81 protein-coding genes and 7 pseudogenes are annotated in these 90078 nt (G+C 56.2%); 43 read left to right on the top strand and 45 right to left on the bottom strand.

The window, feature by feature from the left end; genetic code table 11:
• The first annotated feature begins 300 nt into the window (after positions 1-300).
• Positions 301-777: a hypothetical protein gene (locus tag V8J82_RS22200; protein ID WP_339978933.1), complete on the top strand. Its 477-nt coding sequence runs from the start codon at positions 301-303 to the stop codon at positions 775-777.
• 354 nt (positions 778-1131) lie between these two features.
• Here V8J82_RS22200 and V8J82_RS22195 read toward each other — a convergent pair whose 3' ends face one another.
• Both V8J82_RS22195 and V8J82_RS22190 read right to left on the bottom strand, forming a co-directional pair.
• Positions 1132-2088: a polysaccharide deacetylase family protein gene (locus V8J82_RS22195; protein WP_339978931.1), complete on the bottom strand. Its 957-nt coding sequence runs from the start codon at positions 2086-2088 to the stop codon at positions 1132-1134.
• An 11-nt stretch (positions 2089-2099) separates the two neighbouring features.
• A complete protein-coding gene (locus V8J82_RS22190) occupies positions 2100-2936 on the bottom strand; it encodes a penicillin-binding transpeptidase domain-containing protein (RefSeq protein WP_339978928.1) in 837 nt (278 codons plus the stop codon).
• A gap of 1012 nt (positions 2937-3948) precedes the next feature.
• Between V8J82_RS22190 and V8J82_RS22185 the strand changes: the two genes are divergently transcribed.
• Together V8J82_RS22185 and V8J82_RS22180 are read left to right on the top strand one after the other, a co-directional pair.
• A complete protein-coding gene (locus V8J82_RS22185; protein WP_339978926.1) occupies positions 3949-4779 on the top strand; it encodes a PRC-barrel domain-containing protein in 831 nt (276 codons plus the stop codon).
• Positions 4780-4930: 151 nt separating this feature from the next.
• Complete coding sequence (locus V8J82_RS22180; protein WP_339978924.1) at positions 4931-5185, top strand: GlsB/YeaQ/YmgE family stress response membrane protein; 255 nt, start codon at positions 4931-4933, stop codon at positions 5183-5185.
• A gap of 41 nt (positions 5186-5226) precedes the next feature.
• On the opposite strand, the gene V8J82_RS22175 is transcribed toward V8J82_RS22180, so the two are convergent.
• The 4 genes from V8J82_RS22175 to V8J82_RS22160 all read right to left on the bottom strand — a co-directional run bounded on the left by V8J82_RS22175 (position 5227) and on the right by V8J82_RS22160 (position 8610).
• Entirely contained in the window at positions 5227-6363 is a 1137-nt protein-coding gene (locus tag V8J82_RS22175; protein ID WP_339978922.1) for an AI-2E family transporter, read from the bottom strand.
• A 273-nt stretch (positions 6364-6636) separates the two neighbouring features.
• Positions 6637-7755: a DUF3618 domain-containing protein gene (locus V8J82_RS22170; RefSeq protein WP_339978920.1), complete on the bottom strand. Its 1119-nt coding sequence runs from the start codon at positions 7753-7755 to the stop codon at positions 6637-6639.
• Complete coding sequence (locus V8J82_RS22165) at positions 7745-8146, bottom strand: phage holin family protein (protein WP_339978918.1); 402 nt, start codon at positions 8144-8146, stop codon at positions 7745-7747. The genes V8J82_RS22170 and V8J82_RS22165 overlap by 11 nt, the downstream gene beginning before the upstream one ends.
• The gene (locus V8J82_RS22160) at positions 8143-8610 is read right to left on the bottom strand and encodes a hypothetical protein (protein ID WP_339978915.1); all 468 of its coding nucleotides are present in this window, start codon (positions 8608-8610) and stop codon (positions 8143-8145) included. The genes V8J82_RS22165 and V8J82_RS22160 overlap by 4 nt, the downstream gene beginning before the upstream one ends.
• Before the next feature lie 283 nt (positions 8611-8893).
• On the opposite strand from V8J82_RS22160, the gene V8J82_RS22155 reads away from it, so the two are divergent.
• The gene (locus V8J82_RS22155) at positions 8894-9391 is read left to right on the top strand and encodes a DUF892 family protein (protein ID WP_339978913.1); all 498 of its coding nucleotides are present in this window, start codon (positions 8894-8896) and stop codon (positions 9389-9391) included.
• Here the strand turns inward: V8J82_RS22155 and V8J82_RS22150 are convergent.
• A complete protein-coding gene (locus V8J82_RS22150) occupies positions 9388-10152 on the bottom strand; it encodes a Crp/Fnr family transcriptional regulator (protein ID WP_339978910.1) in 765 nt (254 codons plus the stop codon). The genes V8J82_RS22155 and V8J82_RS22150 overlap by 4 nt on opposite strands.
• 125 nt (positions 10153-10277) lie before the next feature.
• Between V8J82_RS22150 and V8J82_RS22145 the strand changes: the two genes are divergently transcribed.
• The 4 genes from V8J82_RS22145 (at position 10278) to V8J82_RS22130 (ending at position 12660) form a co-directional block, all read left to right on the top strand.
• Positions 10278-10577: a GlsB/YeaQ/YmgE family stress response membrane protein gene (locus V8J82_RS22145; RefSeq protein WP_339978908.1), complete on the top strand. Its 300-nt coding sequence runs from the start codon at positions 10278-10280 to the stop codon at positions 10575-10577.
• A 36-nt stretch (positions 10578-10613) separates the two neighbouring features.
• The gene (locus tag V8J82_RS22140; protein ID WP_339978906.1) at positions 10614-11099 is read left to right on the top strand and encodes a YidB family protein; all 486 of its coding nucleotides are present in this window, start codon (positions 10614-10616) and stop codon (positions 11097-11099) included.
• 83 nt (positions 11100-11182) lie between these two features.
• Positions 11183-12130, top strand: a complete 948-nt coding sequence (locus V8J82_RS22135; RefSeq protein WP_339978904.1) for a YihY/virulence factor BrkB family protein — start codon at positions 11183-11185, stop codon at positions 12128-12130.
• A gap of 128 nt (positions 12131-12258) precedes the next feature.
• Complete coding sequence (locus V8J82_RS22130) at positions 12259-12660, top strand: SpoIIAA family protein (RefSeq protein WP_339978902.1); 402 nt, start codon at positions 12259-12261, stop codon at positions 12658-12660.
• A gap of 62 nt (positions 12661-12722) precedes the next feature.
• Here V8J82_RS22130 and V8J82_RS22125 read toward each other — a convergent pair whose 3' ends face one another.
• Both V8J82_RS22125 and V8J82_RS22120 read right to left on the bottom strand, forming a co-directional pair.
• Entirely contained in the window at positions 12723-13505 is a 783-nt protein-coding gene (locus V8J82_RS22125) for a transglutaminase-like domain-containing protein (RefSeq protein WP_339978899.1), read from the bottom strand.
• Positions 13506-14020: 515 nt separating this feature from the next.
• Positions 14021-14442 (bottom strand): annotated as a pseudogene (locus V8J82_RS22120) (integrase core domain-containing protein); the annotation flags it as partial.
• A gap of 516 nt (positions 14443-14958) precedes the next feature.
• Here V8J82_RS22120 and V8J82_RS22115 point away from each other — a divergent pair.
• Entirely contained in the window at positions 14959-15633 is a 675-nt protein-coding gene (locus V8J82_RS22115) for a Crp/Fnr family transcriptional regulator (protein WP_339978897.1), read from the top strand.
• A 118-nt stretch (positions 15634-15751) separates the two neighbouring features.
• Positions 15752-16228, top strand: a complete 477-nt coding sequence (locus tag V8J82_RS22110; RefSeq protein WP_339978895.1) for a GNAT family N-acetyltransferase — start codon at positions 15752-15754, stop codon at positions 16226-16228.
• Positions 16229-16396: 168 nt separating this feature from the next.
• Here V8J82_RS22110 and V8J82_RS22105 read toward each other — a convergent pair whose 3' ends face one another.
• Together V8J82_RS22105 and V8J82_RS22100 are read right to left on the bottom strand one after the other, a co-directional pair.
• Entirely contained in the window at positions 16397-16837 is a 441-nt protein-coding gene (locus V8J82_RS22105; RefSeq protein ID WP_339978893.1) for an SRPBCC family protein, read from the bottom strand.
• Positions 16838-17318: 481 nt separating this feature from the next.
• A complete protein-coding gene (locus V8J82_RS22100; protein ID WP_339978891.1) occupies positions 17319-17801 on the bottom strand; it encodes a hypothetical protein in 483 nt (160 codons plus the stop codon).
• Positions 17802-18199: 398 nt separating this feature from the next.
• On the opposite strand from V8J82_RS22100, the pseudogene V8J82_RS22095 reads away from it, so the two are divergent.
• Positions 18200-19573 (top strand): annotated as a pseudogene (locus V8J82_RS22095) (IS1182 family transposase).
• A gap of 170 nt (positions 19574-19743) precedes the next feature.
• On the opposite strand, the gene guaD reads toward V8J82_RS22095, so the two are convergent.
• A complete protein-coding gene (gene guaD / locus V8J82_RS22090; protein ID WP_339978889.1) occupies positions 19744-21045 on the bottom strand; it encodes a guanine deaminase in 1302 nt (433 codons plus the stop codon).
• A 207-nt stretch (positions 21046-21252) separates the two neighbouring features.
• Here guaD and V8J82_RS22085 point away from each other — a divergent pair, with 207 nt between their 5' ends.
• The 8 genes and pseudogenes from V8J82_RS22085 to V8J82_RS22050 all read left to right on the top strand — a co-directional run bounded on the left by V8J82_RS22085 (position 21253) and on the right by V8J82_RS22050 (position 28585).
• On the top strand, positions 21253-21984 hold the full coding sequence (locus V8J82_RS22085; protein ID WP_339978887.1) for a GntR family transcriptional regulator: 732 nt from the start codon (positions 21253-21255) through the stop codon (positions 21982-21984).
• Positions 21981-23324, top strand: coding sequence for a sulfatase family protein (locus tag V8J82_RS22080; RefSeq protein WP_339978886.1), 1344 nt, complete (start codon positions 21981-21983; stop codon positions 23322-23324). The genes V8J82_RS22085 and V8J82_RS22080 overlap by 4 nt, the downstream gene beginning before the upstream one ends.
• A 25-nt stretch (positions 23325-23349) precedes the next feature.
• The gene (locus V8J82_RS22075) at positions 23350-24411 is read left to right on the top strand and encodes an ABC transporter substrate-binding protein (protein WP_339978884.1); all 1062 of its coding nucleotides are present in this window, start codon (positions 23350-23352) and stop codon (positions 24409-24411) included.
• A gap of 5 nt (positions 24412-24416) precedes the next feature.
• Positions 24417-25169 (top strand): ABC transporter ATP-binding protein, encoded by a 753-nt coding sequence (locus V8J82_RS22070; RefSeq protein ID WP_339978882.1) that lies wholly within the window; start codon positions 24417-24419, stop codon positions 25167-25169.
• Positions 25166-25918, top strand: a complete 753-nt coding sequence (locus V8J82_RS22065; protein ID WP_339978880.1) for an ABC transporter permease — start codon at positions 25166-25168, stop codon at positions 25916-25918. The genes V8J82_RS22070 and V8J82_RS22065 overlap by 4 nt, the downstream gene beginning before the upstream one ends.
• A 203-nt stretch (positions 25919-26121) precedes the next feature.
• Positions 26122-27116 (top strand): annotated as a pseudogene (locus V8J82_RS22060) (transposase); the annotation flags it as partial.
• Positions 27117-27149: 33 nt separating this feature from the next.
• On the top strand, positions 27150-28346 hold the full coding sequence (locus tag V8J82_RS22055; RefSeq protein ID WP_339978879.1) for an alcohol dehydrogenase family protein: 1197 nt from the start codon (positions 27150-27152) through the stop codon (positions 28344-28346).
• Positions 28343-28585, top strand: coding sequence for a hypothetical protein (locus V8J82_RS22050; protein ID WP_339978941.1), 243 nt, complete (start codon positions 28343-28345; stop codon positions 28583-28585). Before V8J82_RS22055 ends, V8J82_RS22050 begins: the two co-directional genes overlap by 4 nt.
• Here V8J82_RS22050 and V8J82_RS22045 read toward each other — a convergent pair.
• Positions 28481-29897: pseudogene (locus V8J82_RS22045) on the bottom strand (transposase). The gene V8J82_RS22050 and the pseudogene V8J82_RS22045 sit on opposite strands and share 105 nt — an antisense overlap.
• A 282-nt stretch (positions 29898-30179) precedes the next feature.
• On the opposite strand from V8J82_RS22045, the gene V8J82_RS22040 reads away from it, so the two are divergent.
• From V8J82_RS22040 to V8J82_RS22035, 3 genes and pseudogenes are all read left to right on the top strand, one after another.
• Positions 30180-30692, top strand: coding sequence for a heme oxygenase-like domain-containing protein (locus V8J82_RS22040; protein ID WP_339978878.1), 513 nt, complete (start codon positions 30180-30182; stop codon positions 30690-30692).
• A 273-nt stretch (positions 30693-30965) separates the two neighbouring features.
• Positions 30966-31133, top strand: a pseudogene (locus tag V8J82_RS23730) (MarR family transcriptional regulator); the annotation flags it as partial.
• Between the two features lie 625 nt (positions 31134-31758).
• On the top strand, positions 31759-32448 hold the full coding sequence (locus tag V8J82_RS22035) for a hypothetical protein (protein WP_339978877.1): 690 nt from the start codon (positions 31759-31761) through the stop codon (positions 32446-32448).
• A 546-nt stretch (positions 32449-32994) separates the two neighbouring features.
• On the opposite strand, the gene V8J82_RS22030 is transcribed toward V8J82_RS22035, so the two are convergent.
• Together V8J82_RS22030 and V8J82_RS22025 are read right to left on the bottom strand one after the other, a co-directional pair.
• Positions 32995-33615 carry an N-acetylmuramoyl-L-alanine amidase gene (locus V8J82_RS22030; protein ID WP_339978875.1) on the bottom strand — a complete coding sequence of 207 codons (621 nt, stop codon included), beginning with the start codon at positions 33613-33615 and terminating at the stop codon, positions 32995-32997.
• A 32-nt stretch (positions 33616-33647) separates the two neighbouring features.
• Positions 33648-35060: a DNA/RNA non-specific endonuclease gene (locus V8J82_RS22025; RefSeq protein WP_339978872.1), complete on the bottom strand. Its 1413-nt coding sequence runs from the start codon at positions 35058-35060 to the stop codon at positions 33648-33650.
• Here V8J82_RS22025 and V8J82_RS22020 point away from each other — a divergent pair.
• Complete coding sequence (locus V8J82_RS22020) at positions 35049-35585, top strand: hypothetical protein (protein WP_339978870.1); 537 nt, start codon at positions 35049-35051, stop codon at positions 35583-35585. The genes V8J82_RS22025 and V8J82_RS22020 overlap by 12 nt on opposite strands.
• A gap of 3 nt (positions 35586-35588) precedes the next feature.
• Here the strand turns inward: V8J82_RS22020 and V8J82_RS22015 are convergent, their stop codons facing one another.
• The 3 genes and pseudogenes from V8J82_RS22015 to V8J82_RS22005 form a co-directional block, all read right to left on the bottom strand.
• Positions 35589-36743 (bottom strand): LeuA family protein, encoded by a 1155-nt coding sequence (locus V8J82_RS22015; RefSeq protein ID WP_339978868.1) that lies wholly within the window; start codon positions 36741-36743, stop codon positions 35589-35591.
• A 662-nt stretch (positions 36744-37405) separates the two neighbouring features.
• Positions 37406-37576: pseudogene (locus V8J82_RS22010) on the bottom strand (integrase); the annotation flags it as partial.
• Positions 37577-37665: 89 nt separating this feature from the next.
• Positions 37666-38004, bottom strand: a complete 339-nt coding sequence (locus V8J82_RS22005) for a nuclear transport factor 2 family protein (protein ID WP_339978866.1) — start codon at positions 38002-38004, stop codon at positions 37666-37668.
• Positions 38005-38411: 407 nt separating this feature from the next.
• Between V8J82_RS22005 and V8J82_RS22000 the strand changes: the two genes are divergently transcribed.
• Complete coding sequence (locus V8J82_RS22000) at positions 38412-38798, top strand: Rid family hydrolase (RefSeq protein WP_339978864.1); 387 nt, start codon at positions 38412-38414, stop codon at positions 38796-38798.
• Between the two features lie 141 nt (positions 38799-38939).
• On the opposite strand, the gene V8J82_RS21995 is transcribed toward V8J82_RS22000, so the two are convergent.
• From V8J82_RS21995 to V8J82_RS21985, 3 genes are read right to left on the bottom strand one after another with little or no spacing between them, the layout of a single operon-like run.
• Positions 38940-39416, bottom strand: a complete 477-nt coding sequence (locus V8J82_RS21995; protein WP_339978862.1) for a GNAT family N-acetyltransferase — start codon at positions 39414-39416, stop codon at positions 38940-38942.
• Positions 39413-39994 (bottom strand): LysR substrate-binding domain-containing protein, encoded by a 582-nt coding sequence (locus tag V8J82_RS21990; protein ID WP_339978860.1) that lies wholly within the window; start codon positions 39992-39994, stop codon positions 39413-39415. The genes V8J82_RS21995 and V8J82_RS21990 overlap by 4 nt, the downstream gene beginning before the upstream one ends.
• Positions 39991-40272 (bottom strand): helix-turn-helix domain-containing protein, encoded by a 282-nt coding sequence (locus V8J82_RS21985; protein ID WP_339978858.1) that lies wholly within the window; start codon positions 40270-40272, stop codon positions 39991-39993. The genes V8J82_RS21990 and V8J82_RS21985 overlap by 4 nt, the downstream gene beginning before the upstream one ends.
• A 276-nt stretch (positions 40273-40548) precedes the next feature.
• Between V8J82_RS21985 and tnpC the strand changes: the two are divergent.
• Together tnpC and V8J82_RS21975 are read left to right on the top strand one after the other, a co-directional pair.
• Positions 40549-42050 (top strand): annotated as a pseudogene (tnpC, locus tag V8J82_RS21980) (IS66 family transposase).
• A gap of 81 nt (positions 42051-42131) precedes the next feature.
• Entirely contained in the window at positions 42132-42302 is a 171-nt protein-coding gene (locus tag V8J82_RS21975) for a hypothetical protein (protein ID WP_339978856.1), read from the top strand.
• A gap of 63 nt (positions 42303-42365) precedes the next feature.
• Here V8J82_RS21975 and V8J82_RS21970 read toward each other — a convergent pair whose 3' ends face one another.
• The 7 genes from V8J82_RS21970 to V8J82_RS21940 form a co-directional block, all read right to left on the bottom strand.
• Positions 42366-42818, bottom strand: a complete 453-nt coding sequence (locus V8J82_RS21970) for a sugar 3,4-ketoisomerase (protein ID WP_339978854.1) — start codon at positions 42816-42818, stop codon at positions 42366-42368.
• 35 nt (positions 42819-42853) lie between these two features.
• Positions 42854-43978, bottom strand: coding sequence for an FkbM family methyltransferase (locus V8J82_RS21965; RefSeq protein ID WP_339978852.1), 1125 nt, complete (start codon positions 43976-43978; stop codon positions 42854-42856).
• Between the two features lie 9 nt (positions 43979-43987).
• Positions 43988-45196: an ATP-grasp domain-containing protein gene (locus V8J82_RS21960; protein WP_339978850.1), complete on the bottom strand. Its 1209-nt coding sequence runs from the start codon at positions 45194-45196 to the stop codon at positions 43988-43990.
• The gene (locus V8J82_RS21955) at positions 45180-46517 is read right to left on the bottom strand and encodes a glycosyltransferase family 61 protein (protein WP_339978848.1); all 1338 of its coding nucleotides are present in this window, start codon (positions 46515-46517) and stop codon (positions 45180-45182) included. The genes V8J82_RS21960 and V8J82_RS21955 overlap by 17 nt, the downstream gene beginning before the upstream one ends.
• Entirely contained in the window at positions 46514-47581 is a 1068-nt protein-coding gene (locus tag V8J82_RS21950) for a glycosyltransferase family 2 protein (RefSeq protein WP_339978845.1), read from the bottom strand. Before V8J82_RS21950 ends, V8J82_RS21955 begins: the two co-directional genes overlap by 4 nt.
• Before the next feature lie 179 nt (positions 47582-47760).
• Positions 47761-48804, bottom strand: a complete 1044-nt coding sequence (locus V8J82_RS21945; protein ID WP_339978843.1) for a Gfo/Idh/MocA family protein — start codon at positions 48802-48804, stop codon at positions 47761-47763.
• Between the two features lie 29 nt (positions 48805-48833).
• A complete protein-coding gene (locus V8J82_RS21940; RefSeq protein WP_339978841.1) occupies positions 48834-49934 on the bottom strand; it encodes a DegT/DnrJ/EryC1/StrS family aminotransferase in 1101 nt (366 codons plus the stop codon).
• Between the two features lie 1225 nt (positions 49935-51159).
• Between V8J82_RS21940 and V8J82_RS21935 the strand changes: the two genes are divergently transcribed.
• Positions 51160-53682: an FG-GAP-like repeat-containing protein gene (locus V8J82_RS21935; RefSeq protein WP_339978839.1), complete on the top strand. Its 2523-nt coding sequence runs from the start codon at positions 51160-51162 to the stop codon at positions 53680-53682.
• A 502-nt stretch (positions 53683-54184) separates the two neighbouring features.
• The gene (locus tag V8J82_RS21930) at positions 54185-54562 is read left to right on the top strand and encodes a hypothetical protein (protein WP_339978837.1); all 378 of its coding nucleotides are present in this window, start codon (positions 54185-54187) and stop codon (positions 54560-54562) included.
• A 149-nt stretch (positions 54563-54711) separates the two neighbouring features.
• Here V8J82_RS21930 and V8J82_RS21925 read toward each other — a convergent pair whose 3' ends face one another.
• Positions 54712-54819: a cyanase gene (locus V8J82_RS21925; RefSeq protein WP_339978835.1), complete on the bottom strand. Its 108-nt coding sequence runs from the start codon at positions 54817-54819 to the stop codon at positions 54712-54714.
• A gap of 352 nt (positions 54820-55171) precedes the next feature.
• Positions 55172-56032: a sigma-70 family RNA polymerase sigma factor gene (locus V8J82_RS21920; protein ID WP_339978833.1), complete on the bottom strand. Its 861-nt coding sequence runs from the start codon at positions 56030-56032 to the stop codon at positions 55172-55174.
• Positions 56033-56118: 86 nt separating this feature from the next.
• Between V8J82_RS21920 and V8J82_RS21915 the strand changes: the two genes are divergently transcribed.
• Genes V8J82_RS21915 through V8J82_RS21905 form a run of 3 tightly spaced genes read left to right on the top strand, consistent with a single transcriptional unit; the run spans position 56119 to position 59145 of the window.
• Positions 56119-56712, top strand: a complete 594-nt coding sequence (locus V8J82_RS21915; RefSeq protein ID WP_339978831.1) for a MarR family winged helix-turn-helix transcriptional regulator — start codon at positions 56119-56121, stop codon at positions 56710-56712.
• A complete protein-coding gene (locus V8J82_RS21910; protein WP_339978828.1) occupies positions 56709-57875 on the top strand; it encodes an MRP-like and DUF971 domain-containing protein in 1167 nt (388 codons plus the stop codon). Before V8J82_RS21915 ends, V8J82_RS21910 begins: the two co-directional genes overlap by 4 nt.
• Complete coding sequence (locus tag V8J82_RS21905; RefSeq protein ID WP_339978826.1) at positions 57868-59145, top strand: DUF6522 family protein; 1278 nt, start codon at positions 57868-57870, stop codon at positions 59143-59145. The genes V8J82_RS21910 and V8J82_RS21905 overlap by 8 nt, the downstream gene beginning before the upstream one ends.
• A 70-nt stretch (positions 59146-59215) precedes the next feature.
• On the opposite strand, the gene V8J82_RS21900 is transcribed toward V8J82_RS21905, so the two are convergent.
• Genes V8J82_RS21900 through V8J82_RS21875 form a run of 6 tightly spaced genes read right to left on the bottom strand, consistent with a single transcriptional unit; the run spans position 59216 to position 65773 of the window.
• The gene (locus tag V8J82_RS21900) at positions 59216-59929 is read right to left on the bottom strand and encodes an RraA family protein (RefSeq protein ID WP_339978824.1); all 714 of its coding nucleotides are present in this window, start codon (positions 59927-59929) and stop codon (positions 59216-59218) included.
• Positions 59926-60783, bottom strand: coding sequence for an ABC transporter permease (locus tag V8J82_RS21895; protein ID WP_339978821.1), 858 nt, complete (start codon positions 60781-60783; stop codon positions 59926-59928). Before V8J82_RS21895 ends, V8J82_RS21900 begins: the two co-directional genes overlap by 4 nt.
• A complete protein-coding gene (locus V8J82_RS21890; RefSeq protein WP_339978818.1) occupies positions 60780-61688 on the bottom strand; it encodes an ABC transporter permease in 909 nt (302 codons plus the stop codon). Before V8J82_RS21890 ends, V8J82_RS21895 begins: the two co-directional genes overlap by 4 nt.
• On the bottom strand, positions 61685-63319 hold the full coding sequence (locus V8J82_RS21885; RefSeq protein WP_339978815.1) for a dipeptide ABC transporter ATP-binding protein: 1635 nt from the start codon (positions 63317-63319) through the stop codon (positions 61685-61687). The genes V8J82_RS21890 and V8J82_RS21885 overlap by 4 nt, the downstream gene beginning before the upstream one ends.
• Complete coding sequence (locus tag V8J82_RS21880) at positions 63312-64880, bottom strand: ABC transporter substrate-binding protein (RefSeq protein WP_339978812.1); 1569 nt, start codon at positions 64878-64880, stop codon at positions 63312-63314. Before V8J82_RS21880 ends, V8J82_RS21885 begins: the two co-directional genes overlap by 8 nt.
• Entirely contained in the window at positions 64877-65773 is an 897-nt protein-coding gene (locus V8J82_RS21875) for a carbon-nitrogen hydrolase family protein (protein ID WP_339978810.1), read from the bottom strand. Before V8J82_RS21875 ends, V8J82_RS21880 begins: the two co-directional genes overlap by 4 nt.
• Before the next feature lie 104 nt (positions 65774-65877).
• On the opposite strand from V8J82_RS21875, the gene V8J82_RS21870 reads away from it, so the two are divergent.
• The 5 genes from V8J82_RS21870 to V8J82_RS21850 all read left to right on the top strand — a co-directional run bounded on the left by V8J82_RS21870 (position 65878) and on the right by V8J82_RS21850 (position 72154).
• Positions 65878-66762 (top strand): LysR family transcriptional regulator, encoded by an 885-nt coding sequence (locus V8J82_RS21870; protein WP_339978808.1) that lies wholly within the window; start codon positions 65878-65880, stop codon positions 66760-66762.
• A 119-nt stretch (positions 66763-66881) separates the two neighbouring features.
• Positions 66882-67580, top strand: a complete 699-nt coding sequence (locus V8J82_RS21865; protein ID WP_339978806.1) for an ABC transporter ATP-binding protein — start codon at positions 66882-66884, stop codon at positions 67578-67580.
• Positions 67581-67584: 4 nt separating this feature from the next.
• Positions 67585-69942 (top strand): ABC transporter permease, encoded by a 2358-nt coding sequence (locus tag V8J82_RS21860; RefSeq protein ID WP_339978804.1) that lies wholly within the window; start codon positions 67585-67587, stop codon positions 69940-69942.
• Between the two features lie 3 nt (positions 69943-69945).
• Entirely contained in the window at positions 69946-71154 is a 1209-nt protein-coding gene (locus tag V8J82_RS21855; RefSeq protein ID WP_339978802.1) for an efflux RND transporter periplasmic adaptor subunit, read from the top strand.
• Positions 71155-71587: 433 nt separating this feature from the next.
• The gene (locus V8J82_RS21850; RefSeq protein WP_339978799.1) at positions 71588-72154 is read left to right on the top strand and encodes a hypothetical protein; all 567 of its coding nucleotides are present in this window, start codon (positions 71588-71590) and stop codon (positions 72152-72154) included.
• On the opposite strand, the gene V8J82_RS21845 is transcribed toward V8J82_RS21850, so the two are convergent.
• The 5 genes from V8J82_RS21845 to V8J82_RS21825 all read right to left on the bottom strand — a co-directional run bounded on the left by V8J82_RS21845 (position 72131) and on the right by V8J82_RS21825 (position 79713).
• Positions 72131-73318: a glycosyltransferase gene (locus V8J82_RS21845; protein ID WP_339978797.1), complete on the bottom strand. Its 1188-nt coding sequence runs from the start codon at positions 73316-73318 to the stop codon at positions 72131-72133. The genes V8J82_RS21850 and V8J82_RS21845 overlap by 24 nt on opposite strands.
• Before the next feature lie 76 nt (positions 73319-73394).
• A complete protein-coding gene (locus V8J82_RS21840; protein ID WP_339978794.1) occupies positions 73395-74492 on the bottom strand; it encodes a glycosyltransferase in 1098 nt (365 codons plus the stop codon).
• A 10-nt stretch (positions 74493-74502) separates the two neighbouring features.
• Positions 74503-75882, bottom strand: coding sequence for a polysaccharide pyruvyl transferase family protein (locus tag V8J82_RS21835; protein WP_339978792.1), 1380 nt, complete (start codon positions 75880-75882; stop codon positions 74503-74505).
• 1 nt (position 75883) lies between these two features.
• Positions 75884-77404: a lipopolysaccharide biosynthesis protein gene (locus tag V8J82_RS21830; RefSeq protein WP_339978790.1), complete on the bottom strand. Its 1521-nt coding sequence runs from the start codon at positions 77402-77404 to the stop codon at positions 75884-75886.
• 713 nt (positions 77405-78117) lie between these two features.
• Positions 78118-79713 (bottom strand): hypothetical protein, encoded by a 1596-nt coding sequence (locus V8J82_RS21825; protein ID WP_339978788.1) that lies wholly within the window; start codon positions 79711-79713, stop codon positions 78118-78120.
• A gap of 630 nt (positions 79714-80343) precedes the next feature.
• On the opposite strand from V8J82_RS21825, the gene V8J82_RS21820 reads away from it, so the two are divergent.
• From V8J82_RS21820 to V8J82_RS21805, 4 genes are all read left to right on the top strand, one after another.
• The gene (locus tag V8J82_RS21820; RefSeq protein ID WP_339978786.1) at positions 80344-80598 is read left to right on the top strand and encodes a hypothetical protein; all 255 of its coding nucleotides are present in this window, start codon (positions 80344-80346) and stop codon (positions 80596-80598) included.
• Between the two features lie 68 nt (positions 80599-80666).
• Complete coding sequence (locus V8J82_RS21815) at positions 80667-82082, top strand: sulfotransferase (RefSeq protein ID WP_339978784.1); 1416 nt, start codon at positions 80667-80669, stop codon at positions 82080-82082.
• 2 nt (positions 82083-82084) lie between these two features.
• Complete coding sequence (locus V8J82_RS21810; protein WP_339978782.1) at positions 82085-83380, top strand: arylsulfotransferase family protein; 1296 nt, start codon at positions 82085-82087, stop codon at positions 83378-83380.
• 89 nt (positions 83381-83469) lie between these two features.
• Positions 83470-84291 carry an endonuclease/exonuclease/phosphatase family protein gene (locus V8J82_RS21805; protein WP_339978780.1) on the top strand — a complete coding sequence of 274 codons (822 nt, stop codon included), beginning with the start codon at positions 83470-83472 and terminating at the stop codon, positions 84289-84291.
• 50 nt (positions 84292-84341) lie between these two features.
• On the opposite strand, the gene V8J82_RS21800 is transcribed toward V8J82_RS21805, so the two are convergent.
• From V8J82_RS21800 to V8J82_RS21785, 4 genes are all read right to left on the bottom strand, one after another.
• Positions 84342-84560: a hypothetical protein gene (locus V8J82_RS21800; RefSeq protein ID WP_339978777.1), complete on the bottom strand. Its 219-nt coding sequence runs from the start codon at positions 84558-84560 to the stop codon at positions 84342-84344.
• Positions 84561-84620: 60 nt separating this feature from the next.
• Positions 84621-85934: a TRAP transporter large permease gene (locus V8J82_RS21795; protein ID WP_339978774.1), complete on the bottom strand. Its 1314-nt coding sequence runs from the start codon at positions 85932-85934 to the stop codon at positions 84621-84623.
• On the bottom strand, positions 85931-86365 hold the full coding sequence (locus tag V8J82_RS21790) for a TRAP transporter small permease (RefSeq protein WP_339978771.1): 435 nt from the start codon (positions 86363-86365) through the stop codon (positions 85931-85933). The genes V8J82_RS21795 and V8J82_RS21790 overlap by 4 nt, the downstream gene beginning before the upstream one ends.
• Before the next feature lie 155 nt (positions 86366-86520).
• The gene (locus tag V8J82_RS21785) at positions 86521-87504 is read right to left on the bottom strand and encodes a TRAP transporter substrate-binding protein (RefSeq protein ID WP_339978768.1); all 984 of its coding nucleotides are present in this window, start codon (positions 87502-87504) and stop codon (positions 86521-86523) included.
• Between the two features lie 344 nt (positions 87505-87848).
• Between V8J82_RS21785 and V8J82_RS21780 the strand changes: the two genes are divergently transcribed.
• The 3 genes from V8J82_RS21780 to V8J82_RS21770 all read left to right on the top strand — a co-directional run bounded on the left by V8J82_RS21780 (position 87849) and on the right by V8J82_RS21770 (position 89661).
• Entirely contained in the window at positions 87849-88529 is a 681-nt protein-coding gene (locus V8J82_RS21780) for a GntR family transcriptional regulator (RefSeq protein ID WP_339978766.1), read from the top strand.
• A 21-nt stretch (positions 88530-88550) separates the two neighbouring features.
• Entirely contained in the window at positions 88551-88958 is a 408-nt protein-coding gene (locus V8J82_RS21775) for a hypothetical protein (protein ID WP_339978763.1), read from the top strand.
• Positions 88959-89340: 382 nt separating this feature from the next.
• Positions 89341-89661 (top strand): H-NS histone family protein, encoded by a 321-nt coding sequence (locus tag V8J82_RS21770; protein WP_339978761.1) that lies wholly within the window; start codon positions 89341-89343, stop codon positions 89659-89661.
• The last annotated feature ends 417 nt before the right edge of the window (positions 89662-90078 follow it).

The following is a 90078-nucleotide window of genomic DNA, read 5'->3' as shown; positions in this document are numbered from 1 at the left end:
TTTGCAGCGAGGATCAGCATAAGCAACATCATATAATGAGCGCGGAAGCTGCCATTGGCGCAGCCCCAGCGAATTGCAGATCCGTCAGCTTAACCGCCTCATCGCACTTTTGAACCGACGTCTGCTTAGGGCTGGCTCCGGTCATCTGACGCCGGTCATTAGGGCCTAATGCGGCGGATGGCGGGTTAGGTCCCAAAGTGCATGATGCTGCGATGCAAAAAAGGTGATCAATAACACTGCTGACATATCTTGGCGGCAACGTGTGCTATTCTGCAAGTTGGCTGGTGCGGGAGAGCAAATATGAGCAGCATCGAGAATTATGAATCTCAATCCGGAAAACTGATCCCTGTCTTTCGAATGGAGATAAACACACGACCGGATGATGCCGAACGGCTGTTGGATGCCATTTTTAAGGTAAATCCGCTGGCCGTTGGCGCTTACGAGCGAAATGCAACGGTAACTGCTCAGGGAGCTGAAACAGGAAGACCGGGAGAACAAACGGTTACGCGGATTCACAACGAAGATTTCGAGGCCGATGGCACCGAAGTTTATCCTTCGGTCGAGCTCAAGGTGTCTTTCGAGCGCGATGTCCAGCTACTCCAAAAGATTATGGAAGCGGTTCTCCGCGCTCATCAGTACGAAGAACCGATCATACACATCCGGGAGGAATGGGCGAGCCGCGCAAACTACACACCAAAGAACGATAATCCGAACCGTTGGTGGAACGATGGTCGCGGCACTCCTGAGATGGTTTCGCTCGACCAAAGTCGTAGATAGCTACTGAATCTGGACGGCAGCTCCAGTCCGCAGACCGGTCGTTTAGCCAGAACCCGGCGCTGCTGCACTGCCGCAAGTCTGCAGTGAGCCCAAAGAACAGAATACGGCGCAGAGCGCGAACGTCTGCTAGTCGTTCAATTACTCTCGCAGCCAACCCTTGCGTATTCCCAGCTCAAGCAGGGCGCGCAATCGGCGCCATTGCCGCCCAGTGTGGCGCGCCCGACATCTCCAACGTGTCGGTATCTATTTCGAACGACGCAAGGTCGGTCGTTAGCGTCACCTATTCCGCCCAAACTGCGTGGCCCATCGCGCCCAGAAGAGCGGCGACCAAAGCGCGTGCGCCATACTTGCTCGTCATTGTGAAGATCCTTCCTCAGGCAGCAATCCATTCGCCAAAAACCTGGCCCTCAGAGCGGCTTCGTCTTCCCAGGGCGACACCAGTTCTCTCGGTGAAGCACCGCCCGCATGGGCTATTGCCGCAACGCGCCCCTGGCCGTTGAACTGCGTGTCGGGCCGGGTCTCGGCAATAGGATCGGCGTAGGCGTCTGCGGCGGGGATAATGTCCCACCCGTCCTCGCGCAGCACCCGCGCCAGATCTTCGACAAACAACGCCGCCAGATCGTTTTCGTGCAGGAGCAGCACATGATCCGGATGTCGCCCGAGAGTTTCCACTGCCAGCGCATCGTAGAACTCAACCGTCTCGACCAGCACCTCGACATAGACGTCACGGAGTCGGTCCATATCCAGCGGATGACCGGCCTCCACCGCCTCGTTTACAAGGGCCTGCATGTACCAGTCATAAGTGTCGACGGTGACATAGGCGTTCTGCAAACCCCGCGACTCCAGCCCCGCGACCACGGCCAATCGCTTGTCGCGCGTGTCTCCTTCATCCAGGTACGGATAACGGAAATAGGGCACGACATTGTCGAATCCGTCGAGCATCTCCGTCGCCCTGTCGATGTCCGCAAGATAGGTGGCGGGATCAGTGTCTCGTAGCCAGGGATGGGTATGTGTGTGGTTCGCCAGCACGTGGCCTGCTTCCACATAGGCCCGCAGCCGCGCGGCCCCGTCCCTTTGTTGATCAATCGACTGCGTCAAAACAAAGAACGCCGCCCCGTCAATACCTGCCCGCGCCATGCCGGAAACAAGTGTTTCGGCCCGTTCCGCACCGCTCAGAAGTGGCCCGTCAGCCCGTGGCGCATCATCGAAGCTGAAAGCGATACGGCGCGCCTCATCCGCCCACACAGCGCCTGAAAGCCACACAAACGCGACACCGGCCAATGCACCGGCGCGTAGAACGCGCCGGGCCATGTTGTCACCAATCATTGGCAATCGAACGCGCCAACGGCGTCCAGAACGGCCATCGACGTCGATTGCCGCAGCGGGAGAAAAGATTGGTCTGGCATGTCCATGTTCAGCGCAAAGACATATGCGTCATCGGCGCACCGTACCCAACCGACATACCATCCGACATCCATGTCGGTTCTGCTGAAGCGCCAGCCGGTCTTGCTGTACATGGTCCAGCCATCACCTTCATCCGACTGCATGATCGCGGCGGCGGCGGCATAAGTCGCCTCTGACAACGGCAGCTCACGCCGCGCTAACCGCTCCAGGAACGCCGTCTGCTCCACCGCGGAGATCTGCAGCGTATCGTCCAGCCAATAGGTGGTCAGCGTGTCCTCTGTTCCGGTATTGGCATTGCCATATTCAAAACGGTTCAGCCACTCGGTCATGCCAGCCAAGCCAACGCGACGCGCTATTTCTTGGTAAACCCACACAACCGAACCGCCAAACGCCGAGGTCAGCGTATGGTCTTGGTTCCAGCTGTCAAAGGCGCGATCCTCACCGTCCCATTCGAACACTGTGTTGGGCTCGGCCACACCAGTTTCCAACGCGATCAGAGTGTGCGGAACTTTTGACGAGGATGCAGGCGCAAAACGCTCCGTCGACCGCTGTGAATTGCTGACCCAAAGCTGATCGTCCGATAGGCGCCTGACAACGATAGTCGAGGCCCCGACATCGACACCAGCGGCTTCCACGACCTGGGACACATCGATAGGATCTGCAAAAGCGACAGATGCCGAAAAAACAAGGCTCGACATGGCAAAAACAAATGCCTTCGCGCCCCCAAACGTCCGCTTGGAGAGAGTACTGCTCATTTTGGATTCCCTTAATCAGGAGTTTTGATTTTCTACGATATTTGCTGACTTTACAGATGCTTAGCCAGTTCGAATTGGAGCCCAATCGGCGAAAAGCTGAACCTGTAAGTCGGTTTTAGGCGTAGAATGCGGTTGAGATTCTCTCAAGTCGCTTTTGGGATTCCCAAAACAGCGTCGGCGTAAACTTGCCCAACCCTTGCATCGGCTGGAGGTGCGATGTGTGCTGCCGCCGGTCGTCAGAGCCTGATGCGGCGGATGGTAGGTAAGGCAAATTGAAACGACCTTCATTTAGCCTGACTTTTCCAGATGCAGATATGACAATGAGCGCTCGTTCCTAAAGGATAGAGGCTTGGCGACCTTATTATGGAACACTTTGCGCAATGAGGGCTCCATATCGGTCTGGGAAGATCGGAATAGTCAACTCGCAAGCCCGCGCGAGAGATTTGGGCGCGGAAGGATGCCGTGTGCGACGATAAAACTAAGCAAGCCAAATAGCCGGTGGCCCGGAAGATTAGACATTGCTCTGTTAGGTATGATCTAGACGTCGGACCAGCACCTTTCCCCTAGATTATCATTTGCCACGAGTCGAACTTTAGTTCGTTTCGGTGGCTTCTGGGATTGGCTAAAAGACTTGAGGTTGTTCGCCCAAATAACGGTGTTAAGCAAATCGAACCGAACCCCGCCCGCGAAGTGCCTTGTCGCCACGATACCAAGGTCCAGCAACTCTATCGCCAATGGCTTGCCAACGCCGCAGATCGACAAAACGCTGCGTCGACAAACTTCGAATACCTTGTCCTAGTTTAATGTCTTCGCCCCCTTTTCGGTCTCCGCCACTGCTAGCCTTTTCAACAATGTCGCTCAGCTGCCCCTGCCTACTGCTGATCGACATGACCCGCTCGGGCGGCGCTGTCCATGCTGCCTGAGCGGCATATTAACGGACCATTGAGGGGTGGCTTGTGGCGATTTCAGCACCTGGAATTCCGCAATCCCCGGCTCAAACAAGGAAGAGAAAATGACACGAGAGCATCTTTATCGAAGCTGGCCCACGGGCATGCGCCTGTTGGCGAGCGCAGCGACAGCTCTGGCGCTGGCCACGCCTGTTTATGCGCAAGATCACAACGGCGCGTTCATGGACATGACGTTTGACGCGGCCGAAAACCTCAACGCCTCCGAGATCATCGGAATGCGCGTCTATGCGTCGGAGGCCGACATTGCCAACGAAGCTCTGCCTCCCGAGGGTGAGCGAGATTGGAACGATATTGGCGAGATCCACGAGATTGTTCTGACGCGGTCTGGCGAAGTGGCTTCCGTCATTGTGGATGTCGGCGGTTTTCTCGGGATAGGTGAACGTGAGGTTGCGATCGATATGTCTCAACTTCAAATCCTGTCAGAAGAAGACAGCGACGATTTCTTCCTGGTGCTCGAGGCAAGCCTTGCCGGGGTTGAAGAGGCACCGGAATACAATGCTCGCATCGATGATATGGAGGCGGAGACAGAGCTTGATGCGGATGCCGATGGTCGCGCAATGCTAACCGCGCCCGATGTCACGCGCGACGGCTATGAACCCGCTGAGGTCGAGCAACTGACGTCAGAAATGCTGACCGGTGCCCGTGTCTACGGGTCTGGTGACGAAGATGTTGGGGAAGTCGGATCACTGCTTCTGTCTGACGACGGAACGATTGATCAGCTGATCATCGATGTAGGCGGCTTCCTTGGTATCGGCGAGCACGAAGTTGCCGTAACCCTTGATGAGCTGACGATCCTTCAGAGCGAGGGTGATGTGCGCGTCTACATCGACGCGACACAGGAAACGCTGGAACAGCAGCCTGCCTACGACGGCTAAGCTGTCTATCATAGATGGCGTGTCGAACGCTGTTGAGATCGGTTGTCGGCTCTATCAGGCGGCAACCGATTTTTTCATACGAGCATAGCGCTGATGCAGCAGAGCGACGACGCGCTCGAACTGTAGAGATCGCGCAGGAATGGAGAAGAAGATGACTGGAATAGGTTGGCTCGCTGCCCTCATCGTGGGTGCACTTGCCGGTTGGATAGCCGAAAAAATTATGAAGTCCGAGATGGGGCTTCTGCTGAATATCGTATTGGGCATTCTCGGAGCGATGATCCTAAATGCGATCCTGTTCGCGCTTGTGGGTGGAACATTGGGAGGCTGGATTGGCCAGTTGATCGTAGGCGCTGCCGGTGCCTGCCTTTTGATCTTCGTGGTGCGTCTGATCCGTGGCCGCGCCTGAAGTTCAACTGAAATCACTGACATCGGCACCCATAGCCGATGTCAGCTGGGTTCCGGGCGGTTGTCATCGTCAAGATCGCCCAGGAAGCGCCCGAGTGTTCTGAAAGATGGTGTTTCATCGCAAGCGATCTTGGCAACGATCAGGATAGGCAGAGCGACAACCATGCCCATAATCGACCAGATCCAGGCGAAAAACGCGACCGACAAAAACACGACCGTTGTGTTCAACTTCATGCGCCGAGAGATAAGCATCGGCGTTACAAATTGGCCTTCGATTGAGGTCAGGGCGACGTAGGTCATAAAGACCCCGGCTGCGGCCCAAGTGCCATCGAGGCTGACAAAAGCCACTGCGGCAGCGATGCTCGCACCGAGTAGACCGCCCAAAAACGGGACAAAGTTCAGGCAAAACGCCATGAACCCAAACACGATGGCCCCTGGCACACCCCAAAGGGACATCGCAACGCCAATGGCAATCCCGAGCCCGACATTGATCAAAGTGATACCGCCGAGATAATACCCAAGCCGGTCCTCAATCGAATATAACACTTCAACCGCGCGTCGCTTGTCAGCGAACCGATCGAAACTCTGTATGGTTTTTGTCAGGAACAGATCGCCTGACGATACGAGGAAAAACAGCAGTAGGAGTGCAAAGACAATGCGACTGAGAAACCCTGGCGCCATGCTGAACAACGTCGTTATGATCCCGGTATCAGAGACCACTTCAACCGCTACAGTTTCTTGATCTTGGTCCTCGATTATTTCTTCTGCTGCCACCGTGGCATCGTTGATCGCTTCCAACGTCCCGCCCGATGCCTGAAGCTTTTCGTTGATCAGCTGCATTAAAGATGGAAGATCATCGATGAACTGCGCTGCCGGGGCGCTTAACTGCACCAGCAAAAATATGAGTAAAGCGGTTAGAATAACTGTGAATAGCGTCGCCGACAGGAGTGCTGGGATGCCCATCTTTTGCAACCAGCGGCGCGGGCGGTTGAGCACGAAGTATCCCAAAATAGCCGCCGTCAATGGGATCAGAAAGTCGCTGGCCCAGACGAGAGCTTGCAAAAGCAGAACACAGAATATGCCGATGATCGGGATCTGCAGCCTCGCGAGAAGCTCGCGGGTGCGCTCTGTCGCGAGTGCCTCGTCAGAGGCATCCAGCGGATCGGGAGTGTTGGCCATGGAGGAGCGGTCCTGCAGTTTGGGATGAGGAAACGCCAAACGGCGGTGACATTCTCATCTGTCTAGGGAGAGCGGATGATGGGAACAAGCTGCTTGGGTTATTGGTGCGTAAATCAGTGCAGGCCCGCCGCGTCGAACACGTAATTCACTTTCGCAAGACCACTTCCGAAGGCTCATTGATTGAGGTCGCATCGACCGAGATAGAAACGCGATTGGCGAGCCTTCCACAACACGAAGGGAGGTGAGGGTCCAGATATAGGCCCTCACCAATGTTCACGTGTTTGGTTTGCCGAGTTTTTCGTCCTTCGCCGTTTCCTGCGCTGTGTCAGCCAGACGATCGGCTGCCGCTTCGGCCTTGCCCTGCAAAGCCTCGGTAGCAGTTTTGTCGCCCGGAGCCTTGCTGTCGAGGTCTTCTTTGGTTTTATCGGCGATGCGACTGGCCTCTTCGGCAACCGTCTTCGCGACCGTCACAGCCTTGGCTTTCTCTTCTTCGAAGATACGTTCCGCCTCCTTGAACAAGGCATCGCTCTGCCCACCCATTAGATCGTCTTCCGCCTTGGATCGGGGCAGGGCGCCGCCGATCGCGGCACCGACCGCTATGGCGAGCGCGCCAACCACCAAAGGCTGACGGGTATAGAAATCGGCAACAGCATCGGAGCCGGTGTCCAGTGATTGCAAAGCTTGGCGCCGCATATCCACTGCTTTCTGACGAGCGGCGATGACGCGCTGGCGGCCTGCTTCCGTCAGGGTCTCCGTGCCGTGGGCAATCCTATGCCTCGCATCGGCCAGCGTATCGCGTGCCGATTGATTGGCACCGGCAATTGTCGACTTCGCCCCATCCGACACCCGCTCTCTGGCATCCTTGGCGGTGTCGATCATCGATGCTGCTGCACGTGTCGGAGAGCCGGTCACATCATCCTCGGCATCGCGTACAGACCCCTCATAAGATGTAGATTGATCAGCAAAGGCGCCTGCGGTGGCGTCATCATCTTCCTGCGACCAGAACAATTCGTTCTCATAGCGGGTTGATCGACACTGCAATAAGGAGCCTGCGCGGTCATCTCGCGGTGTCGTTGCATCAATGGGCCTGCGCCGCGAGGACGCGCGCCGGTCATTCGGAAAGGATGCCGCCGCGGGTGATCTTGATGGACCGAATATCAACCAAGCCAAGCCAATCGCGGTCAAGGCCAATGGGATTGGGTTGGCCTTGGCCTGGGCAGAAACCGAGCGGCCTATATCGCCGCCATGCTCGCGAAACTGATTGCCGATCTCGCGGACGATTGTTTCGACGGAGAATTTCTCCTGAAGCGCTTCGATATTCGACGTCAGATCGGACCGCTGCGCTTCGATCTCGCGTTCAATGTCTCCGGGAGAGCGTGTTTCACTGGTCATCGTAAGCCTCCTTCACCGCTGTTGCATCGCGCTGCACGTTTTTGGCTGTCCGTGTAGGTGCTAAGCTGAACAACTTGAGGTCATTCAGGCCCTTGGCGATCAGCGCGTAGGCGATAACTGCAAGTGCTATGCCGACGATCAGAGCCGACCAGCTTGCATCGAGGCCAAGCTCGGTTAATGCGGCGGTCAGTGCGACCGCCAGGACATTTAGGGCCACGAGTACGACGATGGCGCCACCGGCAATCAGCCCGAAAGCCACACCCGCCTTGGATACGTTCTCGCTGATCTCTGCGCGCGCCAGATCAACCTCGCTGCGCACCAAGGCGCTGACATTGCCTAGCGCGTCAGAAAGCAGGTCACCGGCACTCTTGTTTTTCATCTCATCTGTCATGACACATCTCCATATGCGGTGGCTGTTTGATCCGGTGGATGGCTTGCGCCCGTCGACTGCGGCTGAGTGCTGGCTTTTACAAAGCGGGTCGCCGCAAATCCGATCAGCGCCGCCGCTCCCAGAAAAGCTATCGGGTTTCGACGGGCAAAGGTGCTGACGTCCTGCACCATCGCGCCGAGATCCTTGTGTCGCAATGCCTCGGAAGCGTCGGCCAGCCCGTCTGCAATCTGGCCGAACGTTCGTTCTTGCGGCGAGCCATTGCGCAAGTCGTCAGCAGCATGGCGCAATGCGGAAGCGACGCCGGACATCTCATCAACGACGGATGACTTTATGGCCTCCGCTTGGGATTTCGCGGTGTCGGTTGCAGCCTGCGCGGCCTTGCCTGCTGTTCGTTTGACCTGATTACCGATATCGGCGGCGGTCTGTTGAGCCTCAGGAGATGTAGGGGACTTCGGATTAGACATAAGACGTCTCCAATTCGAGATCAGAACAGGAAACCGATGACGGCGAGAACGACGACGATCAGTCCGATGAGGTAGAAAACGTTGTTCATAAGGCATCCCTTTGCTGACGGAGCTTCGGGTTGCGCCCCGGTCCGAGCAATCTAGCGAGTGATCTGAGGCGATGCCGGGCCTTGGTACTAATCTGGTTTAGCATTTGTCGATAAAAGCCCGGCGCGACATCAATCTGTTCTCGTCCGGCCGCCCGTTCACAATAGCCTTAGGGCGCAGCAAAAGGAGATCCGCGATGAGCCTCGACACATTGGAAGACCTGTATTTGGACCAACTCAAGGACATCCACAGCGCAAATGCTCAGGCGCTGAAAGTCACACAGGACTTGGCAGATGCAGCGTCGGACGGCGATCTGTCAGACGCGCTAAAAGCGGGCGTTTCAGGTATCGAAGATGGTATGCAGAAGCTGGAAGCGATCGCCAAGCGGCACGATGAGGAACCGACCGGTGAGCATTGTAAGGGCATGGAAGGTCTGGTCGCAGAAGCGAGAGCCCACGCGCTTGATGCGACGTTTGGTGAAGACGCAACAAAAGACGCCATGATCATCACGCAATACCAGCGGCTCGTGCATTATGCGATTGCGGGATATGGGTGCCTTGCCGCCTTCGCGTACCGACTGGATCTGCCGGACGATGTGTCCGACCTGCGGGCCTGCCTCGATGCGTCCTACAATGGCGACAGGACGATGACGGATCTGGCGACCGGGGGGATCAACAAAGACGCGATGGCCTAACTTGCCGTCGACTCTGCTATTTTGTGCCGATCAACCTGTCTGGGATCGATCGCTGATGGAAACCAACTGGTATCCATGTCCACGAAAGCGTCCACGAACTCGACGTCCCGTTCCCATTTGTCCCGGGCGAGCAGGCGCATATAGGGACGATCAATCTCGATCTCCCCGGCCATGACGAAGCATCGCAGCAATTTGTTCACGTATATCGATGTCAGTCCAACCGCTTGGCCGATCTCGACCTGGCTAAACGGCACCTGGAAGCGGTTGCCCAGACCGACATTTGCTACAACAAGCCGTGATCGCAATTGCAGTAGAAAGAACTTCAGCTTGCCCGCTGCGTCCATGGATCCAAGGCAGCTCGCATGATGACGCAATGCAATCTGATCCAGGCTGCCGACCGACATCAGCAGTGCGGCAAGTCGGGGATAGTCGGTGATCAGTGGCGCAAGACCTTTTCTCGGGAAGGGGCAGATGACACCGTCGGTCTGCATGACAATGCGGTGGTTGGCGTGGGACGATCCGATCTCGGCCAAGCCCATCACTTCGCCCGGCAAATAGACCCGCAAGATCTGACTTCGCCCATCGGAGGTATCGGCTTTCACAACAGCCCATCCGGTTTTAAGCACCATGATGCCGTCTGTCGGGTCGCCTATTGAGACAACGGCGCGACCCTTCACGTAGGGCCGCTCGTCTTTCTCCAATTCCGCGATGAAGTCACGCTCATGCTCTGTCAGCGTCACGAAACGCGATAGGCGGCTCACCAGGCAGCTGTCAGAAGCATCGGTCATACCAGAAGACTACCACGAATACCCGATCACCGAGTAGGGCCATTCACGATCCGAAGCCGGCGCCCTCAAGAGACAGTCTGCGGAACCAAAACCCTGCCATGCGGTTAACTGATCAACCAAAACCCGAACGCAAGGACAATCTGGTGTCGATTATCTGGACCATCATTATCGGTTTCATTGCGGGCGTGATCGCTAAATTCATAACCCCCGGTGACAATGAGCCATCTGGATTTGTCCTGACGACGCTATTGGGGGTCGCTGGTGCCTTTGTTGCTCAGTTCATCTTCGATGCGCTGGGTCTGTTCCAAGGCAGCGAAGGCGTTGGGCTGATCGGCTCGGTTTTCGGGGCTGTGCTTGTCTTGCTGATATGGGGCTTTCTGCGCCGCCGGGCGCAATAGTTGTAATCACCTATCAAACTGAAACGGAGTAGACTCATGGCGCGACGCGGACCCTCTCTCATGGCATTGCTCGGCTTGGTGGCAGTGGCCGGATATCAAAACCGAGACAAAATCAGTCAAATGCTCTCGGATGCACGGCACAACGCCGATACTCGACAGTCTGGTGGGACAGGCCAAAGCGGCCTATCCTCTATTCTGTCGGATGTTTCGCGGCAATTCACGGGTACGGGTGCTGGCGGCGCTCTCAGTTCTGGATTGCGTGAATTGGTGGATAGTTTCCGCGGCGTGGGGCGTGCTGACACAGCAGACAGTTGGGTGGCGGCGGGTGACAATGCCTCGGTAGCGGAGCGTGATCTGGCACGCGCGATCGGTGACGAGGACTTGGACAGGTTGTCTCATCAAACCGGATTGTCCCGCCAAGAGTTGCTTTCGCGCTTGAGCGCCGACCTGCCGCAGATGGTGGATCGCTTCACGCCAGAAGGGCGTGTGCCGAATGGTGAAGAAGGTCAAAGGTTCGTTTAGCCCCAGCGCTTGTGTCGTCAGAGCGACCTCAGGCAAGGGCGTGGAGGTTGATGGCATCAGATTTCAAGTAAAAGGAATACCAGATGGTACGAGGCAGGGAGGCGGATCACCCCACTGACATCCCATCAAAGGGCTGGATCGACATTGCCTATCGCCTGAAGACCGAGCTCGCCGAGGATCATATCGGCCTGATCGCCGCCGGTGTCGCGTTTTACGCTCTGCTCGCGATCTTTCCCGCGATCACGGCGCTCATGGCATTATCGGGCTTGGTGTTCGAACCCGCGCAGGTGACACGGGAACTTGAAGCATTTACAGCGCTTATCCCAGAAGATGCTGCTGAAATTCTTCTAAATCAGGCTGTTGCCGTCACCGGCTCGGCAGAAAGAGGTTTGAGCGTCGCCTTCTTTATAAGTTTGATCCTTGCAGCCTATTCATCTTCAAAAGGCATGGGCAGTCTGATTGAGGGGCTGAACGTGGCGTATGATGAAAAGGAAAAGCGCGGTTTTATCAAACTCAAGGCTACTACCATTGCTTTGACGCTTTTTCTAATTCTAGGCTTGCTAGTTGGTTTATCCGCAACCTTGGCGTTGCCGATTGTTCTAGATTTGCTTCCACTGCCGACTTGGCTGGAGGCGTTCCTGTCCCTCGCGCGATGGCTCATCCTCGGCCTGATGACCATTGCAGGTCTTGCCATTATTTACCGCTATGGGCCATCGCGAACCAATGCCCAGTGGAATTGGCTGAGTATCGGTGCGATTTCCGCATGCGTCTTGTGGTTGCTCGCTTCTGTTGGTTTTTCGATCTACGTCGCGAATTTCAGCAGCTACAACGAAAGCTTCGGCGGCCTCGCCGGCGTGGTGATCTTGTTGATGTGGTTGTGGATCTCGGCTTTCGTGATCCTGTTGGGCGCCGAGTTAAATGCCGAGACTGAGGCTCAGACACGGAAAGACACCACCGTCGGACCAGACAAGCCTATGGGTCAAAGGGGTGCGCAGAAAGCTGACACCCTTGGCAAGACGGCCGACGCGTAGCTTACGGCCCAAGGGTATAAGAAGGCCGACCCTATCGGCAGATGATTTGCTTTTCTCGACCAGAAGAAGGAACGAACCAGAGCAATTGGCGTTTTCAGTCCGTACGCAGCCAGAGAAAGGATCTCATCGTGACACAGTTCTCCTACGGCCCGATCCAACAAATCGCCACAGACAAACCGCAAGTCTACGCCTTCCGCGTCACTGGCCATATCGATGACGATGCATCTGAAGCACTAGCGAAGTTCATGAACGCAGCGTTTGACCGACACAAAGAGAAGGTCGATATGCTAATGGACCTGACGGCCTTTACCGGCAGTGACTGGGACAGCATGCTTGATGGGGATGTCATATCTTCGCGGTTTCGCTCCCTCAGTGAGGTACGCCGTTATGCCGTGATCGGTGCGCCGGACAATGCCGCAAAAATGATCGGCTTCATCGACAAGATTATCCCCGTGGAGGCGAAGGCGTTTGACGCCAACGAAAGTGCCGCAGCCTGGGCTTTTGTCGAAGCAACGCCTGCTGTCGCCTAGTATCGGAGCGAAGATGCCGATCGGCGGACGGACAAGCGTATCCGCAGACCGAATATGCATTTCTATGGTTCCAAAATCGTGACGGAGATGGATTTCTCCGTCATCGAAATGGGCCCGAAGCTCGTCAAAAAAGCTACTTCGGCTGCATCGAGGCCGACGCCAATCCGAACAATTTCGGATGCGTCGGCCATCCCAGTCGAGTCAATCAGGTGCCACGTGCCACCTAGGTAGACTTCCGCAACGGCATGGAAATCTTGCGGCGTCACATGCGGTGCATAAACGCTGGCAAAGCGGGCTGGGATCGCCGATGCCCGAGCAAGTGTTACAAGGACATGCGCGAAATCCCGACAAACGCCTTGTCTTTGAACGAAGGTGTCAACTGCTGTTGTTTGGGCATTGCTCGACCCCGGGCGGTAATCGAACCGTTCGAAGATCCAGTCACGCATGGCCTTGATCTTTTGGCCCGCACTTAGATGGCCAAATTCGGACGCAACGAAGCTTTGCAGCTCATCGGAGGGGCAGTACCGAGAGGGCATCAAGTATCGAACTATGTCCCCTGGCAAGAGATGCACAGGAACCATGTCCAGCGCCGTGATATCCAGCGTCGGTCGGTCGATTTTAACGCGCGCGGCGTAGATGGAGCGAAAGTCTTCGGATGTGCGAATGAGTGTCCTGGCGCCAAGGCCTGCCTCCGCGGCCGTTTCAGTGACGTGTTCTGGGGTGCCGATGTCGAAGGTTTCCATGATGAGGCGTTGATCCGCAAAGCTTGGCGCGCGCATTTGCAGGACGAGGTCGACGGGCTCTGCAACCTCATAGGCAAGAGAGACATTAATATCGACAATCACTTGGTCTCTCCCATCAAAACTAGCGCGAGGGTCATCCGCCTATGGTCGGTCCAGGCACGGCAATGTTGGCGATCATTTCTTGGCCGAACCTGCGTCCCATCGGAATGACGGTTCGAGGTGTCGCCGGGCTTGGGTCTGCGCAAAGGCCATCCGCATCGTTGCTCGCATTAGCCGTTCGCGTTCGATCGATTGTCCAACCCTTGAAAGCAAATGGCAGAGTAACTGTCGCCGACTTGGTTCTTGGAACTGCGGCGCCCGACAGAAGGCCAATCCGGCATTGGCGTCACCATAGCGTCGGACCACTCTGCTTGGAAGGGAGCAGCTATCACTTGCACCAGGGGCCAATCGCGTTCTCTCTCACCATAATCCCCGGCCCACAATTATGCCGAGCGCCGCATAGGGCGCCGCACATCGCGGATCTTTCACATTTTGCTTCCGTAGCAGGGCAGTATAGCGATCAAGGAACGCCGTGCCGCGATTTTGATCAGCCCCACTTGAGTGATCCAGGTTGATTGTTAGTACATGACTTGCCTTGGGTCTATCCGGACGATGGTTTCCGGGCCCCGCGGGCGGTAGCCCAGAGCACTATGTGAGCGTTTGATGTTGTAGTGTTTTCTCCATTCTTCGATCAGGACGTGCGCTTCACGCAGGCTGCAGAAGATTTCGCCGTTCAGGAATTCATTGCGGAACCTGGCGTTGAAGCTTCGCAACACCCGTTTCTCCAGGGCGACCCTGGTTCGATGTAAGCTGTTTTCGCACCAACGGCTTTAATCCAATCCTGCACAGCCTGGACGACAAACTCCGGGCCATAATCTGGACAAATGGACGATGGGATGCCGCGCAGGATGAACAGGTCGCTCAAGGCGTCGATAACGCTGCCTGAGTTCAGCTTGCGATCCACACGGATGGCCAGGCTTCCTCGAGTGTATTCATTGACCTAGCCCCCTGATCAGGGCCGTTTAGGTGTAAAATCCGTTGCTGTTTCTTGCCGTTGATTTGGTTTCAATCAAGGTCTGCTAAGAGTTGCTCAAGTGGTGTGAACCTGGCCAATCGGACCGCGAGAGCGCTTTGGAATGTTGGTGGTCTAAGCCAAGCGACAACTTTGATATGTCTTAACGTCGATTGGGGCGTTTGGCCGGTCGCTCACGCTGTAAAATCAATTTCTCCATGTCTGAACAAAACACGTCTAGGGTGCGCCCACTCTTACCTCTGTTATTCAAGCGCGCACTTTGGGTAGTGCAGGCGGACAACCGAGCGAAGGATCGGTCACTTCGAGCATTGAATTTGCGAAATTTGGCAGTGGCAATGCTAAAGATTGTATAACATATGTTAATCCACAGGCGCTTTGACTGTGAACATTCGAGGAACGTGACAGGTGCCGAGCGGGATAGCGACAGATCTGAAACCAGCGATGTCCTCTAGTCCTCTTGTTCGCAAACTTGGCGCGCTCTGCTTGCTCTCCGAGGAGGAGATCGAATTTCTTGAGGGTCTGCAGAACAACACGTTGGACGCGGAGCGGGGTCGGGACTTCATCGTCGATGGGAGCGACTTGCGGACGACCTTCATTGTGATCGAAGGCTGGGCGATACGCTATAGCGTGCTGTCCAATGGTCGTCGGCAAATCCTTGGTTATGCACTTCCCGGTGATATCTTGGGATTGCATGTCAACTTCCGGGCGACAGCAACATATAGCGCATCTGCCCTGACGCCTCTCAAACTTGCCGTTGTTGATCCACGCCGCATCATCGAGATTTCGCAGAAATATCCAATCATAGCGTCCGGGTTGAGTTGGTGCACAGCGCGCGAGTTCGCAATTCTTGGCGATCAAGCAATCAGGTTGGGCAGATTGTCGGCGCGGCAGAGACTTGCACATCTTTTCCTCGAACTATGGCACAGGTTCGCCTTGATCGAAGATGATAACGGGAACTGGCTTGAGATACCCATGACCCAGCAGGATCTCGCAGATACGCTTGGGATGAGCCTCGTCCACACCAACCGATCGTTGAAGTCGCTTCGCGATGTCGGTCTCATTACGGTGACGAAGGATCATGTGCGTCTGAACGATGTAAAAGCACTGATCGAAATGTCAGAGTTTAATCCGGACCACCTGAGTGAATTTGAAATCTGAAGTGAAAGCTGCTCTTGATCCCGCAGCAAGCTGCTAAGTTTGGGTGCGACGTCTCGATATATGATGCGCCGTTGGGCGCGTCTGCCAAATCGCAACTGCCCGCCACAAGGATGAGACCATGGAAGATGCAGGCAAGATCACAATCCGACCCTTCGAGCAGGCAGATTGGGCCCGGTTATGCGAGATACATGACGCGGCTCGGCAGGACGAATTGGCACTGAGCGTCGGGATGGAGGCGTTTCTATCGCTGGAGCAGACCTACGAGAATGAAGGGCTCTTTGAGGGTCAAGTTGCCGTCGCTGAGATCGCCGGGACGGTCTGCGGCTTTGTCGCCTTCAGTGATCATGAGCTGACGTGGCTCTACGTGGACCCGGCCTGTTATCGGCGGGGCGTTGGCCGGGCCCTGGTGCGCCATGCCAAGGCCATGGCCCGGCCGGGCATGACGATCGAAATGCTGGAGGGCAATCTACCGGCGATCGCACTTTATCAAGCCGAGGGCTTTGTGCCGGTTGAGCGCAAAACTGGACAGCTGATTGGGAATGAGGCGTTCGCGGCGCAGGGCGTCGTCCTGAGACATAACGACGGGACCGCATAAGCGCCTGCGCCGCAGGTCTGCGCCAAATCCGGTCAGTCGGTTTTCTGCGACGTTTGCCCACCGCGCCTAGGTCATGTCCGTTTCGAACCCTGCCAACCGCGCAAGGCGAATTGCAAGATGGCGGAACCCGATCGAGAAACGTATTCGCGCATTCAAGCATGGCGACGTTTAATTCTGTTGGTCAGATAGTCTTTTTTCGAGCGCGTGATTGGCAGCTTCATAGGCAGGACGAAGGGCATCAACACCACGTTGACCGATCCAAAACGGGTACAAGCCTTGAAAGGCTTCGCCGTGGGTCAAGAGGACACCGCCATCTCGTTTTCTAAGATTGAAGAAGTGTCGCCCCCACAAGATCGGGCGAAATCCTCCCTCCCAAACCAATGATCTTTCGGGAACTAGATCAACGATTTTCGCCCTGAAATCATACGGCTGGCCCTTTCCGGACGGTGGATTGACTCTAAGTTCAAGGATGCTGTCTAAGGTGGCTGATCCTTTGGCAGAAATAAACTGTGGGTTCCACTCGGGGTAGCTCTCAATGTCCGACAGAACGCTCCATACACGCGAAGCGCTAAATGGTAGGTCGGAATGAACCTCGACGCGCTTTGACATCAATCAGCCCTTATTAGCTGCATTTTGGACGAGACCATTCTCGTGTAGATGCCCCGGCGCAGCAAGCTCTGTACCGATCCAACGAATGCCAAGGAAGGGCTCGTTTAAGACCTTCGCAGTACGTCAGATGTGCTTGGACCTTGCCGGTTCTGCCACTGACGGCGACTGTCTAAGGCACATAGCTTGTGGGAGGGCTCTATATCCGTGTGCCGGAGGAAAGCGGACAACGTGCAGATGTAGACAAAGGCCCGCATGACATCGCTTTCTTCGGAGCCCAAAGCCAAAGCTGGGACGTCTATGGCTGCTCAGCGGACAAGCCTCCCATTTAGCTGGCTCTAACGAACATGTGTCCGCTGTCCTTAGTCACAACAGGATTGGTGTCACTAATGGCAGTGCTATGAGCAAGTAGTGAAAGTGTCGAACCCAGAGAGGCGCAACACCTTCCTATTTGCTGCACTTGACCAGATAAGCCCCGACTGGGTTAACTCTCATAGCTTATTTGCATAATCATCGTGGCTGAACAGCCAGGCGGAAACATGGCCGTGAAATTTGGATCTTCTGAGGGGTTCAGCATCGGTGCCAAGTCGATTTCATTCACGACCGAGATCAGGGTATCACTTTCGACTGTGAGCGTTGCGATGCCGACCTCTCTATCGTCCCCATCACCCAACACTGTTCCCTCCCAAGTGTTGTCATCTGTCTGGGTCCAACCGTACGGCCTGTTTCCCTCTTCTAGAAGGTTGGGGTCGAAATCACCACCAAACTCAATTTCTCTCGTGCTCGATTGCCCGATGCTCTCCTCAAATTGAGGGAGCACGATCGCGGTGGTCTCTGCCGGACAGGTCTCACTGAGCGTCACATCCATCAGCTGCGATGTCCATGCGCCGTCCTGAACCGAGATTTCGTCAGCAGAAGCGGAGATTGGTAAGGTGTTGGCTAGGGCAAGGAACACAAGATATCGCATTATGAGATTGCTCCATCGTTCGGACAAAAACGCATTTCCAAAATGAGCGTCGCAAGGAGCCATTTGATGTGTCAAGGCGCGGCGAGGCAGCGACCCCGTTCCAGTCACCTACCGCTGACTATTGGCAATAACTGACCATAGGACCTATCCGACACGGGATTCAGAGTGCCAGTCCGATGATCCTAACAGTCAATTCAGACGTTTCTTGCTTTCGGTCGAACGAGCGCGTTTCGAACTCATACCAGCCATCCGCTGCGTCGGGCGCCTCGTTCAGAGCACCACTTTCTGTGCCAGCAACACGTTGTTTTTCGACAGAATGGGCGTATTTCGTTGAAAAACTCTAGCTTGATTGAAGTGTAAGTCGCTGGTTCAATTTGTCCTGTAGGGAGGGATTGACGATGATGGGACCGAGGCAGGAAGCGCAAGCGGCACTGTTCTACGAGTTTTCGATGGAGGATCATGTTCTCCAGGATCACCTGCTGCGCTCCATCGATCGGTTCGTCGATCTTGGCAGCATCCGCAAATATCTTGCAGACTTCTACAGCCACACAGGTCGTCCATCGGTTGATCCTGAACTACTGATACGGATGCTGTTGGTCGGCTACTACTTCGGCATCCGTTCAGAGAGGCGTCTGTGTCAAGAGGTGCATCTGAACCTGGCCTACCGCTGGTTTGGTCGTCTTGATCTGAACGACCGCGTGCCGGATCATTCCACATTATCGAAGAACCGGCATGGCCGGTTTCGGGAGAGCGAAGTGCTGCGCCATCTGTTCGAGACGACCGTGGCGTGGTGCATCGAAGAAGGGTTGGTCAGCGGCCAGCGGATGGCTATTGATGCTAGCCTGATCGAAGCTGACGCCAACAAACAGAACTCTACTCCGAAAGAAGAATGAGATGCTGCATCCATTGCGCCGTCTGATGCGCCCCGCGCCGTACACGAGTATCTCGATAAGTTGTATGAGGCGGCATTTGGAGCCGCAAGCGAGGTGCAGCCCAAATTTACTTCGCATTCTGACCCGGCAAGCCAGTGGACAGCAGCACGCAAGGACCCTGCGTTCTTTAGTTATTCGGACAACTATTTGATCGACACAGACCACGGCGTCATTGTCGACGTGGAAGCCACCCGCTCAATCCGCCAGGCCGAGGTTGGCTCGACCAAGACAATGCTGAACCGCGTGAAGGCAAAGTTCGATATGTACCCGGAGCGGCTGATCGCAGACACCGCCTACGGCACTGGCCCGATGTTGGGCTGGCTTGTTGGCCAGAAGATCGCCCCACATATCCCCGTGTTGGACAAGGCGGGCCGGTCTGATGGCACATGGTCTCGCGCCGACTTCGAATGGGACGCAGAGAACGATCAATACATCTGTCCAGAGGGCCACGCTTTGAAGCAGTTCCGGCGCAATTACTCAGACCCGAACCGGGGGCCTTCCGGCAAAGGCACCGCCCGCTATCGGGCCCTGAAAGAGGTCTGCCAGGCGTGCCCGTCCAAAGCCAAGTGCGATGCCCGCAAGATCAGCCGAGAAGAACACGAAGACGCCCGCCAGATCGCCCGCGACATTGCCAAAACCAAGCAATACGAAATCTCGATGAAGCTCCGAAAGAATGTCGAGATGCTGTTTGCCCATCTCAAACGCATCCTTGGACTGGGTCGCCTGAGATTACGTGGCCCATGCGGCGCACACGACGAATTCCTCCTCGCCGCCACCGCCCAGAACCTCCGGAAACTGGCCAAGATCTTTCCTGCACCGCAGCAAACGCGAAAAGCCTGATCAGAAAAGTGCTCGCGCCTCGCTTAGAACACCACTTTCTGGGCCAGCAACACGTTGTTTTTCAACAGAATCAGCCGTAAGTGTCGTGCTTTTGCAATTACTTCAAAGCTCGTAGTTTAGGGGCGATAACGTGGTGTTGCGCGAATTGCGCGATTGTCGGCCCTTTTCGATCATGCGGTATCGATCTGCACTCCGTCCACCCAGACGTGCGATAGTGATGCTACATTGGCAGTTAAGACCAGTTTTTCGAAGATGTCTTGATGACTATCGCTTGCATGCACCCGAAAGCCCGACGTTACATCACCAGCCCTCACACCAAGCGCATCGAACTGACGACCGGTTTCAAACGCGCCTACGGGCAACGCACAAGCCTCGGCGCCCCCTTTGGTTGCTAACCAGAAGACTTCGGTTGTCGTCAATGCATCCTCGCCGGTGCCGCGTTCAACTTGCGGCAGATTGGGATTGGTCCCAGAACAGGCGCAACGCGATGCGACCAAAGCAGTTCGCGCTGTTTCGAAAAGGGATGGTGAGAAGCCTCCCGAGATATCTGTGCCCAGACCAACTTTTAAGCCGCGGTCTAAAGCGCGACGGGCCGGAAACACGGCATTTGCAAAATAGGCGTTCGAAAGCGGGCAGTGGGCAACAGCAGATCCATGTAACGCAATGCTGTCCATATCGCCATCGGTGACAAAATTTGAATGGGCAAGGATCGTTTTGTTAGTCATCAACCCAAATTGCGCCAGCGTCTCAGCGTCTGTTTTCCCAAACCGCTCTTTGACATGCGCAACTTCCCAGTCACTTTCCGCGCAATGTGTCTGAACGTGGCAGCCTGTTTGCCTTGCAAGGTCGCCAAGTCCTTCTAACAAGGCGTCGGTACAGCTCGGGACAAACCGTGGCGTGATCGCGGGATGAACAAGGAGTTGTCCGCCGGCTTGCAGTTCTGCAAGTGTTTGAATGAATGCCCGCGTCAGCGAAATCGCATCGTCCGGGGTCGCATCGCGATAGTAATCCGGGCAAGTTTCAGGGTGATCCATTGCCACTTTGCCGATGATTGCCCGCTGTCCGTGTTTCAGGCATGCCTTTGCAAGGACGACATTGGGCTCAAGATCGACGGAGCCAAAATAGACAGCTGTAGTTGTGCCGTGCGCGAGCAGCGTGGCGACGAGATCATCGTAGACTTCTGTGGCAAACCCTATGTCAGAGAATTTCGCCTCAAGCGGAAACGTATATTTTAGCAACCATTCTTCCAAAGGGGCGTCGAGCGCTTTGCCGAGTTGCGGCCATTGTGGTGCGTGAATGTGGAGGTCGACGAGGCCTGGGATCAGATAGGTATGTGACGGCATTTGCTGCAATCGATCCGCCAAACGCGCATCGCTTAGAATACCCGCGTGATCCGGGTCGTCGGGTGTTGTGACAGAGAGAATTGTACCATTGTCGTCTATACCGATCGCACAGTTGATTAGCGGCGTCATGACGTCCCTGCCTGGGCAATGAAAGGCGGTCCCGGAGATAACTTTGGCGTATCGGTTCATGGAAGGATCCCCTTGCCGCTCTTTCAGCGTCTAATTTTTGGTCAAATGCCCAGTGAGTTTGCACAGCATTGGCTGTGTTGAATAGCCTAGTCAAAATAGGTTGGACCTCCAACCTAAACTGCAGCTAGGCTACAAGCAGGGTGAAAAATGCTGAAACAACTTCCAACTGTTGAGCGTTTGCGGGAAGCGTTGCTGGCCGACATGACAGGCCGTGGCCTGGGTGCTGGCGATCGCGTTCCAAGCGAAGGAACGCTGGCCAAGCAGTTTGGCGTCAGTCGCAACACAGTCCGTGAGGCGATGATCCAGCTTGAGTCCGAGGGTATGGTTGCGCGCTGCCATGGTGTCGGAACAATCCTGAGACGTGCGCCTGATACGCATGTCCGCTCAGTGGCGCTGCCAGAGGTTATTCGCAGCTTGGGTAAAACACCTGGCGTGGAACAGATCGCGGTAGAAGAAAATGTGAACGCCCCGGGCGTCGCCAAGATGCTTCGTTGCGCACCGGCAGAGGCGCTGATCCGGACAGAACGTGTTCTGACGGCAGATGGCCAGCCGGTGGCCTTTGTCATTGATCACCTGTCACAAGACCGGCTGAAATCATGGCGGATTGACTGGTCTCAATTTGACGGGAACATGATCCAAATTCTGTCAGATCATACTGGCTCAGAACGCTTCCTGCAAAACTCCTCCGTCTCCGCCACCCTTGCGGACGCCAAAATGGCGCAACGCCTTAAGTGTGACATCGGCACGGCACTCATTGATATTTCTACAGATCTCTTCACCGAAAAGGTCGAGATCCTTGCGGTCACACGACTCTACATTTTGCCAAACACCGTTCCTATTGGCATAGCCGGGACCATTCACGCGGGGAAACCAGCGTGAGCAAGCGGCCAAATATCCTGGTCATTTTCAACGATGACCACGGGCAATGGGCGCTCCCCACCTACGGTAATTGTGAGCTTCGAACACCGACGGTTGATGCATTGGCACGCAGCGGAGCGGTGTTCGAAAACGCCTTTACACCCGTGCCGGTATGTTCGCCCGCCCGGGCATGTTTCATGACCGGTCTATTGCCAACGCAACACGGAGTGCATGACTATCTTAACTCGGCGGAGGCGTTTAATGGCCGGGATTGGCTGCGTGGCGTAACGACGTTACCCGAACTCTTACAAGCGTCGGGGTACTACACGGGCCTATCGGGCAAATGGCACCTCGGGCAGGATTTCAAGCCACAACCCGGGTTCGATGATTGGTTTGCGCTGGCCGGGGATTATCCGATTTTTCACCGCGATGCGAACCGGTTCTGCGATAATGGCAGATTGCACGCGCCGGAAGGCTACCTCACGCAACTGATCGCGGATCGCACGGTCGCGTTCCTGCGCGATCGGCCAAAGGATCAACCTTTCTTCCATTTCACCGGCTTTTACGCGACGCATTCGCCGTGGGAAGACCAACCTGAGAGATTGGTTTCACTCTACAAAAACGCAAGTTTTTCGGACATCCCAAGTGCCGAACGCGTCTTTGAAGGTGAGATCAAAAATATCGAATTGCCCGAGGCGGACGACGCGCAAAAGCGGCGCGCCAAAGCTCAATACTACGCAGCGGTCACTGCAATCGATGAAGGCCTTGGTCGCATCCTCGACCACTTGGATGCAACGGGGACGCTTGACAATACCCTGATTGTCTTCACGTCTGATCATGGTCTCTGCCTCGACCACCACGGCATTTGGGGCAAAGGCAATGCAACCAGCCCCCAGAATATGATCGAGGAAAGCATTAGGGTGCCAATGATCTTTGCGGGACCCCAGGTCCCCGCTGGTGTGCGGCCCACTGTGTTTGCCGATCACCTCGATCTCTTTCAAACGCTGACTTCTGTTGCGGAGGTGACACCGGACAACCGTCTTTATGCGGGGCGGGCGCTTTGGTCTGTGATGCATGACCCAGGCACGACATGGCGCGAGTGCCAATTCGGCGAATATGGCACCGCTCGCATGATCCGAACCGAAACTCATAAGCTCATCACCCGGCTAGACCATCGGCGTGAAACGCTCTTCGATCTGCGTGACGGCGAGGGTCAGAATCTGATCGATAGCGAACATGCAATCGCGTCAGAATTGCGAGCCAGACTACGGGCCCACTTTTCACAGTTTGAAGACCACCCACCCGACCCCGAAGAATTCTTCGGTCCGCCAAGGTTCAATCCCGTGGAAGCTTGGCGCTGATTTCAACTCAGAAGGAGTATCCAACATGAAGAGATTGCTCACCTGCGCGGCCATGCTGGCGCTCTCAAGTCCAGCCATGGCCCAAAGCATCATGACATATGAGGAAGCCCTGGCGTGCGTCGAGCGGGTTGTGCCCGCAGAGCTTTACGTGACTAATGCGCTTCTGCCCTCGGAGGCGGACCTTGTGGATATCCTGCCAATGGAGGAAACAGTCGAACTGCGCGTAGGCTTGTCCTGGGTTCTGGATGACGGACACTCGCATTTCTACAATGCAATCGAACAAGGGTACTTTGCGGACGAGGGGATTACGGTCGAACTCGTGCCCGGCGGACCCGGCGTAAACCATATTCAGACGCTTGCCGGAGGGGTCGTAGATGTGGCCGTCGCCTCGGCAGGGTCTTATCTACCACGCGCGATCACGTCCCCAACGCCTATTGAAGGTATCATGTCTGTCGGTTCCGTCTTGAAGGGTGGACCGGCGGCCTTCATCACTATTGACGAAGAGCTACTTGGCCGAGAATTGACACCTCAAGACCTGGTCGGTCGTACCGTCGCGGGCGGTCCGTTCCTTGAACATATGCCGATCCTTTTGGACAGGGCGGGGCTCGATGAAAGCGATGTCACGATCATTAATGCCGGGTTCACACCCGATGCCCTTTTTGCTGGCGCCGCTGATTTCTATTTTGGGTGGATCTTCAATCAGACCCGCGCGATTTCGGCTCAGGGTTATGAATGGAACGCCCTCATGTGGGGCCCGCACGGGTTTGAAGATTTCCCTGACTCAATTGTTATGATGCAGGAAGATCTGGAGGAAAACGAAGAGCTCAGTATGCGGTTCATGCGTGCGGTCCACCGTGGCATTGAATTCATGCTGGAAAACCCCGAGCAATCCGCTGAGACAGTTCTGCAATACGCCACCGACGCCCCGCATCTGACAACAGAGCTTGTCCTGCAGCGATATGAGCAGCAGGCACCCCTAGTAACCATGGGGGATTTGCGGTTGCTGGAAACGGATTTGGCCGCCTGGAACGAAAACACGGCGACCTTGCTTCAGTATGGCTTTCTGCCAACTGTCACCTGCGACTAAAGTTCATGACGCCGGCTATCGAGCTTCATAAGCTTTGCAAATCTTTTGGAGACGTTGAAGCGCTCCAAAACGTCGATCTGACGGTCCAAGAGGGTGAGTTTATCGCTCTCATTGGTCCGTCAGGCTGTGGGAAAACGACCCTGCTGAGGCATGTTCTGTCGCTTGAAGAAGCCACATCAGGAGAGATCACGGTTGGCGGCGAGCACCCTGAAAAGGTGCGGCGTAGCAATAAGTTGGGAATTGTTTTCCAGCGGGCAGCCCTTGTGCCGTCCCGCACGTCCCTGGAGAACGTCCAAATGACGCTTGATATCACTGGTGTCAAAACGCCGCTGTCGCCCGAAGGCCTTTTGGACCAATTCGATCTTAGTGAATTCAAGGGGCATTATCCACATCAATTGTCGGGCGGGATGCAACAGCGGGTCAATATCGCCGCCGCTATGGTGCACAATCCACCCTATCTGATGATGGACGAACCGTTTGGCGCGCTTGATGAAATGACACGTGAATTCATGTGCGAGTTCATGGGAGAGGTCCTGCTAGAGAACCCCAAGACTACCATCCTCGTCACCCATTCTATAGACGAAGCCGTCATGCTGGCCGATCGCATCGTGATCTTGGCCCCACGCCCCGGGCGCATCAGTACTATCGTCAACGTGGATTTCCCGCGGCCTCGACGGCGAGAAATCAAAACGCAATCTGCATTTGCCGACAAAGTGCTTGAAGTGCGCAAATTGCTCTACGCCGTGGAGGCCGCATGACAAAGTCAGCACAAGAGCGTTTGGGCTATATTTTAATGATTGTCTCGGTGCCGATCATCTGGCAGCTCGCCGTGTGGGGATCAGGCCTTCAGCCCTTCATCCTGCCTGGGCCGGGAATCGTTTTCACAACCCTTTGGGCAGAGGCCGGGAATTTTCTATACCACACGGGCGTCACCATGTACGGCGCGCTCGTCGGGTACGCCTTTGCAAACCTCTTTGCGATCTCAATCGCAATTCTGTTTGTTTACCTCCCATCGGTCCAGACGTTTTTGATGCCGTGGTTCATCGTCATCAAAAACATCCCCTTCGTGGTGATCGCGCCAATCTTGGTGATTACCCTCGGCACCACCAACCTACCAAAGTTTGTAATTGTCTTTCTGGTTACGTTCTTTCCCGTGCTTGCAAATGTGGTTGCCGGGTTGCGGTCTGCTGATGCGGTGTTGCTTGATCGGATGCACGTTCTGAATGCGTCGCGCATGCAAGTGTTCTGGAAAGTGCGCTGGCCCTCGGCGATCCCGTACTACATGGCGGCGCATGAGGTGGCATTTACCGGGTCAATCATCGCGGCTATTGTGGCTGAGTTCTTTTTTTCGCGGACCGGACTTGGTTACCTCATTGTTACGGCGATGGAAGGCTATCGAGCAGACATTTTGTACGGCGTGACGCTTATTGCGGCCGTACTCGGCCTCGGCAATTACTTGTTGGTTGTGTGGATACGGAAGCGCGTCCTCAGGTGGCAGGACGCATAGAGGACGAGGAACCGGGGCGGCTTCTTTGATTTACCGCCCCCCAACCGCCCTCCGAACAATACCAGTCGCTGCGCTGCGGGGCGGACTAACTGGATGAATGGCTTGAATAGGCCGTGAGCGTACGCGCAAGAATGACCCACCCGGTCCGATGCTGCGACGCATCTGAACTCAGTAATAGAGCCGATACCGTTGAAAAACTCTTTGTTGATCGGTTCGTCGAGCTAAGCAGCATCCGGGCACACCTTGCGGATTTTTACAGTCACACGGGTCGCCCATCAGTCGATCCTGAGCTGCTGATCCGGATGCTATTGGTTGGGTACTGCTTCTGCATCCGGTCAGAACGACGGCTTTGTGAAGAGGTGCATCTCAACCCGGCGCACCGTTGGTTTTGCCACCTCGACCTGACGGATCGCATCCCGGACCACTCGACCTTTTCAAAGAACCGCCACGGTCGCTTCCGCCAGAGCGATTTATTGCGCCATGTGTTTGAGACGACTGTCGCGCGTTGCATGGCGGAAGGGTTGGTTGGTGGTCATGGCTTCGCCGTCGATGCCAGCTTGATCAGTGCCGATGTTCAAAAGCAGAACTCGAGCAATCCCGAGGACTGGGCGTCTCGCGAGATTGATCCTGCAGGTGCTCCCAGCGCTGTGCGCGAGTATCTAGATGTGCTTGACGATGAAGCGTTTGGGGCCGCCAGCGAGGTGAAGCCGAAGTTTGCAGCCCATGTCGACCCTGCAAGCCAACGGACGGCAGCCCGGAAAGGTTCTGCGTTCTTTGCCTATTCGGACAATTACCTGATCGACACAGACCACGGGATCCCGACAATGATCGGTATCTTTGTCCTGAAGGCAACGAACTGAAGCGCACGCGGCAATACCACAAGGACCCACGCAACAAGCAGCCGCGAACAGGGCGTCGCAAATACCGCGCCAGCAAGATGGTTTGCAGTATCTGCCCTGCAAAAGAGAAGTGCTGTCCGAAAGTTGATGCACGTTCCGTTACCCGCGAACGGTTCGAGGAGGTCGGGGAATTTGCCCGCCAATGCACGGCCTCAGAGTTCAACCCAAAGGCTCAGACGCGCCGCAAGAAAGTCGAGATGCTCTTCGCCCACCTCAAACGCATTCTCGGTTTAGGGCGGCTGCGATTGCGAGGGCCATGCGGCGTTCAGGACGAATTTACCCTCGCAGCCACCGCCTAAAACCTCCGGAAACTGGCCAAGCTCAAGCCTCTGGTGCCGCCAACGGATAAAACGGCGAACGAGCGTTCAACGCCCAAACGAAATCAAAACGATAGCACGCCGAAGTGGAAAAAGACGGGCGACTTTTTCAACGGAATCAGCCCATATTGCAAAATTTCTGTTGCGCAGCGAATGTCAGGTGTCTTGAACGCTGGAGACCACAATGACCTTGCCAAAAAAAATGTTCGGCGTTGTCCTGACAGGCTTGAATGGAGAGACGATTTGCCAGTTCCCGTTGCTGGGAGCGGGGATGTGATCGTCCGGGTCCACGCAGCGGGTGTAAACAACACCGACATCAACACGCGCACTGCGTGGTATTCGAAAGGGGATGGCGCGGCAGAGGACGCCACTTGGTCTGGTGCGCCCCTATCCTTCCCCCGGATACAGGGGGCAGATGTCTGCGGAGAGATAGTTGCGGTCGGCGCGTCGGTGGACCCAGCTCGGATCGGGGAACGCGTTCTGATCGAACCCTGCATCCGAGAGGCGGACGGGCGCAAGCTTGAGACGCCATGGTATTTCGGGTCGGAATGTGACGGTGGCTTTGCACAATATACGCGGGTTGCAGCGCGTCATGCATACTCGATCAAAAGCGGTCTGACGGATATCGAACTGGCGTCATTTCCGTGTTCCTACTCCACAGCCGAAAACATGCTGACACGCGCAAGTGTCGGCTCTGGCGATACCGTTCTCGTGACGGGTGCATCAGGCGGCGTAGGGTCTGCAACTGTCCAACTGGCGCAGGCACGTGGTGCCAAAGTCATAGCGATCATAAGTGCCTCCAAGGCTGAGCTGCTCAAGGAACTGGGTGCTATCAAAACTCTCGCGCGGGATGACGATCTTATTTCCAAACTGAGCGCAAACAGCATTGATGTCGTTGTTGATTTAGTGGCGGGGCCGAATTGGCCGGTACTGCTTGACGTGTTGTGCCCTGGCGGGCGGTATTGCGTCGCCGGGGCCATAGGTGGTCCGTTGGTGGAACTCGATGTTCGAACGCTGTATCTCAAAGATCTGAGCTTTTTCGGCTGTACAGTTTTGGAGCCAGAGGTTTTTTCTAACCTTGTGCAGCGGATTGAGCGTGGCGACATAAAGCCTCTCGTCGCTGAAACCTATCCATTGGCTGACATCGCGGTGGCACAGGAAGCCTTTGGCAAAAAAGGCCACGTCGGGAAAATTGCACTCGAACTGAAGTGAGTATTGCTGTTTCAGAAAATCCAACAGCGGACCTTCAAGAAGAAGTCATGAACGACCGCTTTGTCCGGATAGTGTTGAAGAAGTCGGTTTTTGAGGCACCGCTTGGTGAAGCTTCAACGGCTTGGCTGTTCCTTTCAGCCCACCGCTTCTGGTTGCGGGACCAGCTTTGCGAGTTTGCGAAGGTTTTGAGCTGTGGCTGCGAGCTGGAACTGTTCGTATGCGCCCTTTGGTCCTCGTAATCGCATCATCGGCACGCCGATATATCGTTCTAGATGTGCGAACAGCATCTCGACTTTCCGCCTTTGAATGAATGAGGTCATGTAGGCGTCTGTTTTTCGGATATCGCGGGCAACATCTCTGGCCGCTTCGTAGACGGACCGCATGACGCGTCGCCCGGTATCACCTGGGCAGTATTGTGGCTTCAGCGGGCAGGCATCACAATCATGCTTCGAGGCGCGGTATCGGATGAACCCGTCTTAACCGCCGTTGGGCTTTGGTGGTTTGGAGAAGTTCCGACGATATGTCCGCAACTCTTTGTTGCCTGGGCATGTGTAGCTATCCGTCGCGGGGTCGTACACGAAGTCTTCTCGGGAGAACGTGCCGTCTGTCCGCTTTGATTTGTCTCAGACTGGAATGTGCGGAGCGATACCACGCTCTTCGACCAGCCAACCCAGCATCTCTGCCGATCCGTAGCCCGTATCCATTGCCCGGCAGTTGATTGCGTAGCAATCAATGAGAGGGGCCAACCAGCTTGTCTGGCGTCATACCAAAGCGGTCTGTGATCCGGTCGATCATCCGACGCGCGACGAAAGCCTCAGCGGTCCGGATCGGAACCGACGGCTCTACGTCCACGATCACCGCGTTGTCCAAATCCACCATATAGTTAGTGGAATAGGCAAAGAAGGCTGCCCCGCCATCTGCTCCTGTCCAGCGCGCGGCGGGATCGACGGGTGAGATGTATTTGGGAACGACTTTGGTTGATGCGCCGAATGCAGCGTCATCTAGCGTTTCCAGGTATTCCTCAACGACGCGGCTGGTGGCCAGTTCGGCAGGCAGACCTTCCTTGCTATCAATGCCACGGGTCTGGTTGGCATTCGCCGGGATCAGGCTGGCATCTACGCCAAAACTCTCGCCGCCAACCAGGCCTTCATCGATGCAGCGCTGTAAAACCGTTTCAAACAGATGGCGGAACAAGCCGCTCTCTCGGAAACGACCGTGCCGGTTCTTTGAGAAGGTAGAATGGTCAGGCACCGGATCAGTCAGGTCGAGCCTGCAAAACCACCTGTATGCCAGATTGACGTGCACCTCCTCGCAGAGGCGGCGCTCGGACCGGATGCCTTGGCAGTAGCCCAATAACAGCATCCGGATCATCAGCTCGGGGTCAATCGAAGGACGACCGTGTGAGCTGTACGAGGGCGCCAAAAGCAGTCTGACATCAGACAAATCAAGGAAACGATCAATGCCCCGCAGCGGATGATCGTCAGGCACAAATTCCTCAATCGAGAACTCGTAAAACAGCGCGCCTTGCGCTACCTGCCTTAGTCCCATCATCGCCGCCCCTCCACACTCTCACAGCGAGTGAATCAGCGACAGGCCAACCAATCAACGGACTTTTCAACACTATTGTGGGATAGCTGCCATTGGACTTTCTGGACTAGCTGTCGGCTTTAGTCGCTTCGAAGCCTCAACGATTCAAAGCGTGGCGTATGTCATAGTTTAATGTCACGCTTTCATCTTCGGCCTACATTGTACGATCGGGGAGTACTGATACGCTGAGAGGATGACCAAGAAGAGCAGACAAGCCTACGCGCGCGTCTGCGAGTTGACACGCGCGTGTCTCACGAAGAGCTCGATAAAGAGGTATCCACGTTCGACCTGACGACGCCAGATGGGCTTTTATGCTTTTTGCAGATGCAGGCAACGGTTCTGAAAACGCTTGCGCTGCACCCCATTTCTCAGATGTCGATTGATATGGTGAATGATCTGCTCGAAAGGGTCGGGTCTGATCTTCTCCAGCTTGAGTGTTCCGATCGAGAAAGGCTGTTAGATCTGGATACCCTGAATCCAATCTCGATCGATTATGTTGTTGCGGGCTCACGACTGGGAACGCTGGTCCTCAAGAAACGGTGGCTTTCTGCCAAGAGCCTAACCGTGCGTCGTGCGACCGCTTATTTTTCGACACCGGGCTACATCGAAACATGGGCAGCTTTCTGCGTAACTGCGGAGGACATGGCTGCAACCGGGCCGTTGGCTGATCAAATCGTCCGTGACACGGACCGAGTATTCCAATTTTACCGTGAGTGTGCACGCGCTCCTCAAACAAGACACGGAGCAGTCCATGCCTGAGACAGATCAAAACGAACTGCAACACAACTATGACCTCAGCAATTGCGACCGAGAACCAATCCACATCTTGGGACGCGTGCAGAGTTACTGTCCATCTTGGTGTGGCCAAAAGGAGCTGCACCTCACGAAGGTTCGAGGCGACGGATGCAAAGCCCGGAGGCGGGTTCGACATGGTTCTACGCTATGAGGACAGATCTACGAGCGGTGGCAACCTCAGAGTTTGGTCGGGACCGACTTCATCTTTTGGTTGAACATAAGTAGGTCAGCCGCCCCACGATGAGCCGTTTGGTCAACTCGCTTGAGGCGAGGGGGTGGATTGAAAAACGGACAGACGAAGGTGACCGGCGCGCACCACAGCTAACTGTGATGGCACTACGCTCTCTTCAAGACTCTAGATCTGGCCTCCGTCCGGCAACACGGCGCAGACCTTTGCATCGGTAAGCTCCGAAAATCTGCGCTTCTGCGACGATCAGCAGTATGATGATCATGATCGGAATGGCATTCCGCGGGGCCGCATCGCGTGGTCGGCACCCTCTTCCAACCGCAAGCCGAAGCTACATCATCTCTCGCCGCAATCTTTGACTCGATCTGTCCAAACAGCCCAGACAGATCGCCATCCGAATGTCGCTTCGTCGCGTCCCACATCCCCTCCTGCAAAAAACAGAACAACCCAATTCTATTGGTAAGGACGGGTCAACTAGACTTGTTTGCCTGAGTCACGATTATGCAGGCGTCAGAAGAATACAAATATAGCCAAAAAGTCGCTTATTTTCCTGTTGACTTCTTTTGATATTTCTATGCATCTTTTAATCGGCAGGGGCTTGATTGAACTAAATCACATCGAGACCCGTGAGTAGTCATGATAACAACTATTCTGCCTAGATTCCTAGAAATACTATGATATTCCCGCGTTCCTGCTGCGGATTTTTTGGTCTTAGTAATAGAGGTGTAAAAGAAATGAACTTTGATTTTACTATTCTGAGGTGGGAGACAGTTATAAGAGACTCATTTTAGCGCATAGGCAGTTTGCTATTTATTGCTCTAATTGGAGTTTTGATTCTTGAGAATGCGTCTTTTTCTAACTGCAAATATAGTAACCTTCTTTTATTTAGGAGGCGCCAGCATTGCTCAAGATGGTATGGCTAACGGCTGTAATCAACATGACGATATAGCTATTGAGCTTTCGTCGGGTACGTTTTGTGCTCGAGGATTGAGTGAGCAACAACAAAGTATCGCCCTCGCAGATCCAATTTCCAGTCGCCGTTTTCAATGGGAACATCGGTATCTTTTTGATTCAGCAGAATGGCAGGGTCCACCTGTTGTTCCAAACCATCCAATTTCAGAGTTTTGGCCTCAAGGCGCGAACTTTGTCCGTATTTCTCAAGGCGGGCTTCGTTCGCCACCGGTATCATTGCCATATGCGTCCGATTTCACCGAAATGCGCATTGAACGCGAGGGACCCACAGATCTCTACTGGCCTGATAACCTTACCTTTCGGGATGAGCGTCATATACGCATCCGCTGTCGAATGATCAACCTGCCGTGGCAAACCGCGGAAAACACAGAAACTTGTGATATCTATCTCGATCTTGGCGATCGCAGGGTTACCGTTTCTGTCCTCACGGGTGAGTTTTGGGATGGATCTGAAGGTTGGCCAAGATTCTTCACGGACTATGACTCGGTCGCTTGGCAATTAGCAATAGATGAAGTTGATCGCTTTCTTCTTATCGCAATAAACGAAGCAGGGGTAGAATGATGCCTTATACACTATCAAGTAGTTTATCGTCTAATGTCGAGGTGGATCCTCAAAGCGAATTTGGTCGTCACTAAGAAGCGCTAAGAGAAGAAACCTGGCTTGCATCGTTTTACGACGAGTTGGCCAATATCGATGAAGAAGCCCTCGAGAGACGAGGAGATATCGATCCTATGGTGATTGCGTGGCTCCGTGATCCGCACCAAACTACGACTCGCTCAAGGGGCGTCGAGTGACGGGTCTTGTGTTCTATCTAGGTCAGCAGACGCTGACATTCGGTGACGGAAATTTTGCTCTTCCCGTGAGTGCGTTGTGGAGCGGGATTGAGCTTTCGGAAGCCAGCTGAGCTCGAGCGAGAGAGCAATGCTTATCGGCATATGCCGATTTAGCCCGCTTGAGAAACGCATCCTGTGTCGCCGGACGGCCCGGTATAATTGTAGCTGCCCGCCAACCCCGTCGATGACCGTCACCGGTGCAGTCGCAAGACGCGCTTTCTGGAGTCCGACAGCGGCGAGACACGCGCGGTGGTCCAGACCTCATCTGGTTTTGCTATCCCAACAAGGGTGGGTGTTGCACCGAAGGTGGCGCCACGCCCTGTGCCATGGCGTTGATCCCATCGCCGATCGCACCGGCGATCTGGTCCAGATAGGCTGGATCCTGCAAGCGTTCCTCCTCGTCGGCGCGATCCAGAAAACTGACCTCGGCCAAGCAAGCCGCCGTATCCGGATCGTGGTTCAGTGGGTTCAACACACCCAGCGGCAGGGGCTTGATGCCGGACGGGTCAAAGGCGCGATTGCGATCGCGCAGCTGTGTGACCTGCAACAGGCTGTCCTGCACCAGCAGGCTGAGTTGGGCCGACGCGGTTGAATAATTCGTATGGACGAGGGTTTCCGTCCCCTGTGCCTGACTATCAACCGAGGCGTTGAAGTGAATGGAGACGAAGAAGCGCGCCCTTGCAGCCCGGGCAACCTCGGCCCGCGCGGCCAGCCCCAGATTGACGTCTTCCGACCGGGTGAGCGTGACGTCGGCCAACTGGTCCGCCATCCGCGTCGCGACGCCCAATGTGAGGGTCTTTTCCAGGGTCCCACGCGGACCCACGGCATTGTTCCAGCTGGATCCGCCGACATCCTCGGTTCCGCCATGTCCTGCATCAATCACGATATCTATCATGGTCCTGCCTTTCATTTGCGCAACGATCAGCCCTAGAATGCGATCTCCTGTTCGTGGTGGATCTCTCGGATTGCCGAGGAGATTTCGACCTCTGCCAAGGTTTCAGCGCGTGCATTGCTGAGGGCCTCGGGATGGCTGGTGATATCCGCATCGCGGTAAGCGTCGAACCCCAGGCCGGTCCTGTCCGCAAGTTCTGGAACGGAAACCTGAAAGAGCTGGAAGGGATCGAAGTCGATGCTTTCGATATCGGTCAGAAGATCGCTTTGCGACAGGATGAAACATGCCGCGTGAAGCGCCTCGTCCGCGCCGCGATACGCGATGAGTTTCCAGAAACTGCGCGGGATCAGCGCGTCGCGGTACCGGGGATCGTCGTCTGCGAAGACCGGCCCGCCGAGGACTGAAATTCGGATGCCCTGCAGGTCGGCTTCCTCCAGGATCAGGTCCTCCAGCCGCCCCCAGATCCCGCCCCTGCCCGACTGGTTGTAGCGTTCATGCTGCGGCGCGATGTTGGTGAAGAAAAAAGAATCCTCGTTGGCCCGCTTCGCCTCTTCGATACTGCCCCAGGCCAGATCCGCCCGGCGTGCGATATGGCCGCGGTCCAGTCGGTTGTTGGCATAGAGGGTGTCGTCCAGCTGAAACTCCGCGCCGATGCGCGCGTCCAGTTTGAAGCCGTGCCGCCCCAGCTGCACCTTTCTTGCCGCGTCCGTATTCCACGCGACGAACCGCGCCAGCCGCCGCTTGGCGCTCTGGCAGACGGAAAAATGGGTGTACGGAATAGTCTGTGCCTTGCCGAAATTGACGGCGTCCCGCTTGAAGGCCAAGGACAGCTCCGGCATTGGCGCCGGTACCCCCAAAAAGTCCGCGTCATATCCTGTTGGGCCCTCTGGCTGCTGCGAGACATCCTCTGACGGGGTCTTGTTCGGGGGAATCAACGTGAAGCCAAGCTTGCTCTGGATCGAACCGGGATAGCAGGCCAGCGCATGCTCGTCCAAGCTGTTGCTGCCTTCGCCGGCAAAGTGCAAACCCGCGAAAATGTCGGTCGCCTTGTCCTTGTTGGCAATGATCCAGGCTGAACCGGAATCGCCTGGCATGCTGATCTCGCCATTGGCGGCGGGAAAATCGGAATCCGGACCGATCTCAAAACAGCCGATGTCCTTGGGGCCGATCCCGTCGCCGAAATCGATCTGCGCGATCACGTCGGTGCGGCGGACCTTGCCATAGGTGGTGCCGGTGGTCCGGCCGGTTTTGACCAAGGTGTCATCCAGATCGACATCCGCCATCTGCAGCGGCACCGCATCGAGGCCATGCACCGCCCGCTCAAACCCCCGATCCGTAATCCGGGCCAGGGCGCAATCGCCGGCAACGCCCAGGTGGCTGCGCAGCAGTTCACCGCAGGCGTTTCCGGCGACATTATTGTCGTCATGCGGGCCCGGTTGCACGATCACATCTCCGATCTGACCGGATGCGCCGTGCAGAACGTGCCAATTCGACAGGATACAGGGCGCCCCCGTCGCCTGGTCGAAGACGATGGCGCCGAGGGTGCCCGCCGTGCCATCTGGATGGCTGATGCTAGCCCCAGGCGCTACCGGATCCATCCGGGATTTGAGAACGGATGCGGGGCTTGGTTCGATGATTGTATAGGCCGGTCTGTAGTCCCGCTGAACCACGTCGGTGGGCACCGAGAGGCCGTCCGCCTCGATCCTTTCGGGCAAGGCGGTGGACCCGACCGCCTGCAATGCCGACGGCTCTACCTTTTCCCGGACCGTGAAAATGACGCAGATATCGCCATCCCCATTCTTCCGGCCAATGCCGACCGACGTCACATTCGGATCCCTCAGATACTCGGCACCCCGGGATCGGACGAAGTGGCGCAGGGCCTGCATCAGGTCCTTGTCTTTGGGGGTTTTCTTCGAAGCCGTCGCCTTTGCCATATCGGATCCTCCTGTGCGATGGAACGTGATCAGAGCTGATGGTCATTCAACGTCTGCGCCGGCCATCAGCGACTTGGCGATCTGTCCCAGTTTTCGATTGGGAACCGTTCCGGTTTTCTGGGCCGCGTGCATCACCCGTTGATAGAGCAGCTGCTGATTTATGTTCCTTGGGCGTAGGTTCATCTTGTCGAGTTGTTCAAGGATACCCGAAATGCCGCTATGACGGCCTATGGTGATCTCGGTTCGGCGGCCAATGGTTTCCGGGTGGAATGCATGCCGCATAATGTCGGACGGAATGGCCTGATGAATACCCGTTTCAATGAGAAAACTGATATCCCCGATCAAGGGCTTGTTGGGCGAAAACTGCATCCCCGTACAGGCGATGAAGGCGTCGACGACCTCTGCCACCATCTCCGTCTGACAGCGATTGGCAAAGCGCGGATCTGCGGCGGCGAAGTAGTTTGCATAGGCCAGTACCTGCTCCAGCGCGGCGTTGCCGCCACCGTCTCCGGTATTGCCGATTGTCACCTCGGCCTGGGTCGCGCCCGCCTCGATCCCGGCAATCGTGTTGGCGAGGCTGAGGCCAAGCTGATTGTGACAATGCACGCCCAAGACGATGTCCGGCGGCAATGCCGCCTTGATGTCACGGACCAGCGCACCGAAGCTGTCGGGCTCTGTCGTGCTCAGCGTGTCCGCCACGACGATATGCGTCGCTCCGGCTTCGGCCACCGACGCACATAGATTTGTCAGAAACGCAACATCCCTGCTGCCCGCACAGATGACGTAGTATTGCACTTCGCGGAAATGGATGCGCGCCTCTTGCATGAGACGTGTGGATTTTTCGATCGTCTTCCGCCGGGCCTGAGCCGCCCCGATGCCACTGGCCGACATCATGTCGAAAGGCCGCGTGGCAGTGGCGATCCGGGACCGGTGCGTGGCGCCCTGCAAGGCGGCCTTTGCCCGAATGATATCCTTCTTGATGGGGCGGGTCAGGACGCTTAGCCTCACGGCATCGGTTCGATCGACAATGTGCCGGACACCGTCCAGATCCACGGCGGATGCCGCAGGAAAGCCAGCGTCGATCACATCCACGCCCAGCTCTTCAAAAAGGGCTGCCATTGCGCCTTTCTGCACTGCGGTAAAGTGCAAATGGGCCTGTTGTTCGCCGTCGCGGAGGGTCGTCTCGAAGATCTCCATGTTCTCACCTTCTTTCAGTCCAGTGGGTCAGGGCATTCGAAAATCGACGGACCATCCCGGTGCAACGATGCGGGCATCCGGAATGACGCCCGGTCCGTCGGCATTGGCGGCGTGATCATTGGAACAATCGTAGCCGAACAAGGTATTTTATGCGCCGGGCGTGACAGTCATATAGGAGAGTGCGCAGCCCGCAGCAGGGGCAAAATCTGCTTTTAATGCGGAATTAATTTTGGGTTCATTCCCAAGTCGTTGGATCGTTATTCGAGCAGGATTCAGCGCACCGACGAGGCAAAAAAGCGCAAGGATCTGCCTGAAATCTGACAGCTTCAATTCCGTCTCTCGCAAGCGCGTCAAGTTGGCGTCGTCTGGATCCACATGTGGGGCGATTTGATTCTGAATTGAGGGTCAGGCAGCGCCAAGCCGGAAAGACATATTGTTCCGCAGACGGGCGGGGGCTGTTGGATTAATCGCGCGTCGGATTCTCGAAGTTGAGCTTGGCGCGCAAACGAGCAAGTCGAGCCGCCGCAACCGCACCTCACATCGCGGCGAACTCCCTTCGCCGTCCGGTTCCGGCGCGTTTTTCGGGGCCGACGCCAATCGAGCACCTGAGAGAATGGCATATTGTTGATCGCTTGAGCCGCACGCGAGGACGGCCTGAATCGTCAGATTTCTATGGACTCTGCAATCGCAAGCGCATCCCCCAACTCAACGCCGAGATACCTGACCCTGCTATCCATCTTAGTGTGACTAAGCAGGATCCGAACGGCACGAAGATAGCCGGTTTTCTGATAGATCCGTGTCACCTTAATACGTCGCATCGAATGCGTGCCGTACACGTAGTATAGAATTCGATGTGTCTGGGTAGCTCCGGAGGCTGTCAGCCTGCAAGAAAAACGGCGATGCTCAAGAAACTTGACGGCGTTCAAGTAAGTAGTTCACGAAGCGCCCGGAATCGATTTTCGACATCGAGCCTGATCGGCACCGCTTCACTGTCGATCTGCCACGTAACGGAGTGCGTGCGCGTCCTGATCTTCCAGCCCGCAGCCGTGCGCACCAACTCATCTGTATAACGTACACCGACCGTTTGGATCGAGCCGGGACCCGATGTGCCGGGCACGACCACCGCAATCGCAAACATATCCGAGGAGGCCGTATCAGCGTCTACAAGCATACGGCAATTGCTGACGGAGTGAGTTGTTGGGATCGCGCTAAACTGACTGACGGTATGATGGGCTTTGGGACAGGATGACGTTTGTTGCATACGGCGCGCTTTCCGCTCATCGAAAGCACCTGGTCTCTGAGCTGAACTTTTTGCCAAGAGCAATGGTCCAGTAACAACGTCAAGATGCAACAAAACATGCGCTGCGACGGCGAATGAATGCTGCGTCAGCGAAGGCCGAAACTCCAAAGTCGGTTTTCGTCTGCTGTCCCGCCGCCGCAAGATCCATAAGCCAATGCCTCGCACAAATATCTGCTATGCAGGCGCGGTTGCAGCGTTCAATGAACATGCTTAGGGTCGGCTTTGGGCAGTCCTCATCATGTTGGGACGGATGATCCTTCAATAAGATGCCGCGGTTGTTCCCATGCCAGCACCGAGGCCTCCGTGACACGCTGCCGCCGCGCCGCTAAGGTCATCTTTGAAGGATATATGGTTTTGGTGCTCGCCAAATGGCAAAGAATGCAATCGTCCCCGACAACATGGCAGACCTCTACCGAGACTGGAAAATGGCGCCTGGCTCGGAGGCTGGCGGTTTCGTCTTTCTGAGCGGATTTAACGGCGCTGGTTTGGATGGTGAAACCTCGTCAGACTTAGCAGCACAGATCAATACCGCGTTTGATCAGGTCTTCGGCGTTCTGCACGAAGGTGGCATGGATGCCGGCAATGTCGTAGAGGTAACGAGCTACCATGTTGGGCTCAAAGATCATCTCGATACGTTCAAAGCAATTTGGACGGAAAGGATGCGTGATCCATATCCAGCTTGGACCGCAATTGAGGTTGCAGGGTTCGCCTCTGATGGCGTCATCGTAGAACTGCGAGTGGTGGCACATCGATAAGCGAGAATTGGTGCCACGAGAGCGAACGTTGCACCGTTGCTCTGCTTCCGATGATAGAAGGCGCGTCACAAGTGGACATTCCACTTGCGCTGCAGCGATGATTGGGGACGCTTGTAAGACTGGCCACTTTTGACAGCCGCGTCATCGATCATCTAAGCGTTGCAGGTCCTTTTCGAAGAAACAGCTGTCTGGATCTGGTGTGTGAGTGCCGAAAGCGCCGCATGGTTGATATCCGAGGCGGCTGTATAGCCGATGAGCGGCGTGCAATCGCGCACCACTTTCGAGCATGATTTTCCGACTGCCGGTGGCTTGGGCGAAGGCCTCAGCATAACCGACCAAAGCCTCGGCGACGCCGAAACCGCGAGAAGCTGGGGCAACGTGGAGCTTCTTTAGCTCTGCGAAGTCCGGTCGCAGAAAAAGCGCGCAGCACCCAACTGCCTTCCCACTCAGACAGGCGAGGAAGATGCTTGCATCAGCAAGTGCGAACGACCTGGGATCAAACTCGATATCCCACTTTCGTGGATAATGCGCTTTCATCGCGTCATGCGCAGCTTGCAAAAGAGCCAACGCCACCGAGGAAGTTGGGGCCGCCTCGAACACGTCGATGTCGTGGCTCATGATGCGCCCACGGCACTTCTCATTGCGGCCGAGAGTGTTCTCAATACATCGCGCGCTCCGCTTTGCTGGACACGCGAATGAAGCAGTATTGGCAGGCTCGGAAGCTTGGGCAGCTCCAGTTTCGCACCGACATTGATCGCGCCAAACGGCAGCATTCTCCTCGCTAAGGCTGAAACACCAAGGCCAGCCGTTAGGGCACCAGCGACCGCCATGACACCGCCGCCAACGAAGCTCTCTGTCCAAGGCACTCCTGCCTCATCGGTAAGCTGTGTGGCCATGATGCGAACGCCACAAGGTTCTGCAAGCGTCGCGAGGGGAAGGGGCTCGCCCGTGCGGTGCTGCCAATTCGGAGCAGCAAACCAGCCAAGCCTTTCTTCGCTGATCAATTCCCCATCGCTGCGCCCGGCATGAAATCGGACAAGGACCGCATCAAGCTCGCGTCTGTCATAGCTTGTTAACAGATCGCCGGACGATCCAATGCGAAGGTCGATAAGCGGGTTAGGGTCCTGCACGTTCATCCGCGCGATCAACGAAGGAAGTTCAGGTCCCGCCACATGGTCGCTGATACCGATGGTCAATCTCTGCCTCGATGTGGACAGGGCGGCCAACGCACGATCTTGTGCTGCCAGAAGCTGCTTTGCGTAATAGAGAAAAGCCTCCCCTGAGCGGACAGTTGAACGTGACGAGGCGTCCTTTCGACGAGACGGCAATCAAGACGTTTTTCTAGGCGCTTCAGTTTCAGGCTGATCGCCGATTGTGTGGTCTCAGTGGCTTCAGCCGCCCGTGTAAAGCTACCAAGCTCGGCGATGCGAACGAATGCTTGCTCGGTGTCGAGATCGAGGCGCCGTTCTATCATTGCAATCCATTATCTTTGATATATTCGGCAATTGCATATCAAAATGCTCCGCGCCCAGCTAGTGTCGGCGGACCTCGTCGATCTGAACGGTGAGCCAGCGCGTTTTGGCGTTGGCGTTCATGGTCGGCATAACTTCGATTCGGAGAACTGCATGACTAAGCCCTTCGTCATGATCGGCAACCTGCGTGTTTGCCTATAACACCTGATCTACATCCACAGCCAAATGGACCACTCCAGCGCGTAAGGCGTTTGCAAGATCACGACATCATCGAGTGACTGGCCCTGGCGGTTGCGACACCAGATGACGATGGCAACGTATTGATCTCAGAGGCTCAAACCCAGCGGGCTATGAATGTCTGGAGAGATCCGACACCTCAAAGGGCGTCAGTATCATCACGAAAGGACCGATCATGCCACTCGTTCACATTTCTCTTCGTGCCGGCAAACCCGACGCCTATCCGAGATTGAGACCGCCCGCGATGCGGCCCCGATGATTAAGCAGGCGGGCCAAGAGAAACGGCCTACCGCAAAGCGCAATATCGGCAATCTACCGGATCACCTCCGCCGGATCGAAGAGGTCATCGAACCCGAGAGCCTCGATTGCGCCTGCCGTTGCGGCAAGATGCACAGGATTGGCGAGGGCCGCAGCGAACGGCTGGACATCATTCCAGCGCTGCTTCGCGTGATTGTAATTTTGCGCCCCAGATACGCTTGTCGCCATTATACTGACGGTGTGACGCAGATGCCTGCGCCCGCTCATCTGATTGAAGGCGCACTACCGACCGAGGCATGTCCTGGTCAGCAAATATGCGGATCACCTGCCGTTGTATCGACAATCCCAAATCTTGGCGCGATCAGGCATTGATTTGCACCGCTCTACCTTGGCCGACTGGGTCGGCAAGGCGCCCTTCCATCTGGCCCCGGTGGCCGATTGTCTTGCCGCCGATTTGAAGCGCCCCACCAAGCTCTTCACGGATGAGACCACAGCGCCGGTGCTGGAACCAGGGAGGGGCAAAACCAAAACCGGCTACCTGTGGGCGCTCGCCGGGGATGACAGGCGGTGGGGCGGCGATGATCCGCCCGGCGTGGTGTTCCACTGCGCAGGTGAGCGGAATGGACAACATGCGGAAACCTTTCTCACCGGCTTCAACGGTATCCTGCAAGTGGACGGTTACGCCGGATACAACCGGTCGACCCGGTCCAGCCGTAAGGGCGGCGATCCCATCCTCATGGCGCAGTGTTGGGTCCATTCACGACGAAAGTTGGGTGAAGTCTAAGACCGTGATGGTTCCGAGATTGCAGCTGAGGGCTTGCGCCAGATCGCTGACCTCTATGCTGTTGAGGCCGAAATAATGGGCATGCGCCCCAGCAATCGGTTGGCCGAGCGCGCTACTCGCAGCGCGCCCTTGGTCGCAGGCTTCGGCTAATGGCTGGCTGCGCGACGCGCCCGCATCTCACGCAAATCCCGGCTTGGTAAAAAGCTCACCTACATCGCCAACCAATGGGCCTGTCTCCATACATTCCTGAGCGACGGCCGTGTCGAAATGGACAGCAACTCGGTGGAGAACATGATCCGCCCCATCGCTCTGAACCGAGAAAACGCACTATTTGCTGGCCATGACGAAGGCGGCACCGCCTGGGGCCGCATCGCCTCACTGATCGAAACCGCCAAGGTCAACGAAGTTGACCCCTTCGACTATCTGAAAACGACCCTTGAACGTATTGCGCAAGGCTATCCAATAGGCAGACTGCAAGAGCTCCTGCCGCGAAACTTCTAACCGTCGAGCGCGTAGTCGCGTGAGGTGCAGCCACCGCTTACCTTTGTCCATTGTCGGATTGACGATGGAAAGGCATTCTGAATGCTTAATGTCGTTGATGCCTTGAACGACCTGTCCATCCTACCCGGCATCCCGTCATTCATTCCGTCTGATTACAAAATTAAGTTCGTTGCTCAGGCTGTGCAGTACTGGAACAAGGCTGTTGCCGCAAAGATAGCATATGTCGAACCGCGCATCCCATGGAAGAACTGACATGGCGAAAGCTTCAATACTCGCTTATGGGGCGAGTTTTTGAATGGTGAGATATTCCATGGTCTAAGCGCCGCCCAGATCTCGAGAAACCTGTAAAAAATCGTCATAGGAACGATAATAATCACTTTCATCATAGCGTTCCGAAGCTAGTACCATACATACAGCTCCTTGGCTAAAATTATCCATCTCACGCCAAATAAGATTGCTGACATACAAGCCTTTGCGGGGATTGCGTAGCCAAAACTCCGATTTAGTTTTGCCATCATCAGTTTTAATACGAAAGCTTCCTGATAGAGCAAAAATTACCTGCTCGAGTTTACGATGAGCGTGTCCGCCTCGTTCAGAGTCAACAGGAACGTTGTAAAGATAGTAGACACGACGAATAACAAATGGTACGTGCCGCTCTCCCTCTACAAAGGTCAGATCACCTCGTGGGTCTGAAATGATCGGAAGACTAATTTCTCTAATAGTACCAAGCTTTTGCCGTTCACTCTTGGTTGATTTCATATCCAACATGATCCTCTGATGACAAATGCGGTAAAATTTTCATATTAAGATAAGTCAGAAAAATCATGAGGAACAAAATACATAATTGTCTCGTATATTGACTCAGTATAATGTCGCAAGTAAACCTTATAATTTGGTGAAATTGACAATACGAGCTTTGGAATTTCCCAAAAATCAGACGGGCGATGATAAACCGAAATTGCCATATGGGGCCTGTGTTTGGCTATCGTTGCCTTTGCTCCACGGATCGCCTGCTGTTCAGCGCCTTCGATATCCATCTTAATAAATGTTACGTCAGTATCGATCACATCATCAATACGCCGAACCTCAAGCGTCATATCTCCGTCATCACTGATACGCGAGGCTGATCCATCTGCTGTAAAGCGAATTTTCCTATTTTCGTCAGAGGCACCAAACGGAAAAACAGTTACATTTTCATGCTGCGCTTTTGCATCTATGCAAACTTGAAAGTTATCGGGCTCAGGTTCAAAGACATATGAGGCTTTGAACTTAGGATATCGACGTATAAACTCTTGCGTCGTAAAGCCATCAAATCCACCCACGTCCAAAAATACCGGAGAATCCTCCTTGATATCGAGAATAGGATCGAAGTATTGTTCCTTTTCTCGATCCGTGAATCCATCGAGGCTGTCAAGATCATAGCTATGCCGGAATTTGAAAAGCTTCCGAAGCGTGCTTCTCGAAATTTCATCGGAGAGAAGGTCATATAGCCAGGCAACTTCGGAAACATTTTTTACTATGTTGTCAGAAAAGCCTTCATTGAAGATAGCCTCAGGTAGATCTAAGTTCCCCCACTTGAGTAGACTGAAATAATCAATATACTGGACACCCTTTTCTTCCAGAAGGCGCCGAACCGTTAGTGGGCGACCGCCGGATAGAGCCAAGACAAATGCATCTTTTGGTAGACCATCCATGCGGATAATAGGAATGCCATTTATCGAAGTTTCATCGGTAAAGTCATCGATTACTCCAGCAACCTTAAGTCTCTCTAAAACGGCGGTCGTGTAGACATTCCGCCCGAACAAGAAACGATTCTTGGCAGGCGCATTGAGAAAGGCTGTACAGAGATCCCTAGCATGCTTAGCTTTTTCGACCGGCCAGTCTGGCGAGATATCCTCCAAGGAGAATTTTGTATCAATAGCTTCCACGAAAGTATCCTAACCTTGCTTACTTCTATTCTTAACACTGAGGCGTATTATATCGGGGTAAGCTTCGATATCTGATACAACATTCTCAAAAAATTCCTCTCTTTCGCCGTAGCTAAACAAAATTCCAGCCTTATCAAAGGGTGCAGGCTCTAGTGTGAGCCCACTATCTTTCAGTGGAATATAAAGACTTTGACAAGTCGTTTGCTCCATCGAGATACCAAAAAATGCTTCAGTATTGGCAACAGATATAACCTTCCGCTGAACGGCTTTAGGTTTGGATGTGTAGCCTGGCGCTTCGGCGGCTCGCCCGATAAATCCTGCTACGTAATTGGCCTCGTAGTCGTAGTTCAAAGCCAGCTTGAAATGATGCCCGTAGAGATCCCCAGGACATCTTCGCATGCATTCGATGATCCAAAATGACGATCCAGATGCCATGAACTGTGTATGCAGAAGGCCATTTTTGAGATTCATTGCCGCGACCAGTGTCTCCATGGCGCTCTGGACATCTACTCGCAAAGATCTGTCAAGGCGTGACGGATAGATGGAGCGGTCGACCTGATACGGATATACTTCACAAAACTCATCTACGAAGTCGTGCCATATGATGCGTCCCGAGACAACGAAGGCAGTATGACTATGTAGGCTACCTTCAACATATTCTTCAATAACAGCAGATCTTCGACGAGATTGGGCTAACGCTTTTTCCGATGCAACGGGCAGCTCGGCAATATCGCGGAGTATTTGAATGCCTCTTCCACTGAAACTGTCCACTGGTTTGAGTATGGCCGGGCCTTCTAGTTTATCCAGCGGCGTAGGCGTATTCTCATCGAGTATGCCAAAGATTTTTGGTGCAGGAATGCCGATATCTGCGCAAAAACGCCGGAAATGATCCTTTGTATGCAAGATATGAGTGGTTTCCAGATCATCTAGCCCTGCGAAGCCTAGCTCTGCTGCGACTTTGGCTGCAGCGAGATATGAGTAATCGTTACATGATGGAACGATGTAATCGAATTCTTCAGATCTACAAATACGTAGTAGAGTTTCCCAATCTGAATAATCTTCAAAAATAGACGCGTCCGCATATGCGTGACAAGGATCTGTTTGGTACTGACCAATAACTGTAACATGCGCCTTTTGGCGTTTGAGCGCTACCAACATGGGCATCGCACTAAAGCTGCTACCTATCAGCAGAACCTTTATTCTATGCGTGCTGTTCAACAGAGTATCCTACTGTATCAGAGCTAGAAGCGCTCCAGATTGTACTTTCTAAAGCCTTTTCCAGAACTGAGCCTAACACAAAATAATCTCTATTATAAATTGAATGCGTTCCAAATTGAGATTGAGTCCCTAAGACAAAACTCACCTTATGACCTAGCGCAACCATAAGATTCGCAAAATAGTGAAAGCTTGCAGAAGGGTAAGTGGGTGTCAGAATAATAACCTCAACTCCTGGCGGGCTAAATATAAGATTTGTCAGTGTGGCTCCAATAGGGCTAATCACAACGCGGACATGCCTAAATATCTCAATGACTTCTTCGATGGACTTCTCATAAACGTCGACATGCGCAAAGCCCTCAGCTGAGAGTGCGGCTTCAATCGCGTTTTGATTGATCAGGTGTCGGCCATTGCCTGTAGATTCTTCCGTTCGAGGAAGATAGACATTCGTCGGATTAGCTTTCTCTATTTTTACTTCGCTACGCCGAATATTTACAGCGGAATGCTTCCGGGGTGGTGAGACACGAACACGGCGGTGGACGCTTTCTCTTAGAAGTCTGAGTGCTGCCGATGAGAACTGGTATTGATCTGGTCGGACTTTGTCCAGCTCGCCAGTTTCAAAAAAATGTCGGGTTTCGGCAGGTGTAATACCTGGAAGGGTGACATAGTGTAGAGTTCCTACATCGATACGTTGATAGCTCCGAACAGTTATGATTTTTCGCTTCTTCTTATTCATTAGTTCAAGAATAAATTTTAAGTTGGGATGAAGATTTTCATCTACGACAATAGGAATTGCATCTAAATCATCTCTCTCATCGACCAACACGAGCCGAGCTATAGCTTCGGTTAGCCAGTGAGCATAGTTACCGCTGCATTGCCCAATTAGACTTATGGCTCGGTCTATATTCTTCACTTTAGTTCTTGGAAATATCGATAACCTAGATTTGTCTGTGTTAATGCGACCGCGCTGATCGATTTCGGCCGTAAAAGCATAAATCTCAGGATCTAATGATTTTGGATAGTATAGAGTACGATTATGTTGAACAAATTCTGTGCGGCCAATGATGGTAACATTAGAAAATGTCTTCAAATATATATCGGGAGAAATCTGCACTCCATCATATCCAAGGATCTCGTTGGCTTCCTCCTGATAGAAGATAGGCTTTACACCTTGCACTTGGCCGCCAGTTAGTATTTTTTCGGTGTTTGTAAGCGGGAAGCCTTCTAAATCCTCTAATGGAACAAGATCGTAGCACTTCGAAAAGAGGCGTCGCCGAATGCGAAGAGCTGCTGCGCTTGAGAATTTCTTAAACTTGCCCTTCATGGGTGAGCGCGCCTTATTCTGATGTGCAACCACATAAGGTTAAGGATAGCAAAGCTGCGATTCGCGATAGAGATCTTTGTATCTCTGATCGCTGCGCGTATAAGCTTGGCATCGTTATTTCTCTGGGCTCTTCGCAGAGTTTTTCGTTCCATTCGACGAATAAGTCTGTCTGAGACATGATCACTAAAAGCGCTGTCTATCATTTGTCTAGCCTGCGCAAGGTCATCGATTGTTTCAAAGGCTACGACATCCCAGCGGAAGGTTGACCAGTATTTGGGTGGTACGAAAGTGTGTACCACTTCCAAGATCAACTGGAACTGTCGGGCTGCGATCTGGTGAACATTTTGGGTGTGAACCCGGTACAGCCACACGCTGCGCGGGTCAAACATGAAGTGTTTACGTTCGGTGGACAGATGACGGAACAGCCGGAACATAAACGCATAGTCATCCGCAAGAAGAGCTGTATTGAACCCGCCCGCCGCATCGACAACATCTCGCCGGATGATAACGCCCTGCAGGAACAGGCGCGACACTTCTTTGTAGAGGTGTTGTTCAAGCACTTGATTGGGGTCACCCGAGCATAGCGCGGAAGCCAGACTGGTTTTGTAGATGTGCGAAGCTTGCTGCTCAACCTCTTGCTGCAAAAAGAGCAGCCGCGGCAGGATCATAGCGAGGTTTGAATCCTCTGCGAGTGCCTTGAGGCTACGGGCAATCGGGAAACTTGGACCCAACATGTCATCACCAGACATGAACATGATGAACTCACCTGAAGATTCATCAATCAATCGCTGCGTGTTCTCTGCGGTGCGACCTCCACTATTGGGCTGGGTTAGTAGAGTTACACGTGTATCCTGCCCAGCCATGTTTGCAATGAGCTTTGCGGTCTGGTCGCTCGATCCATCATCTAGAACCCAAACGTGCATGCCTTCGATGGCGTTCTGAAGAATGCTAGTCAGGCAATCGCAAATATAGGCCGAGTGGTTGTATGTCAGGACCAAAACACTCAGTGTAGGCGTACCCTCAGGATGTTGGCGCGATCTCGTTGGAGGGCGAACGTCTTTCAAAGCGGGCTCCGTGTAGTATGGGCCTTTCTTGGTGGGCTATTGAATGGCACCATCTGCAAGGCTCTTACAACCCCAAAGGCACGCCGGACGACCTGATCAGGCGCACGCCCGCCTATGATAAATTGAAGTTCCTTACAATAAAGCACCAGATCCCTGTGCAAGGGACTGATCGGCTAGCCTCACTCGACGAGGGTCTGCTGTTTGGTTTCGGCGGCGGCAATGATGGCTTCGACAACACGTAGGTTGCGATAACCGTCTTCGGCTGACATCTGCGGTGCAACTCCGTTGCGGATGACATCCACGAAATGTGCAAGCTGCAGCTTCAAAGGATCAGCGGGCCGAAACTCTAGTTGGATGTCTTCGAACGGCTTCCACCAAGATTTTTCTGTGTCAGGGGCGTAGGTCTTGCCCAGCATACTTGGGAAATCCAAGGCCCCGTTTGTTCCCGCAAAATGGTAGCAAGTGGCGTCCGGAAAATGCGGGTAGGCTGGGTTTTCGCCACTGGTCATCTCCCAGCTGCGCCAACTGACCGCTGCATCTGACAACAGGAAGGTTCCAATCGCGCCGTTCTTAAACTCAAGAGAGATCGATACGGTATCCTCAACTTCAAACTCGCGGGCATGATGACCAGCAATAGTTTGGACTGCTGCGATTTCCCCGGCAAATTCGCGCATCAGACCGATTTCATGGATCAAATTGATCAAGATCGGGCCACCGCCCTTACGAGTGCGCCAAGGACCGTCCAAGAAGTATTGATCTGGTTTGTAAAAGAGCGCGGACCCCTGCAACGCAACCATCCGTCCAAAACGCTCTGACTTGAGAAAGTCCAGCGCCACTTTAGTAAGGGGGCTGTAACTGCGGTGATGGCCAACCAAAACCGGCGTGCCCGTTCGCTCGACAGCGTCAACGATGCGCTTGGCATCGTCCAGATGATCCGTCAGAGGCTTTTCCACCAAGGTTGGGATTTGACGCGACAGGCACGCCATAACTTGCTCGTGGTGAAAGGCGTTAGGAGATGAGATGATTGCAGCGCTGATCCCCTGCGTCGAGAGCGCCTCGTCGATCGACGAGAATGCCGGCACGCGATAGCGTTCAGCAAACTTTGTGCGCTCCGGGCTTGGGGGTGCAACCACAGCCGCGAGAGCGCAATCGGGATGTTCGGCTATAAGCTGGGCGTGCTTGCGGCCAATCAGGCCCGGTCCCGAAAGAAGAAACTGAATCATGCTCGGCACTCTTTGCTCCTCTGATGCAACTAGCCGCCGTAGCTGCAAATCGCCTCAATCACCCGATCTGTGGCCATGTCGGATTGATGCGGGCCAATAGGAAGGCTGAGAACCTCCGAAGACAGTTGTCTGGCAATCGGAAAATCAGGCAGCGTCTTGGCCTCGACCGCATAGGCGGGTTGGTCCGCCGGTGCGACAGGATAGTGCATCTGGGTCCGGATGCCTGCCGCATCCAGATGAGCGACCAGAGCCTCCCGGTCAGGGCAGCGCACAACGTAAAGGTGCCAGACGCACTCCGCCCAATTCGGTTGAGTGGGTAACCCCAGATTGGTGTCGGCAAAGGCCTCCGAATATCGTGCAGCGATCACACGACGGCGAGCATTCCACGCATCCAAGTGACGCAACTTGACCCCCAGAACGGCCGCCTGCAAAGAATCCAAGCGGCTATTCATGCCGCGGACATCATTGTGATACTTACGACGGCCCCCGTAGTTGCCAAGAATGCGGATGCGGTCAGCAAGTTCTGCATTGTCCGTGGTCACCGCACCGCCATCGCCCATCGCGCCGAGGTTTTTGGCAGGGTAGAAACTCCAACACACCAGATCACCATGGGCTCCAATACGGCGCCCGTGATAGCGCGCGCCATGGGCTTGGGCGGCATCTTCAATCACAGCAAGATCATGGGTCTTGGCGATATCTAGGATAGGGTTCAGGTCGGCGGGTTGGCCGTAAAGATGGACCGCAATAATCGCTCGGGTCCTGCCCGTAACGGCATCCTCAATCCGCGTGGCATCGATGTTGTGAGTGTAGGGATTGGGTTCCACCACGACAAGATTTGCCCCAACCTCCGACACCGCCAGCCAGGTGGCGATATAGGTATTTGAGGGCACGATCACATCGTCGCCCGGGCCAATGTCCAGCGCGCGCAGCGACAAAACCAAGGCCTCTAGCCCGTTTGCAACACCGATCGCATGATCCGCTTCGCAATAGGTGGCGAAAGCCTTTTCAAAGGTTGTGACCTCAGTACCTAATATGAACCAGCCGCTGTTCAAAACCCGTGAAACAGCGATGTCGATCTCTGGTTGCAATTCGCGATACGCAGCGCCCAAGTCTAAGAATTCAACTTCCACGGTATTCTCTTCTAAGTGTTGGATATCGGGCCCGTGTCCTGGGCACTTCGCCTGTCGCGCAACTGCTAACATAGCACCAAGACGACGTCCATGTAGCTGCGGTGGCCACCTGCGCCGGTGGTGGATTGTCCTCCTGAAGGAAGTGCTGCTCACGAGCCGCAGCGTGCGGATCAGTTATCGGTCCAGCCTTGGATTTCGTGGCGCCCCGCTTTTGCGAAACCCACCCTGCGGCTGCCTGTCTCCAAGTCCACACCTTACTGCATATGGACAGGCACAGATGCAGATGAGCCTCTGCAATACTGGCGTGGTCGGCGAGGGCTGAGATGAACAGTATATCATCAATGACCGTCTATGCTTGTATAACCAGTCTTAAGGATTGGTCCGGGGCTGATCCGGTTTCTTCTATCGACAGGACTAAGCGATATCGTGAACGCAACGATCAGCATCGACAGTCTTAATGTGGCATATGAGAGAACTGCGCGTGGCTCTTACAAGAAGAAGACACAGGCGCAGATCTTAGCCAACACCCCCAAAAGTGATGCCTTCGAAGATGATCCATACGCCGCAGCGATCTAGAGCGCAGATAGAAGGATTGGAAATGACCTGGAGCGCTTGCATCCTATAGGGCAAAAGGCTGATTTCATTCAGTCCTGTGCGTCTGGGATCTCTACCAGTGCGCGCATCTTGCAAGTGAACTCTTGCGCGCGCCGGCAAGCGCAGAGCGGGTTTGGCTTGGCTTCATCGCCAGATGAACTGCTCACACCATACTGCGTTCAATTGTCATTGACTTTTTTGCGTATGACTATGGCGTATACTTACAAATAAATTTATATGTTTGCTGATGAGATCAAGCAGAGTAGGTGACTAGGTTCTTTGACTATGAATGCTGTCGTGGCTTTGGCTGCAAACAGGGATCATCGCAGCTCCATTCTGCGCGACGATCAGGCATGCCCGACCGGGCACCTTTGGGGGTATACCACTTGTTTTGTTGCTCGTATCGATCAGCACCACCATGGTTTTGACATCGAAACGACACAGAGTTGTCCTCAAACGTCCGAATGTGAGTGCTTGATTGATGTTCAGAGGTGCAGGGCGCGCCCTGCGAAGGGCGCGGCACCATCTCTGTTTTTTGAAATTATTTTTTTGAGTAAATCGTAGAGGTCCTTCTATGTGTACGTTGTGTCAGGCGCTTGATCCTAAGGTCAATGTGTATGATTTTCACGGCTTGGATAACGCCCCGCAAAGCTACGATCTGACCAGTTCAGGAAAGCCGGTCTACTCTTATGACCAAATTAGCGATTACTTAACTACTGGTTTTTGGAACGACTTTGGCACTACCCCCCGTAGTTTTGATGTCCAAACTAGCGGCACCATCACCTTCAATGTTGGCGGTTTGACGCAATACGGCGCGGAGACAGCGAGGAAGGCCTTTGAGGCATGGACGGCCGTTAGTGGGCTGCAATTTCAAGAGGTGCTCAGCACTTCAGCCGCGCAGATTGTTTTCGACGACAATGAACTTGGTGCTTTTGCCTGGAGCACAACAACGTTCGGCGGCAACATTATTAAGTCCAACGTCAATGTGCACACCTCTTGGGCGAGTTATGGGGACTATTACTACCAGACTTATATGCACGAGATTGGCCATGCTCTGGGCCTTGGGCACACTGGTAATTACAACGGAAATGCCACCTACGCGCGCGACGCGCGATACGCTAATGACAGCTGGCAGACCTCAGTTATGTCATACTTCTCACAATCTGAGAATACTGCGACAAATGCATCCTTTGCCTTCCTGGCCACGCTGCAGCTAGGTGATATTGCCGCCATCCATAGTTTATACGGCACACCGCTAAATGTCCAAACAGGTAACACGATTTATGGCGAAGGAGCGACGACGACGCAGTTTGGCATGGATCTTTCAGGCCAATATGCTGTTGCAATTGTCGATAGTGGTGGGATTGACCTGATTAATCTCGCCTCTTCCGGTGCAAGTCAACGCTTGAGCTTGGTTGGTGAAAGCTATTCTAGCATCAATGGCAAAGTCGAGAACCTTTCGATCGCTCGCACAACAGTTATTGAGAACGTTGCGACCGGTTGGGGCGCCGATAGCATTTTAGGCAACAGCGCCGACAACCAGATGATGGCTGGAGCTGGTAGTGATACCGTAGATGGCGCATCCGGCTCTGACCGGATCTACGGAGAGCAAGGAAACGACTATCTCTATGGTGGTCTCGGCAACGACCTGATTGATGGTGGTTCAGGTGCAGACCTGGTATACGGAGGCTGGGACGCTGATACGTTGTTCGGCGGCGTCGGCAATGACACACTTAATGGCGACCTAGGCAATGATGTTTTAGTGGGTGGCACAAATACCCCGCCGTCTCTGAAAATTGTCGCCCATGAGTCTGCTACGCTCACGGTCAACGATTTTGGCGGTGCCTGGTGGGCAGATAAAGAGAAATACCTAGATGACATAAATGGTGACGGCCAGGATGATCTGATCTTGTTTCGTGGCCTCGATGACATGTGGAGCATTTACACCATGCTCGGCAATGATGATGGAACGTTTGGAGCTGTACGCACCACATCCAACACTGACTTTGGCGGCGCTTGGTGGCGCGACAAGGAAAAAATAATAGGTGATATCAACGGAGATGGGTATTCAGATATCGTCGCGTTTGTTGGTCTTGGCGGGCGGGATCAGATCCATACGATGTTGGGACAAGCCGATGGCACCTTCGGTGAGGTTAAGACAACTCAACACACGTTTGGTGGTGCTTGGTGGGCCCCACGTGAGAAATTCATTGGCGACGTGAATGGCGATGGATTTGATGATCTCGTTGTGCTGCGCGGTCTCGATGATTTGTCACAAAACTTATACACAATGCTTGGTACCAGTGATGGAACCTTTGGTCCCGTTGTAGGTACAAGTAGTTTTTTGGCCAGTGCTTGGTGGGCTGATAAGGAAAAGCTTCTTGCTGATATCAATGGTGACGGATTCGCCGATTTGGTTGTTTTCAGCGAGCGTGATAGCCACGCACAAATCCATACCTTGCTTGGGACAGCTGATGGCTCGTTCGGAGATCTTAGGACGACCTATACAGAATTCGGAGCAACTTGGTGGGCTGACAAAGAAAAACTCGCCGACGATGTGGACGGTGATGGCAATGCTGATATTGTCATATTACGCGGGTTAAATGATCAGCAAAGTATCCACACTCTCCACGGGAGTGACGAAGGTACATTTGAACATGTCGTCACTTCCATCTATGATTTTGGTGGTGCTTGGTGGGCTGAAAAGCAGAAGTTCCTTGGCGATGTGGATGGCGATGGACGGTCAGACATCGTAGGCATGCATGAAGTAAATAATTTCATTGTCTCACTCTCGGGGAGGAATAACGGTACCTTCGGCGCAGGAGATGGCAACGACAATCTCAACGGCGACTTGGGTAATGACTTCCTCGATGGTTCTGAAGGCGATGACACTTTGACTGGAGGTGATGGCGCCGATGTTTTTGCTTTTAATGGTGAATTTGGAAACGACACCGTAACTGATTTTATGATATCGGTTCCCAACGAAAAAATCGACCTAAGTGAAGTTGCCGAGATTACGAGTTTCTCGGACCTCATATCCAATCATCTGACCCAAGTAAGCTCGAATACTGTCATAAATGACGGGTTGGGGAATTCTATTACGCTTATCGATGTCAACGCTTCACTCCTGACCATAGATGATTTTGTTTTTTAGCGGCTAGCTGAAAATGCATAGGACAGTTTGGTAGAACGAATTCTGTTGATTTGACACCGGCCGAAGTGTACATTCGGGCTTTATTGTCCTGGAAAATTATGGCGCGATCCGTTCAAGCGCCGAATATTTACCTGAAGGTAATTCGCTTTGGTGTTCGTTGGAACAGCCGCTTGCTCCTATAATAACGTGATCTAGGTGATTTGATTCGCTCTGATTACAGTTTTTAATTGTGTGTAGAAGTTTGTTGCAGAGAACCGCAGGCTATTCTATCGGCAATACATCAGTTCGTGAGCTACCATCGCACTTGGAGGAACGCTAAGTTCACGTAAGCGGCCACTGATCTAGCTATCGACGAATTGTTGATCCTTCTACATACTTCATTGACGTTACGTTATCGCTCGGTGGACCGATAGATCAGCTTGAGGCGCGAGATGCGTTGCAATCCCGTGCACTCACCGCCGCAAAGGATGCCGTTCCGGCGGATTGGTTCTTTGTGCAAGTGATGCGCGAGGACCTGAACCGGTTTCCTTTCAGCCCCAACGATATCGTCGTACCGATCGTTCAGGATGGTCTGGTTGCAAATCTGGCCAAGTATCTAGACAGTCAGTCCGTTATCGGCGTCACCCCCGATCCGACCTCGACCGAAGGGGTGTTGACCCGGCACAATGTGGGTGTGCTCCCTGCGCTGTTGGAGGGCGCAGCGCAGTCAGATGTGAATATCCAGACCTGCTATGGTCGAGGCAGTCGTCGGCGAGGGCATGCCTTTGCTTGCGATGAACGGGTCGTTTATCGGGCACCGATCGCACCAATCCGCATGCCATGTCGTGCAGCCGGATGGCGCGGAAGCGTTTCAATACTCCTCCGGCGTTATCTTTGCTGACGGGGTCGAGCAGGATTTCTGCCTTTCGATAGGGGCGTTTAGGCACAGATTCGAGTGGCAAGAGGCGGTTGTCGCTGGTTGTGTAGATCAACCGCGCCTTACCGCATCCAAGATCAATGACAATGACCGAGCGCTTCAGACGAGCAGCGCTACAAAGCGTTGGTAGAAAGATGTTTGCCTGACATCTCGATTTTGACCCGGTCACTTTTCTTATTCGAGACACGCGTGATGCTCATATCGAAATCGCTCGCGGACATGATGCCATCGTCCAATTCTTCGTGGCTCAGCGCCTTGAGCGTCGGGCCTTAGACATCGACGATTTCGTAAAACCGATTGATGCACGGATCAGTCGGCATAGCTTGCGACCAAGACCTTGATCGGACGTTCTTGAAGGAGTTTCGATGGGGCCTCGGGCAAGCTACACCCCGTCTGCCTGTCCACGTTATTGCGCAGGAAGCTCGCTTAGACCAATCGATGAACGACTCTCTAGGGCGGCCTGGCGGACATTTGCGTGCCGCTCGATCAGTGACAGCGAAACGCGCCAGTTCAAGATATGGTAGGCCCAAACGCCAACGCGCTACCCCTGCCCTCGTGCTTCAAACCAATTGATCAGACGAAACTATCGGGCCCCAGATCTCGCTTCAGCATCGCCGCGCGCAACCGTTCAAAGCCGCGTTCGCGAAGCTGACGCACGCGTTCCTTCGAGATTCCGTATTGTGCGCCCAGCCCTTCCAGTGTGGCCGGTGGGTCGGTCACCTGGGTCGCGACCACGATGTCGCGCTCCCGATCGGGTAGAGCTGACAGCGCCTCAACCAAAACCGTGCGCAGAGCGATGATGGCCAGCCTTTGCACGGCAGCGGATTCTTCGAGACTGTCGGGGTCAACCAAGAGCGCGACGCGATCCTCATCCGTGTCGCCAAGCGCAGGCACGTTCAAGGAATGGTCACGACCCGAGATTTGAGCGCGCAATTCCGACACGCGTTCGATACTCACTTTAAGTGCCTCTGCGATCCGTTGATCCGCTTCCGCGCGGTCGATCTGCGGATCGGTCATCATCTCGGCTTCCAGGGCGGCGAATTGCGCCACAGCCTTCCGCGCCAACGCGGAATTGGGCCGCCTGACGATTGATGTATTGGCGCGCGAGTAGCTCTGGATCTCGGCCCGCACCCACCAGATCGCGTAGGTTGCGAAACGATTATCACGGTCGGGATCGAACCGGTCGACCGCCTTCATCAACCCGATATTCGCCTGCTGGATCAGATCCAAGTCAATCTCGGCGCCGCTCTTCGAAAAGCGCTTTGCGATCGCCGTCGCCAATGGTGCGAAGGCTTGGATCAGTCTGTCCCTCGCGCGCATGTCGCCTCGGCTCTGCCACGCACGGATAAGATGCAGCTCTTCCTTCGCAGATAGCATCTCGGCACTGCGTTTGCGGCGCGGGCGAGATCCGAAATTTGGCACAGGTTTGTTCATGGCAATGGCTCGCTTTAGTGTCGAACCGAAATCAAACAGATCAAATCAGCATTGTCAAAGTAATTTCGATTCGATATCAAATACCCATGACACTTGATTGCCAGACACCGGATCGCATCGCAGAATTGCTGGTTCATGTGGCCCGTGCAGCCCGTAGCGAGGATGGAAAATCCGAACTGACCGCTGCGCAATGGACATGTCTGCGCTTTTTCGCGCGCGCCAATCGCGATACCCGAACCCCATCAAACTTTGCCAGTTTCCAGGCGACGACACGCGGCACGGCATCTCAGATCATCAAGTCCCTCGAAAAACGCGGGGTCATTGTCCGGCGCCAGTCGGATCGAGACAAGCGCAGCGTGTGCTTCGACCTGACGCAAGCGGGCCGGGACATTCTGGTGAAGGACCCGCTGAGTGACCTCATGCGTGTGATCGACGACCTCAGCGTTGAGGAACGCAACCGTTTCCTGAAAACGCTGTCGCGGCTGGCCTCGACCCTTGCAGAGGCGCGCGAGGTGCCCGCCTTTGGCACCTGCACCGATTGCAGCCATTTCTCAACGACCGGGGGCACCGGCTATTGCGCCTGCCTGTCGGCGGAATTGGCCACCGATGAAATCGACAAGCTATGCGCCAGCTATCGCGGCCCGGCGCTGGACACTTCAGACAGAAGGAGAACGGGATGAGCCAGCCTGAGCACGCCGCAGGCCCGCGCATGATCGCTATCAGCAGCGGCAAGGGCGGCGTCGGCAAGTCCACCGTTACCGCCAATATCGCCGTGGCTATGGCCGAGGCGGGCCTGTCCGTTGGGGTGGTGGATGCCGATATATACGGGCCGTCTATCCCTGGCATGCTGGGCATCCCCTCGGTGAAGCCAGCCATGACACCCGATGAAAAGGTCGTTCCCGCGGAAGCCCATGGGGTGAAGGTCATCTCTATGGCCATGCTCACCGATGACGACAAGCCAGCGATCCTGCGCGGGCCGATGGTCACGAAATACCTTCAGATGTTCGTCCGGCAGGTGGATTGGGGGCACTTGGATGTGCTGTTGTTGGACCTGCCCCCCGGGACTGGTGATATCCAGCTGACCCTGGCACAGGCGTTCCCGCTGTCAGGCGCTGTGGTTGTCAGCACGCCACAGGATGTCAGCCTCAAAATCGCCCGGCGCGGGCTGCGTATGATGGAACAGGTCGAGGTGCCGATCCTGGGTGTCATCGAGAATATGAGCGGTTTCACCTGTCCATCCTGCGGAACCGTCACGCATATCTTCCACCAGGGCGGCGGCGAAGCCATCGCGCGCGACATCGGCGTTGCGTTTCTGGGCAAGGTGCCGCTGGACCCGAACGTGGTCGATTGCGGTGACGATGGTACGCCTCTGATTGGCGCAGCACCAGATAGCCCGGCCGCTGCAGCCTACCGCGATATCGCTGCTGCGTTGGGGGATACCGGCGACGCGAGCGGCGGCATCGCCACACCATTCGCCTGGTCCATCGCCAGCGGGTCCGGCAAACCGACCCCGGTGGAGCCCGTCGCAGGCGGTTCAGACGATCGCCTGTCTGCGCTTGATCACCATGCGGGCAGCCTTGTCTTGCGTTGGATGGATGGCGTTGAGCAGCGTCTTGCCACGCGTGATCTGCGTCTCGATTGCCGCTGCGCCTCGTGCCGGGATGAAATGACAAGCGCGCGTCTGCTGGATCCTGACACCGTGCCGATGGATACGGACATCACACGGATCTGGAGCGTCGGAAATTACGCCCTCGGTCTCTCGTTCAGCGATGGACACGATACTGGGATCTACACGTTCAAAGCGCTCCGCGCGATGCAAGGGGCGGAGCTGGAAGATGTCTGAGGCACCGACCCGTCGCCGGATCCGAGCTCAAAGCTCTGCGCGAGACGACAATGTCATGGGCTTTGTCCTGGATGCGCCGCTTCAAACAGCCGGGGCGGTTCGCCTGGACAGGTCGGATGGCTCACCACTGGCTCAGGTTTTGTTCGCCACGCCAGGATTGCGTCGGATCGAGGTGAGCGGGTCAACGATCTGGGTCAGTAAAGATACCGACAGCGATTGGGCCGCCTTGAAGCCGAGGATCGCTGAATCCATCCGCAACGTGCTGGACGAAACGGAAACGCCGCTTGCCTCCGGCGATACATCGGGCGCGTCCGACCCTGACGCAGTGCTTTTTAAAGCCGTTGAGGATTTGCTGGACCGGCAGGTCAATCCCGCCGTCGCGGCCCACGGCGGCCAAATCTCGGCGGACCGGGTCGAGAGCGGTACCATCTATCTGCGGATGTCCGGGGGGTGCCAGGGTTGTGCTGCGTCGTCGGCCACGCTGCGGCAGGGGGTGGAGCGGATGCTGCGCGCCGCCCTCCCCCAGATCGTCGACATCGTCGACGTGACCGACCATGCCGCCGGGAGCAATCCGTTTTACGCGCGCGATGACGGACCGTCTCCGGTGCTGAACCGCCCGGTTCCAGATGGCGTCATCGGCTGGGAAGATGGCCAGATCATTGTCGATCCAGAATATCTGGCGCCCAAGCTCGGGCTCACGGCCGAAGCCCTGCGCACCGGTTTGCGCATCGGGGATATCACCGGGGTGACCGAAACCGGCGAAGGTGCGGATGCGGGTAAGACGCGGATCATTCTGCGCACCAACACGCGCGCCTGGGCTGCTGAGGTTCTCGGCGATGGATCGGCGCGTGAAATCCCGCCGCCCCGCGAAACGGACGATGCCGGCGATCGAGAGCGCGACCTTGCTGACCGCGTGCGTGCATTTCTTGCGGCGCGCGCACCCGATCAACCCCTGATTACCTACGGGGCGCTGGCCCGAGCAATGGGTCTTTGGGCGCCGGGCTCGATACAACGCGTGACGCGTGCGCTGGAGGCCACGATGCGGGAAGACGCCGCCGCGGCGCGCCCCTTCATCGCCGCTCGTGCCGTGGGCCGTCGACGAGACAGCCTACCTGGAAAGGGCTTTTTCGAACTCGCCAGCGCATTGTCGCGCGGACGGCAAGACGACGAGGGAGAGCTAGAGTTTCATGCCCGCGAACTCGCCCGTTTGAATGAGATGCCCCATGACAAACCCATCGCTCCTTCGGACATCGAAATCACGAAAACCTAGGCATACTCGGAAAAAGATGCGCCTCTTGTAACGCGGAGTGGTGCTGTCGAACGAGGCGCCAGACGGTTCTTCACCCTTGCGCCGCGGTTGGATCCATCCCGGACTCGACCAGTTTCGTCGCCCCGGTCAGTTGCCCGAGGGATAAGGTTGTGGGTCCACGTGCGAGACGCCGCTCGGCGACCATCTGCCCGCGGGTCAAGGCAATCCTGCTCACCTTGGCGGCCTCGTCCGGGCGCATGACATAGACCCCATCCGCATCCGCCAGGATGGCGTCGCCGCTCAAAACCGCCACGCCCCCGACTGATACAGGTATGTGCGCCCGTCCGCCCAGATCCGCCATGCGTGTCGTCATGGGTGAGACCCCGCGACACCAGACCGGAAAGCCCAGCTCGGCCAATTCCAACCCATCGGTACACGGCCCATCGATAATGGCCGCCACGATCCCCTTGCGCATCGCAGCTTCGGCGACGCCATCCCCCAGACAGGCGTGGCGTGTATCGCCCAGCCGGTCAATCACCAGAATATCGCCCGGTGCAGCCAGGCCAATCGCATGATGCAGCATCACCGAACACGGCCCTGGGATCTGCACCGTCAGCGCGCGGCCCGCAATGCGTGGGCCAAGGCCTTGATTGGCACGGATGCCAGGATCGAGAGCGCCCCAATACAGAATATGGCCCAGCATTGTGGTTTCGCATTGCACCAACATGTCGATTGTGGCGAGGTCCAGCGCGGGCGGTTCTGGCCCAATCGCGTATTTCGGCGGGGATGGCAGTGGCGTGGTCATCGTTCGCTCCGCAAGGTTGGATCCAGCCGGTCACGCAACCAATCGCCGATCATCGAGACCGATAGGGCCAGGCAAAAGATGATCGCACCGGGCAGAAGCGTCAGCCACCAGGCCGTCATCAGGCGGTCGCGGCCCTCGGACATGATTTGACCCAGGCTGGTTAATGGCGGTTGCACGCCAAGACCCAGGAAAGACAAAGCCGTTTCCAGCAAAACGGTCAGCGGGAGATTCACCGTGAATTGCACCAAGGCGACATTCAGGATGTTGGGCAAGACATGTCGCAGATAAATCCGCGCGGGCGACGCCCCAAGCGCGCGCACCGCCGTGACATAGCCGGATTCCTTGGCCTGCAAGGTCGCGCCACGCATAAGGCGCGCGTAAACCTCCCACCCATTGAGACCGACAAGCAGCAAGAACAGCATGAAAGAATTGTCGAACATTGCCAGCATGAACAGGGCCACGATGATGATCGGCAGAGACGCCTGAACATCAATGGCAGCCACGATCACGGCCTCCGTCCGGCCGCGTTGTGCCGCAGCGATGATCCCCAAAAGCGACCCCAGCACCGCGCCAATCACCGTCCCGACGATCGCGACAACCAGGGTGATATGCGCGCCCGTGACCAGCCGCGCAAGCAGGTCCCGCCCGCGCGCATCGGTGCCGAGCAGATAGCCTTCGGTCCCTGGCGGCTCCAACCGATGCATCAGCGACGTTTCGCGAAAGCCATGGGGCGTCAACATATGACCAAGGATCGCGAACAGCACAAAGGCCGCAACGAAGACCATCGCCACCTTGACGCTGATCGGGATCGGCGTGCGGGCTCGGGTGGCGGGGACTGGGACGGTAACGGTCATTTTGCGCGAATTCTCGGATCGATGATCAGATAGAGAAGGTCCACAATCAGATTGGCGGTCACCATGGTGAAAGCCACGACCAGCACCAGGAATTGAACTTGCGCCAGATCGCGCGTGGCCACAGACCGGATCAACAACTGACCGACACCAGGCCATGCGAAAACCTGTTCTGTCACCACGGACCCGGCCACCAACGCGCCCAATGACAGCCCGATCAGCGTTACCAACGGGATTGCTGCGTTCGGCGCGGCGTGGCGGATCAGACGACGCCCGAACGGAATGCCGCGGGCCTCGGCGGCGCGCATATAGGGCGCGTTGATCGTTTCCAGCACCGAGGACCTCGTGAAGCGGGCAAAACTGCCCATCGCGGCCAGTCCCAGCGTCAAAGCGGGCCAAATCACGCTGGCATTCTCACCCCCCAGAAACGCGCCGAAGCTTAGCGCGGCAACCAGGATGACCACGAGACCAAACAGGAAATTCGGCATCGCAAAGGCAAACACGGAAAAGCCCATCACCAAGCGGTCCAGCGAAGATCCGCGCCGGATCGCCGCCACGGCGCCGATGGGAATGCCGATGGCAATTGCCAATGCCAACGCGGTGATCCCCAGGCGCAGCGTATAGGGCAGGCGTTCCAAAAACGTGTCTTCGACAGCCAGGCCCGTATGGATCGAAAAGCCGAAATTGCCCTGTAGCAGACCGCCGACATAGCCCAGATATTGCTGCCAGATCGGCTGATCGAGGCCCATGGCGCGGGCATATTGATCGATCACCTCTTGCGGCGCGTCGGGCGGCACAAGCGCCGCGGCGGGGTCACCGGAAAAGCGGATGAACAGGAAGACCAGCGTGACGGTGATCAGCATGGTCAGCATGGCGCGCAGCAGGCGAGAGAGGATGTAGCCGGTCATGCCGCGCTTCCATGGTGGAATAGGTCGAGCCCAGGTGCAGCGGCGAGTAGATCAATCGTATAGCTATTCTCAGGCGCTTCAAACACACGCGCGGCTGGGCCGCGCTCGACAATCTCGCCCGCGCGCATGACCAGGATGTCATCGGCGACGGCGCGCGCCACGGCAAGATCATGGGTGATGAACAGGATCGCGAAGCCAAAGCGCCGCTGCATATCGGCGAACAGATCGAGGATCTGGGCCTGGATCGAAACGTCAAGCGCGGAAACAGCCTCATCCGCGATCAGAAGCTCCGGTTCCAACGCCAAGGCGCGCGCGATACAAATCCTCTGCCGCTGCCCGCCTGAGAATTCTTGCGGATAGCGGCCACCGGCCTGCGCGGAGAGCCCGACCATCTCGATCAGATCAGCGGCTTTCTGGCGCGCCTGGTCGGGCGGCATTCCGTGGATAATCGGCCCTTCGGCGATGGCTGAAAGCACCGTCTGGCGCGGGTTCAGGGCCAAAAACGGATCCTGAAGGACGACTTGGATCGACCGCCGCAGTGCGCGCAGGGGCGCGCCTTTCAGACTACTGATGTCCTGCCCCTTGAATTCAATCGAGCCACTCTCAAGATCCTCCAACCGCAACAAACACCGCGCGAGGGAACTTTTGCCCGACCCGCTTTCGCCGACCACAGCCACCGTGCGCCCTGCCCCAATACTCAGCGACACATCCTTGACAGCGTGCAGCGCCTTGCGATTGCCCAAAAATCCGCTGCGATAGATCAGATTGAGATCCTTGGCCTCCAGAATGGGCGCATCGCCACCGCGATCCAATTGCCGATGGGCCGGGCTGACAGCCGCGATCAGCTTTTGGGTATAGGCATGCTGGGGGCTGCGCAGGATGTCTTGCGCAACGCCAGCCTCGACCAAGCGCCCCTCTTGCATCACGGCAACGCGGTCGGCGATCTCGGCCACCACGCCGAAATCGTGGGTCACGAACAGCACCGAGAGGCTATGTTCGCGCTTGAGCCGGGCAATCAAAGCCAAGATTTCAGCCTGGGTGGTCACATCCAGCGCGGTGGTCGGTTCGTCTGCGATCAGCAGTTTCGGCTCCAGCAACAAAGCCGCTGCGATCACCGCACGTTGCGCCTGCCCGCCGGAGAGTTGGTGCGGGTAAGACCGCGCGATGCGTTCGGGCTCCGGCAGGGCCACATCGGATAAAACCTCCAACACCCGGGCGCGGCGATCTGACTTTGGAATGCCGTGCACCTCAAGGATCTCGGTCAACTGGGTCCCGATGGTCCGGACAGGGTTCAGGCTGGCGGCCGCATCCTGGAAGATCATCGCAATCTCAGCCGAGCGGATCGCGCGAAAGGCGGTGTCGCGCTGCGGCGGCATTGGGGCGCCGTTCAGGCGGATCTGACCGGCTGTCACCGGTAGCGCATGGGGCAGCATACCCAGAATCGCTTGCCCAATGACCGATTTGCCCGACCCGCTTTCGCCCACAAGGCAAAGGGTTTCGCCCGGCGCGATCTCAAAACTGATCTCAGACACGGCCTCTGGCCGGTCGCCGTCGGCGGGCAGTGCCACGCTTAGCCCCTCGACTGACAGAAGCGGCGCAGCGGGCGCCGCCCCTGATGCCAAGTCACTCATCATAGCCGGTCATGTAGAGGTGGTCGAAAATCGTGACCGCCGAATTGCCCGGATCCCACTGCAATCCGTCATCAATCGCGTAGCTGACCACGTTGCGCCACATATACATGCCCGGGGTCACGTTTTCCCATTCTGCGACCAAATCCAAATAGGCGGCGTAGCGATCCTCAAAGCCTTGGGCCTGCTCGAATGCGTTGCCGAGCGTCTCGAATTCCGGCGTCATTGCCCATGTATTGTGGGCGGCGCGCACGCGGCTGGATTGCGGGCCCCAATCCATCCAGAGCGGGCGGTAGGGATCACCGGAAAACTCGCTCGACATCGACATGTTCAACAGGTGGAAAGGCCGTTCATAGGCCAGTGAGAAGTTGTCTTTGAGCGAGATGCGGACGTTGATGCCCAGCTCGGCCCATTGCTCGACCATGAACTCGGCGGCGATCTCGTAATTGGGATAGAAGCCGCGGGTGATATGCCAGAGCAATTCTTCGCCCTCATAATCGCTGTCGGCCAGATAGGCCGCAGCCTGTTCGGGATCGTAGGGCACGGCCCGTTCGCGATCAGGATCAAAGTAATCGCCATATTCCGGGAAGTTGAACGGCGTCGGCACGAAGGTCGCGTCGCCCCAGATCGCTGCGGCGATGGCCTCGCGGTCGACACCGGCGACCATGGCGCGCCGCAAGTTTACATCTGTCAACGGATTGTCGGGCAGTGCCTCGGTTTCCAGCATGTTGAAGGCGAACATCGGATAATTCTCGATGCCCTTTTCCATGACGGTGACGTTTTCGGTGCCCTCCAGCGCATCGACCTGATCGGCGGGCACGCTGACAACAACATCGTATTCGCCGGCGACGAGCCCCGCAAAACGCGTGGAGAATTCCGGCACGATTTCAAAGCGGAGCGAGGCGGCAGGCGGCTCTCCGGCCCAGTAATCCTCGAACGCCACCGCATCGACCGCGACCGAGGGGTCAAAGGCCGTCATCCGATAAGGACCGGTGCCCATCGGCATCTGGCCAAACGCATCGGTCCCGACCTCTTCGTAGTAGTGCTGCGGAAGAACGAACCCGATAGGGGTGACCATGCGAAATGGCAGATTGGGATCGGCGAAGCTGGTTTCGACCTCAACGGTCAGGGGACCGGTTGCTTCGACCCGAACAAAGCCGCGCGTGTAGCGCGTGCCGCGGGGCGCAAGCGGCTCCTCCCCCCATAGGCGCTCGGCCGACAGCGAGAATGCCACGTCTTCGGCGTCCATGATGTGACCGTCGTGGAACTGCACCCCGTCCCGCAAGGTGAATTCCCAGACGGTCGGGGAGAGCTGCTGCCAGCTTTCGGCGAGCCATGGGACCAATTCGGTGCCATCGGGATCTTCCCAGCGGTTGCGGCGCACCAGGGTATCGAAGATATTGGAATGCACGCGCGCGCCGGTGGTCGAAATGCCGATGACCGGGTCCATGGTGGGCCAAAGATTGTCGACCGCGATCACCAGATCAGGGCGATCTTCGGCGAAGGCAGGCAGTGCCAAAGCACCCGCCAGCAAAGATGTCGCCAATAGGTTGCGAAGGGTCATGTCAAAGCTCCCGTGGGTGTCTCTTGAATGCTTTGCGCGGGATCAGCGGCCCCGGCTGTATGGACTTGGCTCAACGTGTAGGGCCGAGCGTTTTGCAGGTTGGGGATTTGCCGTCGCGCCGCTGCGACGGCCTCCAGCGGCAGATCCACGGTGATCTGTCCCGGCGCGTCGCCGCCCAGATCCGCCAAAATCTCGCCCCAGGGCGAGACGATCAGCGAATGGCCCCAGGTGACGCGCCCATCGGCATGGTTGCCCACCTGCGCGGCGGCAATCACATAGGCGCCGTTCTCGATCGCGCGGGCGCGCAGCAGGACTTCCCAATGGGCGCTACCGGTGGGCACCGTGAAGGCCGAGGGGATGAACATCACCGTTGCGCCAACCAGAGCGTAGTCGCGGTAAAGATGTGGAAACCGCAGATCGTAGCAGATCGACAAACCCAGCGGTCCGAACGGGCTGTTGGCCACAACGGCCTCAGATCCCGGCACATAGCGGTTGGATTCCCCCGTCGCGCCGCGCCCATCCAGGAAAACATCGAACAGGTGGATCTTGTCATAGCGGGCGATGATCTCGCCCGAGGGATCGATCAGAACCGTATGATTGTAGTATCGTCCATCGGGCGCCTTCACCGGGCAGGACCCGGAATGCACCCAAATCCCACGCCGCGCCGCCTCATCCCGACAAGCCGCGATATAGGGGTCATCCCCTTCAACGGTGATCTGCGCGCGCGCGTGATCCTTGTCGCGATCCATCAAACCCGCTGCCTCGGGCAGGGCCAGCATGGCCGCCCCATCTTCAGCGGCCCGGGCGGAGGCACGGCGCAAGCTGGCGACATTTTCGGCATGGGTGTTGTGCGACGTCATTTGGACCATCGACACACGCAACGTCTCTGTCATCGTCATCCCCACTCTAGCTGACCCGCAATCATAGGCCGCTAGAAAATCGAGAAAAAAGAACAAAATTATTGCAACTCGTCTAATTTTCTCACAGAAAATCTGACATGCCATCGGCCCGTCGTCTTCCTTCACTGAATGCGCTGCGCGCCTTGGAAGCGGTCCGCGAAACCGGATCGGTTTCGGCTGCCGCGCGGCGGTTGAGTGTCTCGCACTCCGCCGTGAGCCATCAAATCAAGCATTTGGAAGCTTGGATCGGGCGGCCGATCACGGTGCGTCAGGGCCGTAGCGTCGCCCTGACCGAGGCGGGCGAAAGCCTGGCGCGGGTGGTCAACAATTCGTTCGACGCGATCCGGCATGAGATCGACTTGCTACCGCTGCGATTTGCCCGCGCAGTCTCGGTATCGGCCCTGCCAATCATCGCAGAAGAGATCCTGTTGCCCAATCTCGAGAGCTTCCGCGCGGCGCATCCCAATATCAGCCTGCATATCTCACTGGCCCAGACGGATCGGCCGAAAACGCCCGTCCCCGATGTGGAGATTCTGTTTCGCCAAAAGGATCGGATGCTGCCGGGCGAAGACATTCTGTTTTCGGGCGATGCTGTTCCGGTTTGTGCACCCAGTTTCCTAGCGGCCGCCAAAGACGACCCGACAGCCGTCATCCGCAAAGGACCGCTTCTCGTTGATGAGGATTCGCGCATGTGGGCCCAATGGCTGGCCCTCGCCGACGCGACATGGACAACCGATGAGGATACACGAACAATATATCTTGAGGGGTCATTCCTTCTGCAAAAAGCGGCGGAGCAAGGGATCGGCGTTGCGATTTGTCGACGCGCCACAATCACCCGCGCCCTTAGATCAGGCGCCCTCGTGCAATTGTCCGATACCGCCATCGATCAGAGCTGGGCCTATACGTTGCGGATCGCAGCAGGCAGGGCCATCGAACCAGAAGTACAGCTTGTCACAAACTGGTTGAGAAGCCTGGCCGCTTGAGGCCACAGACACACAGCCCATCGATCACAGCATGGAAAGAAAATGTGCGCTTGAGGCATGTCAAAGACGCATGCTTATCACCATATCACATTCGACGGCGCTAGAAGAGAGGTACCCCCTTGGTCTTTCGAACCGAAGCGCTCACGAAGGTCTATGCGACAGGCGAAACGCAGGTCCATGCGCTTGACCATGTCGATCTGGAATTGTTTGAAGGGGAGCTTGCAGTTCTGCTTGGCGCATCGGGGTCCGGCAAGTCCACTTTGTTGAACATCTTAGGTGGCTTGGACCATGCCAGTAGTGGCCATGTCTGGTTTCGTGACCTGGAACTGACGGCGATGCGTGATCGCGGTTTGACGCGGTATCGGCGTGATCATGTGGGGTTCATTTTCCAATTCTATAACCTGGTCCCGTCGCTCAGTGCACGCGAGAACGTCAAGCTTGTGACGGATGTGGCGCCCAACCCGATGAAGGCGGGGGACGCGCTTGAGATGGTGGGGCTTGGCCACCGGCTCGACCATTTCCCGGCGGAGTTGTCGGGCGGCGAGCAGCAGCGCGTTGCGATTGCTCGGGCCATCGCCAAACAACCCGAGGTCCTGCTGTGCGATGAACCGACCGGCGCGCTCGATAGCAAAACCGGCGTTCAGGTGTTGGAGGTTCTCAAAGAAGTTAACGAAACGATTGGGACCTCGATCATCGTGATCACCCACAATGCAGGCATACAAGCCATGGCGCACCGGGTCGTGCGTTTGGCCGATGGCAAGATCGCAAGCGTCGATGTGAATGATACCCGTGTCGCCCCGCACGAGATCGCGTGGTAGCGCCGTGCAAGCGATCGACATCAAACTGTTGCGTGATTTTCAACGCCTCTGGCTTCAGGGCCTTGCGATTGCCATTGTGCTGGCCTGCGGTGTGGCCATCCTGCTGACTGCAATGGGCATGTTCACCGCGCTCGATGACACGCGGCAGGCCTATTACGAGCGCAACCGCTTCGCGGAAGTGTTCGTCGAAGCCAATCGGGTTCCGCGAACGCTCTTGCCGAGCGTTCTGGATATTCCGGGTGTGCAATCGGTGGAACCGCGGGTGCAAGGTATTGCGATCCTGGATCTTCCCGACCGTACCGAAACGGCACTGGGCCGGTTCATCTCCTTCCCTGCCTCACAAGAGCCGACACTCAATATCCCGATCCTACGTTCGGGTGTCACGCCTGAAGCGGCCGATGAGGTGATGGTGACAACCGCCTTTGCCGAGGCCAACGGGTTCGAGATCGGCGACAGGTTTCACGCGAATCTCAACGGTCAGCGGCAGGAATTGATGATCACGGGCACCGCCATGAGCCCGGAATTTATCTACACGATTGGGCCAGGCGCGTTGATGCCGGACAATGAAGGCTTCGGGATCATCTGGATGCCCGAAGCCGCAATGGAGGCAGCTTTCGACATGCAGGGGGCCTTCAACCAGCTCGGCCTGAGCCTGTCTGCCGACGCGGTTGAGGCAGACGTTCTCGACCGATTGGACTCGCTGTTCGATCCTTACGGCGGATTGGGCGCCTATGGGCGTGATCGTCAGGTCTCCGACAGTTTCCTGACCGCCGAGATCGACCAGCTCAACAGCATGGCCTTTATCGTGCCGCCGGTTTTCTTTGCCATCTCCGCCTTTCTGGTTGGCATGGTCATGAGCCGGATCGTCACGCTCGACAGGGCCGAGATCGGCCTGCTCAAAGCCCTTGGCTATTCCGATGTTGAGATCTGCCTGCACTACCTTTTGCTGGCGCTAATGATCGCGCTCGTCGGGATCTTGATCGGATCAGGGCTTGGCACGTTGTTGGCGCGGGCGATGGCCTGGCAATATGCAAGGTTCTTCGACTTTCCATACCTGATCTTTCGCGTTCCGGCCTGGGTCTATGCGATGTCGGCCTTTGCGGCGATGCTGACGACGATGCTGGGTGCGTTGCGGGCCGCTTTGATCGCCGCGCGGCTGGCACCGGCCATCGCTATGCAGCCACCGGCCCCGCCACATTTCCGGCAGACCGTGCTGGATCGTTTGATGGGCCGGATGCAATTGCGGCAAACCACGATCATGGTGCTGCGTTCGATCCTGCGATGGCCGATCCGCAGCGCGCTGACATCGTTGGGCATCGCAGCCGCAACAGCGGCCGTCATCTCGTCAAGCTTCATGAGCGACGCCTTGGCCCGCGTCATCGACCTCGCCTTCAACCAAAGCTACCGGCAGGACGCGATGGTGCTGTTTACCGAAGAAAGACCGCTCAGCGCCTTGGCTGATCTGCGTGCGCTTCCGGGTGTCTTGCAGGCGGAGCCACAACAATTTCACTCAGCGACGCTTCGCTACGGTCCGCGTGAAAAGGATGTCAGCCTTGAGGCCCGGCCGGTGGGTGCGGAGTTGAGCCGCGTGATTGGGGATGATGGGCGTGCTATCGATCCGCCTGCCGGTGGAATTCTTCTGTCAGAACGTTTGGCCGAACAGCTTGGTGCGATGGTCGGCGATGTCATCGAGGTGGAGTTCATGACCGGTCAGCGAGAGATCCATAGCATGGTCATCTCGGGCCTTGCGGAGCAATATCTCGGCCTCGGCGCCTATGTTGAGATTGGGTTTCTCGACCAGAAATTGCGCCGCAGCCCTCAGATGTCAGTCGCCAACATAGTGATCGACGAGCGTGAGCTTGATGCCCTGCATGGGTCCTTGCAGCAGACGCCAATTCTTTCGGGTCTGATCATGATGAATGAAAACCGCCGCGCCTTTGAGGAGACGATCAACCAGAATGTGGTCGTGATCAACGCCGTCTATGCGATCATCGCCGTACTAATCACAGTGGGCGTTGCCTATAACAGTGCGCGCATTCAGATGAGTGAACGGGCCCGCGAACTGGCCAGCCTTCGCATTCTTGGGTTCACGCGTCGCGAAGTGTCGGGCGTGTTGATCGGAGAGGCCATGCTATTGGCCGTGATCGCACAGCCTATCGGCTGGTTATTGGGGGCCTGGATCTCGGCCGCGCTCAGCAACAGTTTCACATCCGATCTCTATACAATTCCGCTGGTTTTGGCGCCGTCCAGTTTTGCGCGCGCCAGCCTCATCGTTTTGGCCACAAGCCTGGTGTCGGTCCTGCTGGTTCGCCGCCGCATCGACCGGATGGATCTGGTCGCCGTTATGAAGACAAGGGAGTAAGATATGGTTTGGTCAACGCGTACAATCGGCCTTAGCTTAGCGGGTGCTGCTGTGCTTGGCGGGTTGGTTTGGGTGGCGTTTCGCAATGATCCGGTGCCGGTTGATCTGATTGAAGTGAGACTTGCGCCGATGGTGATCACGGTGGATGCCACCGGCGAGACCCGCATCCGCGATGTCTTTGAAGTCGCAAGCCCGATCACCGGCACTGCGCTGCGTGCTCCGGTGTCGGTTGGTGACCGCGTGGTCGCAGGAGAGACCATCGTCGCGCGGGTAGAGCCGGTGTCACCCTCGCTGCTAGACGCACGGACAAGGGCGCAGGCCGAAGCCGCCGTGGCGGAGGCGCGGGCTTCGCTTGAGGTCGCGCATAGCGATTTGACCCGCTCAGAGGAAGAAGCCGCCTTCGCGCAAACTCAATTCGACCGCACTCAATCACTGTTGGAGCGCGGTGTGACCACAATGACTCAGATGGAAACCGTTACCCAACAATTGGCCATCGCCAATGCCGGAGTGGCCGCCGCTCAATCCCGGATCGCCATGGCGCAAGGCACTCTGGAACGGAGTGAAGCAGCGTTGTTGGGTCCCGGCAGCAATGGCATGGATGAAGATTGCTGCGTCGATCTGGTTGCCCCCGCCGATGGCGTGGTCCTGTCGATTGCGACGATTTCCGAACATCCCGTTTTGCCGGGCGCGCCGCTTCTGGCGATCGGTGATCCGGGTGATCTGGAAATCGTCGCAGATCTCTTATCCACCGACGCCGTCCGCCTGGGGGCCGGAACGCCTGCCATTGTCGAGCGATGGGGTGGTCCATCGGCATTGAACGCCACGCTTGTCGAGATCGAACCGGTTGGGCAAACGCAAGTCTCCGCGCTCGGCATCGAGGAACAACGTGTCGATGTTGTCTTCGATATAGACACGCCGTCTGAGGACCGCCCCGGACTTGGCCATGGATATTCGGTCTTCATGCGCGTGGTGGAATGGGAAAGCGACAGCGCTCTTCAAGTTCCACTCGGGGCGTTGTTCCGCCAAGGCGACGAATGGGCGCTTTTTGTTGTAGAGGGAAATATCGCGATGGAGCGCAGGGTGACACTCGGAAGGCGCGGTGATCGCACGGCAGAAATCCTCGACGGTCTAAGCCCCGGCGATCTCATCGTCACCCATCCGAGCGATGCAGTTGTCGATGGCACTCGCGTGATCGATAGGGAAAGCCTCTAAGCGCGCCGTTCGGAATTACACGGTGACGCGCGGCGGATTTTGAGGACGTTTCTCTGCCGCGCGAGAGGCCCATATCTGACCTCGCTCTACGCCAGATCCGATGTGCGGAGGGCTACCGACCGGCCTAACGCGTTGTCATCCAACAGCATGCTCGAGCCCTGATCGCCAGTGGATCAAAGAGCATGGGATGATCGGACATAGTAATAGAGAGCGGCCAACCGCTCAAAACCAGCGATGCGTGATCCGGCGACTCCGAACCACCCGCAAGTAGCTATAGTTCCGGGTAGTCATTACCTCGGACGTTTCGATGAAAACACATGAACGCAACAGCTATATGACAATATGGCGTTTAGGACAGGCCGCTCGGTCGAGCCCCCCTCTCCAGTTTCCTTTGTTGGTGTTTTCGACGACCACCCTCATTTGCGTGCTTTTTGTGGCCGCATTGATCCGCCCTTCGATCATGGTCGAAGACGGCCCGGTGGAAAGCGCATCGGCGATTTTGTTCCTCTGTGCCAGCCTGTTGGGTGCCTGGACATTGGCAACCCGCGATTTTGCCCAAAAACTTGATTTTCAGCTGCTTCTCGGGGTCTCGCTTTTCTCGCTTTTGCTGTTTCTCAGCGAAGTCAGCTTTGGCGCGCGCTTCTTTGAATTCGAGATGCCCCCCATGGAGGGTGGCGGAGAGTTTGATGGCGGGCACGACATCGCCATCATTCTGCTAAGGATGATGCAGAAAGGCGATGCGACATCCCTTGTGGTCGCGATATGCCTGCTGCTTGCTTTCACCGCTTTCGTGACCTTGGCCTACAAGGCTCGCGCGCCTATCCAACGCTTCTTGCAAAATGAGTTCCACTTCGCCCTTTTGCTGCATGTCAGCTTTTTGGCGTGTGGCGTTCTTTTGGACCTTGTGCCGGTGCGCAAGGTCTCTTTGCTGGAAGAGGCTGTGGAATTCACCGCCTCCGTGACGATTGTTTGGGCGCTACTTATTTTCCGCCGCACTTGAATTTTGATCTTCGAAACCGTGGGCGATTAGGTCTCGGCAAAGATCAAGAAGCAGCGCGTTTTGACGATCCTCGTTAAAGTCCCGCTCGACTTTCTGTCGCGCGGCCTGGGTTAGATCCGGGCCCTCGGCGCTTGCGAGCCGATAGATGTTGGCGGCCAGGCACGCAGCATCATGTTCGTCAGACAAAAGGCCTGTCTCCCCATGGGTGACGAGTTCCGGGATACCGGAATGACGTGTGGTACAGACGGCAGTGCCAAGGGCCATCGCCTCCATCAGCGTCACAGGGATGCCCTCCTGATCACCATCAGGCGCGGTGACACTCGGCAGAAGCATAATGTCCGCCTCAGCAATACGCCGCAACGTCTCATCATGTTTAAGCGGCCCGAGGAATTCTACGTGACCCGCTATACCCAACCGGTTGGCTTGGTCGCGCAGGTCCGGCTCAAGCGGGCCATCGCCACCTATATCGAAGCACCAATCGATCTCAGGATGATCTTTGCTCAACTTGGCAAGCGCATCCAGGGCGACATTGATGCCCTTCTTCTCGACCAATCGGCAAACGCTGACCAAGCGAAGCGGCGTTTGGCGTGGAGACTGGGAAAAGGTGTATCTCGACACTGGAATGCCCAGATGGTGAGGCCGGACCCGAGCAGAGGGCGCACCGCCCTCCAACAGACGGTCGGCGAAGGCTCGGTTGACGGTCAAGAATAGGTCGCCATCGGCAAAGAGATTCTGATACTTCTTCAGTTTGTTGCGCCGGAATTCGACACTGACATCGCGGCCATGAAAGAAGGTCACAAGCGGTGGGCGGTTGGGCCAATCATGCTGCGCGCGGGCCACCGTGGCGCCGCGATACCCGAAATGCGCGATGATCAGGTCCGCGTCGATCAGGCGGCGCCAGGCATCGCGGGATCGGCGCGCGGCGATCCGATTTTTCAATCCAATAGGCAGATAGTCGAAAATAGCCGACTCCGAAGGGGGCCATTGCACTACCTTGACGTCGCGAAGAGCATCGCGCTGATCTTCCGAGAGCGCTGCGCTGGGGCCGATACTGGAACAGGCGACCGTGACCTCGTGGCCATCGCGCACCGCATAGAGCACCTGCGACAAGACAAAGGTCTGCGATAGCAATGGAAAGCTTGTGACACTGAAGCAAATCTTCACGTCGATACCTCGCGGCTATCTTGGAATTGGCGCACATGTCCGTCGCGCGTGGTTATGGCGGGCGGCGCCAGGGTCATCAGGCCGAGTCGCGCATGTCGGGGAAACTGCCCATGCCAGTCGCCTCGTTCAGGACTGACATGAAGGTTTGGTATTGGCTGCGGAAATCCAGTTCAGGGCGCTTGGCGTAGGTCATCGCCGTCGCTGACAGCTCGTTATAGGTTGCCTCGTCATCCCAAAGCTTGCGCAAGGCCGCGATCCAGTCCGCAATGGGCGCATCATGGACCAACACGATACCGCCGGGACCAATGGCTTGGGGAAGACCGCCACGGTCGGAACCGATCACGGGAATGCCGCTGCAATGCGCTTCAGACGCGACACGTCCCCACGCCTCTTCCCACTGGCTGGGGGCCAGCAATACGCGGGTCTTGCCATAAACCTCTTCCATGTTCGACGTACGCCGCATGAAGGTGACGTTGGGCAAGGCATCGATCTCGGCCATGATCTCTTCGAACAAACCATCCCACAGCGTCCAGGCCTCGACGAACAGGAAGGGAATGTCGGGGCAAGCCCGGGCCACATCGCGGGCAATCCCATAGCCCTTTTTGGGGTGAATATTGACGAGCGTTGCAAACTCACGCGTCGTCTCGAAATGATATTTGTCAAACTGGATCGTCGGCGTGATCACCGTGCAATCGATGCCATATTCGGCGCGATATGCGCCCGCGGTAAAGCTGGAGTTGGCGATAAATGATGCGCCGGGGATCGCGCTGACATCGCCATCGTTCTCAGCAAACTCGACATTGCGCAGATAGAGAACGACGGGCACGCCGAGCTTCGCGAACGCTTGCCCCAATGCGGCGGAGCGGCGGGTTTGGACCACCACCACATCAGGGCGGAATCGGGCAACCGCCGCCTCGACCCGGGCGGCCTCCAGAGGCTCCCAGGTGCGCATCACTTCATATCCTTGGGTGCGATCGACGCTGAAAGGGCGACCGGTCATCTTGCGCTGCACACGCATTCGCAACCCGAACAGTCCACGCCCGGCAAAGCCGCAATAGACTGCACATTCATGACCTTGCTCAATGCTCATACGGATCAGATGATCGGTGCTGTTTTGGGTGCCGCCGCTGGCTTCGGGCAGCCAACCGTTACCACCGGCAAAAAGAATACGCATAGGGGGGCTCCTATTCTGATGGACCGTCGCTGGCGGGCGAGGGATGAGAAGATGCTGGCTTGGCCCTTGGCGCTTGGGAGGCCGCGGCAGCAATGCCCGTCGCGGCAAGCGCTTGGCGCAGTTCCGGGCCAGCCGATTCAGCCGATGCCTTCAGACGAGGCGCGGCCTCATGCAGGGCAGCGGCGACATCGTCCAATGTTTCGGTCCAGGCCAAAGCCTGCGCCGTAAAATGGTCGGGCTCGATCTCACCGATCCCGATCACCAGTTCCGGCAATCCAAGCTCGGCAAAGGTTTCCTCGAACTTCGGCTCATAGGACACGGGCAGAACCGGTGTATTCGCGCAGATCGACAGGATCGCCATGTGCAGGCGGCAGGCGATGACCCCGTCAAACCCTTGCAGCACCCCGATCAAATCGTCGGGCGTATGAAAGGATCGGTTCACATCGACATGGGGTTTGACGTCTTCGGGCAGGTCGGCGACGAAATCCATCGCGATGGCGGAATCGTCTGTCCAGTATTCTGGGATGCCTTGACATGTGGACAGGAATGTCACCTCTGCCCCCTTGTCGCGGACCAGCGCAGTGACGGCCGCGTTTACCGAGCGTTTGAAGATCTCCGCCCCGGTCTCGGCATCGCGGTCACCATAGGCTTTCAACTTGCGGACGGCGATGGCAATCCGCAGCGTGTCATGGGCTGGCCGCCCATTGCGCACGCGCCGCTCAGCGAGGCTGGTGGGACCGGATTTCCACAAGGCAAAGACCGAATCCGCGACCGTGACCACATTGTCGGAGCGATCCGTCAGCGCCGCGACATGCGCGCGCGAGGTTTCGTGGCGCACCAAGATCAGTTCCATCCGCCGGAGAAGCGGTGCCAAATCGCGGGAGCGAAAATCGTCGGCAAAGGCCTCGAAGGATTGGGTGAAGGCGACCAGCGGTTTGCCCAAATGGAAATCTTTGCGAAACTCCAGAATGCGGCGACCGTAATCGTATTTGCTGAGCAGATACGTGCCCCCGGTCGTCACAACCAGATCGGCATCCAGATAGGGCTGGATTGCGCGCATCGTTGGTGTCGGCAGCGGCAGCCCTAGTGCCGAGAGGATCCGGGTCGCCGTCACCGACAGCGACATATGGATTTTCCGAACCAGCAGATATTTGCGATATTTGCCGAACATCCGTGCCGCCAACCGGATCAATGGAGAGCGGTCCATTTCGAAGGACGGCAGCTTTATGAAATCGATCTCCGGGTAGTATTTCGCGATCGCGGGCAGGCCGGAATCTGCGAATTTCAACTCCGCATTGGGGAAAGTATCCAGCAGGATCTTCCGTAGCGCGATGTTGATCGCGCTGTCGCCGCCATTCATGAATACGCAGTTTTCAATGATGATACGCATGTCAGGCCGTGTCTTTCTTCTTAAGAATTTGCAGGCGGTTCAGAGCTTTGCCAATCAGGTCCCGCAACTCGGTCAGGATCTGGCGACCGTGAGGGGTCAACGCCAGGCACGCGGCGAAGACGGCGTAGCACAGAGCCGCACCACTCAGCAGTTTCACCGGGGCTGGGCCTGGCAGGCTGTCCTGCACCAGAAGGATCGCGCCGAACGTGGTCACGCCCGCCACGAAAATTGGAAGGATCCGGGTGCGAATGCTATCGCGCCGGATCGGCCCCTTGCGACAGATCAGCAGCCACAGGGGGATCAGCTTGGCGACACTGACACACGCATAGGCCAAGGCCATCTCAACAACGCCGTATTGCACACCCCAGGCAAAGGCCGCGCAGCTGACCAGGGCAGAGGCCAAGCCCCACCAGGCCATCTCCGTCGTGCGGCCCTGGCTGATGAAGAGCCAGCCGGTCGGATTGGCCAAAGGCTGCGAAAGCCCTGCAATCCCGAGCGCGGCGAAGATCGGCGCAGCTTGTGCCCATTGTGCGCCGAGCAGGAAGGGCACGGCTGTGTCCGCCATCGCCGTGGCCGCCGCAACGCCGGGCAGGATCGCCAACTGCATCAGCCCGAAGACGCGGAAGAACGCATGGGCATAGCGGTTGGGTTCATCCTGCATCCGCGACAGGACTGGGACCATGACCTGCGACAAGGGTTGCGCAATGCGGTTGAGCGGGAAGAGCAGAAGCTTGTAGGCGCGGTCGTAAAAGCCCAGGGCGGTACTGCCCCAGACCCGTCCGATCAGGATATTGTCGACATTTCGCGAGAAGAAATTGGCAAGCTTGAATCCGGTCACCCCGGCGCCAAAGCCCACCAGGTCGCCCGTGCCCGCCGCCATTGCGGGGCGGCCAGGCCGCCACGGGACCCAAGCCCAGACCATGACTGAGCCGACGATTGCCCCCGCGACCGTGCCAGCAACCAAGGCCCAAGGTGTGGGCGAGACCAAGGCCCAAATGACCGACGTGCCAAGTGTGACGATGGCGACTGTTCCGGCGTTGATCGCAATGCGACCAAACATCATGCGGCGGTTGAGCAACGCAAAATGCTGGCCGCCCAAGGATGTCAGTATCAACGTCAGCGCCATGACCCGGATCAGCCACACCAGGTCAGGTTCTCCGAAAAACAGGGCGATGAAAGGGGCGACGGCAATCAGAAAGATCGTCAAAGCAAGGCTGACGCCGATATTGATCCAGAACAATGCGTTGAGTTGGCCATAGGTGAGGTCACGTTTCTGGACGACCGCCTGAAGCAGCCCCATCTCCTTGAACATCGCCACCAGCGCGATGACCGGACCGATCATCGCAATCAGCCCAAAATCTCGCGCTGCAAGCAGTCGTGACAAGATCAGGATAGACGCGATCTGGCACCCGACCGTCACCATCTGGCTCAAAGCGGTGTGGAAGCTGCCGCGCATGACGGCGCCGCCGTAGCTCACCTCACGGGTAGTTTCGACAATGTCGTCTGGTTTCCACTTTGTCATTCGCTTCAAGCTGTCCCTGCGACTGCGCCCTACTGAACGTTGGCCGGGCTGATCCACGACCTACGATCCTGCAAAGCGGTTGCCGCCTGAGTTTCTGCACCTGCACAATCCAGAGATGCACGACGCAAGCGCTCTGCCAAGGCCGCGTATCGCAAGCCAATCGCCTTTACTGAAAAAACGGTGTTTCGAGGGACATCCTGACGGCTTCCCGCTCATCCTTTGGGCGCCATTGGCCAAAACCCGCCAGTCGAGCGATCGTCATTGTCGCAGATGACAAGGCGATATCATGTCCGGTGTTTTGTCGGACACTGGTGTGACGCGTGACCACATCTCCTGCGACACGGGTAATCTTGGCGCCACCGGGCGTATTGCGCAGCTCTTTTTCTGCGCCGCAGCGAGGCGTAGCTGGATCAGCAGATCATGCGCTAGCGCGCGCTTTCTAAGCGCAGTTCATATTCCCGCCCGGTAGCTTAAACCCAGTGACGAGTTCGTATCGGCGCAATCAATTGTCTCCTAGAAAGTGTCGCTGCATGCGGTCTCGCAGCTCACATCAATCCTATGATTGGTGGAGGTGCTCTCAACACTCTCATCAATCGAATGCGGACTACATTTTTTGGCATAGCCAAGTCTGAACAGGTCGGCGTCGCGACAATCCTAGGCGTTGGTCGAGTGCTTTCTGAGATGGTGTGAAAAACGAAACATATTTCATCAAATCAGTATAGCGACATCTGTCTGGTATCTTCGACAGCAGGCGGCGCGGCAATGCCCAGAAGGTTACGTCGCTGGTAGAGCCGCCAATGCTCGTTCTCCCCGGTCAGCTGGAAATGCTGTTCAAGATAGTCGCCATAAAGCTCCTCCATTTTTTCGGTCGTGGAGTCGGCGATGGGGCGTTCCGGGATCATGACGATGTCGACGCCCCCCAGCATTTCTTCGGCAGGAAGATAGGATTCCATGTCGAAGTTGCGGTTGTCATGCATCCAGGCCGAGCCGCCTTCGGGCGGGCTGATGCCGGTAAGAGAGGTGAAGGGGCTGACGAAATCCATAGCCAGAACGCGTGATGGCGGCATGTCGAGCGAGGCGAGCAACGCGGCGCCGGTCTCTAGGGTCTCGCCGTAGTTTGAGTACAAGTTGAAGTGATTTCTGTCCAAGCTGTTCACGATGCGCAGCCCAGTCCCGTTCGGTGTGTCGAGCGCGACACCTGCCTGGCCCGCGGCCATACCGGCATGCAAGCCGAGCGCCGCCACGGAGGACAGGCCGATCGGCAACATCAACACGATTGCGGCAAGTGACGTGCCACGGGCAACGGCGCCTGTTGTTCCCTTTGGCGGATGCCGAGCGACGACCTCAGCCGCGATGGCGGCTCCGACAAGCAAAGTGACAATGCCCACGATCTGGGCATTCTGATTCAGCAGCGCATATCCGGCACAGGCGCAAAACCCGTAGAACAGAAAGTCGGTGATCCGCGGCCTGTGCCACAAGGCCAGCCCCGCGAAGAACAGAAATACCACATACTCGCCGGAGACCCGCACAAAAGATCGGATGTAGATCTGCCATTCTATGATGCCACTCACCTGGGCAGCGGTGGCGAGGTCTTCGATATGCTGGCGCGTACCACCCCAAAAGGCTTCGATAACAAGACCGCTCACCAAACAGATTGCAACAGCATTGGCCGCCCAGAGACGCTGCCTGGCCTGCAAAAGGGTGAGCAGCAAAAACGCAACGGCAACCACCCCGTAGGTCATCTTTGTATAGAGAGCGATCATGGTAAGCAGGACCGCCGCCGCCGCATCACGCTGTGTCTGCCAGCGAACGGTGCGATTTGGCTCCAGATGCATCACAAGCAGCAAACCGATGGCGACCCAGCCTACCCGATTGTAGAACATGGCAAAGGATATGTTGATGGCCATTTCCCCGGTATTCATGGGTGTGGCCAGCAGAAGCAGGAGAAATATAGCGAGGGGAATGGCCAAAAGCGGACGCATTCGCGATTGCAGGATATGAATTAAGGTAGGTGTGATGAGCAGCATGAGCGCCGCCATACCAACAGGCATCGCCAGACCAAGATCGCCCGATAGCCCATATCCCAAGCCAGGAATGTAGAAGGATAGCGGCCCGAGCGCGGTGTGAAAATCTCGGTTCGGGACCTGACCGTGCAGAACCCGGTAGCCTCCATCCAAGAATATCAGCAAGTCGTTAAAATACATCGATGTGACGGTCGCTCCGGGCAAGATCAGGAGCGCAGAACAGATGGTCACTGTCAAAAGCGCGGCGGCCCGTAGCGGTGAATTTGCAAAGATAGATTTAATCATATGCGTTCCGTCGATTCTTGGGATGTTCAAAACCCAGGTGGACAGGCTTTGGGCGCGTGTTTCTGCATGGGCGGACACGGCACGACCCATCGGCTCGGCACGCTAATCCGGCAACACGCCGTTTTGCGATCCAGTTCCGGAGAGGTCGGTCGCAATGGCAGAAACGTGCTGGTTTCAGCAGGGGATCAGCGGCGGAAAGCCGGTGCGCAACCGGTTATTTCAGCGTTGCAGCAACATATCTCTCCGGCCGCGAAGGGTGAATTTCCGCACATATGTGAGACCCAGACAGGCAGAGCCCGGAATACATCATCCGCTTCATCTACAATATCGGATTGGGGCGTCGGGAGGGTTGCCACGGCCGCCTCCGGCCACTGAGACACAAAAAAACCGGGCGATCACCTCGGCAGTTGTTTTTGACCAATTGTGGCTGGTTTTAGGGGCCTCCGGCACCTCAACAGGCGAAAAATAACCGCCCCAAAACGCCGATCCGGCAGGCTCTTGCCGCTTTTTCCGTCCCAGGTTGTTGCCCTGATCTCAACCCATATTTTGGGTCAAGTGTCGGGCCTGGCTGGCGTAGCGCTTTGGCCCTTCCGCAAGGTTGTGAGGATTATCGTAGTCGAGGATCATGTTATGAAGACACTGAAAAAGCCCTTCGGTGGTGCCCTAACCTTCGCTTCCCTGACAGTGGCACTTATGCTCATGCCACTGGCAGCGCAGGCCTATGTCGGCCCGGGCGCCGGTCTCACGGCAATTGGCACAATGATTGCGCTGGTGGCCGCGCTGGTCCTCGCAGTGGTCGGTTTCGTCTGGTATCCGATGAAGCGGATGATGCGGAAGCGGAAATCACAACAAGACCTGCCCACGGCAGCCGAGAAACAACGGTGAGCCTTGTAGTCCTAGTCCTGGGGCTTTTTACCTTTGTTGCAGCCTTGCGTGTCCTGAACGCACAGAAGGTGGCGTCCGGCATCATAGACACGACCCAGCAGGCCCTCTCCGTGATCGCAAATGGCGACCTCGCGGAGGAAGAAAAGGAAGAGCGGGTTCGCGGGGCATCGTTAAAGCTTCTGACGGATTTCTTCCGGATCGCTGCGATTGGTATCGTAGCGCTATCGGTGCCAGCGGGTCTGTTATTGGGCGGTGCGGCCCTCAATCTTTATGCGTTGGATCATGCCGTCAATATCGCCGTGAGTTGGCCGTTTCTGATCGGCTCAACTGTCGGTGCGATCGCCCTTTGGCTTGCGCTTGACCGATTGCGTAAGGCGGATACGCAGCCTGAGAATGCCCAAAAGGACGTGCCATACAGCCCCTTGGACAAGGCATTGCATGACTTCGCCTTTGCGTCACCCACGCGCCAGATCAGATTGGGCGGATTGGAAAACAGGCTCTATCGGCGGCGGATCAACCTGGATCATGCCGCACGGCCAATCTTCATCACATCATTGCCGCGCGCCGGCACAACCATCATGCTTGAGGCTCTGGCCGATGTGCCGGAGCTTGCCTCAGCCACCTACCAGCATATGCCCTTCACGCTGTCGCCACTTATGTGGGGTAAGTTTTCCAGCACCTTCTGGAAAGCGCGTGAAAAGACGGAGCGGGCCCATGGTGATGGGATCGACGTCGATATGAACAGCCCCGAAGCCTTCGAAGAAATGCTGTGGATGGCATTCTGGTCCGATCGCTACCAGTCCGGTCAGATTGCTCCCTGGACACCGGAAGACCGGAACGCAGAGTTTGAGACGTTCTTTCGGACCCATATGGCAAAGATCGTTGCGACGAAACCGGCCGCCACGCGCTATGTCTCGAAGAACAACGCCAACATTGCGCGGCTTGGCCTGATCGAGAAAATCTTTCCAGACGCGACAACCCTCATCCCCATTCGCAATCCCCGTGCCCAGGTCAAGTCGCTGTTTCGCCAGCACCTGCGGTTTGCCGAGCTGCAAGACCGCGAACCTTTCGCCCGACGCTATATGGAAGGGATCGGTCATTTCGAATTCGGCGAGGCGCTTCGCCCGATTTCCTTTGATCCGGCGCGATCCTATTCCGTTCAGCCTGAGCAGATGACATTCTGGCTGCATTACTGGATCGAAGCCTATGAGCACGTTTTGGCTAATGCCGGCGCCCAATCGGTCTTTGTGGATCACGACGCCCTATGTCGTCAGCCTCTGCAACTGCTACCAGAGCTTGCCGACGCGATCGGGCTTGAACATCAAGAGACCCTTACCGAGATGGCCGGGATGTTCCATGCACCCCGCCCGGTTCCCGAACTGAATGACGTCCCGACAACGCTCTTGCAGAGGGCAGATGAGCTGCATGCAGAGCTGTGCCGCCACACCATTGGTTTCGCCGCCGCGTCCAAGACGGAGATCTGAACATGAAGCAATCCTTGGCCGACCGCTTTGCCCGCGGCGTATTTCTGCTGTCGCTCGCCGTGATCGCAATGGTCTACGGCATCGTATCGTCGTGGTGGGGCTGGTTTCCTGCGCCGCAGATCGGCGAGGCCCATCGCACCTACCTCAATGTCGCCGAGAACTGGCGCAACGATATCGGGCTAGAACCCACGCGCCATCTGGTCGCGCCGAATGGTGAAGGACGCGGCAACCCGGAGCGCGGATACGATCTGCGGGGCGATGCGGCGGATCGGCAGCCCGGCTACATTCTGATTGCGGGGCTGAGCGATGATCAGGACACCTCGGTCTTTGTTGTGCGACTGATGGATACCAATGGTGAAGAGGTGCATCGCTGGCCGATATTCTACGAAGAATTCGACCCGGATCACTCGCCCCACAACGTCATGCTGCACGGAATGGAAGTGTTCGAGGACGGCTCCATCGTCGTGACCTTTGACGTCGGCAATGCGATCGCACGCGTCGATGCCTGCGGCGACACGATGTGGAGCGTGCGTGGCGGGTACCATCATTCCATCACGCGGGACGGGGCCGGCGGGATCTGGACTTGGGAAGGCGACAACATGGTGCGCCTTGATGAGAACACGGGCGAAACCACGTTTTCAACACATCTCTTAAACGATGTCGTGCCCGCAAATGATGGCGAGCAACGCGCTGTCTTCGATATGCGGATGCGGTTTCCGAACGATGCCAATGGTGATGTGCGGTACGATTACGATCCCTTCCACCCCAACGATGTCGAGATGCTGCGGGCGGATATGGCCGACGCCTTCCCGATGTTCGAGGCCGGTGATCTGATGATCAGCCTGCGCGAAATCAACTTGGTGGCTGTGATTGATCCGGAGACCGGCGCACTCAGATGGTGGCAGCATGGGCCGTGGTTCAGACAGCATGACCCCGATTTCGAACCGGATGGGACGATCACCGTTTTTGACAATGCGACCGGGACGGGACGCTCGCGAATCCTGCGGATTGATCCAAGCGACAACAGTGTTTCAACCGACTTCGAGGGCACCGATGCCGAGCCGTTCTACACCTGGCGACGTGGCAAACATCAGACCTTGCCCAATGGCAACCTGCTGTTGACCGAAGCAGAGCACGGCCGCGCGCTAGAGGTCGACAGTGACGGGGAAGTCATCTGGACCCACGACATGGTTTGGGACGCAGACAGCAATCTGATCATCACCGAGGCGCGTCACGTCCCGGAGACCTTTTTTGAGGGCGGCCTTCCATCCTGCTCTGATCCCGTGTTGTCTCAATAAGCAGCCTCGTCGAAGCCACGCTACTACAGGGCTGCTCTGAACCCGAATGCGCATCTGTTCGATATTATAGCGAACAGATGCGCATCGGGATGGATATTGAGGATCAGCCGATGGAAATCATGTGCTTAAATGGTTGGGGTGGGACGCTGCACGGAGAATTGCTGCCCTACATTCAGTCTGCTGCACCTGATGTCCTGTGTTTGCAAGAAGTCGTTCACAGCCCGGCGTCAAACAAATGTTGGCTCACATACCGGGATGGTGATCACATCTTGCCGCAACGCGCGAACTTCTTTCGCGACGTATCGAAAGCCCTACCCGATCATATCGCAGTTTTCTGTCCCGCGGCGCAGGGCGTTCTATGGGACAATGAGCAGTCGATCCCCTCTCAATGGGGTGTTGCAACGTTTGTGCGCAACTCAATTCCGATCATTGGTCAAATACAGGGCTTCGTTCACAAGGCATATTCTCCCGTTGGGTATGGTGATCATCCAAGATCACGCAGCGCCCATGGCGTGAGGATCTATGACTATAGCTCTGATCGCTCGATCAGCGTGACTCACATGCACGGCCTGCGTGATTTGAATGGTAAAATCGACACGCCTGAGCGTGCAAAGCAGGCAGCGCGTCTTCTCAACATGTCTCAGCAAGTGTCCGAGCCGGGAGACGTGATGGTGATCTGCGGTGATTTCAATGTCGAACCCGACAGTGAGACGCTTCAGATATTGACCCATGCCGGATTCTCCGAATTGGTGACGGGCCAAGGCTTCACCAGCACACGAAGTTCACATTATGAAAAGCCAGGTAAATTCGCTGATTATATGTTGATCAGCGACCCTGACGACGTGCAAAGATTTGAAGTCATCTACGATCCAGAAGTCTCGGATCATTGCCCGCTTGTTCTAGAGTTGTAGCACGTATGTAGCGAAAGTGGGCTTTCGATTCCCAACATTTGGCAACAAATTCAGGTCCGCATAGCTTGCTTGTGGATCCGCACGACAAACGCCTGCGTTGGAATAGCGCCAATCCCCTTCACCTCTTCAGAGCCGTAGCCCGTCGGCGTGCGCTTAGCCTGGGTTGGTGACACAATCATGCCGAATGCTACCAGCGTCCCGCCAAGCAGAAAGGCAGCTTTGCCTAGGTAGTCGCCCAGCCGCGGTTGCAATGGCGGTTTTGCCTTCAAGTTTCACGTCGGGCCTTCCTGCTATGAAGTTGCGATGTGACGGGCGGAAGGTGCTGGAGGTCAGCCTGGGAATGCCCCGGGCATCAGGGTTTTCGGAAGCCAAAGGATGATGTCGGGGAATGCGGCCAGTAGAACCAGGATGATCAGCATGGGGGCTAGGATGAAAATGACCTCTCGTAGGACCTGCACCACGTTCAGCCCGCCGATCGCCGCTGATATCAGCAGGCACAATCCATAGGGCGGGGTGACCAGTCCAAAGGCCAGCGAGACGATGCCAATGATTGCGAAAGCAATCGGGTCAACGCCGCCTGCCTGCGCAACGGGCATCAAAACCGTGCCAAGGATAATAATCGTCGGAATGGCATCGATGAAGAGACCGAAGAGCAGGAATAGAAGCGCGATCAGAAGCGCGGTTCCGAACGGTCCGAATTCCCACGCGGTCAAAACACCGACCAGCAATCGGGGGGCATTGTAGAATGACAACAGCCAGCCGAAGGCAGATGCCGTTCCAATTGCGAAAAGCGAAATCGCCGCAAACCGCGCTGTATCATAGAGGATGACGCCCAGATCTTTTGGCGTCACCGTTCGGTAGACAAACATACCAAGGATCAGCGCATAGCCGGCGGCAATGATGGCGCTTTCCGTAGGTGTGACAAGACCGCCCACGATGCCGCCGATGACGAAAACCGGGGTCAGGAGCGCAAGGGCTGCGCCCTTCCAGGCCGACCAGAACTCGCCCCAGTTTGGCGTCGCTGTGACAGGATAGTTCCGGGCCTTGGCAAAGCCATAGACGGTCGCCATCAGCGCGAGGCCGATCATGAGACCCGGGATCGCACCGCCCAGAAACAGGGCGCCCACGGAAATCTGCATGACGCCGCCCCAGACAATCATCAGGATCGAAGGCGGGATGATAACGCCCATAACCGACGAACACGCCGTGATGGCGACCGCAAAGCGCGTGTCATAGCCTTCTTTTTGCATGGCCGGGATCAGGATTTTACCGATGCCCGCCGCGTCAGCAGTGGATGAGCCGGAGATACCCGCAAATAGCATCGACACGGCGACGTTCACGTGACCCAAACCGCCCGGCATCCAGCCGGTCAGCACGCGCGCCAGTTCTATCAGGCGGTCGGTGACCTTACCGGAATTCATCAGGTTTGCGGCCAACAAGAAGAACGGAACGGCCAGCAAAATGAACGAATTATAGGATTGAAACATCCGGTCGAGGACGATGAACGGCGTCAGCCGCAACTCAAGCAAGACCACCGGGATGGTCGCAAGGCCAAGGGCAAACGCCACCGGAATGCGGATGAAGATCAACACAAGGAACCCCGCGATCAGCATGGCTGCTGCGGGAGCGGTATCGAGGATCATTTATGTTGGCTCTCTGAGTTGAGGAAGCGCGCCACATCTTCGGCCAGCCGATAGCCGGCAAAAAGGCACCACAACGCGCCGGCAATCGGAACAGAGACATGCGTGATGGCAAGATTGGCGCGCATCATGACCGAGCGCTGATTGCCGCCAAATTCGGTGTATTCGATGCCGTAGATCAGGAATAATGCACCGAACACCATGATTGCGAGGTTGACGATGCCGTTCTGCAGCAGCCGAAAGAATGGGCGCCTCGCGTTGCGTGTGATGCGAACGTCGAAATGCGTGCCGTCCCAGACAGCAACAATGGAGCCGATCATGACGATCCAGACGAACAGGAACGTCGCCAATTCTTCAGTCCAAAGGAAAGTCGGGATGATACCTGTATAGCGCGACAGAACCTGCATGGCGACGGGCACCGCCAGGGCCCCCATCAAGATACCAAGCATGATGCGAAGGCCCCCGCAAAATCGGTCAAGAATAGATCTGAGCATGTTTTGCCTTAGTCGAAATCCGGGGACCACGCCGTATCAAACGATGGGGCAACGGGCGAAGCAGTTGGCCTGCCTCGCCCGCCGTCCAGTGGTCATTACATCCCGCGAATGCTCTCAAGCAGCTCGGTCGCACCCAACTCCGCCGCATAGGCATCTTGAACGGGCTGCACCAATTCGAGCATGCGCTCGCGCCCTGCGAATTCGTGCACTTCGATTTGGCCTGCGTCGAGCATCTCCTGAAGGATCTCACCGTCAGCGCCACTTTCCAGCGCACGACCGAAGGCGCCCGCTTCAGCACCGGCCTGCATGACGGCTGCTTGCAGATCCTCGGGTAGATTGTCGAAGGTTGCCGCCGACATCACGATTGGACGCACGGTGATTGTGTGCTGCGTCAGCGAGATATGGGGGGCCACTTCGTAGAAATTCAGGTTCTGGATCGAGGCCGCTTCGTTCTCGAACCCCGCAATAACGCCTGTCTGGATTGCATTGTAGACCTCGTTATAAGCGATGGCCGACGGGGCGGCGCCTACAGCGTCAAAGGTTTGCGCCTGGATCGGAGCCCCCATCACACGCATGCGGTGGCCAGCAAGTTCCTCCATATTGGTGATGGGTGCGGCGGAGGCCAGGTTGCGTACACCGCCGCCATGGTAGCCAACGATCACGATGCCAGCGGCGTCGCGCAGATCATCTTCCAGCGGGGCCAAGACGTCAGAAGACAGGACCGCATTCCAGTGCTCCAGGTCGCGGAACAGGAACGGCATGTCCATGAGCGGAATGGATTCTGAAAAGACCGCCATATTGGACGGGGCAAGGATGGTGTAATCCACCGCAACCCCTTGATTGAGGTAAGTGACGTAGTCGGATTCAACGCCGAGTTCACCATTGAGGCGTAGGTCGAAGCTGACATCGCCATCGTAATACTCTGCGATCAGCCGTTCGAATTCGCGCAAGGTCTGCGTGAACGCGTGATCCTCGTCGAACATGCTCGCTCCACGGAGCGTTGTTTGGGCCTGAGCGGTTGCAGCACCGCTTAGCAAAACGGCCGTCACAGCTATCGTTTTCATCGAAAAATTGAACATTCTTTCCTCCCAGATTGAGTTTCAATATATTTTTTGTTCCGGCCAATGGGTGGGCGGATGTGGTCTTTGGTACTCCGCAGCCATTTGTGCCAGCTCAGAGACGATTCCTTTTGAAGGTGATCTAACCCTCCCTCGCACGCATCAGCGCGCCGCTAGTGTTGCGAGCGCTAGCCAACATCACAACTTGTATACTAGTCAACATAAAAAATCGGTTCTCCGAGTGCTGTTTGAAGATTATCCTTTCAAATCAGACTATAATATGTCGGCTAGTATCCAAATTACCTCTGTCGTTTCGGTGATAACTCTGCGAAACTATCCGGAACCAGAGGTTGGGACATCACAAAATGGCTGAACTCGGAACCCTTGAACGTACAACGAGCAGCGATGTTGTCTTCGCTGAGCTTTACGAACAGATCACTCAGTTGAAGCTACTTCCTGGTACCAAGATCTCTGAGACGGAGGTTGCGAAATCCTTCGGTGTTTCGCGTCAACCGGTGCGAGAGGCATTTACCCGGCTGGCGAGCCTTAATCTTCTTTTGATCCGCCCGCAGCGCGCAACCGTCGTGCGGCCGTTCTCGCGACAGTTGATCTCAAACGCGCGTTTTATACGGTCGGCCGTGGAGTTGGAGGTTGTCCGCTCAGCCGCCCAATCGAGAGACACCTCGGTAGATGCGGCTTTGAAGGCCAATCTGCGTGAGCAATCTGATGCCGTTGCCACGGAGAATGCCGGTTTGTTCCACGACTTGGACTACCAATTTCACAAACTGCTCTGTGCTGCGGCAAAACAAGCGTTTGCCTTTGAAATCATCGCCGAAAACAAAGCACAGGTCGACCGCCTTTGCATGCTGGCTCTGACCAGCAAGGAAGCAATGGAAGTTCTGTATTTGGATCACCAGGCGCTTCTAAAGGCTCTGTTCGGCGGCGATGTGCAAGCGTGCGACGAGGTCCTCAGAACACATCTTGGCCGCCTGACACCGACAATTGATGCGATCTACACCACCCACAAAGCTTACTTCGACGAATAATTGCACCACACTCAGATAGAGATGCTGGGCGCTTTTGCGGCCTGTGAAATTAAGGTCAAGGCTAACTGCAACGCTTGGGTCGAAGCAAACTCTGTAGAGAAATCATCCAGGATGGTTTTATGCTGTTGCGGCTCAATTGTTAAAACACAACCTTCACTTCGGATATCATGTCCCGGTTTGAATGATGCGCACCGCGAAGCGCTAAAGTCGGGATTCCCGCAAAATGCAGTTTCTGAAGTCCGCCCCGAGCGGCAACCTACCAATCCCTTGGCCAGTCGTGACGTAGGTTGGCAGCCAGGTCTTCCTTATCTGACAGATTTCGAGACAGTGCCTGATACCAGCCACAGCCAGCGCAAGCGACACGCGGCCGATGATTGCAACGAATTCTTCGGGCGACAGATGTTTGGCAGGAATGCAACCAGCGGCTAACTCCTTAAATACGAAATGAGGGAAGCCTTCCAAGTTTACAGACTATCTTCCTTCGGCCAACTCTTATCCATCGGCTTCAAAGGTGTTTGCGAGTTCTGCTCTTGATGGCCATTGAGCTCCCTCGCAAGCAAGGCATGGGTATTTATCGTTCAAGCGATCAAGTCCCGTCGCCGGTAGAAAGGGCCTTGCTTCATGAATGGAATGCTCAATCGGCACGATAATGGTCCATGTTGGCCAGTTGAGGCTCGGGGAGAGGGTCGGCTCCGGTTGATTGCTAGGGTGTCGAGCCTGCCGACCTACCGAAAAAGACATGTCTGTGTTTATTGCACAATCGCCACGGATTCCGTAGGCAACCCTATCGATGCGAATAGGATAAGACCAAATGGCAAAAAAACCGGATCTCACCAAACTCTCTTTAGACGAACTCAAGAAGCTGCAGAAAGAAGCCGAACAGGCAGTTGCCAGCTTCGAGGCCCGCCAGCGCTCCGAAGCGATTGCAGAGCTTGAGAAGGTGGCAGCCAAGCATGGCTACAAGTTGAAGGACCTTTTGGGCGGCAAACCAAGCAAAGCTAAAACGCAAGGCGTTGCAAAATATGCGCACCCTGAAAACCCCTCGATGACTTGGACGGGTCGCGGCCGACAGCCCGGCTGGATCAAAGAAGCTCTCGCGGCGGGAAAATCGCTCGACGATTTCGCGATCTGAGCAATAGCTCTGCCAACAGATCATCGGGCCATTCAATCCAATGCTCTTCGACATTGGCTCGAATGGTGCAATTTATCTTAGGTGGATAGGGATGGGTTTCTGGTCCGCCGCGACTGCGATGAGATCGAACCTTGAGCGCGTCATAGCCTCGGCGGAAAGATCGTTGGAGGCATCCGTAGCGCGGATTGACCTGGAGAGAAAAAGCACGGTCCGCCGTTTTCCCGACGGGCGCACAGAGCCTATACCAAAGCCGCTCCAAAGAGTTCCTGAAGGCTGGAAGACACACTTGATTGGTGATATGGCGCTTGAGTCTATTAAAGTCCAAGTCAAATCCCGCGATCTTGAAGCGGGGGATTTGACGGATGGCATCGCGGAACAGCCCGCTAACTGTGGCTGCTCAGAGAAGCAAACTCCTAC

This window comes from Gymnodinialimonas mytili (assembly GCF_037544085.1).
Taxonomy (GTDB): Bacteria; Pseudomonadota; Alphaproteobacteria; order Rhodobacterales; family Rhodobacteraceae; genus Gymnodinialimonas; species Gymnodinialimonas mytili.
This window is presented reverse-complemented; position numbering and strand designations above follow the sequence as displayed.

Bases quoted from the DNA above. Each gene is read 5' to 3' on its own strand.
- V8J82_RS21810 (WP_339978782.1), top strand. From the start codon at position 82,085: ATGAAGCAATCCTTGGCCGACCGCTTTGCCCGCGGCGTATTTCTGCTG.
- V8J82_RS21785 (WP_339978768.1), bottom strand. From the start codon at position 87,504: ATGTTCAATTTTTCGATGAAAACGATAGCTGTGACGGCCGTTTTGCTA.
- V8J82_RS22185 (WP_339978926.1), top strand. From the start codon at position 3,949: ATGACACGAGAGCATCTTTATCGAAGCTGGCCCACGGGCATGCGCCTG.
- V8J82_RS22015 (WP_339978868.1), bottom strand. From the start codon at position 36,743: ATGGAGATCTTCGAGACGACCCTCCGCGACGGCGAACAACAGGCCCAT.
- V8J82_RS21930 (WP_339978837.1), top strand. From the start codon at position 54,185: ATGCGCGAGGACCTGAACCGGTTTCCTTTCAGCCCCAACGATATCGTC.
- V8J82_RS21910 (WP_339978828.1), top strand. From the start codon at position 56,709: ATGAGCCAGCCTGAGCACGCCGCAGGCCCGCGCATGATCGCTATCAGC.
- guaD (WP_339978889.1), bottom strand. From the start codon at position 21,045: ATGACGCCGCTAATCAACTGTGCGATCGGTATAGACGACAATGGTACA.
- V8J82_RS21820 (WP_339978786.1), top strand. From the start codon at position 80,344: ATGAAGACACTGAAAAAGCCCTTCGGTGGTGCCCTAACCTTCGCTTCC.
- V8J82_RS22160 (WP_339978915.1), bottom strand. From the start codon at position 8,610: ATGTCTAATCCGAAGTCCCCTACATCTCCTGAGGCTCAACAGACCGCC.
- V8J82_RS22030 (WP_339978875.1), bottom strand. From the start codon at position 33,615: ATGATAGATATCGTGATTGATGCAGGACATGGCGGAACCGAGGATGTC.
- V8J82_RS21830 (WP_339978790.1), bottom strand. From the start codon at position 77,404: ATGACAAAGTGGAAACCAGACGACATTGTCGAAACTACCCGTGAGGTG.
- V8J82_RS22180 (WP_339978924.1), top strand. From the start codon at position 4,931: ATGACTGGAATAGGTTGGCTCGCTGCCCTCATCGTGGGTGCACTTGCC.
- V8J82_RS21900 (WP_339978824.1), bottom strand. From the start codon at position 59,929: ATGACCACGCCACTGCCATCCCCGCCGAAATACGCGATTGGGCCAGAA.
- V8J82_RS22085 (WP_339978887.1), top strand. From the start codon at position 21,253: ATGCTGAAACAACTTCCAACTGTTGAGCGTTTGCGGGAAGCGTTGCTG.
- V8J82_RS22000 (WP_339978864.1), top strand. From the start codon at position 38,412: ATGGCAAAGAATGCAATCGTCCCCGACAACATGGCAGACCTCTACCGA.
- V8J82_RS21805 (WP_339978780.1), top strand. From the start codon at position 83,470: ATGGATATTGAGGATCAGCCGATGGAAATCATGTGCTTAAATGGTTGG.
- V8J82_RS22035 (WP_339978877.1), top strand. From the start codon at position 31,759: ATGCGTCTTTTTCTAACTGCAAATATAGTAACCTTCTTTTATTTAGGA.
- V8J82_RS22165 (WP_339978918.1), bottom strand. From the start codon at position 8,146: ATGACAGATGAGATGAAAAACAAGAGTGCCGGTGACCTGCTTTCTGAC.
- V8J82_RS21840 (WP_339978794.1), bottom strand. From the start codon at position 74,492: ATGCGTATTCTTTTTGCCGGTGGTAACGGTTGGCTGCCCGAAGCCAGC.
- V8J82_RS21955 (WP_339978848.1), bottom strand. From the start codon at position 46,517: ATGAAGGGCAAGTTTAAGAAATTCTCAAGCGCAGCAGCTCTTCGCATT.
- V8J82_RS21775 (WP_339978763.1), top strand. From the start codon at position 88,551: ATGCTGGGCGCTTTTGCGGCCTGTGAAATTAAGGTCAAGGCTAACTGC.
- V8J82_RS21925 (WP_339978835.1), bottom strand. From the start codon at position 54,819: ATGTCCGCGAGCGATTTCGATATGAGCATCACGCGTGTCTCGAATAAG.
- V8J82_RS22140 (WP_339978906.1), top strand. From the start codon at position 10,614: ATGGCGCGACGCGGACCCTCTCTCATGGCATTGCTCGGCTTGGTGGCA.
- V8J82_RS21770 (WP_339978761.1), top strand. From the start codon at position 89,341: ATGGCAAAAAAACCGGATCTCACCAAACTCTCTTTAGACGAACTCAAG.
- V8J82_RS21870 (WP_339978808.1), top strand. From the start codon at position 65,878: ATGCCATCGGCCCGTCGTCTTCCTTCACTGAATGCGCTGCGCGCCTTG.
- V8J82_RS21835 (WP_339978792.1), bottom strand. From the start codon at position 75,882: ATGCGTATCATCATTGAAAACTGCGTATTCATGAATGGCGGCGACAGC.
- V8J82_RS22200 (WP_339978933.1), top strand. From the start codon at position 301: ATGAGCAGCATCGAGAATTATGAATCTCAATCCGGAAAACTGATCCCT.
- V8J82_RS22155 (WP_339978913.1), top strand. From the start codon at position 8,894: ATGAGCCTCGACACATTGGAAGACCTGTATTTGGACCAACTCAAGGAC.
- V8J82_RS22175 (WP_339978922.1), bottom strand. From the start codon at position 6,363: ATGGCCAACACTCCCGATCCGCTGGATGCCTCTGACGAGGCACTCGCG.
- V8J82_RS22195 (WP_339978931.1), bottom strand. From the start codon at position 2,088: ATGGCCCGGCGCGTTCTACGCGCCGGTGCATTGGCCGGTGTCGCGTTT.
- V8J82_RS21970 (WP_339978854.1), bottom strand. From the start codon at position 42,818: ATGTTGGATATGAAATCAACCAAGAGTGAACGGCAAAAGCTTGGTACT.
- V8J82_RS22135 (WP_339978904.1), top strand. From the start codon at position 11,183: ATGGTACGAGGCAGGGAGGCGGATCACCCCACTGACATCCCATCAAAG.
- V8J82_RS21890 (WP_339978818.1), bottom strand. From the start codon at position 61,688: ATGACCGGCTACATCCTCTCTCGCCTGCTGCGCGCCATGCTGACCATG.
- V8J82_RS22075 (WP_339978884.1), top strand. From the start codon at position 23,350: ATGAAGAGATTGCTCACCTGCGCGGCCATGCTGGCGCTCTCAAGTCCA.
- V8J82_RS21780 (WP_339978766.1), top strand. From the start codon at position 87,849: ATGGCTGAACTCGGAACCCTTGAACGTACAACGAGCAGCGATGTTGTC.
- V8J82_RS22110 (WP_339978895.1), top strand. From the start codon at position 15,752: ATGGAAGATGCAGGCAAGATCACAATCCGACCCTTCGAGCAGGCAGAT.
- V8J82_RS22145 (WP_339978908.1), top strand. From the start codon at position 10,278: ATGCGGTTAACTGATCAACCAAAACCCGAACGCAAGGACAATCTGGTG.
- V8J82_RS22105 (WP_339978893.1), bottom strand. From the start codon at position 16,837: ATGTCAAAGCGCGTCGAGGTTCATTCCGACCTACCATTTAGCGCTTCG.
- V8J82_RS21985 (WP_339978858.1), bottom strand. From the start codon at position 40,272: ATGATAGAACGGCGCCTCGATCTCGACACCGAGCAAGCATTCGTTCGC.
- V8J82_RS22005 (WP_339978866.1), bottom strand. From the start codon at position 38,004: ATGCAACAAACGTCATCCTGTCCCAAAGCCCATCATACCGTCAGTCAG.
- V8J82_RS22170 (WP_339978920.1), bottom strand. From the start codon at position 7,755: ATGACCAGTGAAACACGCTCTCCCGGAGACATTGAACGCGAGATCGAA.
- V8J82_RS21855 (WP_339978802.1), top strand. From the start codon at position 69,946: ATGGTTTGGTCAACGCGTACAATCGGCCTTAGCTTAGCGGGTGCTGCT.
- V8J82_RS22100 (WP_339978891.1), bottom strand. From the start codon at position 17,801: ATGCGATATCTTGTGTTCCTTGCCCTAGCCAACACCTTACCAATCTCC.
- V8J82_RS21825 (WP_339978788.1), bottom strand. From the start codon at position 79,713: ATGATTAAATCTATCTTTGCAAATTCACCGCTACGGGCCGCCGCGCTT.
- V8J82_RS21995 (WP_339978862.1), bottom strand. From the start codon at position 39,416: ATGAGCCACGACATCGACGTGTTCGAGGCGGCCCCAACTTCCTCGGTG.
- V8J82_RS21975 (WP_339978856.1), top strand. From the start codon at position 42,132: ATGCTTAATGTCGTTGATGCCTTGAACGACCTGTCCATCCTACCCGGC.
- V8J82_RS21895 (WP_339978821.1), bottom strand. From the start codon at position 60,783: ATGACCGTTACCGTCCCAGTCCCCGCCACCCGAGCCCGCACGCCGATC.
- V8J82_RS22065 (WP_339978880.1), top strand. From the start codon at position 25,166: ATGACAAAGTCAGCACAAGAGCGTTTGGGCTATATTTTAATGATTGTC.
- V8J82_RS21880 (WP_339978812.1), bottom strand. From the start codon at position 64,880: ATGACCCTTCGCAACCTATTGGCGACATCTTTGCTGGCGGGTGCTTTG.
- V8J82_RS21920 (WP_339978833.1), bottom strand. From the start codon at position 56,032: ATGAACAAACCTGTGCCAAATTTCGGATCTCGCCCGCGCCGCAAACGC.
- V8J82_RS21915 (WP_339978831.1), top strand. From the start codon at position 56,119: ATGACACTTGATTGCCAGACACCGGATCGCATCGCAGAATTGCTGGTT.
- V8J82_RS22070 (WP_339978882.1), top strand. From the start codon at position 24,417: ATGACGCCGGCTATCGAGCTTCATAAGCTTTGCAAATCTTTTGGAGAC.
- V8J82_RS21795 (WP_339978774.1), bottom strand. From the start codon at position 85,934: ATGATCCTCGATACCGCTCCCGCAGCAGCCATGCTGATCGCGGGGTTC.
- V8J82_RS21885 (WP_339978815.1), bottom strand. From the start codon at position 63,319: ATGAGTGACTTGGCATCAGGGGCGGCGCCCGCTGCGCCGCTTCTGTCA.
- V8J82_RS21875 (WP_339978810.1), bottom strand. From the start codon at position 65,773: ATGACAGAGACGTTGCGTGTGTCGATGGTCCAAATGACGTCGCACAAC.
- V8J82_RS21945 (WP_339978843.1), bottom strand. From the start codon at position 48,804: ATGATTCAGTTTCTTCTTTCGGGACCGGGCCTGATTGGCCGCAAGCAC.
- V8J82_RS22190 (WP_339978928.1), bottom strand. From the start codon at position 2,936: ATGAGCAGTACTCTCTCCAAGCGGACGTTTGGGGGCGCGAAGGCATTT.
- V8J82_RS21905 (WP_339978826.1), top strand. From the start codon at position 57,868: ATGTCTGAGGCACCGACCCGTCGCCGGATCCGAGCTCAAAGCTCTGCG.
- V8J82_RS21790 (WP_339978771.1), bottom strand. From the start codon at position 86,365: ATGGGGGCCCTGGCGGTGCCCGTCGCCATGCAGGTTCTGTCGCGCTAT.